This window comes from Sphingomonas chlorellae (assembly GCF_056485145.1).
In genome coordinates, this window is sequence record NZ_JBQXXM010000005.1 from 1 (window position 1) to 109,664 (window position 109,664).

General features: G+C 67.8%; 123 protein-coding genes, 1 tRNA gene and 1 riboswitch (1 of these 125 running past the window's edge). Of the genes, 51 read left to right on the top strand and 73 right to left on the bottom strand.

The features are described 5' to 3' along the window. The 12 genes from ACT3CF_RS13265 to ACT3CF_RS13320 form a co-directional block, all read right to left on the bottom strand. Positions 1-1,199: M56 family metallopeptidase (locus tag ACT3CF_RS13265; RefSeq protein ID WP_478423513.1), on the bottom strand; the 1,199-nt coding region annotated here is incomplete at its 3' end. Next, the gene (locus ACT3CF_RS13270) at positions 1,196-1,564 is read right to left on the bottom strand and encodes a BlaI/MecI/CopY family transcriptional regulator (RefSeq protein WP_478423515.1); all 369 of its coding nucleotides are present in this window, start codon (positions 1,562-1,564) and stop codon (positions 1,196-1,198) included. The genes ACT3CF_RS13265 and ACT3CF_RS13270, both read right to left, overlap by 4 nt. 397 nt (positions 1,565-1,961) lie before the next feature. After that, complete coding sequence (grxD, locus tag ACT3CF_RS13275; protein WP_478423517.1) at positions 1,962-2,291, bottom strand: Grx4 family monothiol glutaredoxin; 330 nt, start codon at positions 2,289-2,291, stop codon at positions 1,962-1,964. Positions 2,292-2,297: 6 nt separating this feature from the next. Next, positions 2,298-2,537 carry a BolA family protein gene (locus ACT3CF_RS13280; protein ID WP_478423518.1) on the bottom strand — a complete coding sequence of 80 codons (240 nt, stop codon included), beginning with the start codon at positions 2,535-2,537 and terminating at the stop codon, positions 2,298-2,300. 1 nt (position 2,538) lies between these two features. Further along, positions 2,539-2,862, bottom strand: a complete 324-nt coding sequence (locus ACT3CF_RS13285; RefSeq protein ID WP_478423520.1) for a DUF1476 domain-containing protein — start codon at positions 2,860-2,862, stop codon at positions 2,539-2,541. Between the two features lie 91 nt (positions 2,863-2,953). Continuing rightward, on the bottom strand, positions 2,954-3,961 hold the full coding sequence (locus tag ACT3CF_RS13290; protein WP_478423522.1) for an NADPH:quinone oxidoreductase family protein: 1,008 nt from the start codon (positions 3,959-3,961) through the stop codon (positions 2,954-2,956). Continuing rightward, on the bottom strand, positions 3,924-4,553 hold the full coding sequence (leuD, locus tag ACT3CF_RS13295) for a 3-isopropylmalate dehydratase small subunit (RefSeq protein ID WP_478423523.1): 630 nt from the start codon (positions 4,551-4,553) through the stop codon (positions 3,924-3,926). Before leuD ends, ACT3CF_RS13290 begins: the two co-directional genes overlap by 38 nt. 88 nt (positions 4,554-4,641) lie before the next feature. Beyond that, the gene (locus tag ACT3CF_RS13300) at positions 4,642-4,779 is read right to left on the bottom strand and encodes a hypothetical protein (protein WP_478423524.1); all 138 of its coding nucleotides are present in this window, start codon (positions 4,777-4,779) and stop codon (positions 4,642-4,644) included. 12 nt (positions 4,780-4,791) lie between these two features. After that, entirely contained in the window at positions 4,792-6,231 is a 1,440-nt protein-coding gene (gene leuC, locus ACT3CF_RS13305) for a 3-isopropylmalate dehydratase large subunit (RefSeq protein WP_478423525.1), read from the bottom strand. 101 nt (positions 6,232-6,332) lie between these two features. Beyond that, positions 6,333-6,980, bottom strand: a complete 648-nt coding sequence (locus ACT3CF_RS13310) for a CoA transferase subunit B (RefSeq protein ID WP_478423527.1) — start codon at positions 6,978-6,980, stop codon at positions 6,333-6,335. Continuing rightward, complete coding sequence (locus ACT3CF_RS13315; protein ID WP_478423528.1) at positions 6,980-7,999, bottom strand: HAD family acid phosphatase; 1,020 nt, start codon at positions 7,997-7,999, stop codon at positions 6,980-6,982. The genes ACT3CF_RS13310 and ACT3CF_RS13315 overlap by 1 nt, the downstream gene beginning before the upstream one ends. After that, positions 7,999-8,706: a CoA transferase subunit A gene (locus ACT3CF_RS13320; protein ID WP_478423530.1), complete on the bottom strand. Its 708-nt coding sequence runs from the start codon at positions 8,704-8,706 to the stop codon at positions 7,999-8,001. Before ACT3CF_RS13320 ends, ACT3CF_RS13315 begins: the two co-directional genes overlap by 1 nt. A 335-nt stretch (positions 8,707-9,041) precedes the next feature. On the opposite strand from ACT3CF_RS13320, the gene ACT3CF_RS13325 reads away from it, so the two are divergent. From ACT3CF_RS13325 to ACT3CF_RS13335, 3 genes are all read left to right on the top strand, one after another. Next, positions 9,042-9,605: an outer membrane protein gene (locus tag ACT3CF_RS13325; protein WP_478423532.1), complete on the top strand. Its 564-nt coding sequence runs from the start codon at positions 9,042-9,044 to the stop codon at positions 9,603-9,605. Between the two features lie 130 nt (positions 9,606-9,735). Then, positions 9,736-11,385 (top strand): thiamine pyrophosphate-binding protein, encoded by a 1,650-nt coding sequence (locus ACT3CF_RS13330; RefSeq protein WP_478423534.1) that lies wholly within the window; start codon positions 9,736-9,738, stop codon positions 11,383-11,385. Between the two features lie 100 nt (positions 11,386-11,485). Continuing rightward, a complete protein-coding gene (locus tag ACT3CF_RS13335) occupies positions 11,486-11,728 on the top strand; it encodes a hypothetical protein (RefSeq protein ID WP_478423536.1) in 243 nt (80 codons plus the stop codon). Positions 11,729-11,782: 54 nt separating this feature from the next. Here the strand turns inward: ACT3CF_RS13335 and ACT3CF_RS13340 are convergent, their stop codons facing one another. Then, on the bottom strand, positions 11,783-11,953 hold the full coding sequence (locus ACT3CF_RS13340; RefSeq protein ID WP_478423537.1) for a CsbD family protein: 171 nt from the start codon (positions 11,951-11,953) through the stop codon (positions 11,783-11,785). 121 nt (positions 11,954-12,074) lie between these two features. Continuing rightward, entirely contained in the window at positions 12,075-13,079 is a 1,005-nt protein-coding gene (gene thiS, locus ACT3CF_RS13345; RefSeq protein ID WP_478424117.1) for a sulfur carrier protein ThiS, read from the bottom strand. A gap of 141 nt (positions 13,080-13,220) precedes the next feature. Here thiS and aroQ point away from each other — a divergent pair, with 141 nt between their 5' ends. From aroQ to bfr, 12 genes are all read left to right on the top strand, one after another. Then, a complete protein-coding gene (aroQ, locus tag ACT3CF_RS13350) occupies positions 13,221-13,655 on the top strand; it encodes a type II 3-dehydroquinate dehydratase (protein ID WP_478423539.1) in 435 nt (144 codons plus the stop codon). Positions 13,656-13,688: 33 nt separating this feature from the next. Next, positions 13,689-14,174 (top strand): acetyl-CoA carboxylase biotin carboxyl carrier protein, encoded by a 486-nt coding sequence (gene accB, locus ACT3CF_RS13355; protein ID WP_478423540.1) that lies wholly within the window; start codon positions 13,689-13,691, stop codon positions 14,172-14,174. Between the two features lie 11 nt (positions 14,175-14,185). Beyond that, on the top strand, positions 14,186-15,544 hold the full coding sequence (gene accC, locus ACT3CF_RS13360) for an acetyl-CoA carboxylase biotin carboxylase subunit (protein WP_478423542.1): 1,359 nt from the start codon (positions 14,186-14,188) through the stop codon (positions 15,542-15,544). Further along, positions 15,541-15,897 (top strand): ArsC/Spx/MgsR family protein, encoded by a 357-nt coding sequence (locus ACT3CF_RS13365; RefSeq protein ID WP_478423544.1) that lies wholly within the window; start codon positions 15,541-15,543, stop codon positions 15,895-15,897. The genes accC and ACT3CF_RS13365 overlap by 4 nt, the downstream gene beginning before the upstream one ends. 79 nt (positions 15,898-15,976) lie before the next feature. Next, positions 15,977-16,351, top strand: a complete 375-nt coding sequence (locus tag ACT3CF_RS13370) for a CidA/LrgA family protein (protein WP_478423546.1) — start codon at positions 15,977-15,979, stop codon at positions 16,349-16,351. Beyond that, positions 16,348-17,052, top strand: coding sequence for an LrgB family protein (locus ACT3CF_RS13375; RefSeq protein WP_478423548.1), 705 nt, complete (start codon positions 16,348-16,350; stop codon positions 17,050-17,052). Before ACT3CF_RS13370 ends, ACT3CF_RS13375 begins: the two co-directional genes overlap by 4 nt. Positions 17,053-17,142: 90 nt before the next feature. Continuing rightward, on the top strand, positions 17,143-19,359 hold the full coding sequence (gene purL, locus ACT3CF_RS13380; protein ID WP_478423549.1) for a phosphoribosylformylglycinamidine synthase subunit PurL: 2,217 nt from the start codon (positions 17,143-17,145) through the stop codon (positions 19,357-19,359). Between the two features lie 95 nt (positions 19,360-19,454). Continuing rightward, entirely contained in the window at positions 19,455-19,853 is a 399-nt protein-coding gene (locus ACT3CF_RS13385; protein WP_478423550.1) for a hypothetical protein, read from the top strand. A gap of 184 nt (positions 19,854-20,037) precedes the next feature. Beyond that, positions 20,038-20,622, top strand: a complete 585-nt coding sequence (locus tag ACT3CF_RS13390; RefSeq protein ID WP_478423552.1) for a nitroreductase family protein — start codon at positions 20,038-20,040, stop codon at positions 20,620-20,622. Between the two features lie 27 nt (positions 20,623-20,649). After that, positions 20,650-21,960 carry a DUF418 domain-containing protein gene (locus tag ACT3CF_RS13395; RefSeq protein ID WP_478423554.1) on the top strand — a complete coding sequence of 437 codons (1,311 nt, stop codon included), beginning with the start codon at positions 20,650-20,652 and terminating at the stop codon, positions 21,958-21,960. Between the two features lie 74 nt (positions 21,961-22,034). Beyond that, positions 22,035-22,205, top strand: a complete 171-nt coding sequence (locus ACT3CF_RS13400; RefSeq protein ID WP_478423555.1) for a (2Fe-2S)-binding protein — start codon at positions 22,035-22,037, stop codon at positions 22,203-22,205. A 90-nt stretch (positions 22,206-22,295) separates the two neighbouring features. Beyond that, positions 22,296-22,778 (top strand): bacterioferritin, encoded by a 483-nt coding sequence (bfr, locus tag ACT3CF_RS13405; RefSeq protein ID WP_478423556.1) that lies wholly within the window; start codon positions 22,296-22,298, stop codon positions 22,776-22,778. 35 nt (positions 22,779-22,813) lie between these two features. On the opposite strand, the gene ACT3CF_RS13410 is transcribed toward bfr, so the two are convergent. The 8 genes from ACT3CF_RS13410 to guaA form a co-directional block, all read right to left on the bottom strand. Beyond that, the gene (locus tag ACT3CF_RS13410; RefSeq protein ID WP_478423558.1) at positions 22,814-23,236 is read right to left on the bottom strand and encodes an Hpt domain-containing protein; all 423 of its coding nucleotides are present in this window, start codon (positions 23,234-23,236) and stop codon (positions 22,814-22,816) included. 135 nt (positions 23,237-23,371) lie between these two features. Next, entirely contained in the window at positions 23,372-24,733 is a 1,362-nt protein-coding gene (gene der / locus ACT3CF_RS13415; RefSeq protein ID WP_478423560.1) for a ribosome biogenesis GTPase Der, read from the bottom strand. A 109-nt stretch (positions 24,734-24,842) separates the two neighbouring features. Next, a complete protein-coding gene (locus ACT3CF_RS13420; protein ID WP_478423562.1) occupies positions 24,843-26,168 on the bottom strand; it encodes an outer membrane protein assembly factor BamB family protein in 1,326 nt (441 codons plus the stop codon). Further along, positions 26,165-26,875 carry a tetratricopeptide repeat protein gene (locus ACT3CF_RS13425; RefSeq protein ID WP_478423564.1) on the bottom strand — a complete coding sequence of 237 codons (711 nt, stop codon included), beginning with the start codon at positions 26,873-26,875 and terminating at the stop codon, positions 26,165-26,167. The genes ACT3CF_RS13420 and ACT3CF_RS13425 overlap by 4 nt, the downstream gene beginning before the upstream one ends. Positions 26,876-26,971: 96 nt before the next feature. Then, positions 26,972-27,829: a 3-methyl-2-oxobutanoate hydroxymethyltransferase gene (gene panB / locus ACT3CF_RS13430; RefSeq protein WP_478423565.1), complete on the bottom strand. Its 858-nt coding sequence runs from the start codon at positions 27,827-27,829 to the stop codon at positions 26,972-26,974. Positions 27,830-27,886: 57 nt separating this feature from the next. Further along, on the bottom strand, positions 27,887-28,234 hold the full coding sequence (locus ACT3CF_RS13435) for an ArsC family reductase (RefSeq protein ID WP_478423567.1): 348 nt from the start codon (positions 28,232-28,234) through the stop codon (positions 27,887-27,889). After that, positions 28,231-28,680: a GNAT family acetyltransferase gene (locus ACT3CF_RS13440; RefSeq protein WP_478423569.1), complete on the bottom strand. Its 450-nt coding sequence runs from the start codon at positions 28,678-28,680 to the stop codon at positions 28,231-28,233. Before ACT3CF_RS13440 ends, ACT3CF_RS13435 begins: the two co-directional genes overlap by 4 nt. 140 nt (positions 28,681-28,820) lie before the next feature. After that, a complete protein-coding gene (guaA, locus tag ACT3CF_RS13445) occupies positions 28,821-30,380 on the bottom strand; it encodes a glutamine-hydrolyzing GMP synthase (RefSeq protein ID WP_478423571.1) in 1,560 nt (519 codons plus the stop codon). Positions 30,381-30,794: 414 nt separating this feature from the next. On the opposite strand from guaA, the gene ACT3CF_RS13450 reads away from it, so the two are divergent. Then, on the top strand, positions 30,795-33,335 hold the full coding sequence (locus ACT3CF_RS13450; RefSeq protein WP_478423573.1) for a TonB-dependent receptor: 2,541 nt from the start codon (positions 30,795-30,797) through the stop codon (positions 33,333-33,335). A gap of 108 nt (positions 33,336-33,443) precedes the next feature. On the opposite strand, the gene ACT3CF_RS13455 is transcribed toward ACT3CF_RS13450, so the two are convergent. Then, a complete protein-coding gene (locus ACT3CF_RS13455) occupies positions 33,444-35,603 on the bottom strand; it encodes a prolyl oligopeptidase family serine peptidase (protein WP_478423575.1) in 2,160 nt (719 codons plus the stop codon). A gap of 182 nt (positions 35,604-35,785) precedes the next feature. Here ACT3CF_RS13455 and ACT3CF_RS13460 point away from each other — a divergent pair, with 182 nt between their 5' ends. Continuing rightward, complete coding sequence (locus tag ACT3CF_RS13460) at positions 35,786-36,295, top strand: glycine zipper 2TM domain-containing protein (protein ID WP_478423577.1); 510 nt, start codon at positions 35,786-35,788, stop codon at positions 36,293-36,295. Between the two features lie 111 nt (positions 36,296-36,406). Here the strand turns inward: ACT3CF_RS13460 and rplQ are convergent, their stop codons facing one another. The 31 genes from rplQ to rpsL form a co-directional block, all read right to left on the bottom strand. Further along, positions 36,407-36,829 carry a 50S ribosomal protein L17 gene (gene rplQ / locus ACT3CF_RS13465; protein ID WP_478423579.1) on the bottom strand — a complete coding sequence of 141 codons (423 nt, stop codon included), beginning with the start codon at positions 36,827-36,829 and terminating at the stop codon, positions 36,407-36,409. A gap of 222 nt (positions 36,830-37,051) precedes the next feature. After that, positions 37,052-38,119: a DNA-directed RNA polymerase subunit alpha gene (locus ACT3CF_RS13470; RefSeq protein WP_478423580.1), complete on the bottom strand. Its 1,068-nt coding sequence runs from the start codon at positions 38,117-38,119 to the stop codon at positions 37,052-37,054. 102 nt (positions 38,120-38,221) lie between these two features. After that, positions 38,222-38,611 carry a 30S ribosomal protein S11 gene (gene rpsK / locus ACT3CF_RS13475; protein WP_157025218.1) on the bottom strand — a complete coding sequence of 130 codons (390 nt, stop codon included), beginning with the start codon at positions 38,609-38,611 and terminating at the stop codon, positions 38,222-38,224. Between the two features lie 18 nt (positions 38,612-38,629). Then, complete coding sequence (rpsM, locus tag ACT3CF_RS13480) at positions 38,630-38,998, bottom strand: 30S ribosomal protein S13 (RefSeq protein ID WP_478423582.1); 369 nt, start codon at positions 38,996-38,998, stop codon at positions 38,630-38,632. Between the two features lie 715 nt (positions 38,999-39,713). Further along, positions 39,714-40,367 carry an adenylate kinase gene (locus tag ACT3CF_RS13485; protein WP_478423583.1) on the bottom strand — a complete coding sequence of 218 codons (654 nt, stop codon included), beginning with the start codon at positions 40,365-40,367 and terminating at the stop codon, positions 39,714-39,716. Between the two features lie 26 nt (positions 40,368-40,393). Beyond that, positions 40,394-41,755 carry a preprotein translocase subunit SecY gene (gene secY, locus ACT3CF_RS13490; RefSeq protein WP_478423585.1) on the bottom strand — a complete coding sequence of 454 codons (1,362 nt, stop codon included), beginning with the start codon at positions 41,753-41,755 and terminating at the stop codon, positions 40,394-40,396. Between the two features lie 245 nt (positions 41,756-42,000). Beyond that, complete coding sequence (rplO, locus tag ACT3CF_RS13495) at positions 42,001-42,528, bottom strand: 50S ribosomal protein L15 (RefSeq protein WP_478423586.1); 528 nt, start codon at positions 42,526-42,528, stop codon at positions 42,001-42,003. A gap of 184 nt (positions 42,529-42,712) precedes the next feature. Continuing rightward, positions 42,713-42,892 carry a 50S ribosomal protein L30 gene (gene rpmD, locus ACT3CF_RS13500; protein WP_478423588.1) on the bottom strand — a complete coding sequence of 60 codons (180 nt, stop codon included), beginning with the start codon at positions 42,890-42,892 and terminating at the stop codon, positions 42,713-42,715. 6 nt (positions 42,893-42,898) lie between these two features. Next, the gene (rpsE, locus tag ACT3CF_RS13505; protein ID WP_478423589.1) at positions 42,899-43,594 is read right to left on the bottom strand and encodes a 30S ribosomal protein S5; all 696 of its coding nucleotides are present in this window, start codon (positions 43,592-43,594) and stop codon (positions 42,899-42,901) included. Positions 43,595-43,596: 2 nt separating this feature from the next. After that, positions 43,597-43,956: a 50S ribosomal protein L18 gene (rplR, locus tag ACT3CF_RS13510; protein WP_478424119.1), complete on the bottom strand. Its 360-nt coding sequence runs from the start codon at positions 43,954-43,956 to the stop codon at positions 43,597-43,599. Beyond that, positions 43,956-44,489, bottom strand: coding sequence for a 50S ribosomal protein L6 (gene rplF / locus ACT3CF_RS13515; protein ID WP_478423591.1), 534 nt, complete (start codon positions 44,487-44,489; stop codon positions 43,956-43,958). The genes rplR and rplF overlap by 1 nt, the downstream gene beginning before the upstream one ends. Then, positions 44,489-44,884 carry a 30S ribosomal protein S8 gene (gene rpsH, locus ACT3CF_RS13520; RefSeq protein WP_478423593.1) on the bottom strand — a complete coding sequence of 132 codons (396 nt, stop codon included), beginning with the start codon at positions 44,882-44,884 and terminating at the stop codon, positions 44,489-44,491. Before rpsH ends, rplF begins: the two co-directional genes overlap by 1 nt. 12 nt (positions 44,885-44,896) lie before the next feature. Further along, positions 44,897-45,202: a 30S ribosomal protein S14 gene (gene rpsN, locus ACT3CF_RS13525; RefSeq protein ID WP_010545733.1), complete on the bottom strand. Its 306-nt coding sequence runs from the start codon at positions 45,200-45,202 to the stop codon at positions 44,897-44,899. Between the two features lie 19 nt (positions 45,203-45,221). Then, positions 45,222-45,800, bottom strand: coding sequence for a 50S ribosomal protein L5 (gene rplE, locus ACT3CF_RS13530; RefSeq protein WP_478423595.1), 579 nt, complete (start codon positions 45,798-45,800; stop codon positions 45,222-45,224). Further along, on the bottom strand, positions 45,793-46,110 hold the full coding sequence (gene rplX, locus ACT3CF_RS13535) for a 50S ribosomal protein L24 (RefSeq protein ID WP_478423597.1): 318 nt from the start codon (positions 46,108-46,110) through the stop codon (positions 45,793-45,795). Before rplX ends, rplE begins: the two co-directional genes overlap by 8 nt. Next, complete coding sequence (gene rplN / locus ACT3CF_RS13540) at positions 46,110-46,478, bottom strand: 50S ribosomal protein L14 (protein ID WP_478423599.1); 369 nt, start codon at positions 46,476-46,478, stop codon at positions 46,110-46,112. Before rplN ends, rplX begins: the two co-directional genes overlap by 1 nt. Positions 46,479-46,626: 148 nt before the next feature. After that, positions 46,627-46,887: a 30S ribosomal protein S17 gene (gene rpsQ / locus ACT3CF_RS13545; protein ID WP_478423600.1), complete on the bottom strand. Its 261-nt coding sequence runs from the start codon at positions 46,885-46,887 to the stop codon at positions 46,627-46,629. Between the two features lie 11 nt (positions 46,888-46,898). After that, complete coding sequence (gene rpmC, locus ACT3CF_RS13550) at positions 46,899-47,102, bottom strand: 50S ribosomal protein L29 (RefSeq protein ID WP_478423602.1); 204 nt, start codon at positions 47,100-47,102, stop codon at positions 46,899-46,901. Positions 47,103-47,107: 5 nt separating this feature from the next. Continuing rightward, positions 47,108-47,539: a 50S ribosomal protein L16 gene (gene rplP, locus ACT3CF_RS13555; RefSeq protein ID WP_478423604.1), complete on the bottom strand. Its 432-nt coding sequence runs from the start codon at positions 47,537-47,539 to the stop codon at positions 47,108-47,110. A gap of 17 nt (positions 47,540-47,556) precedes the next feature. Beyond that, positions 47,557-48,264 (bottom strand): 30S ribosomal protein S3, encoded by a 708-nt coding sequence (gene rpsC, locus ACT3CF_RS13560; protein ID WP_478423605.1) that lies wholly within the window; start codon positions 48,262-48,264, stop codon positions 47,557-47,559. Next, positions 48,264-48,641: a 50S ribosomal protein L22 gene (rplV, locus tag ACT3CF_RS13565; protein ID WP_478423606.1), complete on the bottom strand. Its 378-nt coding sequence runs from the start codon at positions 48,639-48,641 to the stop codon at positions 48,264-48,266. The genes rpsC and rplV overlap by 1 nt, the downstream gene beginning before the upstream one ends. Beyond that, positions 48,641-48,919, bottom strand: a complete 279-nt coding sequence (gene rpsS, locus ACT3CF_RS13570) for a 30S ribosomal protein S19 (protein ID WP_476227014.1) — start codon at positions 48,917-48,919, stop codon at positions 48,641-48,643. Before rpsS ends, rplV begins: the two co-directional genes overlap by 1 nt. A gap of 5 nt (positions 48,920-48,924) precedes the next feature. Then, entirely contained in the window at positions 48,925-49,761 is an 837-nt protein-coding gene (rplB, locus tag ACT3CF_RS13575; RefSeq protein WP_478423608.1) for a 50S ribosomal protein L2, read from the bottom strand. A 4-nt stretch (positions 49,762-49,765) separates the two neighbouring features. Further along, positions 49,766-50,077: a 50S ribosomal protein L23 gene (locus ACT3CF_RS13580; RefSeq protein ID WP_478423610.1), complete on the bottom strand. Its 312-nt coding sequence runs from the start codon at positions 50,075-50,077 to the stop codon at positions 49,766-49,768. Beyond that, positions 50,070-50,693, bottom strand: coding sequence for a 50S ribosomal protein L4 (gene rplD / locus ACT3CF_RS13585; protein WP_478423612.1), 624 nt, complete (start codon positions 50,691-50,693; stop codon positions 50,070-50,072). The genes ACT3CF_RS13580 and rplD overlap by 8 nt, the downstream gene beginning before the upstream one ends. Before the next feature lie 2 nt (positions 50,694-50,695). Next, positions 50,696-51,451, bottom strand: a complete 756-nt coding sequence (gene rplC / locus ACT3CF_RS13590) for a 50S ribosomal protein L3 (RefSeq protein ID WP_478423614.1) — start codon at positions 51,449-51,451, stop codon at positions 50,696-50,698. A 278-nt stretch (positions 51,452-51,729) separates the two neighbouring features. Further along, entirely contained in the window at positions 51,730-52,041 is a 312-nt protein-coding gene (rpsJ, locus tag ACT3CF_RS13595; protein ID WP_029936463.1) for a 30S ribosomal protein S10, read from the bottom strand. Positions 52,042-52,304: 263 nt separating this feature from the next. Beyond that, a complete protein-coding gene (gene tuf / locus ACT3CF_RS13600) occupies positions 52,305-53,495 on the bottom strand; it encodes an elongation factor Tu (protein ID WP_478423616.1) in 1,191 nt (396 codons plus the stop codon). Positions 53,496-53,575: 80 nt separating this feature from the next. After that, complete coding sequence (fusA, locus tag ACT3CF_RS13605) at positions 53,576-55,669, bottom strand: elongation factor G (protein WP_478423618.1); 2,094 nt, start codon at positions 55,667-55,669, stop codon at positions 53,576-53,578. Positions 55,670-55,735: 66 nt separating this feature from the next. Continuing rightward, positions 55,736-56,206, bottom strand: a complete 471-nt coding sequence (gene rpsG / locus ACT3CF_RS13610) for a 30S ribosomal protein S7 (RefSeq protein ID WP_478423621.1) — start codon at positions 56,204-56,206, stop codon at positions 55,736-55,738. A gap of 130 nt (positions 56,207-56,336) precedes the next feature. Further along, positions 56,337-56,708 carry a 30S ribosomal protein S12 gene (gene rpsL / locus ACT3CF_RS13615; RefSeq protein WP_478424121.1) on the bottom strand — a complete coding sequence of 124 codons (372 nt, stop codon included), beginning with the start codon at positions 56,706-56,708 and terminating at the stop codon, positions 56,337-56,339. 355 nt (positions 56,709-57,063) lie between these two features. Between rpsL and ACT3CF_RS13620 the strand changes: the two genes are divergently transcribed. Next, positions 57,064-57,483: a bactofilin family protein gene (locus ACT3CF_RS13620; RefSeq protein ID WP_478423623.1), complete on the top strand. Its 420-nt coding sequence runs from the start codon at positions 57,064-57,066 to the stop codon at positions 57,481-57,483. 48 nt (positions 57,484-57,531) lie between these two features. On the opposite strand, the gene ACT3CF_RS13625 is transcribed toward ACT3CF_RS13620, so the two are convergent. Next, positions 57,532-58,869 (bottom strand): methyl-accepting chemotaxis protein, encoded by a 1,338-nt coding sequence (locus ACT3CF_RS13625; RefSeq protein WP_478423625.1) that lies wholly within the window; start codon positions 58,867-58,869, stop codon positions 57,532-57,534. 119 nt (positions 58,870-58,988) lie between these two features. After that, positions 58,989-59,180, top strand: a riboswitch (cobalamin riboswitch). 124 nt (positions 59,181-59,304) lie between these two features. On the opposite strand from ACT3CF_RS13625, the gene ACT3CF_RS13630 reads away from it, so the two are divergent. The 8 genes from ACT3CF_RS13630 to mmsB all read left to right on the top strand — a co-directional run bounded on the left by ACT3CF_RS13630 (position 59,305) and on the right by mmsB (position 68,265). Then, positions 59,305-61,197 carry a TonB-dependent receptor plug domain-containing protein gene (locus tag ACT3CF_RS13630; protein WP_478423627.1) on the top strand — a complete coding sequence of 631 codons (1,893 nt, stop codon included), beginning with the start codon at positions 59,305-59,307 and terminating at the stop codon, positions 61,195-61,197. After that, positions 61,197-62,030 carry an ABC transporter substrate-binding protein gene (locus tag ACT3CF_RS13635; RefSeq protein WP_478423629.1) on the top strand — a complete coding sequence of 278 codons (834 nt, stop codon included), beginning with the start codon at positions 61,197-61,199 and terminating at the stop codon, positions 62,028-62,030. Before ACT3CF_RS13630 ends, ACT3CF_RS13635 begins: the two co-directional genes overlap by 1 nt. After that, positions 62,030-63,001 carry a FecCD family ABC transporter permease gene (locus ACT3CF_RS13640; protein WP_478423631.1) on the top strand — a complete coding sequence of 324 codons (972 nt, stop codon included), beginning with the start codon at positions 62,030-62,032 and terminating at the stop codon, positions 62,999-63,001. Before ACT3CF_RS13635 ends, ACT3CF_RS13640 begins: the two co-directional genes overlap by 1 nt. Further along, entirely contained in the window at positions 62,992-63,780 is a 789-nt protein-coding gene (locus tag ACT3CF_RS13645) for an ABC transporter ATP-binding protein (RefSeq protein WP_478423633.1), read from the top strand. The genes ACT3CF_RS13640 and ACT3CF_RS13645 overlap by 10 nt, the downstream gene beginning before the upstream one ends. 298 nt (positions 63,781-64,078) lie before the next feature. Continuing rightward, positions 64,079-65,224 (top strand): acyl-CoA dehydrogenase family protein, encoded by a 1,146-nt coding sequence (locus ACT3CF_RS13650; RefSeq protein WP_478423635.1) that lies wholly within the window; start codon positions 64,079-64,081, stop codon positions 65,222-65,224. Positions 65,225-65,348: 124 nt separating this feature from the next. Continuing rightward, positions 65,349-66,392: an enoyl-CoA hydratase/isomerase family protein gene (locus ACT3CF_RS13655; RefSeq protein ID WP_478423637.1), complete on the top strand. Its 1,044-nt coding sequence runs from the start codon at positions 65,349-65,351 to the stop codon at positions 66,390-66,392. Positions 66,393-66,503: 111 nt separating this feature from the next. After that, a complete protein-coding gene (locus ACT3CF_RS13660; RefSeq protein WP_478423638.1) occupies positions 66,504-67,280 on the top strand; it encodes an enoyl-CoA hydratase in 777 nt (258 codons plus the stop codon). A gap of 91 nt (positions 67,281-67,371) precedes the next feature. Then, positions 67,372-68,265: a 3-hydroxyisobutyrate dehydrogenase gene (gene mmsB, locus ACT3CF_RS13665; RefSeq protein ID WP_478424122.1), complete on the top strand. Its 894-nt coding sequence runs from the start codon at positions 67,372-67,374 to the stop codon at positions 68,263-68,265. A 59-nt stretch (positions 68,266-68,324) separates the two neighbouring features. Here mmsB and ACT3CF_RS13670 read toward each other — a convergent pair whose 3' ends face one another. After that, entirely contained in the window at positions 68,325-70,016 is a 1,692-nt protein-coding gene (locus ACT3CF_RS13670) for an alkaline phosphatase family protein (RefSeq protein WP_478423640.1), read from the bottom strand. Positions 70,017-70,096: 80 nt separating this feature from the next. Here ACT3CF_RS13670 and ACT3CF_RS13675 point away from each other — a divergent pair, with 80 nt between their 5' ends. Then, positions 70,097-72,199 carry a protein-disulfide reductase DsbD family protein gene (locus ACT3CF_RS13675; protein ID WP_478423641.1) on the top strand — a complete coding sequence of 701 codons (2,103 nt, stop codon included), beginning with the start codon at positions 70,097-70,099 and terminating at the stop codon, positions 72,197-72,199. A 13-nt stretch (positions 72,200-72,212) separates the two neighbouring features. On the opposite strand, the gene ACT3CF_RS13680 is transcribed toward ACT3CF_RS13675, so the two are convergent. Together ACT3CF_RS13680 and ACT3CF_RS13685 are read right to left on the bottom strand one after the other, a co-directional pair. Next, entirely contained in the window at positions 72,213-72,998 is a 786-nt protein-coding gene (locus ACT3CF_RS13680) for an arginyltransferase (RefSeq protein WP_478423643.1), read from the bottom strand. A 247-nt stretch (positions 72,999-73,245) separates the two neighbouring features. After that, the gene (locus tag ACT3CF_RS13685; protein ID WP_478423645.1) at positions 73,246-74,490 is read right to left on the bottom strand and encodes a threonine ammonia-lyase; all 1,245 of its coding nucleotides are present in this window, start codon (positions 74,488-74,490) and stop codon (positions 73,246-73,248) included. Positions 74,491-74,550: 60 nt separating this feature from the next. On the opposite strand from ACT3CF_RS13685, the gene ACT3CF_RS13690 reads away from it, so the two are divergent. Both ACT3CF_RS13690 and ACT3CF_RS13695 read left to right on the top strand, forming a co-directional pair. Next, on the top strand, positions 74,551-76,233 hold the full coding sequence (locus ACT3CF_RS13690; RefSeq protein WP_478423647.1) for an amidohydrolase: 1,683 nt from the start codon (positions 74,551-74,553) through the stop codon (positions 76,231-76,233). After that, positions 76,230-76,925, top strand: a complete 696-nt coding sequence (locus ACT3CF_RS13695) for an HPP family protein (RefSeq protein WP_478423648.1) — start codon at positions 76,230-76,232, stop codon at positions 76,923-76,925. The genes ACT3CF_RS13690 and ACT3CF_RS13695 overlap by 4 nt, the downstream gene beginning before the upstream one ends. 102 nt (positions 76,926-77,027) lie before the next feature. Here ACT3CF_RS13695 and ctrA read toward each other — a convergent pair whose 3' ends face one another. Both ctrA and ACT3CF_RS13705 read right to left on the bottom strand, forming a co-directional pair. Continuing rightward, on the bottom strand, positions 77,028-77,735 hold the full coding sequence (gene ctrA, locus ACT3CF_RS13700) for a response regulator transcription factor CtrA (RefSeq protein WP_478423650.1): 708 nt from the start codon (positions 77,733-77,735) through the stop codon (positions 77,028-77,030). Between the two features lie 139 nt (positions 77,736-77,874). After that, positions 77,875-78,822, bottom strand: a complete 948-nt coding sequence (locus tag ACT3CF_RS13705) for a LysR family transcriptional regulator (RefSeq protein WP_478423652.1) — start codon at positions 78,820-78,822, stop codon at positions 77,875-77,877. 129 nt (positions 78,823-78,951) lie between these two features. Between ACT3CF_RS13705 and ACT3CF_RS13710 the strand changes: the two genes are divergently transcribed. From ACT3CF_RS13710 to ACT3CF_RS13735, 6 genes are all read left to right on the top strand, one after another. Next, positions 78,952-79,650: a pirin family protein gene (locus tag ACT3CF_RS13710; RefSeq protein WP_478423654.1), complete on the top strand. Its 699-nt coding sequence runs from the start codon at positions 78,952-78,954 to the stop codon at positions 79,648-79,650. A gap of 128 nt (positions 79,651-79,778) precedes the next feature. Next, entirely contained in the window at positions 79,779-80,381 is a 603-nt protein-coding gene (wrbA, locus tag ACT3CF_RS13715; protein WP_478423656.1) for an NAD(P)H:quinone oxidoreductase, read from the top strand. A 182-nt stretch (positions 80,382-80,563) separates the two neighbouring features. After that, on the top strand, positions 80,564-81,214 hold the full coding sequence (locus tag ACT3CF_RS13720; RefSeq protein ID WP_478423658.1) for an RluA family pseudouridine synthase: 651 nt from the start codon (positions 80,564-80,566) through the stop codon (positions 81,212-81,214). A 59-nt stretch (positions 81,215-81,273) separates the two neighbouring features. Then, complete coding sequence (gene arfB, locus ACT3CF_RS13725) at positions 81,274-81,699, top strand: alternative ribosome rescue aminoacyl-tRNA hydrolase ArfB (protein ID WP_478423660.1); 426 nt, start codon at positions 81,274-81,276, stop codon at positions 81,697-81,699. Positions 81,700-81,748: 49 nt separating this feature from the next. After that, positions 81,749-82,231 (top strand): GAF domain-containing protein, encoded by a 483-nt coding sequence (locus ACT3CF_RS13730; protein WP_478423662.1) that lies wholly within the window; start codon positions 81,749-81,751, stop codon positions 82,229-82,231. 484 nt (positions 82,232-82,715) lie between these two features. After that, positions 82,716-83,624 (top strand): RcnB family protein, encoded by a 909-nt coding sequence (locus ACT3CF_RS13735; RefSeq protein WP_478423663.1) that lies wholly within the window; start codon positions 82,716-82,718, stop codon positions 83,622-83,624. A gap of 28 nt (positions 83,625-83,652) precedes the next feature. Here ACT3CF_RS13735 and ACT3CF_RS13740 read toward each other — a convergent pair whose 3' ends face one another. Both ACT3CF_RS13740 and ACT3CF_RS13745 read right to left on the bottom strand, forming a co-directional pair. Continuing rightward, positions 83,653-85,002: a M20/M25/M40 family metallo-hydrolase gene (locus ACT3CF_RS13740; protein ID WP_478423665.1), complete on the bottom strand. Its 1,350-nt coding sequence runs from the start codon at positions 85,000-85,002 to the stop codon at positions 83,653-83,655. A 75-nt stretch (positions 85,003-85,077) separates the two neighbouring features. Next, positions 85,078-85,533 (bottom strand): universal stress protein, encoded by a 456-nt coding sequence (locus ACT3CF_RS13745; RefSeq protein WP_478423666.1) that lies wholly within the window; start codon positions 85,531-85,533, stop codon positions 85,078-85,080. A gap of 139 nt (positions 85,534-85,672) precedes the next feature. Between ACT3CF_RS13745 and ACT3CF_RS13750 the strand changes: the two genes are divergently transcribed. The 5 genes from ACT3CF_RS13750 (at position 85,673) to ACT3CF_RS13770 (ending at position 90,659) form a co-directional block, all read left to right on the top strand. Then, entirely contained in the window at positions 85,673-86,983 is a 1,311-nt protein-coding gene (locus ACT3CF_RS13750; RefSeq protein ID WP_478423668.1) for a pyruvate dehydrogenase complex dihydrolipoamide acetyltransferase, read from the top strand. 17 nt (positions 86,984-87,000) lie between these two features. Further along, positions 87,001-87,231: a hypothetical protein gene (locus tag ACT3CF_RS13755; RefSeq protein ID WP_478423669.1), complete on the top strand. Its 231-nt coding sequence runs from the start codon at positions 87,001-87,003 to the stop codon at positions 87,229-87,231. Next, entirely contained in the window at positions 87,224-87,649 is a 426-nt protein-coding gene (locus ACT3CF_RS13760; RefSeq protein ID WP_478423671.1) for an acyl-CoA thioesterase, read from the top strand. The genes ACT3CF_RS13755 and ACT3CF_RS13760 overlap by 8 nt, the downstream gene beginning before the upstream one ends. Before the next feature lie 4 nt (positions 87,650-87,653). After that, positions 87,654-89,051, top strand: coding sequence for a dihydrolipoyl dehydrogenase (gene lpdA, locus ACT3CF_RS13765; RefSeq protein ID WP_478423673.1), 1,398 nt, complete (start codon positions 87,654-87,656; stop codon positions 89,049-89,051). A 192-nt stretch (positions 89,052-89,243) separates the two neighbouring features. Beyond that, positions 89,244-90,659: a hypothetical protein gene (locus ACT3CF_RS13770; protein ID WP_478423675.1), complete on the top strand. Its 1,416-nt coding sequence runs from the start codon at positions 89,244-89,246 to the stop codon at positions 90,657-90,659. 75 nt (positions 90,660-90,734) lie between these two features. On the opposite strand, the gene ACT3CF_RS13775 is transcribed toward ACT3CF_RS13770, so the two are convergent. Further along, positions 90,735-90,809 (bottom strand) — tRNA-Val (locus ACT3CF_RS13775). Between the two features lie 61 nt (positions 90,810-90,870). After that, positions 90,871-91,245 carry a cell cycle two-component system response regulator CpdR gene (gene cpdR, locus ACT3CF_RS13780; protein ID WP_478423677.1) on the bottom strand — a complete coding sequence of 125 codons (375 nt, stop codon included), beginning with the start codon at positions 91,243-91,245 and terminating at the stop codon, positions 90,871-90,873. A gap of 125 nt (positions 91,246-91,370) precedes the next feature. Between cpdR and ACT3CF_RS13785 the strand changes: the two genes are divergently transcribed. After that, on the top strand, positions 91,371-92,237 hold the full coding sequence (locus ACT3CF_RS13785; RefSeq protein WP_478424124.1) for an N-formylglutamate amidohydrolase: 867 nt from the start codon (positions 91,371-91,373) through the stop codon (positions 92,235-92,237). A 222-nt stretch (positions 92,238-92,459) separates the two neighbouring features. Here the strand turns inward: ACT3CF_RS13785 and ACT3CF_RS13790 are convergent, their stop codons facing one another. From ACT3CF_RS13790 to ACT3CF_RS13800, 3 genes are read right to left on the bottom strand one after another with little or no spacing between them, the layout of a single operon-like run. Continuing rightward, a complete protein-coding gene (locus tag ACT3CF_RS13790) occupies positions 92,460-93,005 on the bottom strand; it encodes a cytochrome b (RefSeq protein WP_478423679.1) in 546 nt (181 codons plus the stop codon). A 5-nt stretch (positions 93,006-93,010) separates the two neighbouring features. After that, a complete protein-coding gene (locus ACT3CF_RS13795; RefSeq protein ID WP_478423680.1) occupies positions 93,011-93,790 on the bottom strand; it encodes a SapC family protein in 780 nt (259 codons plus the stop codon). A 54-nt stretch (positions 93,791-93,844) separates the two neighbouring features. After that, a complete protein-coding gene (locus ACT3CF_RS13800) occupies positions 93,845-95,320 on the bottom strand; it encodes an FAD-binding oxidoreductase (protein ID WP_478423682.1) in 1,476 nt (491 codons plus the stop codon). A 38-nt stretch (positions 95,321-95,358) separates the two neighbouring features. On the opposite strand from ACT3CF_RS13800, the gene ACT3CF_RS13805 reads away from it, so the two are divergent. The 3 genes from ACT3CF_RS13805 (at position 95,359) to ACT3CF_RS13815 (ending at position 97,718) form a co-directional block, all read left to right on the top strand. Then, the gene (locus tag ACT3CF_RS13805) at positions 95,359-95,814 is read left to right on the top strand and encodes a hypothetical protein (protein WP_478423683.1); all 456 of its coding nucleotides are present in this window, start codon (positions 95,359-95,361) and stop codon (positions 95,812-95,814) included. A gap of 111 nt (positions 95,815-95,925) precedes the next feature. Further along, the gene (locus ACT3CF_RS13810) at positions 95,926-97,449 is read left to right on the top strand and encodes a DEAD/DEAH box helicase (RefSeq protein ID WP_478423685.1); all 1,524 of its coding nucleotides are present in this window, start codon (positions 95,926-95,928) and stop codon (positions 97,447-97,449) included. 92 nt (positions 97,450-97,541) lie between these two features. Continuing rightward, the gene (locus ACT3CF_RS13815; RefSeq protein ID WP_478423687.1) at positions 97,542-97,718 is read left to right on the top strand and encodes a DUF1289 domain-containing protein; all 177 of its coding nucleotides are present in this window, start codon (positions 97,542-97,544) and stop codon (positions 97,716-97,718) included. A gap of 29 nt (positions 97,719-97,747) precedes the next feature. On the opposite strand, the gene ACT3CF_RS13820 is transcribed toward ACT3CF_RS13815, so the two are convergent. The 5 genes from ACT3CF_RS13820 to ACT3CF_RS13840 form a co-directional block, all read right to left on the bottom strand. Continuing rightward, positions 97,748-98,368 carry a glutathione S-transferase family protein gene (locus tag ACT3CF_RS13820; RefSeq protein ID WP_478423689.1) on the bottom strand — a complete coding sequence of 207 codons (621 nt, stop codon included), beginning with the start codon at positions 98,366-98,368 and terminating at the stop codon, positions 97,748-97,750. A gap of 58 nt (positions 98,369-98,426) precedes the next feature. After that, positions 98,427-99,311, bottom strand: a complete 885-nt coding sequence (locus ACT3CF_RS13825; protein WP_478423691.1) for a dienelactone hydrolase family protein — start codon at positions 99,309-99,311, stop codon at positions 98,427-98,429. 162 nt (positions 99,312-99,473) lie between these two features. Beyond that, positions 99,474-100,130 (bottom strand): DUF1013 domain-containing protein, encoded by a 657-nt coding sequence (locus ACT3CF_RS13830; RefSeq protein WP_478424125.1) that lies wholly within the window; start codon positions 100,128-100,130, stop codon positions 99,474-99,476. Between the two features lie 140 nt (positions 100,131-100,270). After that, positions 100,271-101,293 (bottom strand): glycosyltransferase family 4 protein, encoded by a 1,023-nt coding sequence (locus ACT3CF_RS13835; protein WP_478424127.1) that lies wholly within the window; start codon positions 101,291-101,293, stop codon positions 100,271-100,273. A gap of 23 nt (positions 101,294-101,316) precedes the next feature. Continuing rightward, a complete protein-coding gene (locus ACT3CF_RS13840; RefSeq protein WP_478423692.1) occupies positions 101,317-102,192 on the bottom strand; it encodes a UDP-2,3-diacylglucosamine diphosphatase in 876 nt (291 codons plus the stop codon). Between the two features lie 205 nt (positions 102,193-102,397). Here ACT3CF_RS13840 and ACT3CF_RS13845 point away from each other — a divergent pair, with 205 nt between their 5' ends. Together ACT3CF_RS13845 and ACT3CF_RS13850 are read left to right on the top strand one after the other, a co-directional pair. Continuing rightward, positions 102,398-102,841: a hemerythrin domain-containing protein gene (locus tag ACT3CF_RS13845; protein WP_478423694.1), complete on the top strand. Its 444-nt coding sequence runs from the start codon at positions 102,398-102,400 to the stop codon at positions 102,839-102,841. A 64-nt stretch (positions 102,842-102,905) separates the two neighbouring features. Further along, a complete protein-coding gene (locus ACT3CF_RS13850; RefSeq protein WP_478423696.1) occupies positions 102,906-103,337 on the top strand; it encodes a hypothetical protein in 432 nt (143 codons plus the stop codon). A 36-nt stretch (positions 103,338-103,373) separates the two neighbouring features. On the opposite strand, the gene ACT3CF_RS13855 is transcribed toward ACT3CF_RS13850, so the two are convergent. After that, positions 103,374-104,378 carry an NAD(P)H-quinone oxidoreductase gene (locus ACT3CF_RS13855; RefSeq protein ID WP_478423698.1) on the bottom strand — a complete coding sequence of 335 codons (1,005 nt, stop codon included), beginning with the start codon at positions 104,376-104,378 and terminating at the stop codon, positions 103,374-103,376. A gap of 81 nt (positions 104,379-104,459) precedes the next feature. On the opposite strand from ACT3CF_RS13855, the gene ACT3CF_RS13860 reads away from it, so the two are divergent. From ACT3CF_RS13860 to ACT3CF_RS13880, 5 genes are all read left to right on the top strand, one after another. Continuing rightward, positions 104,460-104,657, top strand: a complete 198-nt coding sequence (locus tag ACT3CF_RS13860) for a DUF1192 domain-containing protein (RefSeq protein WP_478423700.1) — start codon at positions 104,460-104,462, stop codon at positions 104,655-104,657. A gap of 138 nt (positions 104,658-104,795) precedes the next feature. After that, positions 104,796-107,117: an ATP-dependent Clp protease ATP-binding subunit ClpA gene (gene clpA / locus ACT3CF_RS13865; RefSeq protein ID WP_478423702.1), complete on the top strand. Its 2,322-nt coding sequence runs from the start codon at positions 104,796-104,798 to the stop codon at positions 107,115-107,117. Positions 107,118-107,286: 169 nt separating this feature from the next. Next, a complete protein-coding gene (locus ACT3CF_RS13870) occupies positions 107,287-108,969 on the top strand; it encodes a GGDEF domain-containing protein (RefSeq protein WP_478423704.1) in 1,683 nt (560 codons plus the stop codon). A 112-nt stretch (positions 108,970-109,081) separates the two neighbouring features. Then, complete coding sequence (locus ACT3CF_RS13875) at positions 109,082-109,258, top strand: hypothetical protein (RefSeq protein ID WP_478423705.1); 177 nt, start codon at positions 109,082-109,084, stop codon at positions 109,256-109,258. A 31-nt stretch (positions 109,259-109,289) separates the two neighbouring features. Further along, positions 109,290-109,664, top strand: partial view of an AMP-binding protein gene (locus ACT3CF_RS13880; RefSeq protein WP_478423707.1) — the 5' portion only. It continues 1,323 nt past the right edge of the window; only the first 375 of its 1,698 coding nucleotides appear in the window; it begins with the start codon at positions 109,290-109,292; the stop codon falls past the right edge of the window.

The following is a 109,664-nucleotide window of genomic DNA, read 5'->3' on the forward strand; positions in this document are numbered from 1 at the left end:
GCCTCCGGGGCCGTCGGCGCGGCGGGCGCCGTCGCGGCAACCGGCGCGGCGGGCGCGGCCGGGGCGAGCGGCGCGGCGGGCGCTGTCGGGGTGACCTGGGCGTGATGGTGCGCCGCGGGTGCGGGGGGCGCCGGGGGCGCGGGCGGTGCCGGCGGGGCGACCTGCGCCGCCGCGCTGCTCACCATATGGTCGGCGGCGACGCCGGCGGAGGCGGTCAGCCCCATCGCGGCGAGCGCCAGCATCGCGGCCCCGGCGGTGCCTGCCCGGCGCCGCGCGCGCGACGGGGCCTTCAGGATCATCAGCATGCGCAACCTTCCTTTCACGTCGTGGATGGTGTGGAGGTGGCAGGCGGCGGAAATCGCGCCGCCATGCGCCGACTTGACGATGGCGCAGCCATAGGCGTGCCGCAGCGCGGCCTCGCGCCCGGCGAGCACCAGCGCGTCGCATGCCATCTCCTGATCGGCCCGGAACGCGCGGAAGGCGCGCCAGGCGATTGGGTTGAACCAGTGGGCGGCGAGCACCGCCAGCGCGGCCCAGTTGGCGATCAGGTCGCCGCGGGCGTGGTGGCCGAGTTCGTGCGCCAGCACGAGTGCCCGCTCCGTCGCGTCAAAGCGTTCCTCGAAACCGCACGGAAACGCGACAAAACGTCGGAAAATGCCGAATGCGAGCGGGCCATCGGCGGCTTTCGACTCGACAACGCGCACTTTTCCACCCGCAACCAGGTCGTCGCGCCGCGCGGCGCCGAGCACCCGGCGACAGAAACGGCGGTGCGCAACCAGATGAAAAGCAAGGAAAATCAGCGCGCCCGCGGCCCACAGCCCCAGCAACAGCGCCGCGAGCCCCGCCCCGCCCCCGACGACCGTCGGCGGCACCACCGCAACGGGCAGATGCTGCCCCGCCGCGCTCAGGTCGATCTCGATAATCGTCTGCGTATTCAGCGACTTGGGCAGCAGCTCGGGGTTCATGACTCCCAACGCGACGCCGGGTGTATCGGCCACCGCCCGCGTCCACGGCGCCAGCACCCGGCTCAGCTGCCAATCCCCCGGCAACGGCGGCAAGACCATCCGCAACGCGGGCATAAGCCACAGAAAATACGTCAGTTCCGGCCCGAAACTGCGCCGCACCGGCCCGCGCAGCGCCAGCACCACCAGCATCAGCAACGTGCTGGCGACCAGCGTCTCGATCACCCACGCGCTCATTGCTTGAGCGCCTTCAGCAGCGCCTCGATCTCGGCGATATCCTCGCTCGTGATCGCATCGCGCTCGGCCAGATGCGCCACCAACGGCGTCAGCCGACCACCGAACAGCCGGTCGATCAGCCGCCGCGATTCACCTTCGACATAGTCCTCGCGCGCGACCAGCGGGCGATAGAGATAACGCCGCCCGTCCGCCTCGTGCGCGATCGCGCTCTTGGCGAGCAGGCGCCCCAGCAGCGTCTTGACGGTGTTCGCGCTCCACCCCCGCTCGGCGGGCACGCGTTCGGCAACGTCCTGCGCGGTGAGCGGGGATTCGTCCCACAGCACCTCCATCACCGCATGTTCGGCATCGCTGATTCGTTCGCGCATCAACCCCTCCGACTACACCTGTAATCGCTTCGATTACGGATGTAGTCAATGCGCTGAACGCCCGCTGAACGACGCGGCGTCACCTCTGTCGGAATATTTTACATCCCCGCACGCCCGCAACACGCCGTTAACCATCAACAACCGCACGATCCGCGGGTTTTGCAGAAATGGCACGGCCCGTGCGAGGGTAAGCCCGCACTCCGATAGCGTTCCGACGCTTCATTGCAGGGTGGGCCGTGGCGGCGCGTAACTGTCAGGCCCACCCACCCGGAGTCTCCCCCACGCCCGTCACGCCGAACGCATAAGGAAACGCCCGCGCGGAGGATCTCCGCGCAGGCGTCATGTCATGCCAGGTTCGGAAAAGCGGGGCATCGCATCGGATGCCCCACCGGCGGGCTCAGGCGGCGGCCACGCCCTTGTCGGCCAGCAACTGTGCCAGCTCGCCCGATTCGTACATCTCCATCATGATGTCCGATCCGCCGACGAACTCGCCCTTGACATAAAGCTGCGGAATCGTCGGCCAGTCGGAGAATGCCTTGATTCCCTGGCGGATTGCCTGATCCTGAAGCACGTCGACGCTCTCGAACGCCACGCCCAGGTGATTGAGGATCGCCACCGCCCGGCTCGAAAAGCCGCATTGCGGGAACAGCGGGCTGCCCTTCATGAACAACAGCACGTCGTTGCCGTCGACCAGCGTCTGGATACGCTGCTGGACATCATCGGTCATCAGAACTCACTCCTCTGCCGGCGCTTCGGTGACGAGCTGAAGGGCGTGCAACACACCCCCCATTCGCCCGCCCAGCGCCGCATAGACCGCCTGATGCTGGCGCACCCGCGGCATTCCCCGGAACATCGGCGCCACCACGCGCGCCGAATAATGGTCGCCGTCCCCGGCCAGGTCGGTGATCTCGACCTCGGCATCGGGAATCGCGGCGCGGATCAGCGCCTCGATCTCGGCGGCGGCCATCGGCATCTTACTTGGCCTCGAGCAGCTGGCGACGCGCCTCGACGGTCTGTTCGTCGACCGCACGCCGCACCATCGGCTCGTCGGCTTCGACGCCCGCCGCCAGCAGATCGCCGAGCAGCTTGCGGATGACGTCCTCGTCCCCGGCCTCCTCGAAATCGGCCTGGACGACCGCCTTGGCATAGGCGTCGGTCTCTTCGGGGGTCAGGCCCATCTTCTGCGCCGCCCACTGGCCGAGCAGCCGGTTGCGACGCGCGGTGATGCGAAAGGTCATTTCCTCATCCCGCGCGAACTTCGCTTCGAAAGCCCGCTCGCGATCATCGAACGTCGTCATGTGCTCTACTCGGCCCCTTGATTAGCTGTGGCGCCGAAATAGGTTCGCCGACCGGCGGTGGCAAGCGCAGCGTGCCTGCCACCGCCGATGATCAGGACTCGCCGGCGACCGTCACCACCAGCTTTCCGATCGCCTGGCGCGCCGCCATCGCGGCAATTGCCTGCCCGCCTTGCGCCAACGGAAAGCGCTGCGTGACGCGCGGCGCGATCCGCCCCTCGTCCCACAGCTTGAAAAGCTGCGCGACATGCGTGTCATTCGCCCCCGGATCGCGCGCGGCGAACGCGCCCCAGAAGACGCCGCACACGTCGCAGCTCTTGAGCAGGGTCAGGTTGAGCGGCAGGCGCGGAATCCCTGCGGGAAAACCGACCACCAGATAGCGTCCCTCCCACGCAATCGCGCGCAGGGCAGGCTCGGCATAGTCGCCCCCGACGGGATCGAAGATGATGTCGGCGCCCTCGGGGCCGACCGCCGCCTTGAACATGTCGGCGAGCGCCTTTGACTGGTCGCGATCGAACGGCGCCCGCGGATAGATGATGACGGTGTCGGCACCGGCCGCGCGGGCGGCCTCTGCCTTGGCTTCGCTCGAAACCGCGGCGACGACGCGCGCGCCATAGGCCTTGCCCAGTTCGATCGCGGCAAGGCCGACGCCGCCCGCGGCGCCCAGAACGAGCAGCGTCTGCCCCGCCTTCAGCCGACCGCGATCGAGCAGCGCATGGATCGTCGTGGCATAGGTAAGCAGCAGCGCCGCGCCGTCGTCGAAGCTGCGCCCCTCGGGCAAGCGATAGAGCCGGGCCGCGTCGACCAGGACCGCCTCGGCCATGCCGCCATGGCCGATCACGCCGATCACACGATCGCCCGGGACAAAGCGGGTCACGCCCTCGCCGACCGCCTCGACGATGCCGGCGATCTCGCCGCCCGGCGCGAACGGCCGTTGCGGACGAAACTGATACTTGTCCTCGATGATCAGAACGTCGGGATAATTGACCGCACAGGCGCGCACGGCAACGCGCACCTGTCCCGCCCCCGGCTCCGGCCGGGGCAAATCCTCGATCGTTAGAGTTTCAGGTCCGCCCGGCGCCTTCGACAACAATGCCTTCATGTCCGCTCCCTACCACGATCCAGGGCCGACTCTGTTGAACGCCGGCCTCGTAATTCGAAATCGCGGTATCTTTTGCCAGCGTCAGGCCGATCTCGTCCAGCCCCTGCATCAGGCAATCGCGGCGGAAGGGATCGAGTTCGAATGCAAAACGGTCCTGAAAGCCGGTCGTGACCGTCATCGTCTCCAGGTCGACGCTGATCGGATCGGTGCGGGCGACTTCGATCAACCGGTCGATCGCGGCCTGGGGCAGCACGACCGTGACGATCCCGTTCTTGAACGCGTTGCCCGAGAAAATGTCCGAAAAGCTGGGTGCGATCACGGCCTTCACGCCCATGTCGCCCAGCGCCCAGGCGGCATGTTCACGGCTGGAACCGCATCCGAAGTTCTCGCCGGCGATCAGGATCGGCGCGCCCGCATAGCGCGGATCGTCAAAGACGTTGCCGGGCTCGGCCCGCACGGTCTCGAACGCGCCCCGCCCCATGCCTTCGCGCGTGGTCGTCTTCAGCCAATGCGCGGGAATGATGACGTCGGTATCGATGTTCTTGGCGCCCCAGGGATAGGCGCGCCCCTGGACCTGGCGAACGGGTTCCATCAGCAGTGGCTCCGCATGAGGTTGCACGAACGCGCCGCGACGGACGCATGGCCGTCGCGCGCTGCGTGCGTGGAATGAAAAATGGCGGTCAGCGCGGCGCAGTCACCGGCGCGCGAACGCCGTGCGCGGCAGGCGCGGCATGAAGGTTGGTGTAGTTGGCCGCATATACGGCGGCGATTCCGCTGAGCACGGTTCCGGCAATCAGTACGACAAGCGCCTGCTTCATTTACAATATCCCTCATGCGGCCGACATCAGGTCGCGAACGTCGGCGAGCCGCCCGGTCACCGCTGCAGCCGCAGCCATGGCGGGCGAAACCAGATGCGTGCGCGCACCCGGCCCCTGCCGTCCTACGAAATTGCGGTTGGAGGTGGAAGCACAACGTTCGCCCGCCGGCACCTTGTCCGGGTTCATGGCGAGGCACATCGAGCATCCCGGCTCGCGCCATTCGAACCCGGCCTCGACAAAGATGCGGTCGAGCCCCTCCGCCTCCGCGGCACGCTTCACCAGTCCCGAGCCGGGGACGATCAGTGCCTGACGGATGCGATCGGCGACCTTGCGCCCCTTCACCACTGCGGCGGCGGCACGCAGGTCCTCGATCCGGCTGTTCGTGCACGACCCGATGAAGACATGCTCGATCGCGATGTCCTGCATCGCCATGCCGGCACGCAGCCCCATGTAGTCGAGCGATTTCTGCGCGGCGACACGCTTTGCGGGGTCGGCGAAACTCTCCGGGTCGGGCACCGTGCCGGTGATCGGGACGACATCCTCCGGGCTCGTCCCCCAGGTGAGCGACGGCGCGATCTCGCTGCCGGCAAGCACCACCGTGCGGTCATAACGCGCGCCCGCGTCGGTCGGCAGCGTCTGCCAATAGGCAACCGCGCGCGCCCAGTCGTCGCCGGCCGGCGCGAGCGGCCGCCCTTTCAGATAATCGAAGGTCTTGGCGTCAGGCGCGATCAGCCCCGAACGCGCGCCACCCTCGATCGACATGTTCGAAACGGTGAGCCGCCCTTCGATCGACAGGTCGCGAATCACGTCGCCGGTGAACTCGATCACATAGCCTGTGCCCCCGGCCGCACCGATGCGGCCGATGATGGCGAGGACGACGTCCTTGGCGCTGACCCCGAAGCCCAGGGAGCCGTCGACGCGGACCTCCATCGTCTTCGACGGCTTGAGCAGCAGCGTCTGCGTCGCCAGCACATGCTCGACCTCGGACGTGCCGATGCCGAAGGCGAGCGCGCCCAGCGCGCCGTGCGCCGAAGTATGGCTGTCGCCGCACACCAGCGTCGTTCCCGGCAGCGTGAACCCCTGTTCGGGGCCGACGACGTGGACGATCCCCTGCCGCGCATCGAGCGCGTCGATATAGGGCACGCCGAAAGCCGCCACATTGGCGCGCAACGCCGCGAGCTGCCCCGCGCTCGCCGGATCGGCGATCGGCAGCGGGTTTCCGGCCGCGTCCACGCGGGCCGTCGTCGGCAGGTTGTGATCGGGAACGGCCAGCGTCAGGTCCGGCCTGCGCACGCGGCGCCCTGCCGCCTTCAGTCCGGCAAAGGCCTGCGGGCTCGTCACCTCATGGACCAGATGGCGATCGATATAGATCAGGCAGGTGCCGTCATCGCGCCGCTCGACCACATGGTCGGCCCAGATCTTTTCATACAGGGTACGGGGTGCAGTGTTCATGCCGCCGCATTAATCGAATAATGCGCAGGCGCAACCCCCACGGTAATTTTTGTGCGCAATGGTACCTTCCCCCGGCCACGCCGGGGGAAGGAAACGACGTCTCACGCGGCGGCAAGCGCCTGATAGCTTGCCGAGGTTTTCGCGGCGACTTCCTCGGCCGTGACGCCCGGCGCCAACTCGATCAGCTGGAACGGCGAATGGTGGTCGGGGCGCTGGAACACCGCCAGGTCGGTGATGATCATGTCCACCACGTTGCGCCCCGTCAGCGGCAGCGTGCATTCCGGGATGAACTTGGCGCCGCCGTCCTTGGCATTGTGCTCCATGACGACGATGATCTTCTTGACCCCGGCGACCAGGTCCATGGCGCCGCCCATGCCCTTGATCATCTTGCCCGGAATCATCCAGTTGGCGATGTCGCCGCCTTCCGAAACCTCCATCGCGCCCAGCACGGTCAGGTCGATATGTCCGCCGCGGATCATCGCGAAGCTGTCGGCCGAACTGAAATAGACCGAATTGGGCAGTTCGCTGATCGTCTGCTTGCCGGCGTTGATCAGATCGGGGTCCTCGTCGCCTTCGAACGGAAACGGTCCGATGCCGAGCATGCCGTTCTCCGACTGGAGCGTCACCTCGACGCCCGGCGGGATGTGGTTGGCGACCAGCGTCGGGATGCCGATGCCGAGGTTGACGTAGAACCCGTCCTTCAACTCCTGCGCCGCACGGGCGGCCATTTGGTCTCGCGTCCAGGGCATCACTTCTTCTCCTGCGGGTCCGCCCATCGTGTCGCGGGCGGGAATGTCTGGTCATAGGTGGCGCCGAGCCCGGTGCCGTAGACGGGATTGGGAAGCACGAACCAGCCGCGCCCCCACAGCCCGGCGATGCCGGGGCGCTGCACGGCCTCGCGCCGCGCCGGGTGCGGCGGTCCGGCAAAGAGGTCGCTGAAATCGCCCAGTTGATCGCCGCCCATGGCGACGACGCACCAGCGCGCGGCAATCGCGGCACGCCGCCCGTCCTTGCCCGATCGCCCGTCCACGTCGCCCTTGAGGAACAGCGTCTCGCCGTGGCGCGCCGGTCCCAGCCCCGCTCCCGCAAGCGCCGCCTCGGTCGCGGCGGCATTGGCGGCGGCACGATTGGTGTTGAAGATCACCGTGACGCCCATGGCCCGCAGCGCCCGGACAGCTTCCACGGCCCCGGGAACCGCCGCAACCTTGTCCGCACCGGTCTTTTCCCAGCGGTCCCAGCGCGCGGGATCCCATGGCCCCGGGTGCTGCGCGTCAACCCCTTCGTATCCAAGGTTGAGCACCAGCGTCTCGTCGACGTCGAACACCGCTGCCGGCGGCTCCTTGCCGCACGGCATGAAGCGCGGCTCGCCGAACGACGCATCCGGCGCCAGCACGACCGAACGACGCGGCGCTGCGGGATCGCGCTTCTCGTCGGCCAGGCGGCGACGGACATGGTCGACCAGCGCCTGATACGCCTGCACGCTCAGCGCCGCGGCCTCGCCGGAACCATAAAGATACTGGAACTGCGGCGCGATGGCACCCGGCGCTGCCGGCGCACCGCCGCTGGCGGACACCGGCTCGGCCGGGACCTCGCCATCGGGCGGCGGCAACGATTTGAGCCCGGTGATCACGTAACGGTCCTGCACGGCCGCGGGGACCGCAGCGGGCCGATGCGGCACGCCGCTGCGCGCGCATCCGGCAAGTGTCATCGCCGCGACAAGGGCCAGCGCCGTTGCCGCCCGGCGATGCCGCCGATCAACGCCGCCCATCACGCAGCCTCGCGCGCCCGGGTCGTGCGGAACTCGATCTTCTTGTCATAGGGCGCCCCGACGATCATGCGCTTCACATAGATGCCGGGCAGGTGGATCTGGTCGGGGTCCAGGCTTCCGACAGGGACAACTTCCTCAACTTCGGCGACGCAGATCTTGCCTGCGGTTGCCATCGGCTGGTTGAAGTTGCGCGCGGTCTTACGGAACACCAGGTTGCCCGCCTCGTCGGCCTTCCAGCCCTTGATGATCGACACGTCGGCGCGGATTCCACGCTCGAGGATATACTCCTCCCCGTCGAACAGCTTGACCTCCTTGCCCTCGGCGACCTTCGTTCCGACGCCCGTCTTGGTGTAAAAGCCCGGGATGCCGGCACCGCCCGCGCGGCACCGTTCGGCGAGGGTTCCCTGGGGGCAGAACTCGACCTCCAGTTCGCCCGAGAGATATTGGCGTTCGAACTCCTTGTTCTCGCCGACATAGGACGAGATCATCTTCTTCACCTGACGACTGCGCAGCAGCTTGCCCAGGCCGACATTGTCGATCCCGGCGTTGTTCGACGCGATGGTGAGATCCTTGACGCCCGACGCCTGAATGGCGTCAATCAGCCGCTCGGGGATGCCGCAAAGGCCGAACCCGCCTGCGCACAGGGTCATGCCGTCGAACAGCAGCCCTTCCAGCGCTGCCTCCGCGTTGGGATAGAGCTTTTTCATGGCGATTCCCTCCTAGTCCGGATGAGGCGATAATCCGGGGCCGAAGCGCGGGTCAAGCAAACCTGAACCGGCTTTCAACTTCTGGAGGGCCGCGGCGATCCGAACTGCATACGCCACCCCATCACCCGGCATGACGCCACAATTCCGCCGCGGTTCGCGCTTAGCGCCCCGCCTCCCCGATCCGCGAAATGTTGCATTTTTGCTACAGTGCAGAAAATGCAACACACAGTTTCGCGGTGCAGCATTGACCTTCGCAGATGCAGCACTAAATGCGCTGCCACGGGTACCGTTTCCGACCCGTCATAATATAATAGTAGTTCGATCCGAGGTTCATTATGCGTTATATTCTTGCTTCCGCGCTGGCTCTTGGCGCCTTCTCTACGCCTGCATTTGCACAGGAAGCAGCCGCTTCTTTCACCGGCCCGCGCGCGGAAGTTGTCGCCGGCTGGGATCACGTCAAGAACGACGGCGACAAGAAGTCGGGCGTCACCTACGGCTTTGGCGCCGGCTATGACACCGCTTTCGGCAACGTCGTGCTGGGTGCCGAAGCCGAACTGACCGGCGCGACCACCGAAAAGTGCGCCGCCACGGCGACGGTCAAGGGCTGCTTCCAAGCAGGCCGTGACATCTATGCCGGCGGCCGCATCGGCTATGCCTTCAGCCCGAAGGCGCTGGTCTATGGCAAGGTCGGCTACACCAACGCCCGCGTGTCGGCTGAGATCGACACCAACACCTCGCTGGTGACGCGCGCGACCAACAATCTCGACGGCATCCGTCTGGGCGCCGGCGTGGAGACCACGTTCGGCAAGTTCCTCGGCAAGATCGAGTATCGTTACTCGAACTACGCCGACAACTATGTCCGTCACCAGGTCGTCGCCGGCCTGGGCGTGCGCTTCTAATCGCACCGCCGATCCGGCAACGGGTCGATCAGGGGGCTGCGCAGCACCATTGCTGCGCAGCCCCTTTGCGTTTGCGGCATCGGATGGGCTAGCGGTCAAGCGACCCATGGGGACTGCAGGGAGGATGTGAATGGACGCGATGCGCACGGGCGGACGGATCCTGGTCGATAATCTGGTTGCCCAAGGATGCGACCGGATCTTTCACGTACCGGGTGAAAGCTTCCTCGCGGTGCTCGACGCGCTTCATGACACGCCCGCAATCGACCTCGTCACCTGTCGGCAGGAAGGCGGCGCAGCGTTCATGGCCTGCGCCGACGGCGCCATGACCGGGCGGCCGGGTGTCTGCTTCGTTACGCGGGGCCCCGGCGCCACCAATGCAAGCATCGGAGTCCACGTCGCGATGCAGGACTCGCTGCCGATGATCCTCTTCATCGGCGACGTCGATCGCGCGATGCGCGATCGCGAGGGCTTCCAGGAAGTCGACCTTCCGGCATTCTTCGCTCCGCTCGCCAAATGGTCGACCCGAATCGAGGATGCCCGACGCATCCCCGAATATGTCGCGCGCGCCTGGAGCGTGGCGCAGTCCGGGCGCCCCGGTCCGGTGGTGATCGCCCTGCCCGAAGACATGCTCTGCGATGCTGTCGCCGCGTTCGATCGCCCCGCAGTGGATCGTGTGGCGCAAGTACCCGATCGTGCCGCGGTCGACGTTATGGCCGCCATGATTGCCGAGGCTGAGCGGCCGGTTGCGATCGTCGGCGGTGCCGGCTGGGATGCTGCGACGGGCGCTGCGTTCGAGCGGTTCGCCCAGGCGATCGGCCTTCCCGTGGCAACGGCGTTCCGACGTCAGGACGCGCTCCCTCCCGAGTCACCGGTCTATGCCGGCAACCTCGGCTACGGCCCCAACCCGCGCCTGGCGGAGCGGGTGCGAAATGCGGATCTGATTCTTGCCGTCGGCGCCCGGCTCGGCGAGGCAACAACCGATGGCTATGCGCTGATCACGCCCGACCATCCGGGACAGCGACTCATTCATGTTCATCCCGATCCGAACGAGTTGGGACGAGTCTATCGGCCCGACCTGGCGATCTGTGCCGACATGCGCAGCTTTGCCGAGGCCGCCGCGCTCGGCGATTATGGCGCGCCGCGCCACGCCGCCGCCGAAGCCCATGCCGAATGGCGCGCATGGGCGACGCCAAGCCCGCGGGACGGCGTGGCACTCGATCTGGGACAATGCGTCGCGACCATGCGCGAAGCGATGCCGGCCGACACGATCATCTGTAACGGCGCGGGCAATTTCTCGGGCTGGTGGCACCGCTTCTGGCACTATGGCGCCTATCCGTCCCAGCTTGCGCCCACGGCGGGCGCCATGGGGTTCGGTGTACCCGCAGCCGTCGCGGCGGCGCTCCGTGCCCCCGAGCGCGCCGTCGTGGCGATTGCCGGCGACGGGGATTTCCTGATGAACGGGCAGGAATTGGCAACCGCGGTCCAGCATGGCGCCGACATGCTGGTCATCGTGGTCGACAATGGTGCCTATGGCACGATCCGGATGCACCAGGAGCGCGAATATCCGACGCGCCTCTCGGGAACGACGTTGCACAATCCCGACTTTGCCGCCCTGGCTCGCGCCTATGGCTGCTGGTCGGAAATGGTTGATTCGACCGCAGCCTTCGCCCCGGCGCTGGATCGGGCGCTTGCCCAGCCTGGCGTCCGGTTATTGCACCTGCGGACGGACGTGGAGTTCATCACCCCCGCGATCACGATTGAGGCGCTGCGCCGCCGGTGATCCGACGGCAATCCCACGCCCGATTTGCCGCCACGTGCGGCACGCTATAGAAAGAGGAGCTTATTCTTGCGCGTGACGAGTTATCTGACTGGAAACGACCGTGCCCTGGCGTAGCATCCATATCGGCGATGAAGGCGAACCCCGTCTCGAGATCGACGGCGTTCGTGTCTGGCAACATGAGTGGCGCTGGCAGGACAGCAAGACGATCGCATTGCCGAACCCGCTCGAGCCAAAGCAGACGCTTGGCCACATGATCTGCGAAGCGGGGCCCGTGCGCCGTCCGGCCCGCTTTGCCGCCGCCAAGCTGCCCAGCGGCTTGTGGTCCTTCTACGTCCGCGTGTGAGCAAAACGAAAACGGGGGCGCGCGGCCCCCGTTTCCTTGGCAGCGCCGGGGCGATCAGATGTCGTCGCCCAGCACGCCCTTGACCTTGCCCTTGAACTGCTCGCCTTTGCCTTTCAGCTCCTGATTGGCGCCTTCCTGACGAACAACAGGGTCATCGCTGGTCTGCTTTACCTTGCCAATGGCTTCGTTGACGTTGCCCTTGATCTTGTCGGTGAGCTCACCCATCGCGGTCTCTCCTTGTCCGATCCGGCGCACCCTGCGCCGGATACTCGATCAAGAAACCGACCAGGGACCGCTGCCGTTCCCATCGTAACGGCAGCGATCTGTTCGCGATCGGCTATGCCCGTCAGATCAGACCTGCGAGCGGACTCGACGGATCGGCATAACGTCGCTGCCCCATTCGGCCGGCAAGATAGGCCAGGCGCCCCGCCTCAACTGCGGCCCGCATCGCGTGCGCCATGCGCACCGGATCCTTGGCTTCGGCGATCGCCGTGTTCATCAGCACGCCGTCACAACCGAGTTCCATCGCAACCGCTGCATCGGAAGCGGTGCCCACGCCGGCATCGACCAACACCGGCACCTTCGCACCTTCGACGATAAGCCGAATCGTCACACGATTCTGAATGCCCAGTCCCGATCCGATCGGGGCTCCCAAAGGCATGATCGCGACCGCCCCGGCGTCCTCCAGACGCTTGGCGGCGATAGGATCGTCGACGCAATAGACCATCGGCTTGAAGCCTTCCTTGGCCAGGATCTCGGTCGCCCGCAGCGTCTCGACCATATCCGGATAAAGCGTACGCGCTTCGCCGAGCACCTCCAGCTTCACCAGGTCCCAGCCCCCTGCCTCGCGCGCCAGGCGCAGCGTCCGAATCGCTTCGTCCGCGGTAAAGCAACCGGCCGTGTTGGGCAGATAGGTGATCTTCCTGGGATCGATATAGTCGGTGAGCATCGGCGCCTTGGGATCGCTCACATTCACCCGCCGCACCGCTACCGTCACGATTTCGGCGCCGGACGCCTCAACCGCCGCCGCGTTCTGGGCGAAGTCCTTGTACTTGCCCGTGCCCACGATCAACCGTGAACGGAATCGCCTTCCGGCGACGGTCCAGCAATCCTCGTCAAGCGCCGTCGCATGGTCGCCGCCGCCAACGAAATGCACGATTTCCAGGCTGTCACCATCGGCAACCGCAACCGCCGCCAGCGTCGAGCGCGGAACGACTTCGAGGTTACGCTCGACCGCCACCTTCTCCGGGACGAGCCCCAGCTCCTCGGCAAGCTGCGCAAGCGTGATCCCGGCGCGAACGCGGCGATGCTCGCCGTTCACGGTGATCGAGAGGGTACCGTCGCTGTGCAAGTTGTCTTCCTCCATGCGGAATGCGGGCTGCGAACCGGCGGGCAAGCGCCGTGTCCGCGCGGGAAATCACGCCCGATTTGATCGCTGACGCTGGGTCATATAGGTAAGCCTCCGATACCCCCGCAACCGAAAGGCACATCCTTGGCCGACCTGGTCCTCGTTCTCAACGGCCCGAACCTCAATCTGCTGGGCCTGCGCGAGCCGGAGATCTATGGCTCGGACACGCTCGACGACATTGCGGGCCAGCTTGAGGATCGGGCGCAGCAGCTCGATATCGAGATCGATCTCCGCCAGTCGAACCATGAGGGGCATCTTATCGACTGGTTGCATGAGGCGCAGGCTCGGAGCGCCAAGGCAGTGATCCTCAATCCGGGCGGGTATACGCACACCTCGGTGGCGCTGCACGATGCCGTCAAGAGCATTACGACGCCGGTGATCGAGGTGCATCTTTCGAACCCGCATGCACGCGAATCGTTCCGGCATATCAGCCTGGTCGGGCGCGCAGCACGCGGGACTGTGGCTGGCTTTGGCGCGCTGTCCTACATGCTGGCGCTTGAAGCCGTGGCGCGCTTCTGACACAGGGCGCGCTTTCATTAGATGAAGGGTCGAATGGCCGAAGAACAGAAGAAGGCGGGAGCGATGGAGATCGATATCGATCTGGTCCGTCAGCTCGCCGCAGTGCTCGACGATACGCAGCTCACCGAAATCGAGGTGGAGGACGGCGACCGCCGCGTCCGCGTCGCCCGCAAGGTTTCGGTCGCCTCGGCACCGGTTCACATGGCGGCGCCCGCCTATGCGCCGGCCCCGGCGGCCCCGGTCGCCGCACCGGCCGAAGTCGCCGCACCGGCACCTGCCGCCAACGCCAATGCGCTCAAGTCGCCGATGGTGGGCACCGCCTATCTCGCCGCGAATCCGGAGGCCAAGCCCTTCGTGACGGTCGGACAGCAGGTTGCCGCGGGTGACACGCTGCTCATCATCGAGGCGATGAAGGTGATGAACCCGATCCAGGCGCCCGGCGCGGGTACGGTCAAGGCGATCCTGGTCGAGAACGGCCAGCCGGTCGAGTTCGACCAGCCGCTCGTCGTCATCGAATAACGGCGCGCGTCATGCCCGAGATCAAGAAGCTGCTGATCGCCAATCGCGGCGAAATCGCGCTGCGCATCCATCGCGCCTGCCACGAGATGGGGATCAAGACGGTGGCGGTGCACTCCACCGCCGACGCCGATGCCATGCATGTCCGTCTCGCCGACGAAGCCGTCTGCATCGGCCCGCCCTCGGCAACCGACAGCTATCTGAACATCCCCAGCATCATTGCCGCAGCAGAGATCTCGGGCGCAGACGCGATCCACCCCGGATATGGCTTCCTTTCCGAAAACGCACAGTTCGCGGAAATCGTCGAGGCGCACGGCCTGATCTTCGTCGGTCCGAAACCGGAGCATATCCGGACGATGGGCGACAAGGTCGAAGCCAAGCGGACGGCCGGTGCGCTGGGCCTTCCCCTTGTCCCCGGTTCGGACGGCGCGATCACCGACGTCGCCGAGGCGAAGCACCTGGCGGCCGAGATCGGCTATCCCGTCCTGATCAAGGCGGCATCCGGCGGCGGCGGCCGCGGGATGAAGGTGGTGCCGAGCGAGGACCAGCTCGAAAGCCTGATGCAGCAGGCCGCGAGCGAGGCGAAGGCAGCCTTTGGCGACGCCACCGTCTACATGGAAAAATACCTCGGCAATCCGCGCCACATCGAGTTCCAGGTGTTCGGCGACGGCAACGGCAACGCGATCCATCTGGGCGAGCGCGACTGCTCGCTTCAGCGCCGCCACCAGAAGGTGCTCGAAGAGGCGCTGTCGCCCGTCATCACGCCCGAGGAGCGCGCGCGCATGGGCGGGATCGTCGCCAAGGCGATGTCCGACATGGGCTATCGCGGCGCCGGAACGATCGAATTCCTTTGGGAAGACGGCAAGTTCTACTTCATTGAAATGAACACCCGTCTCCAGGTCGAACACCCGGTGACCGAGATGATCACGGGTGTCGATCTGGTTCGCGAACAGATTCGGGTTGCCGAAGGGCACGGCCTGTCGGTCCGGCAGGACGAAATCGAGTTCCGCGGGCATGCGATCGAATGCCGGATCAACGCCGAGGATCCGCGCACCTTCGCCCCCTCGCCGGGCAAGATCACGCATTTCCACGCCCCGGGCGGCATGCATGTGCGCGTCGATAGCGGCATCTATTCCGGCTATCGCATCCCGCCCTATTACGACTCGATGATCGCGAAGCTGATCGTCTATGGCCGCACCCGTGAGGGCTGCATCATGCGGCTGCGGCGTGCGCTCGAGGAGTTCGTGATCGAGGGGATCAAGACCACGATCCCGCTGCACCAGGCACTGCTCGATCAGCCCGATTTCCAGTCGGGCAACTATACGATCAAGTGGCTTGAAGCCTGGCTCGCCGAACAGCAGGACGCAGCGTGAAGGCGACGATCTGGCACAATCCGAAATGCGGCACCTCGCGCAAGGTGCTGGCGGCGCTTGAGGAGACGCCCGGGCTTTCGCTCGAAGTCGTCGAGTACCTCAAGTCGCCGCCCACGCGCGAGCGCCTGGCCGGCCTCTATGCGCGCGCCGGCATCCGTCCGCGTGACGGATTGCGCACGCACAACAGCCCGGCGGCGGATCTCTGCGCCGAACTCAATCTGCTTGATGCGGACGATGCCGCGATTCTCGATGCGATGATGGCGCATCCGGTCCTGATCGAGCGCCCGCTCGTCGAAACCGAAAAGGGCGTCCGCCTCTGCCGTCCTGCGGAAAAGGTTCAGGAGATTCTCTGAACCCACCACAGCGTCGGCACGATTTCCGCCGCGCTGCCATTGTGCAGCGCGGCGTTTTCGTGGCACGGGGCACGACATCATGATTGCTGCAATTGCCACGCTGCTCGTCTGCCAGCTGCTCGGCGAGTGCCTCCGCCTGCTGACGGGGATGCCCCTGCCCGGTGCCGTCACCGGCATGTTCCTGCTTTTCGCATGGATGTTGATCCGCCCGGTCGAGCGCCCGACGCTCGAGCGCGTGTCCGCCTGGCTCACAGCGCATCTGTCGATCATGTTCGTTCCCGCGGCCGTCGGCATCATGCAGGAAGGCCCCGTGCTCGCGCGACAAGGTGTCGCGATCGTGGTCGCAACCGTTGTCTCGACACTGCTTACGATCGCGGTCACTGCGATCGTGTTTCAAGCAGCGCTCAACAGGCGCGTTGCCGCCGACCCGCAATCGGAGGAACCCCGGCCGTGAATCAGGGCTGGACCGCACTCGCCCAGTCGCAACTGCTGTGGCTTACCGTCACGCTCGTAGCGTTCGAGGGCGCTGACCGCATTTCAAAGCGCAGCGGGCGCCATCCCTTGTGCCACCCCGTCTTCCTGTGCACGCCCGTGCTGATCGCGATCCTGGTCGCGAGCGGAACCCCCTATCCGCGATACGCCGAAGCGACCTGGATCCTGGGCTTCCTGCTGGGGCCGGCCACGGTCGGCCTCGCCGTTCCGCTATGGCGCAACCGCGCAGTCGTCCGGCGCACGGCCGGACCGCTGCTCCTCGCGCTCACCGCGGGGTCGATCACCGCGATTGTCAGCGCCGTCGGAATCGTCTGGGCATTCGGAGGGACCCGCGCGATCATCGCGTCTGTCGCGCCCCGATCGGTCACGACGCCGGTCGCCATGGCACTGGCCGAACAGATTGGCGGCGTGCCGGCGCTCGCCGCGGTGATCGTGCTGTTGTCCGGCGTGGTCGGCGCCATGGGCGCAACCCCCTTGCTCAATCGGCTCAAGCTTCAGGATCTCAGCGTGCGCGGTTTCGCCGTTGGTGTCGCCGCGCATGGTTTTGGCGCAGCCCGCGCTTTTCAGGTTTCGGAGATCGGCGGCGCGTTCGCAAGCATCGGCATGGCACTCAATGCCGCGATGACCGCGATCCTGTTGACGATCTGGGCGCTGCTCGGCTGAGCCCGCGAGGTCGGGCGGCCGAACACCCGCTGCATCGGTCGAACAGCAAGAGGGTGACGAATCCCGGCGGGAACGCTAAGGGCTCGGCGCATGACCCAAATCACGCCCGAGATCGTCGCCGAGCACGGCCTGAGCCCCGAGGAATATGAGCGCGTGCTCAAGGCAATGGGCCGCGAGCCCAACCTGACCGAGCTCGGCATCTTCTCGGTGATGTGGTCCGAGCATTGCAGCTACAAGTCCAGCCGCATCCACCTGAAGAAGCTGCCCACCACCGGCCCCCAGGTCATCTGCGGCCCGGGCGAGAATGCCGGCGTCGTCGATATCGGCGACGGCCAGGCGGCGATCTTCAAGATGGAGAGCCACAACCACCCGTCGTACATCGAGCCCTATCAGGGTGCGGCGACCGGCGTGGGCGGCATCCTGCGCGACGTGTTCACCATGGGCGCGCGGCCGATCGCGAACATGAACGCGCTGCGCTTCGGCCGGCCCGATCATCCCAAGATGAAGCACCTGATCGCCGGCGTCGTCCATGGCATCGGCGGCTATGGCAATTGCGTCGGCGTGCCGACCGTGGGCGGCGAGGTGAACTTCCACCCCGCCTATGACGGCAACATCCTGGTCAACGCGATGACCGTCGGCATCGCCGATACCGACAAGATCTTCTATTCGGCGGCTTCGGGCGTCGGCAATCCGATCGTCTATGTCGGCTCGAAGACCGGCCGCGACGGCATCCACGGCGCGACGATGGCGAGCGCGGACTTCGGCGAGGATTCGGAAGAGAAGCGCCCCACCGTCCAGGTCGGCGATCCGTTCACCGAAAAGCTGCTGATCGAGGCGTGTCTCGAACTCATGGCCTCGGACGCAATCGTCGCGATCCAGGACATGGGCGCCGCCGGCCTCACCTCCTCCAGCGTCGAGATGGCGTCCAAGGGCGGCGTCGGCATCGAGCTCATCATGGACGACGTGCCCCAGCGCGAAACCGGCATGACGCCGTACGAGATGATGCTCTCCGAAAGCCAGGAGCGCATGCTGATGGTGCTCAAGCCGGGCCGCGAAGCCTTTGCCGAGGCGATCTTCCGCAAGTGGGAGCTCGATTTCGCCGTCATCGGCCATGTCACCGACACCGGCCGCATGGTGTTGAAGTGGAAGGGCGATGTGGTGTGCGACATCCCGCTCGCCCCGCTCGCCGACGAGGCACCGCTCTACGACCGCCCGCACGTTCCCACGCCCAAGCAGCCCGAGCTGCAGAACGTGCCGGAATGCACCGATCCCGCCGCCGACCTGCTCAAGCTGATGGGTTCGCCGGACATCGCCAGCCGCCGCTGGATCTGGGAGCAGTATGACCACATGGTCGGCGGCGACACCGTGCAGCGCCCGGGCGGCGACGCCGCTGTCGTCCGCGTCCACGGCACCGACAAGGGCCTGGCGATCACCACCGACTGCACCCCGCGCTATTGCTTCGCCGACCCGGTCGAGGGCGGCAAGCAGGCGATTGCGGAAGCGTGGCGCAACCTCTCGGCGGTGGGTGCCACCCCGCTGGCGGTGACCAACTGCCTCAACTTCGCCAACCCGCAGCGCCCCGAGATCATGGGCCAGATCGTCGGCTGCCTCGAAGGCATGAGCGACGCCTGCCGCGCGCTCGACTTCCCGATCGTCTCGGGCAATGTCAGCCTCTACAACGAGAGCAAGGCGACCGGCGGCGGCTCGGCGATCCTGCCGACCCCGGCGATCGGCGCGATCGGCCTGCTCAAGGACTGGACGCGCAACTGCACGATCGGCTTCAAAGGAACCGGTGACACCGTGATCGCAGTCGGCGAGCGCGGCGGCGATCTCGGCCAGTCGATCTGGTTGCGCGAGATCCATGGTCGCGAGGAAGGTGCCCCCCCGCCGGTCGATCTTGCTGCAGAACGGCGCACGGGCGATTTCATTCGCGAGCAGATCAGCACCGGTGCGATTACCGCCTGCCACGATGTTTCCGACGGCGGGATGGCAGTCGCGCTGGCCGAAATGGCGCTCGCGTCGAACATTGGCGTCCTGGTCAACGAACCTCAGCCTTTCGGTATCGCGGGCTCGCTGTTCGGCGAAGACCAGGGCCTGTATGTCGTCACCGTCTGCGACTCCTGCCTGGCCGATTTCATGGCGGCCGCGCACAAGGCGAACGTTCCTGCCGATCCGATCGGCCGGACGATCAAGGACCGGATCATCTTCGAACTCGACGAAGGCGACTGGACCGTGACGATCGACGCGCTCCGCGAGGCGCATGAAGGTTTCTTCCCCAAGCTGATGGGAAGCGAAGTCGCCGCCTGACACGGCGTCCGAACGGCAGCGTCCATACGCAACCTGACGGGTTCCCCCGAGCCGTGCCATGCGTTTATCCTGGCACGGCATCGGAGGGACTTGGCATGATGACGGACGCGGTGACCAAACTTGCCGAGCAGATCGGCCTCAAGCCGGGCATGCGTTGTTGGTTCCACAACATGCCCGAGGCGCTGCGCGCTGCGATCGCGCCGGACGCGGTTGCGGTCGAGGAGCAGCCGACGGCATCCGACGGGATGCAATGCGCGCACCTCTATGTCACGACGCGCGAGCGGCTTGAGCGGGAACTGCGTGCGCTGAGCCCGTTGATGGCGACGAAAGGGTTCATCTGGATCGCCTGGCCGGCATCGGGCGGCGAGGCAACGGACCTCGATGATGCCGCGGTTCGTGCGGTGGCCGCAGCGCACGGGTTGGCGGCCTGTTCGCATTATTCGGTCGATAACCGCTGGGTGGCGCTCAAGTTGGCGAGAAGTCCGCAGGGCTGAAGCCCCCGGGGTTTCTCGTACTTGGCATGCGAGCGTTGTCTTGCGAGCATGCAAGGCTACGGGTGGCGCGGCCCTCCCGGGGGAACCGACTTGCATGACCAGTTCTGCGGCGCTGCCATGGCGCCCCTACCCTGCCTTGAGTGACGCCGAACGGATCGATCGTGCCGCGGGCTTCAGCGATCGGATGGCGACGCGGCGCAGTTGCCGGTCGTACAGCGAACGACCGATTCCCCGCGAAGTCATCGAAGCGGCGCTGAAGGCCGCGACCAGCGCGCCGAGCGGCGCCAACCGCCAGCCCTGGCATTTCTGCGCAATCGAATCGGCCGAAGCCAAGGCGGCAATCCGCGTCGCCATGGAGGAAGAGGATCGCCGCTTCTATGGCGGTGGCGGCGATGCGCGCTGGCTCGACGCGATCCGCCCGCTCGGGACCGGGCCGGACAAGGCGTATCTGGAAGACGCGGCGTGGCTGATCGCGGTGTTCGGGGTGAAGCGCGGGGGGATGCGCGCCCAGGACGTGATGCATAACCAATATGTCGTCGAAGGTGTTGGAATCGCTTGCGGTCTCTTGCTGGCGACACTGCACGAAGCCGGCGTTGCGACGCTGGTGCACACCCCGGGACCGGCTCAGTTCCTGAACCATATCTGTCGTCGGCCTGCCAGCGAGCGTCCGATCATGCTCATTGTGGCCGGACATCCTGCCGATGATGCGACGATTCCTGCCGATTCACTGATCAAAAAGGCGGTTGAGCAAAGCATGAGCTGGCTATAGCCCTAGGCGATGGCCTCAGACGCGCCTGTGCCGCGCCGATCCATCGCCGAGGACGAGACCGACAGCGCCCGGGCCGACCATGACCGGGTGCCGATCGGCGGCCGAATCACCGCGATCGACGCGATCCGGGGCGTCGCGCTGCTCGGCATCCTGCTCCTCAACATCATCGGCTTTGCGCTGCCCGACGCCGCCTATCTGAACCCGCGGGCCTATGGCGGCTGGCACGGCGCCGACTTGGCGACCTATCTGGTCAATTTCGTCTTCTTCGACGGCAAGATGCGGGGGCTGTTCTCGTTCCTGTTCGGCGCGTCGACGCTGCTGGTCATCGAACGGTCGATTGCGGCAGGACGCGACCCGGCGGCGGTGCACTTCGCCCGGATGGGATGGCTGCTCGTCTTCGGGGTCGCGCATCTGTGGCTGATCTGGCGCGGCGACATCCTGACCCATTATGCGCTGGTGGGCATGATCGCCTTTGCCGCGCGCAAGCTCAACGTCGCGCGACTGGTCGTTTTCGGCGGCCTGCTCGTGCTGTTCCAGGCGATGATCGAAACGCCGCTGCCGATAGCGATCGGCATCCGGCAACAAGCGATCGCCAGCGCCGCGACGCCCGCCGAGGCATCGGCGCACCGCCGCGCGCTGGCAGCGCTCAGCGAGGGGCTCGCGGTTCCCGCCCCCGGACAACTCGCGCGCGAAATCGCGCTGCATCGCGGCCCCTACCTGCCCATCCTGAAACAGCGTTTCGCCGAGGAACGGATGAATCCGGTGATCGGACTGGTCTTCATGGGGGCGGAAACGCTCGCCTATATGCTGTTCGGCATGGCAGCGTTGCGCAGCGGGATGCTTAGCGGCGGCTGGAGTGCGGCCCGCTACCGCCGATGGCTGACGGTCAGTTGGGGGATCGGCCTGCCCGTCTTCGTTGTGATCGCCGCCATCCAGGTGCGAAGCGGGTTCGACCTGTTCGTGCTCGCGCTGACGATGCCGATCACGGTACTCGCACGTCCCCCGATGATCGTCGGATGGATTTGCCTGCTCTCGCTCATCCTTGCGGGCGAGAGCCGATGGCGCACGCGACTGGTCGCCGTCGGCCGCATGGCCTTCACCAACTATCTGATGACCAGCCTGATCTGCACGACGATCTTCTACGGCTATGGCCTTGGCTGGTACGCCAGTCTGTCGCGCTGGCAGCTTTACCCGATCGTCGTGGCAGTCTGGGCAGCGATCCTGCTCTGGTCGCCCTTCTGGCTGGCGCGATTCCGATTTGGTCCGTTCGAATGGCTGTGGCGGAGCCTGGCGCGCGGCAAGGTCCAGCCGATTCGCGGCGGCGTGCGCAATAATTGAGAGTGCGTCGCAATAGGGTTGCGAATCGCTCGCAACTTCGCTACCTCGCAATCCACGAAGAGCGCGAGGGTGCGATGGTCGTCTGTGTGTGCAATGCGATTCGCGAAGGTGAGGTGCGCAACGTCGCGCGCGGGGGTGCCCGCACGGCGGGACAGGCCTATCGCGCGCTGGGATGCCGCACCAAATGCGGGCAGTGCATCCCCTATGCCCGCGAGATCATTCGCGAGGAAAGCGCCGCGGCCTGACGCCGGCGCCCTGCCGCTCCGGCCATTTGCCCCATTGCACACGCCCTCCGAGCGGGTAAGGCTGCACCCCAAAAGCAGGAGTGTGCAGCGATGAAGGGTGATGCGAAGGTCCTCGAATATCTCAACGAGGCGCTCAAGAACGAGCTGACCGCGATCAACCAATATTGGCTGCATTACCGGATGCTCGACAACTGGGGCGTCAAGCGCCTCGCCGAGCTGGAACGCCACGAGTCGATCGACGAGATGAAGCACGCCGACAAGCTGGCGGAGCGCATCCTGTTCCTTGAAGGGCTTCCCAATTTCCAGATGCTCGGCCGGCTGCGGATCGGCGAGACGGTCGAGGAAATCCTGCGCGCCGATCTGGCGCTGGAAGTCGATGCGATCGCGATGCTGCGCGACGCCATCCAGCATTGCGAGACCGTCCGCGATTATGTCAGCCGCGAACTGTTCGTCGACATCCTCGAGAGCGAGGAAGAGCATGTCGACACGCTGGAGCGCCAGTTCGACATGATCGCCCGCATGGGAATCGAAAACTACATCCAGCTCAACAGTAAGCCCGAGTCGAGCGACTGATCGTCGCCGGCGGCGCTGCTTCGCGCCGCGGAGGGTTACGCCACCGGCCGTCGGCCAAAGCCGCCGGCCGGACGCCGGGCGACGATCGGATTGGCCTCGCGCTCGAGCATCGCGAGCGTCGAGTCGAACATCGGCCGCAGACTGACGACCTGTTCGATCAGTTCGTCGGGGCCGTCGTGGCGTTCGACACAATCGCGCGCGACGAGTTCGATCGTCTCGGCAAGGTCGGCGAGCGGGTCGGCGCCGAACTGGCGGGCTTCACCCTTGAGCGTGTGCGCGGGGAGGACGAGCGCCGCAGCGTCCTGCGCGCGCATCGCCGCTTCGATCTGCGAGACCGACTTGATGCCGTCCTCGCGGAAATAGCCCAGAATCCGCGCGAAACCGGCGCCGAGTTCTGCCCGCGCCCGCGCAAAGACATGCCAGTCGACCAACGGATTTTCGGCATTCATCGACATCATCGCGCGTCCCCACATCCCCCTTTGTCAAGCCGGCGCGGATGTTCCGCCGCCGAGGCACGGAACATCGTTGAGCCTGCTCCTTAGCCGCGGGACGGTAAACAGCCCGTTGATAGGAAACTGGAAAACAACAGGAAATCAGGAGCGGTTGCGATCCCGATCGAAGGGATTGGCCGGCGCACGCAAGGTGAGCCGCACGGGAACCGCGCCGAAATCGAACTCGCGCCGCAGCCCGTTGATCAGATAGCGCTGATAGCTGGTCGGCAGCAGGTCGACGCGCGTGCCGAACAGCACGAAGCTGGGCGGCCGCGTCTTGTTCTGCGTGACATAGCGCGGCTTGATGCGCTTACCGCCCGGCGCGGGCGGCGGGTTCGCGTCGATCGCGCGTTCGAACCAGCGATTGAGCTGGCCGGTCGACACGCGCCGCGACCAGGCCTCGCGCGTTTCGAACGCGACCTTGAGCAGCGTATCGATCCCCTTACCCGTCGCCGCGGAAACGGTGAGCAGCGGCACGCCCTTCACCTGCGCCAGCCCCTCGTCGAGCGCACCCTTGACGCCGTTGAACAGCCGCGACGCATCCTCGGCCACGTCCCATTTGTTGAGCGCGATAATGAGCGCGCGCCCTTCCTGAAGCACGCGATCGGCAATCTTGAGATCCTGCGCCTCGAGGCCCTTGGTCGCATCGAGCAGCAGCACCACCACCTCGGCGAAATCGACGGCGCGCAACGCGTCGGCGACCGAGAGCTTTTCGAGCTTGTCCTGCACACGGGCCCGCTTGCGCATCCCGGCCGTGTCGATCAGGCGCACCGCCCGCCCCTCCCACGACCAATCGATCGCAATCGAGTCGCGGGTGATTCCGGCCTCCGGCCCGGTAATCAGCCGGTCTTCGCCGAGCATCCGGTTGATGAGCGTCGACTTGCCCGCGTTGGGACGGCCGACGATCGCGAGCTTGAGCGGCGCGTCGGGGCTGTCGGGATCCTCATCCTCGACCGCATCATCCTCGCGCTCGATATAGGGGCGCAGCGCACCGAACAGATCGGCAATGCCTTCGCCATGCTCGGCCGAAAGCTGGACCGGATCGCCGAAGCCGAGCGCCATCGCCTCGATCACGCCCGTTTCCCCCGCGCGCCCTTCGGCCTTGTTCGCGGCGAGCACCACGGGCGTGTCGCTGCTGCGCAGCCAACGCGCAATCTCTTCGTCGAGCGGAGTCACGCCGGCGCGTGCGTCGACGAGGAACAGCGCCACATCGGCGTCGTTGACCGCCGCCTGCGTCTGCGCGCGCATCCGACCGGGCAGGCTCTGCGGATCCTCATCCTCGAACCCCGCCGTGTCGATCACGCGGAAATCGGTGCCGAGCAGCGTGGCATCGCCTTCGCGGCGGTCGCGCGTGACGCCGGGCTGGTCGTCGACCAGCGCCAGTTTCTTGCCCACGAGCCGGTTGAACAGAGTCGATTTGCCGACATTGGGGCGCCCGATGATGGCGACGATGGGAAGAGGCATGGGTAACTTCTAATCTGCTTGGCGCACGATTCAAAATCGCCCGCGCGGAAACGGCAACGGCCGGGGCACCCGGGCCCCGGCCGCAGCGGATGATGCCCCGACGGGCCGGTCAGCGATAGGCGCTGAGCCGGCCGCTTTCATCGAGGACGAACAGCATGTTGTTGGCGACGACCGGCTGCAGCGTCACCGGTTCCTTGCCCTCGATCACCGACTGGACGCTGCCGTCGGTGGGCGACGCGAAGGCGATCTCGCCGAGCGAATTGACCAGCACCAGCCGGCCGCCGGCGAGGACCGGGCCGACCCAGCTCACCGGATCCTTCTGCTTCTTTTCCTTCCGGAACTTCTTGAGCTGCGAGATCCAGCGAATCTTGCCGCTGCCGCGTGCGAGGCAGAGCAGCCGCGCGTCGTCGGTGACGACGAAAATCCACTCGCCCGCGACCCAGGGAGTCGAGATGCCGGCGATCGTCTGTTCCCACAGCGGATTGCCGCTCGCGAGATCCATGGCGACCATGCGGCCGCCCTGGCCGATCGCATAGACCCGCCCCTGGTCGATCACCGGATCGGCGTCGATATCGGCCAGCGACGACACCGAAGTCGACATCGAGGTGCGCGACAGCACCACGTCCCAGAGCGAACGGCCGTTTTCGTAGCGATAGGCGTTGAGCTCACCCGACGAGAAACCGGCGATCACGGTGCCCTGTGCCGAAGCCGGCGCCGCGACGCCGAACACGCCCTGCGATTCGAGGCTGGCCGAAATGGTCCATGTGACCTCGCCCGTTTCCTGCGACATCGCATAGAGCTGGTTGTCCTGCGTCACGACATAGGCGTTGCCGTTGGCGAGCGAGGGCGCACCGCGCAGCGGGCCGGCGGGCCGCTTGCGCCACAGTTCCTTGCCATCGGCGGCGCTGAACGAGACCACATCGCCCAGCCCGTTCGTCGCGAACACGCGTTCGCCGTCGACGCTCACGCCGCCGCCGAAGCGGGCGCTGCGATTGCCCTCGTCCTTCGCCGCGGTCTCTGCCGTCCAGATCGTCGCACCGGTCTGCGCCGACAGCGCATGGACGGTGCCGTTGGTGTCGATGACGAACAGGCGGTCGCCGGCGACGACGGGGGACGCCGCCAGCCGTTCGCGCTTCGAGGTGCGGGCGACCTGCTTTTCCCACAGCCGGTGCGGCGCCGCGCCGAGGGCCAGATGGCCCATCGACTTGGACGCATTGCCGCCGGGCTGTGCCCAGGCGTCGTTGGCCACCGCTTCCGGCAGCAGCACCTCGACCCCGGCCAGCGCCTTGTCCGCCGCGACATCCTGTTCGGTCACGAGGATGGGCACGCGCTCGCCAAGCACCGGCGTCTTCTTGCCGCTGCCCTTGATGGCGCCGCAGCCGCCGACCATCGCGAGCGCCGCAAGCGCTGCGGCGACCCTCACCTTGCTGTTCATTGCGCCTTGGATTCCTTCGACTGATCGATTGCGTCGACGCCGAGCGAGCCGGCAAGTTCGCGCGCCCGGGCGCGGATCGACTGGGGCACTTCCTCGCCCGCCTGGGCGAGCTGGGCATAACGGCGGCCGGCCTCGGCGCGGTTGCCGGTCTTGAGATAGGCCGCGGCGACCATCTCGCCCGCGGTGCCGAGCCAAGGCGAATTGGGATTGGCGAGATCCTTCAGCCGGTCGATCACCGTCTGCGGCGGCAGCGCGTCGAATTCGGCGGCGGTCTGACGGATCAGCGCCAGGTCACGATAGGGCTGGGGATAGGCGCTGTTGTTCGCAACTTCGGCGAACTTGGTGATCGCCGCCTTGGTGTCGCGACGGCCGAGCAGCTCGTTACCCTCCGCGATCCGCGCCATCGCCGAATAGCCGTCGGTCTTCTGTGCGGCGAGCTTGCCGAAGCCCGCCAGCCCCTGTGCGGGCTGACCGCGATCGAAGCTCTGCAGCGCCGTGTCATAGTCGATGCCGCGACGACCGGCGGCTTCCTGTGCCTGATGCTGGTAATAGAGGAAGCCCGCAAGCGCCGCGAGGAGCACGACGACTGCGCCGACGATCCAGCGGCCATAGCGCTGAACCAGCCGCGCGGCCTGGTCGCGACGATATTCCTCGTCCACCTCGCGCAGAAACGCTTCGTCTGACATGCCGGAGGGGGGAAGCGCCAAGTTCTAACTCCATCGGGTTTTCGCGGCAGATACCGGGCCGCGCGGGCGCGGACCTTAGCCGCGCCGACGATCAAGGGGAAGCTATTGGCTGCGCGATCAGTCGCGCGGACGATAGACCTGTTCTGAACCGGGAAACTGCCTTGTCCGGACCTCGCCGGCATAGGTTTCAACCGCGGCGGAAATGCGGCCGGCGAGATCGTCATACTTCTTCACGAACCGCGCGGTCCGTTCGAACATCCCGAGCATGTCGTCGATGACGAGCACCTGGCCGTCGCAGCGCGCCGACGCGCCGATACCGATCACCGGCACCCCGACCGCATCGGTGATCGCGTCGGCGAGCGATTCGACCACGCCCTCCACGACGATCGCGAACGCGCCCGCATCGGCGACGGCGCGGGCGTCGTCGAGGATCTTGGCATGTTCGGCGTTGCTGCGCCCGCGCGCGCCATAACCGCCGAGCGCGTTCACCGCCTGCGGCGTCAGCCCGACATGCCCCATCACCGGGATGCCGCGTTCGGAGAGGAAGGTGACGACCGGCGCCATCGCCGCACCGCCTTCAAGCTTCACCGCGGCCGCGCCGGTTTCGGCAAGGAGGCGCGCCGCCGATTCGAAAGCCTTTTGCGGGCTCGCCTCATAGCTGCCGAAGGGCATGTCGATGACGACCGCGGCGTGGTGGCTGCCGCGGACGACCGCCGCGCCGTGCGCGATCATCAGGTCGAGCGTGACCGGGAGCGTCGAGGGCAAGCCGTAGACCACCTGCGCCAGACTGTCGCCGACGAGCAGCATGTCGCAATGCGGATCGAGCAGCTGTGCCATCCGCGTGGTGTAGGCGGTGAGCATCACCAGCGGCTCGCCGCCCTTGCGCGCGCGGATCGCGGGCACCGTCAGCCGCTTCATCGGCTGCGGCGTCGGGGTGGCGCGGCTCGTCGCCGTATCAAGCATATAGGTGGACATGACCCCTCTCCTAGCCGCGCCGGCGGTCGTGCGCCAGCATGTGTGCGCACGCCCCTTTCAGAGCAGGGCGGCGGCGAAGCGTTCGGGCACGAAACCGACGAGCAGCCCGCCGGGATACTCGACCACCGGCCGTTTGATCATCGACGGCTGGGCGACCATCAGCGCGATCGCCCGATCGGCATCGAGCCCCTGCCGATCGGCCTCGGGCAGCTTGCGGAAGGTGGTGCCGGCGCGGTTGAGCAGCACCTCCCACCCGACCATCTGCGCCCAGCGGGTCAGCCGCGCGGCGTCGATCCCGGCGCGCTTGTAGTCGTGAAAGGCATAGGGGACGTGATTGGCGTCGAGCCACGCCCGCGCCTTCTTCATCGTGTCGCAATTGGGGATGCCGTAGAGCGTGACGGTCAACCTCGTTCCTCCCTGGTTTCGAGTGCGGCGGTACCGAGGAAGCGGCCGAGCGTCACCACCGGCTGTTGCTCGAGCCCCAGCGCCGCATAGAAGCCGAGCGCGGCCTGGTTGTCGGCACGGACCATGAGCTGGAGCTTGGGGCAATCCCGGGCCGACAGCCAGTTTTCCGCCGCCGCCATCAGCGCCCGGCCCAGCCCGGCGCGGCGATGCCCCGGGTCGACCGCAAGATAATAGATCCAGCCGCGGTGCCCGTCATAGCCGGTCATCGCGCTGCCGATAATCGCGCCGCCGGTGCCGCGGGCCACCAGCACGCACGAGGCAGCGCCGGCCAGCGCCCGGGCGAAATCGGCATGGGGGTCGTTCCACGGGCGGGTGAGCGCACAGGCCTCCCACAACGCGACGACCGCGGGTGCGTCGGCCATGGTGGCGGGTTCGATCAGCGTCATCGCATCGCCTCCCTTCGCCCTGTTACCCGGCCCGTCCGCGGCGCCGGGCAGCGACCCCCCCCCCCCGGATCCACCCAGCGGCGGCTTGCGCCGCCGGGCAACGAAGCCGACACCGCGCCCAGCGCGGCGTCGAGTCTTCGTTACTCCCACTCGATCGTGCCGGGGGGCTTGCTCGTATAGTCATAGACCACGCGGTTGACGCCGCGGACCTCGTTGACGATGCGCGTCGCGACGCGGGCGAGGAAGTCGCCGGGGAAGTGGAACACCGCCGCGGTCATGCCGTCGGTCGAGGTCACTGCCCGCAGCGCCAGCACGCTGTCATAGGTGCGGCCGTCGCCCATCACGCCGACGGTGCGCACCGGCAGCAGCACGGCGAAGGCCTGCCAGATCGCGTCATAGAGGCCCGCATTGCGGATTTCCTCGAGATAGATCGCGTCGGCCTTGCGGAGAATGTCGCAGCGTTCCTTGGTCACTTCGCCCGGGATGCGGATGGCGAGACCCGGTCCGGGGAACGGATGGCGGCCGACGAACGCCTCGGGCAGCCCCAGTTCGCGGCCGAGTGCGCGGACCTCGTCCTTGAACAGCTCGCGCAGCGGCTCGACGAGCTTCATGTTCATCCGCTCGGGCAGGCCGCCGACATTGTGGTGGCTCTTGATCGTCACCGAGGGGCCGCCGGTGAAGCTGACGCTTTCGATCACGTCGGGATAGAGCGTGCCCTGCGCCAGGAAATCGGCGCCGCCGATCTTCTTCGCCTCTTCCTCGAACACGTCGATGAAGGTCTTGCCGATGAACTTGCGCTTCGCCTCCGGATCGGTGACGCCGGCGAGCCCGTCGAGGAACAGCTTTTCGGCGTTCACATGGACGAGCGGGATATTGTAGTGGCCGCGGAACAGGCTGACGACCTGGTCGGCCTCGCCCGAACGCATCAGCCCATGGTCGACGAACACGCAGGTGAGCTGGTCGCCGATCGCCTCGTGGATCAGCACCGCCGCCACCGCCGAGTCGACGCCGCCCGACAGCCCGCAGATCACCCGGCCCGACCCGACCTGGGCGCGGATCTCGTCGATCTTGGTCTGACGGAACTCGGCCATCGTCCAGTCGCCCGACAGGCCGCAGACATGGCGGACGAAATTGGCGAGCAGCCGCGCGCCGTCGGGCGTGTGGACGACCTCCGGATGGAACTGCATCGCATAATAGCGGCGCTCGTCATTGGCGATCACGGCGAAGGGCGCGCCGGGGCTGGCCGCGACCGCGCGGAAGCCCGGCGCCAGCGCCGTCACCTTGTCGCCATGGCTCATCCACACCTGATGGCTCTCGCCCGGGTTCCAGAGCCCGTCGAACAGCTCGCAGCGATCGGCGATCTCGATGAAGGCGCGACCGAATTCACCCGAGTCGCCGCGCAGCACCTCGCCGCCGAGCTGCTGCATCATCGTCTGCTGGCCATAGCAGATGCCGAGCACCGGCACCCCGCTGTCGAAGATCGCCTGCGGCACGCGCGGGCTGCCCTCGTCGAGCACCGAGGCAGGCGAGCCGGAGAGGATCACGCCCTTGGGGCTCATCCGGGCGAAGGCCTCGGCCGCCGTGGTGAAGGGCGCGATTTCGGAATAGACCCCCGCCTCGCGGACACGGCGCGCGATCAGCTGGGTCACCTGGCTGCCGAAATCGACGATCAGGATGGAGTCGGTGTGCTGGAGCGTCATGGCCGGCGAATAGGGAGCGCAGGCGACGCTGTCAAAGGGGCGACGAAGCCGAAACGGTCGCGCCCGCACCACCCCGGTCCGGCGGCCCCCGCCCGCCCCGGCCCCCGCGCCGGCGAAGCCCGGTAAAGTGAAGGGAGGTGCGCCAAATCATTTCACTTTGCCCCCGCCTGCACCGCCCGCACCGCCCGGTCGAGGCGCAAGGTGCGCAACGCTGCGCCGCCGACTTCCCCCGGCCGCGCCCCGAACCAAGCAAGCGAAATCCTATTTTGCAAGCACCCCGAGCAAGCACCCCGGGGCGGCCGCCCAGACCGTCACACAAGCGACGCAGAAACATAACAGAAACGTCTCGCCACCCCGCTACCCGCATCCCCGCTTCGCAACTGCAACATGCACATAATCGAAGAGGGGACTATCATGACGGTTCGCAATCGCCTGCGCCTGACGCTGACCACCACCGCGGGACTCGCCGCGCTGATCGCGGGTGCCCCCGCGCAGGCGCAGTCGGCCGATGACCGCGCCGATGCCGACGTCACGACCGACGCGGCGAAGACCGGCGGCGACATCGTCGTCACCGCCAAGACCACGCGATCGGCGACCGCGATCGCCCAGACCGAAATCCAGAAGATCCTGCCCGGCGTCTCGCCGCTGAAGGCGATCCAGACGCTGCCCGGCGTGCTGTACATCACCGCTGATCCGTGGGGGAACAACGAGCAGAACGCGCAGATCTTCATCCACGGCTTCAATTTCCAGCAGCTCGGCTACACGATGGACGGCGTGCCGCTGGGCGACCAGAATTACGGCAACTATAACGGCCTGTCGCCGCAGCGCGCGGTGATTTCGGAGAATGTCGGCCGCGTCGTCGTGACGACCGGCGCAGGCGACCTTGCCACCGCGTCGACGAGCAACCTGGGCGGCACGATCGAGACCTTCTCGGCCGACCCCGCCGCCGAGCGCGGCGTTCTGGTCAACCACACGTTCGGTTCCTATGGCACCGCGCGCAGCTATGTCCGGCTCGACAGCGGCAATTTCGGCGGCAGCAACGCGGGCTATCTGGCGGTCGCCCGCCAGCGCGCGCGCGCCTGGGACTTCAACGGCATCCAGGGCGGCTGGCAGGCCAATGCCAAGTTCGTCCATGACGACAAGGTCGGCAAGCTGACGCTGTTCTTCGACTATTCGGACAAGACCGAGCCGAACGAGGACGCGACCGTCTTCCGCATCCCCGCGACCAACGCGGTGCAGGCATATACGCCGTACACCAAGCCCTTCTTCTACGACGATCTGGCGGGCATGCGCGGCTATATGGACGCCTATGGCAACACGCCCGCGAGCGTCGGCAGCAATTACCGCAACTATTATTCGGATGCACAGCGCACCGACTATCTGGGCTATGCCCGTTACGACGCGCATCTGGGCGACGGCATCGAATGGTCGAACACCGCCTATCTGCACCATAATGACGGCGTCGGCGTCGTCGCGGGGCCGCTGGGCCAGTCGATCACGGTCGTCCAGGCCTATCTGGACCCCAATTATGCGACCAACTGCAAGTTCGGCAGCAACAGCAACGGCGCGTTCGCGGGAAGCTGCACCGCCAACACGCCCGCCCAGGCGCAGGCGCTGGGCGCGGCGCTCGTCGCGGCGACCGGCGGATCGGGGCTGCTGACGCGCACCACCGAATATCGCATCGACCGGCGCGGCATCATCTCGAACCTGTCGGTCGAGCTGGGCAACCATGCGATCGAGCTGGGCGGATGGTACGAATATAACAGCGCGACCCAGTGGCGCCGCTGGTACGGTTTCGACATCAAGAACCCCGACGCCAGCTCGCCCTATATCCGCCCGCAGAACCCGCTGTTCACCCAGTATCAGGGCGAGGCGCGGGTGAAGACGCTGCAGCTTCACATCCAGGACCGGTGGAAGCCGATGGCCGGCCTGACGATCGAGGCCGGTTTCAAGACGAGCGCGCAATGGGCGAACGCCTATTATGTCGTCCAGCCCAAGCCGGGTTCGCTGTCGGGCCTGACCGGCAACCTGCCGAGCGGGCGGATCAACACCGAACGCTGGTTCCTGCCCGCGATCGGCGCGACCTATCAGCTCACCGACGGCGAGCAGGTCTATGTCAACGCGCAGAAGAACCTGCACCAGTTCATGGCCTATACCGCGGGCGGGCTGTCGCCCTGGTTCACCGGCAGCCAGGCGGCGTTCGACGCCTTTGCCAAGCAGGGCAAGCCCGAGACGAGCTGGACCTATGAGGCGGGCCTGCGGTCGCGGCGCTCGCTGGGCGGCGGCATCGGGCTGGAAGCGCAGGTCAACTATTACCATGTCGTGTTCAGCGACCGGCTGCTGGGCGTGCCGAGCAACCCCGGCGGCATCGCGGGCGGCAGCATCGCCGGCGGCACGACGATCCTGACCAATGTCGGATCGGTCCACACCGACGGCGTCGACGCGGCGTTCACGCTGCGCTTCGGCCGCGCCTTCTCGCTGTACAACGCCACGTCGTACAACAGCTCGACCTATCAGAGCGACTATAGCTCGACCGCGAGCGGGATCGGTGCGGCGACGGGAAGCTGCATCGGCGGGCTGACCGTCCAGTCGGGCGTGGTGCCGACGTGCGGCAAGCAGGTGCCGGGTTCGCCCAAATGGATGAACAAGACGGTCGCATCGCTTTCGGTCGGGCCGTTCGAGGCGCAACTGACCGGCGACTTCGTCGGCAAGCGCTTTGCCACCTATGTCAACGACACCAGCGTCGGGTCGTATTTCCTGACCTCGGCCCGGATCGCGGCGAAGCTGCCGTCGAACCTGGTGCCGCTGCGCAAGGCCGAGATCAGCCTGAACGTCACCAATCTGGGCGACATTTCGGGCTGGTCCACGGTGTCGGTGGGATCGGCGACCAACAGCTATTCGGCCTATCCGATCGCGCCGCGCCAGTGGTTCCTGACCTTCTCGGCCGGGTTCTGATCCGCGGCGGGCAAACTGCCGCGGCCGGTGCGGGGGCATGTGGTCCCCGCACCGGCCCGGCGGTGCCGCCCCGGCGGGCGGCCGAAGCGGGGGTGCCCCCGCCCCGGGTTATTCCTTGACCTTGAGACCGGTCCACTTGGCCGCGAAGGCCCAGAGGTCCGAGGTTTCCTCGATGATCTTGTCGGTCGGCTTGCCGGCGCCGTGGCCCGCCCGCGTCTCGATGCGGATGAGGTGCGGGCGCGGGCCGATATCGGCGGCCTGAAGCGCCGCGGTGTATTTGAAGCTGTGCCCCGGCACGACGCGGTCGTCGGTATCGGCGGTCGTCACCAGGATCGCCGGATAGGTCCGCCCGCCCTTGATGTTGTGATAGGGCGAATAGGCGTAGAGCCGCTTGAAATCGGCCTCCTTCGACGGATAGCCGTAATCGTCGACCCAGTAGCGGCCCGCCGTGAAGCGGTCGAAGCGGGTCATGTCCATCACGCCGACCGCCGGGAGCGCCGCGGCGAACAGGTCGGGCCGCTGGTTGACGACCGCCCCCATCAGCAGGCCGCCGTTCGACCCGCCCTGGATCGCGAGCTGATCCTTGCCGGTGATCCCCTGGGCGATCAGATATTCGCCCGCGGCGATGAAGTCGTCGAACACGTTCTGCTTGTTGGCGAGGCGGCCGCCGTCGTGCCACGCCTTGCCATATTCGCCGCCGCCGCGAATGTTGGCGAGGACGAACACGCCGCCCTGTTCGAGCCAGGCGAGCCGCGCCGCCGAGAAGCTGGGACCATAGGCGATGTTGAACCCGCCATAGCCCCAGAGCAGCGTCGGCGCGGGGCCGGTGGTGGTCGCCTTGCGCACGACGAACATCGGCACGCGGGTGCCGTCCTTCGACGCGTAGAAGCGCTGTTCGACCTTGTAGTCGGCGGGGTTGAACAGCAGCTTGGGCTGCGCCCAGGGCGTCATCTTGCCGGTGGCGACATCGTAGCGATAGATCGCGGCCGGCGTGTTGAAGCTGGTGAACGAGACGAACGCCTCGGGATCGTCCTGCGACGCGCCCGAAAAGCCCGCCGACCCGATTCCGGGCAGCGGCACGACGCCGTCGGGGCGCCCGTCGAGCGTGAAGCGGCGCAGTTCGGTGCGGGCGTCGACCAGATAGGAGGCGATCAGCCGCCCGCCGACGATCCCCGCGCCCTGAAGCGTCGCCTTGTCCTGCGCGACCAGCTCGACCGGCTGGGGCTGCGGCTGGGCGACGTCCATCGTCACGATGCGTTCGCGCGGCGCGTCCTTGTTGGTCGTCCAGTAAAAGCGCGTGCCGACATTGCCGACGAAGTTCCAGCTGTTGTCGAGCCCGGCGACGAGCGTGCGCGGCGTGCGGCGCGGATCGGTGAGGTCGATCAGCGTGATCTGGTAGCGATCGTCGGTGCCCTCGCTGGTGGTGATGACGAGCCAGCGGCCGTCCTCGGTCACATGGCCGTAATGGCTCCAGCGCGGATGATCGGGCGTCGCATAGACGAGCGTGTCGGCGCTTTCGGGGGTGCCGAGCTTGTGGAAATAGATGCGGTGGTTCTCGTTGAGCGCCTGGAAGCGCGCATCGGCGGGCGGATCGGGATAGCGCGCGTAGAAGAAGCCGCTGCCGTCCTTTGCCCAGCTCGCGCTGAGCGCGAACTTCATGCCGTGGACGCTGTCGCCGGTGTCCTTGCCGGTCGCGACGTCGAGCACGCGCGCGGTGCGCCAGTCGGTGCCGCCGTCCTGGATCGCATAGAGGATGAAGCGGCCGTCCTCGGACGGCGACCATTCGGAGAGCGCGGTCGCGCCGTCCTTCGACCAGCCATTGGGGTCGATGAGCACGCGACCCTCGCCGTCGAGGCGATCGCGGACATAGAGCACCGACTGGTTCTGCAGCCCGCTGTTGCGCATGTAGAAATAGCGGCCGCCCTTCTTCACCGGCGGGCTGAAGCGTTCATAGTCGAAGAGCTGCTTGATCCGCGTGCGGAACGCCTCGCGCCCCGGCAGCGTCGCGAGATAGGCGTTGGTGACGCGGTTCTGGGCGGCGACCCAGTCGGCGACCTCCTTGTCGTTGCGCACGTCGTTTTCGAGCCAGCGATAGGGATCGGCCACGGCGATGCCGAAATGATCCTCCACCAGATCCTGGCGGCGCGTCGGGGGATAGGCGATCGGTGCGGTCATCATCGTCCCTGCGGGGTTTGCGGATGGTGGCGTGCCCTGCGCGGCGGCAGGACCGGCGAGCGACAGGCTGAGCAACAGGAGCATCGGGCGCATGGCGGAGCAACTCCAAGGCTGGGGAGGAAACCACCGGGCCGGAGAACCCGACCCGAAAAGGCGTCATGCCGGTGTCATACACCAGCGATTCAGCTAGTAAAGCGCAACAGGAACAACCGGTTTTTGAGGGCGCAGGCCGCCGCCGCGACGGCGCGGACCGCCCGGACGAGGGAGCAGGTCGAATGAAGAAGACGATTCTGGTGCTGGCCGCGCTGGCGGCGCTGCCCGCCTTTGCCGCCCCGGCAGCGGCGCAGACGCGCGACGAGCAGGCGCGCTGGGACGCGGCGCAGCGGCGGTTCGACGCCGAGACGCGGCTCTATCAGCGCGAGCGGAGCCTGTATTTCGCGGCGCAGGACCGCGACCGCCGCGAGGCCTATCGCCGCGCGCCGGTGGACGATTCGCGGTTCCGCACCGACTATGACGCGGCGCGCGACTATCGCGACGACCCGCGTTACGGCGAGCGCGTGCTGGGCAGCGACGACCAGGTCTATCGCGGCTCGGACGGGCGCTATTACTGCAAGCGCAGCGACGGGACGACCGGGCTGATCATCGGCGGCGCCGCGGGCGGCGTGCTGGGCAACGTGATCGACGGCGGCCGCCAGCGGACCGCGGGGACGCTGATCGGTGGTGCGCTGGGCGCGCTGCTCGGCCGGCAGATCGAGAAGCAGAACAGCGAGCTGCGCTGCCGCTGATCCCCCTTTCCGGCCCCGGCGGCACCCCCGCCGGGCCGGAGCGGGCAAAAGAAAAGGCCGCGATCCCCAGGGGACCGCGGCCTTTCGCTTATCCGTCCGGAAACGCGCCGATCAGGCGGCGTCTTCCAGATCCTCGTCGGTGAGGACCGGGCCCGAATCCTGGCCCTTGGCGGTCACGTCACGGTCGACGAATTCGATGATCGCCATCGGCGAGGCGTCCGACTTGCGGATGCCGGCCTTGATGATGCGGGTGTAGCCGCCGTTGCGGGTCGCATAACGCTCCGCCAGCACGTCGAACAGCTTGGTGAGCTGCGCGTCGTCGAGGAGACGGGCATGCGCCAGACGGCGGTTCGAAAGGCCGCCCTTCTTGGCGAGCGTCACCAGCTTTTCGACGTACGGACGCAGTTCCTTCGCCTTGGCGACGGTGGTGGTGATCTGCTCGTGCTTGATCAGCGCGGCCGCCATGTTGCGGAACAGGGCGATACGATGGGCCGAGGTGCGCTGAAGCTTACGACCGCCATAACGATGACGCATGTGACTTTCCTTCCGTTCGTCAGGGGGCCGTTTGACGGAACCCCAAGCCAGGCGGTGCGAAAACGGGCCACCGCCCAAAACCCGAAGTTCAGGAAGTTTAGGCTCTAAACTTCCCGAATTGGCCGCCGCGGCAAAGCCGCGTCGTCGGTCGGGGCCCTTGGCCCCGCCGGCCGGGCCTCGCGATCAGCCCGGGAGTAGCGACGCTACTCCCGGACGCGAGGCTCAGCCCATGATTTCCTGTTCGAGCTTCTTGGCCATTTCCTCGATGTTCTCGGGCGGCCAGCCCGGGATTTCCATGCCCAGGCGCAGGCCCATGCTGGAGAGGACTTCCTTGATCTCGTTGAGCGACTTGCGGCCGAAGTTCGGCGTGCGCAGCATCTCGGCCTCGGTCTTCTGGACCAGATCGCCGATATAGATGATGTTGTCGTTCTTGAGGCAGTTGGCCGAGCGGACCGACAGTTCGAGTTCGTCGACCTTCTTGAGCAGATAGCGGTTGATCTGGGCGGCGTCGCCCGATCCCGCATCCGCCGCGCCCGGCGCCGCCGCCGCGCCCGCAGGCGCCGCACGGGTGAGCGCGCTGTCGTCGAAATGGACGAACAGGGCGAGCTGGTCCTGAAGGATGCGCGCGGCATAGGCGAGCGCGTCTTCCGGCGCCACCGTGCCGTCGGTCTCGATCGTCAGCGTGAGCTTGTCGTAGTCGAGTTCCTGGCCGACGCGGGTGTTTTCGACCTTGTACGACACCTGGCGAACCGGGCTGAACAGCGCATCGACCGGGATGAGGCCGATCGGCGCGTCGGCCGGGCGGTTCGACGTGGCCGGGACGTAACCCTTGCCGGTGTCCGCGGTCAGCTCCATGTTGAGCGTCGCGCCGTCGTCGAGATGGCAGATGATGAGATCGGGGTTCATCACCTCGATGTCACCCGAAACCGCGATGTCGCCCGCCTTGACGGCGGTCGGGCCGGTCGCGGAGAGCTGGAGGCGCTTCGGCCCCTCGCCCTGCATCTTCAGCGCGATCTGCTTCACGTTGAGGACGATGTCGGTCACGTCCTCACGAACGCCGGTGAGCGACGAGAATTCGTGGAGCACGTTCTCGATCTTGATCGAGGTCACCGCGGCGCCCTGGAGCGACGAGAGCAGCACGCGACGAAGCGCGTTGCCAAGCGTCAGACCGAAGCCACGCTCCAGCGGCTCCGCAACGAAGGTCGACTTGCGCTTGGGATCGCCGCCGGGCTTCTTCTCGAGGCCGTTGGGCTTCTTGAGTTCCTGCCAGTTCTTAGCGTTGACAGACACGGGCTTCCCCTGAGTTGGGCAGGACGGGGACTATCCTGCCAGAATTAGCAGACCCGGCCGGGCGCCGCTGCAGCGACGTCCCGACCGGGGCAGAAGGTACGATCAGACGCGACGACGCTTCGAGGGGCGCACGCCGTTGTGCGGGATCGGCGTCACGTCGCGGATCGAGGTGATCTGGAAGCCGACCGCCTGCAGCGCGCGAAGCGCCGACTCGCGGCCCGAACCCGGACCCTTGACCTCGACCTCAAGCGTGCGGACGCCGTGCTCGGCGGCCTTGCGGCCCGCGTCCTCGGCGGCGACCTGCGCCGCATACGGGGTCGACTTGCGCGAGCCCTTGAAGCCCATCATGCCGGCCGACGACCAGGAGATCGCGTTGCCCTGGGCATCGGTGATGGTGATCATGGTGTTGTTGAAGCTGGCGTTCACATGCGCGACGCCTGCGGTGATGTTCTTGCGTTCGCGCCGGCGGAGGCGCTGCGGTTCACGTGCCATCGTTTGAGACCCCTGCCCTTACTTCTTCTTACCGGCGATCGGCTTGGCCTTGCCCTTGCGGGTGCGCGCATTGGTGTGCGTGCGCTGGCCGCGGACGGGAAGGCCCTTGCGGTGGCGGAGGCCACGATAGCAGGCCAGGTCCATCAGGCGCTTGATGTTCATCGCGGTTTCGCGACGAAGATCGCCCTCGACGGTGTAGTTGGCGTCGATCGTCTCACGGATCTGCAGCACTTCCTGGTCGGAAAGGTCCTGCACACGACGCTCCGGCGAGATGCCGAGGCGGTCGATGATTTCCTGGGCCTTGGCGGCCCCGATGCCGTGAATGTACTGAAGCGCGATCAGAACGCGCTTGTTGGTCGGGATGTTAACACCCGCAATACGTGCCATGAAGTTTTTCTCCCAGCTCCACGAGGCGCCGCATGGCTAGCCAAGCGCCCCATCTCATCGCGTTGCTTCCGAAATGCAGCGGCACGGCTGCGCGCGGAAGCGCGGCCGGTGGAACTACCCTCTCGGAAGATGCGCGACATATTCAGCCTGGGGCGCGCTGTCAAGCGGCGAACAGGGCAGGAGCCGGGCCTGATCGAATACACCATCGCGGCGGCGACGCCAAGCAGGGGGTTTGCGGGGGTGCGGGGGGGAGGACGGGGATCGGGCGAGGCACGGGAGTTCCGCGCCGTGGGCGGCCGGGCCGTGGTGGGGGTTGGGGTTTCCGCGCCTTTGGCGCGGCCCCTCCACCACCCGGCGTTGCCGGGCGGTCCCCCTCCCCTGCGTTGCAGGGGAGGATTGGGGGGTTGGTGGGGGGTGGGATTTCCGCGCCGTTGGCGCGGCCCCTCCCCCGCCCGGCGTTGCCGGGCGGTCCCCCTCCCCTGCGTTGCAGGGGAGGATTGGGGGGTTGGTGGGGGTTGGGATTTCCGCGCCTTTGGCGCGGCCCCTCCACCGCCCGGCTTTGCCGGGCGGTCCCCCTCCCCTGCGTTGCAGGGGAGGATTGGGGAGTGGTGGGGGTTGGGACTTCCGCGCCGTTGGCGCGGCCCCTCCACCGCCCAGCTTTGCCGGGCGGTCCCCCTCCCCTGCGTTGCAGGGGAGGATTGGGGAGAGGCGCGGGTCAGGCCTTGTGGTCGAGGATGCCGGCGATCGCCGCGGCGACCACGTTGATATCGGCCATGCCGTCGACGCGACGGACCAGGCCCTTTTCCTCGTAGAAGGGGAGAATCGGCGCGGTCTTGGCGCGATATTCGGCCATGCGCGTGCGCACCGTCTCGGCATTGTCGTCGGGGCGGCGCTTGAACTCGGTCGAGCCGCACACGTCGCAGACACCATCGACCGCCGGACGCTTGTAGCGATCGTGATAGCCCTCGCCGCACTTGGCGCAGGTGAAGCGCCCGGTGATGCGATCGACCAGCGCCTCTTCGTCGACGACCAGCTCGATCACATAATCGAGCTTGCGGCCGCGCGCGTCGAGCAGGCCTTCGAGCGCCTGCGCCTGCGCCGCGGTGCGCGGGTAGCCGTCGAAGATCGCGCCCTTTGCCGTATCGGGCTGATCGAGTCGTTCCCCGATGATGCCCGACACGATCTCGTCGGAAACGAGTTCACCCGCCTCCATCACCGCCTTGGCCTTGAGGCCGATCGGCGTCCCGGCCTTCACGGCGGCACGCAGCATGTCCCCCGTCGAAAGCTGGACCATGCCACGCTCGGCTTCCAGGCGGCTCGCCTGGGTCCCCTTGCCAGCCCCCGGAGGGCCCAAAAGTATGATGTTCACGGAACTCCCCTAACTGAGGTACGCGGTCAGCGCTTCCGGCCCTTCAGCTTCGCCTTCTTGATGAGGTCGCCATACTGATGCGCCAGGAGATGCGACTGAATCTGCGTCACCGTATCCATGGTTACGTTCACCACGATCAGAAGGCTAGTCCCGCCCATCAGGAAAGGCACCCCCATCGCGGCCACGAGATACTCCGGCACGAGGCAGAGCAGCGTCAGATATGCCGCGCCGATGACCGTCAGGCGAGTTAGCACATAGTCGAAATAGACTTCGGTGTTCTTGCCGGGGCGGATGCCCGGGATGAACCCGCCATAGCGCTTGAGATTCTCCGCGGTCTCCTCGGGATTGAACACCAGCGCGGTGTAGAAGAACGAGAAGAAGATGATGCCCGCGGCATAGAGCGCCATGTAGATCGGCGAACCATGGTGCAGATAGGTGTTGAGCGCGATCACCACGTCGCCCCAGCGGCTCTGCCCCTGGGTGAGGTTGCCCGCGAACTGGGTGATGGTGAGCGGCAGCAGCAGCAGCGACGACGCGAAGATCGGAGGGATCACGCCGGCGGTGTTGAGCTTGAGCGGCAGGTGGCTGCGCTCGGCCTGGACGCCGCGCGCGGTCTGGCGCTTGGGATACTGGATCAGGATGCGGCGCTGCGCGCGCTCCATGAAGCAGATGAACAGCACGAGGATCGCGACGCCGACGATGATGCCGATCAGGCGCAGCGGGTCGATCGAGCCCGAGCGGCCGCTTTCGAACAGCTGGACCATCGTGGTGGGCAGGCGCGCGACGATGCCCGCCATGATGATGAGCGAGATGCCGTTGCCGATGCCGCGGCTGGTGATCTGTTCACCCAGCCACATCAGGAACAGCGTGCCGCCGACCAGGCTGATGACCGCGCCGACGCGGAAGAGCAGGCCGGGTTCGATCACCGGCTGGAGCCCCTGCTGCGCGCCGAAGCTCTCGAGCCCGACGGCGATGAAATAGCCCTGGACCGCGGTGAGCGCGACGGTGCCGTAGCGCGTATACTGGTTGAGCCGCTTGCGGCCGCTTTCGCCTTCCTTCTTGATCGCCGCGAGCGTGGGCGAGAGCGAAGTGGCGAGCTGAACCACGATCGAGGCGGTGATGTAGGGCATCACGCCGAGCGCGACGATGCTCATGCGGTTGAGCGCGCCGCCGGTGAAGTTGTTAAAGAAATCGAGCACGCCGCCCGAGGTCTGCTGCGCCAGCAGGTTGAGCTGCGTGGGATCGACGCCCGGGAGCGGCACGTAGCTGAGCAGGCGGAAGACGATGAGCGCGCCGAGCGTGAACCAGAGGCGCTTCTTGAGTTCGGTTGCCTGGCTGAACTTGGCCAGGCTCAAGCTGGAGGCGAGTTGGTCGGCTGCGGATGCCATGTGCGTGTTCGTCCCGGAATGCGGCGGGGCGGAATGGGTCCCCCTGCCCCTCGCCGCTCATATAGGGCTTTGGCGCGGCTTGTCTAAGCCCCTGCGACCAAAACCCGGTCGCTGCGTTTGCCGAAGGCCCGTTGCGGGGATTGGAGGGACACCGTGCGCCGGGTGCGGCACGAACCTTGGGCAAACGCAGGACAGGCAGCAGGGGCGGAAACGGGATTGCCCCGTCGCCGCCCCTGCCAAGCGAATCAGCCCTGCTGCGCCTTCTTGGCGGCGAGCGTCTTGCCCTTCTTGGCGGCAGCCTTGTCCGCCGCGGCGACGACCTCGATCACCTTGACCGAACCGCCAGCCTTTTCGACCGCCTCGACCGCCGACTTCGACGCGCCGGCGACGGTGAAGCTGAGCTTCGCCGACAGCGTGCCCTTGCCGAGCAGACGGACGCCGTCCTTGCCGCCACGGGCGAGGCCGACGGCCTTGAGCGCCGCATGGTCGATCTCGGTGCCGGTGAGCTTGCCCGAATCGATCGCCTTCTGGATCGCGCCCAGGTTCACCTCGGCATAGTCCTTGGCGAAGATGTTGTTGAAGCCGCGCTTCGGCAGCCGCATGTGGAGCGGCATCTGGCCGCCCTCGAACCCGTTGATCGAGACGCCTTCGCGGCTCTTCTGACCCTTGACGCCGCGGCCGCCGGTCTTGCCCTTGCCGGAGCCGATACCACGGCCCACGCGCATACGGCTGTGACGGGCACCCTGGTTGTCGTTGAGTTCGTTGAGCTTCATAATCTGCACTCGCTTTCGCTTTTTTCGCGCGTTGTAAGGAAGCGCGGGCTCATAGCGGTGCGGGGCGCGAATGTCGACTCCTGTTTGCGGACGACGCCCGCCGCGCCGCCCCGGCCGAAACGAAAAAGGGCGGTGGTTGCCCACCGCCCCTTTCCATTTTCGCCTGGTTCAAGCGACCGAAGGCTCAGCCCTCGACCACTTCCACCATGTGCGCGATCTTGCGGATCATGCCGCGGACCTCGGGGGTATCCTCGAGCTCGCGGACCTTGTGCATCTTGTTGAGGCCAAGGCCGATCAGCGTGGCGCGCTGATCCTTGGTGCGGCGGATCGGCGAACCGGTCTGCTTGATCTTGATGGTAGCCATCGATCGTTACTCCGTGACGGCCGCAGCGTCCGCCTCGGCGGTCTGCGAACCACCGCGGCCGAGCAGGTCGGCGATCTTCTTGCCACGACGCTGCGCGACCGACTTCGGCGAAGTCTGCTCACCCAGCGCCTCGAAGGTGGCGCGGATCATGTTGTACGGGTTCGAGGTCCCGACCGACTTGGTCACGACGTCGGCGACGCCCAGGCTCTCGAACACCGCGCGCATCGGGCCGCCGGCGATGATGCCGGTACCCTGCGGGGCCGAGCGGACGTACACGCGACCGGCGCCGAAATGGCCCGTGCCGTCGTGGTGAAGCGTCCGGCCCTCGCGCAGCGGCACGCGGACCATCTTCTTCTTCGCCGAAGCGGTCGCCTTCGAGATGGCTTCCGGCACTTCGCGCGCCTTGCCATGACCGAAGCCGACGCGGCCCTTGCCGTCGCCCACGACGACCAGCGCCGCGAAACCGAAGCGCTTGCCGCCCTTTACCGTCTTCGACACGCGGTTGATGTGGACGAGCTTCTCGATGAGCTCCTCGCCACCTTCCTCGTTGTGGCGGCGGTCGTCGCGACGGCCGCGGCCGTCACGGCCCCGCCCCCCGCGATCACCACCACCACGGCCGCGACGGCCGCGATTGCCCTGCTCGTGGCCGGCAGCGTCGTGCGCCTCGACCGGCGCTTCGCTCGTGTTGATTTCGTCGGCCATTCTCAGAACTCCAATCCGCTTTCACGCGCGGCATCCGCCAGCGCCTTCACGCGACCATGGTAAAGGAAGCCGCCGCGATCGAAGACGACCTGCGTGATGCCGGCGGCCTTGGCGGCCTCCGCAACGCGCTTGCCGACTTCCTGCGCGGCCGCAATGGTCGCACCGGTCTGGCCACGCAGCGCCTTGTCCAGCGTCGAGGCGGCAGCGACCGTGTGGCCCGCCGCGTCGTCGATGATCTGCGCGTAGATGTGCTTGCCCGAACGATGGATCGACAGGCGGGGACGGCCACCCGCACGCGCACGAAGCGCGGTACGGTTGCGGCGACGACGCTTTTCGAAAAGCGAAAGACCCTTGGTGCTGATCACTTCTTCTTCCCTTCCTTGCGGAAGATGAATTCGCCATCGTACTTGATGCCCTTGCCCTTATAGGGCTCCGGCTTGCGCCAACGGCGGATTTCCGCGGCCACCTGGCCGACCTTCTGCTTGTCGATGCCCGAGATCTCGACCGTGGTCTGATCCGGCGTCTTGATCTCGATCCCTTCCGGGATTTCGAAGTTGACGTCGTGCGAATAGCCGAGCTGGAGCTTGAGCACCTTGCCCTGCGCCGCCGCACGATAGCCGACGCCGTTGATGAGCAGCTTCTTCGAGAAGCCCTCCGTCACGCCGGTGATCAGGTTGGCGACGAGCGTGCGCTGCATGCCCCAGAAGGCACGGGCGCGCTTGCTGTCGTTCGCCGGGGTCACCTTGATGGTGCCGTCGACGACCTCATAGCTGATGTCGTCGGCCATCGGCATGGTGAGGGTGCCCTTGGGCCCCTTCACCGAGATCTGGCCGCCCGCGATGTCGGCGGTGACGCCGGCGGGAACGGTGATCGGCTTCTTACCGGTGCGGCTCATCAGAACACCTCCGCCAGCACTTCGCCGCCGACATTCTGTTCGCGCGCTTCGGCGTCGGACAGAACGCCGCGAGGCGTCGAGACGATCGTGATGCCGAGGCCGTTGCGGACGCGCGGAAGCTCCTGCGAACCCGAATAGACGCGGCGGCCGGGCTTCGAGATGCGCGCCAGGTGCTTGATCGCCGGCTGGCCCTCGAAATACTTCAGCTCGATGCGGATGCCCGCAGCCGGGCCCATCTGCTCTTCGGAATAACCGCGGATATAGCCTTCGCGCTGAAGCACGTCGAGCACGCGGACACGCAGCTTCGACGCGGGCGTCAGGACGCTGTCCTTGCGCGCGCGCTGGCCGTTGCGGATGCGGGTGAGCATATCACCCAGGGGATCGGTCACTGCCATCTTGCGTGTCCTTTACCAGCTCGACTTCGTGACACCCGGGATCAGGCCCTTGTTGGCCAGATCGCGCAGCATGACACGTGCGAGACGGAACTTGCGGTAATAAGCGCGGGGACGACCCGTCAGCTCACACCGGTTGCGAATGCGGGTCGGGTTCCCGTTACGGGGAATCTCGGCCATCTTGAGGCGCGCGATAAGACGCTCGGTCTCATCGAGGCTCTCGTCGTTCGCAATCGCCTTCAGCTTCGCATACTTGCCGGCATACTTCTTCACCAGCTGCTTGCGACGCTCGTTCTTGTTGATCGAACTCAGTTTCGCCATGACTTAAGTTCTTCCTTCCTTACGCCGCCTGCTTCGCTTCGTCGTTCTTCGGGAACGGGAAGCCGAAGAGACGGAGGAGCTCGCGCGCCTCGTCGTCAGTCTTCGCAGTGGTGGTCACGATGATGTCCATGCCGCGCACCTTTTCGATGCGGTCATAGTTGATCTCGGGGAACACGAGCTGTTCCTTGAGGCCCATGGCGTAGTTGCCGCGGCCGTCGAACGACTTCGGATTGAGGCCGCGGAAGTCGCGGATGCGGGGCATCGCGATCGTCACCAGGCGATCCAGAAACTCGTACATGCGCTCGCGACGGAGCGTCACCTTGCAGCCGATCGGCATGCCTTCACGCAGCTTGAACTGCGCGATCGACTTCTTGGCGCGGGTGACGACCGGCTTCTGACCAGCGATCAGCTCCATTTCGCCCGCGGCCTGCTCGACCTTCTTCTTGTCCTGCGTGGCTTCGCCGACGCCCATGTTCAGCACGATCTTCTCGATGCGCGGAACTTCCATGACGTTCTTGTAGCCGAACTTCTCGGTCATCGCCTTGGCGATTTCCGCGTCGTACTTCGACTTCAGGCGGGGGATGTACTTATCAGCCATTGATGACCTCCCCGGTCTTGACGGCCACACGGACCTTCTTGCCGTCGCGCTCTTCGAAGCGAACGCGGGTGGGCTTGCCGTCCTTGGTCACGTGCGCGACCTTGGAGACATGCATCGGCGCTTCCGAACGCTCGAGACCACCCTGCGGGTTGGTCTGGGTCGGCTTCTTGTGCCGCACGGCGACATTGACGCCGGACACGACGACCTTGCCTTCCTTCGGCAGCGACTTGACGACCTCACCGGTCCGGCCCTTGTCCTTACCGGACAGGACGATGACCTGGTCGCCCTTCTTGATCTTGGCAGCAGCCATCACAGCACCTCAGGCGCGAGCGAAATGATCTTCATGAAGCCCTTCGAGCGGAGCTCGCGGACGACCGGGCCAAAGATACGGGTGCCGATCGGCTCCTCGTTCTTGTTGACCAGGACGGCGGCGTTGCCGTCGAAACGGATCACCGAGCCGTCGGTGCGGCGGATGTCCTTGGCGGTACGAACGATCACCGCGCGGTGAACGTCGCCCTTCTTCACGCGGCCGCGCGGCGCGGCTTCCTTGACGCTGACGACGATAACGTCACCAACGCCGGCAAAGCGGCGCTTCGAGCCGCCCAGCACCTTGATGCACTGCACCCGCTTCGCGCCGCTGTTGTCAGCGACGTCGAGATTGGACTGCATCTGGATCATCGATCCGGTTCCTTCTCGTTTGGCCTGCCGGGACGAGCCCGGTGGTTCCAGTTTCTAATACGTCACCCCGGCCTCATCGGCCGGGGCACCAAAGCGGCGGCCTATGACCGCAACTGCAGTTCTCGGCAAGAGCCGAGATGACGATTTTTTAGCCCTTGTTCGGCGTCGCGTGGGTGTTCACCCGCTCGATCACCTTCCAGGTCTTCAGCTTCGAGATCGGCGCGGTCTCCTCGATCCGCACGGTCTCGCCCGCCTTGTACTCGTTCGCCTCGTCATGGGCGTGGTACTTCTTCGAGCGGCGGATGATCTTGCCATAGAGCGGGTGCTTCACCTTGCGCTCCACCAGCACCACCACCGTCTTGTCGGTCTTGTCGGAGACGATCTGCCCCGTCAGCACGCGCTTCGGCATGGTTCGTTTCCTTACTTCGCAGCCGAGCGCGAGCGCTCGTTCTGCAGCGTCTTGATACGGGCGATGTCGCGACGGACTTCACGCACACGGCTCGGCTTCTCGAGCTGGCTCGTGGCGGCCTGGAAGCGGAGGTTGAACGCCTCGCGCTTCAGGTTGACCAGCGCCTCGTTGAGCTGGTCGTCGGTCTGGGCCCGAAGGTCGGTTGCCTTGGTCATCTTACTCAACCCTCCAGGTGCGACGTGTCGCCGAGACGCGCCACGACCTTGGTCTTGATCGGCAGCTTCATCGCCGCACGCTCGAACGCTTCGGCCGCGAGCGGGCCGGGAACGCCGTCGAGCTCGAACAGGATGCGGCCCGGCTTGACGCGGGCGACCCAGAACTCGGGCGAACCCTTACCCGAACCCATTCGGACTTCGGCGGGCTTCGACGACACGGGCACATCCGGGAAGATGCGGATCCAGAGACGGCCCTGACGCTTGATGTGGCGGGTGATCGCGCGGCGGGCCGCTTCGATCTGACGCGCGGTGATACGTTCCGGCGCCATCGCCTTCAGCCCGTACGAGCCGAAGTTGAGGCTGGTGCCGCCCTTGGCGTCGCCGTGGATGCGGCCCTTGTGCGCCTTGCGGAACTTGGTGCGCTTCGGTTGCAGCATGGTTCTGTCCTAGCTCCTTAGCGGCGATCTTCGCGCGCCGGGCGCACGCCGGAGGTCTGCGCCTCCACCATCAGGCGATCCTGCGCCATGGGATCGTGGCCCATGATCTCGCCCTTGAAGATCCAGACCTTGACGCCGCACACGCCATAGGCGGTGTGGGCTTCGGCCTCGGCATAGTCGATGTTCGCGCGCAGCGTGTGCAGCGGAACGCGGCCCTCGCGATACCATTCGGTACGCGCGATCTCGGCGCCGCCGAGACGGCCGCCGCAGGTGATCCGGATACCTTCGGCACCCAGACGCAGCGCCGACTGCACCGCACGCTTCATCGCGCGACGGAAGGCGATACGACGCTCGAGCTGGTCGGCGACGCCCTGGGCGACGAGCTTGGCGTCGATTTCCGGCTTGCGGATCTCGACGATGTTCAGGCTCACGTCCGACGACGTCATCGACGACAGCTTCTTGCGAAGCTTTTCGATGTCCGCGCCCTTCTTGCCGATGATGACACCGGGGCGGGCCGCAAAGATCGACACGCGGCACAGCTTGGCCGGACGCTCGATCACCACCTTCGAGATCGCCGCCTGGGGCAGCGTCTTGAGGATGAACTTGCGGATCTTGAGGTCCTCCATGAGGAGCCGGCCATAGTCGGCGCCCTCGGCGAACCAGCGGCTGTCCCAGGTACGGTTGACCTGGAGGCGAAGGCCGATCGGGTTGCTCTTCTGACCCATTATGCTTCTTCCTGCTCGCGGACGACGATGCGCAGCCGGCTGAACGGCTTGATGATGCGGGTCGACTTGCCGCGGCCGCGGGTCGCGAAACGCTTCATCGTGATCGACTTGCCGACCGACGCCTCGGCGACGACGAGCGCGTCGACGTCGAGATTGTGGTTGTTCTCGGCGTTGGCGATGGCCGACGCCAGCACCTTGCGCGCATCGACCGCCATCGCCTTCTTCGAGAAGGCGAGGATGTTCATCGCGTCCGCCGCGCTCTTGCCGCGGATCAGGCCGGCGACGAGGTTGAGCTTCTGGGCCGAACCACGGATCGTGGTGCCGACCGCGAGCGCTTCCTTTTCGCCGACGCGGCGCGGAGCTGCCTGCTTACCCATTAGCGCTTACCCTTCTTGTCGGCGGCGTGACCGGGGAAGAAGCGCGTGGGGGCGAATTCGCCCAGCTTCATGCCCACCATGTCCTCGTTGACCGAGACCGGAACGAACTTGCGGCCGTTATAGACGTTGAACGTCAGACCCACGAACTGCGGCAGGATCGTCGAACGACGCGACCAGGTCTTGATCGGACCAGCGCGAGTGCCCTGTTCCTGCGCGGCTTCCGCCTTCTTCAGGAGGTGGAGGTCCACAAACGGACCCTTCCAAACCGAACGAGCCATCTCGCTTAGCCCTTCTTCTTCGCGTGACGCGAACGGATAATCATCTTGTCCGTCGCCTTGTTGTGGCGGGTGCGCGCACCCTTGGTCGGCTTGCCCCACGGGGTGACCGGATGACGGCCGCCCGAGGTGCGGCCTTCACCACCGCCGTGCGGGTGGTCGACCGGGTTCTTCGCGACGCCACGGGTGAGCGGACGCTTGCCGAGCCAGCGGTTGCGACCGGCCTTCGCCAGGTTCTGGTTGGCGTTGTCCGGGTTCGACACCGCACCCACCGTCGCCATGCAGGCGGCGTGGATGTAACGCTGTTCGCCCGAGTTCAGGCGGACGATCACCATGCCGCGGTCGCGGCCGACGATCTGCGCATAGGTGCCCGCCGAACGCGCGATCTGACCGCCCTTGCCCGGCTTCATCTCCAGGTTGTGGACGATGGTGCCGACCGGCATCTGGCCCAGTTCCATCGCGTTGCCCGGCTTCACGTCGGCCTTCTTGGCCGCGATCACCTTGTCGCCCGCCGCGAGGCGCTGCGGGGCGAGGATATAGGCCTGCTCGCCGTCCGGATAGCTGACCAGCGCGATGAACGCGGTGCGGTTCGGATCGTATTCGAGACGCTCGACCGTGCCCTCGACGTCAAACTTGCGACGCTTGAAGTCGATGATGCGGTAACGCTGCTTGTGGCCGCCGCCGATGCCGCGCGAGGTCACGTGGCCCTTGTTGTTGCGGCCGCCGGTCTTGCGCTTGCCTTCGGTCAGCGCCTTGACCGGGCTGCCCTTGTGCAGCGCCGCACGGTCGACGAGGATCAGCCCGCGGCGGGCCGGCGACGTCGGATTATAGTGCTTGAGTGCCATTGCCTCAGATTCCCGTCGTCACGTCGATCTGGTCGCCTTCGGCGAGCGTCACGATCGCTTTCTTGATGTCGGACCGGCGATACGCCTCGCCCTTCCAGCGCTTGGTCTTGCCCTTCTGGACAATCGTGTTGACGCCGGTGACCTTGACGTTGAACAGCGCCTCGACGGCCGCCTTGATCTCCGGCTTGGTCGCATCGTTCGCGACCTTGAACACGACCGCGTTCGCTTCGGAGACGAGCGTCGACTTCTCGGTGATGTGCGGCGCCAGGATCACGTCATAGTGACGGATCGCAGCCGCGTTCTGCTTCTTAGCCATTGAAGCGCGCCTCCAGCTTCTCGACGGCAGCGCGGGTGAGGACCAGCGTGTCGTGCTTCAGGATGTCATAGACATTGGCACCGACCGCCGGGAGAACGTCCACATGCGGCAGGTTGCGAGCGGCGAGCGCGAAGCCGGCTTCCACCGCCTCGCCATCGATCACGAGCGCCGAGCGGCCGAAACCGAGCTTCTCGAACTGGCCCTTGAGCGACTTGGTCTTCACCGTGCAGGCGAGATCCTCGATCACGATCAGCGACCCGGCCTTGGCATGGCTCGACAGCGCCATCTTGAGACCGAGCTGACGCACCTTCTTGTTCAGCGAGACTTCGAAGACGCGGGCACGCGCACCGTGCGCCTTACCACCGCCGATGAACACCGGCGCGCGGCGATCGCCGTGACGAGCGGTACCACCACCCTTCTGACGCCCCCACTTCTTGCCCGTACGCGCAACGTCCGAACGCTCGCGGGTCGCACGCGCAGGCGCGCGGCGATTTTCGAGCTGCCAGGTCACGACGCGATGCAGGATGTCAGCGCGGGGCTCCAGGCCGAAAATCTCGTCCTTGAGCTCGATGTCGCCCTTCTCGGCGGCGTCGAGGGTTTGAACCTTGACCTTCACGTTCAGCCCTCCTGGCCTTCGGTCGCTTCAACCGCGGCGACGTCCTGAGCGGGCGTGTTGGCGGGAGCATCGTTGTTGTTCTGCGCGGTCTTGACCGCGGCCGGGTACGGCGCGTCCGCCGGACGGTTGACCTTGACCGCGTCCTTGACGATCAGCCAGCTGCCCTTGTGGCCGGGAACCGAGCCCTTGACGAAGATCAGGCCGCGCTCGGCATCGGTGCCGACCACTTCCAGATTCTGCTGCGTGCGGTTGCGGTCGCCCATGTGACCGGCCATCTTCTTGTTCTTGAAGACGCGGCCCGGATCCTGACGGTTACCCGTCGAACCGTGCGAGCGGTGCGAAACCGACACACCGTGCGTGGCGCGCAGACCGCCGAAGCCCCAACGCTTCATGGCACCCGCGAAACCCTTACCCTGGGTACGGCCCGAGACGTCGACCAGCTGGCCGGCGATGAAGTGGTCCGCCGAAATCTCGGCACCCACGTCGAGCAGCGCATCCTCGGCCACGCGGAACTCGCACAGCTGCGCCTTCGGCTCCACCTCGGCCTTGCCGAAGTGGCCGCGCTGCGGCTTGGCGACATTCTTGGCCTTGGCGCTGCCCGCGCCGATCTGCAGTGCGACATAACCGTCGCGGTCGGCGGTGCGCTGCGCAACCACCTGGACCCCCTCCAGCGCCAGAACGGTCACCGGAACGTGCCGGCCGTCGTCCTGAAACAGGCGGGTCATACCCATCTTCTTAGCGATCACGCCAGTGCGCATGACCAGTTGCTCCTATACAGAGGCCCCCGAAGGAACGATTTCCCCGGGGGCGTGCCTCAGCCCGAAATTGTGATGCGAGCCCCCGTCCGGGCTGAATTCCCGCCCGAGGGCGGAAACGACGGGGGACGCAGACCCGGGCAAAGCCCGGCGGTATCCCTTTTCGTGGTGAGTGCGCCCGCGGCGCGCTCGGTTCCTTGCGCTGGACCAGGGATCGGTCCGGTCGAGGAACAACGCGACTCACCGTGACGGGAGCCGCGAATCTCGTGGAAGGCGGCGCTTTAGGCCAGCTTGATCTCGACGTCAACGCCAGCGGCGAGGTCGAGCTTCATCAGCGCGTCGACCGTCTGCGGGGTCGGCTGAACGATGTCGAGCATGCGCTTGTAGGTACGGACCTCGAACTGCTCGCGCGACTTCTTGTCGATGTGCGGGCCGCGGTTGACCGTGAACTTCTCGATCTTGGTCGGAAGCGGGATCGGACCACGGATGAGGGCACCGGTGCGGCGGGCGGTATCGGCGATGTCGCCGGTCGCCTGATCAAGCACTCGATGATCGAACGCCTTGAGGCGAATACGGATATTCTGCGTTTCCATGGTCCTACCGATGCGAAAGAGCGGGGCTGCGCACCCTGCTGCCATCCTGGCGAAACGACCGGACCCTGCCCTGCCCCCGACGGGGCGCGATGGATCCGGCGAACCGGGACGGCGGCTGAACGGCCGCCTCTTGCTGTGTTGAACTCAAAACCGAAGGGGGCGCCCTACAGGCACTCCCATAAAAAGGCAACCGCCCGACACCCATTTTTGGGTGCCGGGCGGCTGTTTTTTTCCGAACGTGCCGGCCGGGGCCGGCGGCGTTCTTACTTGTCGATCGCGCTGACGACGCCGGCACCGACGGTGCGGCCGCCTTCGCGGATCGTGAAGCGCTGGCCGACGTCCATAGCGATCGGCGCGATCAGCTTGACACCGAGGGCGATGTTGTCGCCCGGCATCACCATCTCGGTGCCCTCGGGCAGCTCGACGGTGCCGGTCACGTCGGTCGTACGGAAGTAGAACTGCGGACGATAGTTCGCGAAGAACGGCGTGTGACGGCCGCCCTCGTCCTTCGACAGGACGTACACTTCCGACTTGAACTCGGTGTGCGGCTTGATCGAGCCCGGCTTCGCCAGAACCTGACCACGCTCGACCTCTTCACGGCCGACGCCGCGGAGCAGCGCACCGATGTTGTCGCCCGCCTGGCCCTGATCGAGCAGCTTGCGGAACATTTCGACGCCGGTGACGGTGGTCTTGCGGGTGTCGTGGATGCCGACGATCTCGACTTCCTCACCGACCTTGATGATGCCGGTTTCGACACGGCCGGTCACCACGGTGCCGCGACCCGAGATCGAGAACACGTCTTCGATCGGCATCATGAACGGCTTGTCGAGGGGACGATCCGGCTCGGGGATCGATTCGTCGCAAGCGGCCATGAGCGCCAGGATGGCTTCCTTGCCGAGCTTGTCGTCGGTGCCGTTGAGCGCGCAGGTCGCCGAACCGCGGATGATCGGAATGTTGTCACCGTCGAAGTCGCGCTTCGAGAGCTCTTCGCGGATTTCCATCTCGACCAGCTCGAGGATCTCGGGGTCGTCGACCAGGTCGCACTTGTTGAGGAACACGACCATGGTCGGCACGCCGACCTGACGGGCGAGCAGGATGTGCTCCTTGGTCTGCGGCATCGGACCGTCGGTCGCGGCCACCACCAGGATCGCGCCGTCCATCTGCGCCGCGCCGGTGATCATGTTCTTCACATAGTCGGCGTGACCCGGGCAGTCGACGTGCGCATAGTGGCGCTTCGCGGTCTCATACTCGACGTGCGCGGTCGAGATGGTGATGCCGCGCTCACGCTCTTCCGGCGCCTTGTCGATGTTTTCGAAGTCGACCTTCTCCGAGAGGCCTTCCTCAGCCAGCACCTTGGTGATCGCCGCGGTCAGCGACGTCTTGCCATGGTCGACGTGACCGATGGTGCCGATGTTGAGGTGCGGTTTGCTGCGATCGAACTTTGCCTTCGCCATTGTCTTCCTACCTTCTGATTCAGTTTCCCGTGCCGCCATGGGACTCGCGAGAACGCGGCCCCATAGCGGCTGTTTTCGGATTACGCCAGCTTTGCCTTCACTTCCTCGGCGACGTTGGCGGGCACCTCGTCATAGTGCGAGAACTGCATGGTGTACTGCGCACGGCCCTGGGTGAACGAGCGGAGCTGGTTCACATAGCCGAACATGTTCGCCAGCGGCACCAGCGCAGTCACCGCCTGAGCGTTGCCGCGGGTGTCGGTCCCCTGGATCTGGCCACGACGGCTGTTCATGTCGCCGATGACGTCGCCCAGATAATCTTCCGGGGTGACAACCTCGACCTTCATGATCGGCTCGAGCAGCTTGATGCCGGCCTTCTGGGCCACTTCACGCATCGCGCCGCGGGCGCAGATTTCGAACGCGAGTGCCGACGAGTCGACGTCGTGATACGCGCCGTCGATCAGGTGCACTTCGAAGTCGATGATCGGGAAGCCGATCAGCGAACCCGTCTCGGCGGTTTCGCGGAAGCCCTTCTCAACCGACGGGATGTATTCGCGCGGGATGTTGCCGCCCTTGATCTCGTCGAAGAACTGGAAGCCCGAGCCACGCTCGCCCGGCTTGACCTGAACCTTGACGCGACCGAACTGGCCCGAACCGCCCGACTGCTTCTTGTGGGTGTAATCGACCTCGACCGGCTTGGCGAGATATTCGCGATACGCCACCTGCGGCGCACCGACATTCGCCTCGACCTTGAACTCGCGCTTCATGCGGTCGACGAGAATCTCGAGGTGGAGTTCGCCCATCCCCTTGATGATCGTCTGGCCCGATTCGTGGTCGGTCGACACGCGGAACGAGGGATCCTCGGCGGCCAGGCGGTTGAGCGCGATGCCCATCTTTTCCTGGTCGGCCTTGGTCTTCGGTTCCACCGACAGCTCGATCACGGGCTCGGGGAATTCCATGCGCTCGAGGATGATCGGCGCGGTCGGCGCGCACAGCGTGTCGCCCGTCGTCGTTTCCTTGAGGCCCGCGATGGCGACGATGTCGCCCGCATAGGCGACGTCGATGTCCTCACGGTTGTTCGCATGCATGAGCAGCATGCGGCCGATCTTTTCCTTCTTGTCCTTCACCGAGTTCAGGACGGTGCCCTTCTCGAGCGTGCCCGAGTAGATGCGCGCGAAGGTGAGCGAACCGACGAACGGGTCGTTCATGATCTTGAACGCGAGCGCCGAGAACGGCGCCTTGTCGTCGGCCGGACGCTCGTCCTGCGTCTCGCCGTCGAGCTTGACGCCCTGGACCGCAGGAATGTCGAGCGGGCTCGGCAGATAGTCGATGACCGCGTCGAGCAGCGGCTGGACGCCCTTGTTCTTGAACGCCGAACCGCACAGCACGGGGACGAACGAGAAGTTGAGCGTGCCCTTGCGGATCAGCTTCTTGAGCTCTTCCGCGGTCGGCTCGGTGCCTTCGAAGAACTTCTCCATCGCGGCGTCGTCCTGCTCGACGGCGGCCTCGATGAGCGACAGGCGCGCGGCTTCCGCGGCTTCCTTGAGCTCTTCGGGGATGTCGCGATATTCGAACTTCGCGCCCAGCGACTCCTCGAGCCAGATGATCGCGCGGTTGTTCACCAGGTCGACCAGGCCCTTGAACTGGCTCTCGATGCCGATCGGGAGATAGAGGACCAGCGGACGCGCGCCCAGGCGGTCCTTGATCATCTCGACGCAGCGTTCGAAGTTCGCGCCGGTGCGGTCAAGCTTGTTGACGAAGCACATGCGCGGCACGTTGTACTTCTCAGCCTGGCGCCACACGGTTTCCGACTGCGGCTCGACGCCGGCGACGCCGTCGAAGCACGCGACCGCACCGTCGAGCACGCGCAGCGAACGCTCGACTTCGATGGTGAAGTCGACGTGGCCGGGGGTGTCGATGATGTTGATCCGGTGCTCTTCGCCCTCACCGTCATTGGCGCGCCAGAAGCAGGTGGTGGCAGCCGACGTGATCGTGATCCCGCGCTCCTGCTCCTGCTCCATCCAGTCCATCGTGGCCGTGCCTTCGTGGACTTCGCCGATCTTGTAGGACTTGCCGGTGTAATAAAGGATACGCTCGGTCGTCGTCGTCTTGCCGGCGTCGATGTGCGCCATGATGCCGATATTGCGGTAGCGCTCGAGCGGATGGCTGCGGGCCATGATCGTTGGTTCCTTAGCGATGCGGGGAGCCGGTTTCCCGGGCTCCCCACGATATAGTTAAGATTTTTACCAGCGGTAGTGGCTGAAGGCGCGGTTCGCCTCGGCCATACGATGGGTGTCTTCGCGCTTCTTCACCGCGTTGCCGCGGTTGTTGGCGGCATCCATCAGCTCGCCCGACAGGCGGGCAGCCATGGTGTGCTCCGAACGGTTGCGCGCGGCCGAGATCAGCCAGCGGATCGCCAGCGCCTGCGCACGCTCCGGACGAACTTCGACCGGAACCTGGTAGGTCGCACCGCCGACGCGGCGGCTGCGGACCTCGATGCCCGGCTTCACGTTGTTGAGCGCGTCATGGAACACGCCGATCGGCTCGCGCTTCGCGCGCTGCTCGATCGTGGTGAGCGCACCATAGACGATGGCTTCGGCGACGGACTTCTTACCGTCCAGCATCACCGAGTTCATGAACTTCGACAGAACCTGATCGCCATAAACGGGATCAGGCAGGATTTCCCGCTTTTCGGGACGACGACGACGCGCCATTGCACTTTCCTTTACTCTTCAGCTGGTCCGGAACCTGTCCGGGGCTTACTTTGGCTTCGCTGGACGGGGGCTGGAGCACGCGCCGGATCACCCGCAGGCGACACGGCGAAAACGCCCGCCCCCGGCGGGATCACTTCGGACGCTTGGCGCCGTACTTCGAGCGGCTCTGCTTGCGGTCCTTGACACCCTGGGTATCGAGCACACCGCGCAGGACGTGGTAGCGCACGCCGGGAAGGTCGCGCACACGGCCGCCGCGGATCAGGACCACCGAGTGCTCCTGAAGGTTGTGGCCCTCACCGGGGATGTAGCTGATGACTTCGCGGCTGTTGGTCAGACGGACCTTGGCCACCTTGCGAAGTGCCGAGTTCGGCTTCTTCGGAGTCGTCGTGTAGACACGGGTGCAGACGCCACGCTTCTGCGGGTTCTGCTCCATCGCAGGAACCTTGGACTTGACCTTCTGCAGTTCGCGGCCCTTGCGGACCAGCTGGTTGATCGTCGGCATGAAGCCCTTCACCTTTCAAACGGTTACTTTGCTGGAGCCCTGTACCAAGAGAACACGAAAAGGCCCCGGTGGCCTCAAGCCGCCCGGACCATTGCGTCTCCAGCAACGTTCAGCTCAATATATGCGCCACAAGGCTTTTCGGCCCATGAGGCCCCTCGCGGAACGCGCGGCCTATAGCGACGGCGCGGCAAGGGGTCAATGGGCTGGCGGCAGGGCCGGCCGGGGCACGCCCCTCCCTACGCCCTTTTGCATGGTGCCGCGGCGCGGCGGTTCATGCTAGGCGGCGGCCGCCCGGACGCGCCATGGCGGCGCGAGGGGCAAGGGAGCGGCGCCGGGGGGCGCCGGTGAAGTGGGGATGTTCAACAGCAATCGCGGCGGGCGCGATACCGCCGCCGTGGGCCAGAGCGCAAGCGGCGCGCGGGGAAGCGCCATGTTTTCGGTGCTGGGCAGCGACGTGTCGATCACCGGCAACATCCAGGCCGAATCGGAGCTTCACATCGACGGCCGTGTCGAGGGCGACGTGACGTGCGCCGCGCTGGCGCAGGGCGCGGGGAGCCGCATCAACGGCAGCGTCACCGCCGACACCGCGCGGATCGCCGGCACGATCGAAGGATCGGTGCGCGCCAAGACGCTGACCGTCGAGCGCACCGCGCGGATCGTCGGCGACGTCGAATATGAGGCGATCACGATCGAATCGGGTGGGCATGTCGACGGACGGCTGAAGCGCGTCGGCGCCGCGGGCGAGAGTGCGGGCGCCGACGGCGGCAACGCCTGACCGGCGGCGCGGGCTGAACCGGGTGCGGCTGAACGGCGGCGCGCGGCGTCAGGCGCGGTGGAGTTCCGCGACGAACGCGTCGAACGCGCCCGACAGCGCGACGGCGCCCTCGCGCAACTGCTCGGCCATCGTCCGCATCGCCGTGGCCCCGTCGGCGGTGGCGCGCGAGGCGCCGCCGATCGCCTCGACATCATGGCGGATCGCGGTTGCGGCCTGAAGCGTCTCGTCGACGTTTCGGGCGATGCGGCTGGTCGCCTCTTCCTGCTCGGCGACCGCACCGCGCACGCCGCCGGCGAGCCGGAGCATCGCGCCGATGACCGATTCGACCTCGGCATGCCCCAGCGCCACCGCGTCGATGCCGTGGCGGATGTCGGCGACGTGCGCCGCGATGCGCGCGGCGGCGGTGCCCGTCTGGGTCGAAAGCTGTTTCACCTCGTTCGCGACGACGGTGAACCCCCGCCCCGCCTCGCCCGCCCGCGCGGCCTCGATCGTCGCGTTGAGCGCGAGGAGGTTCACCTGGCGCGCGATCTCGCTGATGAGGCCGATCACCGAATCGATCGACTGGGCAGCCCGGAGCAGTTCGCGGGTCCGCGCGCTGCCCTGGGCAACCAGATCGGATGCACGCGCCGCGGCCGAACGCGCCGCCTCGCTTTCGCCGAGGATCGCGCGAAGCGAATCGGCGAGCGCCCGCCCCTGCACGGCGATGTCGGCCATGTTGTCGCGCGTCTGCGACGCGGCCGACGCGACCGCGACCGCGCGGTCGCCCAGGTCGGCAGCACGATCGGCGCCCCCCTGGGCGTCGGCCTGCAGCGCGGCGGCAAGCATGCCGAGCGCGCTCGACAGCGACGCCACCTCGGCCTCGAAGGCATCGCTGGCGCGCTCGATCCGGTCGGCGCGCGCCAGCCGCGCCTGGGCGGCCCGGCGCTCATGCTCGGCAGCCAGATGGACGAGGCGACGGTTGCCGATCACCGCATGAAGCCGGCCGCCGCGGGTGAGGATCATCCCCTCGCTCCCCGCCGCGGCGCGATAGGTGGCGATCAGCGCGGCGACATCGCCCGTCACCTCGGCCACCGGACAGGGACGGACATGGCGTTCGACTTCATGGCCGTAGCTGGGGTTGCGCAGCAGCGCATGACCGAACGGATTGAGCAGCAGCCGGCGCAGATCCTTTTCGAAGATCGCGCCGAGCGGACGGCGATCGGCGTCGACCACGGGCATCATCCGCAATTCGGTGTCGGCGTTGAACGCCTCGATCGCGCGGAACAGCGAATCGCCCGGGATCAGCGCGGGCGGATCGAGTTCGGCCGGATCGAGCCAGTCCGCCGGACAGGCGGCAGGCGGGGTCGGCGGGACCGGTTCGGCGGCGGCTAGCTGGGCAGGTCGCATGATGCAGTGCGATAGGCCCGGAGGGTAAACGGCACCCTTACCGTTGATGACAGTGATACGACAGCTGCGCGGCTGCGGGATGACGATCTTCGCCATTGCGGCACCGGCGGCGCCCGCCTAGAGACGGCGGCGTGACGGGTGTCCCCCCAAAGGGGATGAAAAGGGAACTCGGTGGAAATCCGAGGCTGCCCCCGCAACTGTGAACGGCGAGCCGCTGCGCATCACGGGCCACTGGAGCCAGTCTCCGGGAAGGCCGCGCAGAAGCGATGACCCGCGAGCCAGGAGACCTGCCCGGTCACAGTCGATTCCTTCGCGCGGGCGGGGTGCACCGGGCGAACGGGGAGAGAAATCCCCGCGCGAGCGACACCAAACCTAGGGTCGACGCGCGGGCAGCGATGCCCCGGCGGCGGCCCCGATTCAGGGTGTCTGAAGCCTGTGTCCATACGCAACTACCTGTTCCTTGCCACCGCCGCGATGCTGCCCCTGCCGGGACATGCCGCCGCGCTTCCCGCCGCCGCCCCCACCCCCGCCAATGCCGACGATGCGACCGAGCGCGCCGATTCGGACACGATCGTCGTCGTCGCGAGCGGCGTGTCGCAGCCGGTCGACGAGACCGCGCGATCGGTGACGGTGATCGACCGTGCCGAGATCGAGCAGCGCCAGACGGTGGCGCTCTCCGACCTGCTGGCGACGACCGCGGGCGTTTCGGTAACGCGCAACGGCGGCCCCGGCTCGGTGACGAGCCTGCGCATCCGCGGCGCCGAGAGCGACCAGACGCTGGTGCTGATCGACGGCGTGCGCGTGAACGATCCCTCGCAGCCGGGCGGCGGCTTCGATTTCGGCAACCTGCTCACCAGTTCGATCGAGCGTGTCGAGGTGCTGCGCGGTGCCAATGCCGTCGCATGGGGAAGCCAGGCGATCGGCGGCGTCGTCAACGTCGTCACCCAGCAGCCGGTCAACGGTCTCGCCGCGCGCGCATCGGCCGAATATGGCAGCGCCAACCAGGTGAGCACCACCGGCGCGGTCGCGGCGGGCAACGACCGCGTGCAGGGCGCGGTGACCGCCGGCTATTTCCGCACCGACGGCATTTCGCAGGCCGCCGTCGGCACCGAAAAGGACGGCTATCGCCAGTTCGGTGCGACCGGGCGGCTGACCGTGAAGATCATCGACGGGCTCGAGGCCGACCTGCGCGCCTATTACGCGCATTCGAAGGTCGAACTCGACGGCTTCCCGGCGCCGAGCTACAGCTTTGCCGACACGGCCGAATATTCGACGATCCAGGAAGTCTATGGCTATGCCGGGCTCAATGCCGTGACCGGCCCGGTCAAGCACCGGGTGTCGTTCACGATCGCCGACGTCAACCGCGACAATTACGACCCGGCGACGGGCAGCGCGCCGCTCTATTCCTATCGCGGCCGCAGCGAACGCTATGCCTATCAGGGCGACGCGACGCTGGGGATGCTGCGCTTGATCGCAGGGGCGGAGCACGAGACCAGCCGCTATTTCGACCAGAGCAAGCTGAGCAAGAGCCAGGACATCACCAGCTTTTACGGCGAGGCGATCCTGACCCCGGTCGAGGCGCTGACGCTGAGCGCGGGCGTGCGCAACGACGATCACAGCGGTTTCGGCAACCACTGGACGTGGAACGGCAACGCCGCGCTGCGCGTCGGCACGGGAACGGTGCTGCACGCAAGCTATGGCGACGGGTTCAAGGCGCCGACGCTGTACCAGCGGTTCAGCGACTATGGCCTGGCGACGCTGAAGCCCGAAACCGCCGAGAGCTTCGAGGCGGGCGTGCGCCAGACGCTGCCGGGCAACATCCGGGCCGGCGTGACCTGGTTCCAGCGCGACACCGAGAACCAGATCGACTTCGATCCGCGCACCTACAGATATTTCAACATCGCCAAGTCGCGCACGCGCGGCGTCGAGCTCGAACTGGAAGCCAATCCTGTCACCGCGCTGACGCTGCGTGCGAGCTATACGCACCTCAATGCGCAGAACCGTTCGAACGACGCCAATTTCGGCAAAGACCTGGCGCGGCGGCCCAACGACATCGGCAGCCTTTCGGCCGACTATCGCTTCGGCGAGGGGGGACCGAGCCTGGGCGCGACGCTGCTGATGGTCGGCGACAGCTTCGACAATGCCGCGAACAGCTACAAGCTCGACGGCTATACGCTCGTCGGCATCCGCGGCTCGGTGCCGCTGACACGCCAGGTCGAGCTGTTCGGCCGCGTCGATAACCTGTTCGACCGCGGCTATACCGTGGTTCGCGGGTACGGCACCCAGGGCCGCACCGCGTTCGGCGGCGTCCGGCTGCGGCTCAACTGATGCGTGCCGCCGCGCTCCTCTGCCTGATCGCAGCCGGATGCGCGGCGGCGCCGGCCCCGCGCGGCGGCGGAATCGTCTCGACGAACCCGTGCGCCGACGCGGTGCTGGTCGAACTGGTCGCGCCCGAGCGGATCGCCGCGATCAGCCATTATTCGCACGACCCGGCGGCGAGCTCGATCCCGCCCGCGGTCGCGGCACGGTTCCGCGCCAATCGCGGCACCGCCGAAGAAATCATCGCGATGCGCCCCGACCTGGTGATCGCGAGCCGTTTCACCCCGCCGGCGACGCGCGAGGCCTATGCCCGCGCCGGGCTGCGCACGCTGTATGTCGGCATGCCGGCCACGATCGCGGGGAGTATCGCCGATGTACGCGAGATCGCGGCCGCCACGGGCGCGCAGGCACGCGGCGAGGCGATCGTCGCGCGAATCGAGGCGGCCGAGGCGCGTGCCCGCGCCGCCGCGCGCGACGCCGGGCCGCCGGTGCCCGCGCTGTTGTGGATCGGCGGCAACCTGGTGAGCGGAGGGGGCACGTTGCTCGACGAGATGATGACGCAGGCCGGCTTTTCCGACCATGCCGCGCATTATGGGCTGATGCACACCGGCTATCTGTCGGCCGAGCGCGTCATCGCAGACCCGCCGCGCGTGATGATGGCGCCCGAGCCGCCCGGGCGGGCCGCCGGGTCGCGCGCGGCGGCGCTGCGCGAATGGGCGGTCGCACGATCGGGGGCGCCCGTCGTCCAGGCGCGCTTCGACCGCACGCTGGTCAATTGCGGCGGTCCGGTGATCGCGCGCGCGCTCGACCGGCTCGCGCAGATCCGGCGGGAGGTGCGGTGATGCGCCGGGCCGGACTGATCGCCGCGCTGGCGGGCGCGGTCGCGCTGCTGTTCGTCGCCTCACTCGCCGCCGGCAAGGTGTGGGTGCCCGCCGCCGCCTGGTTCAGCCATGATCCGCGGTGGTTCATCATCGCCGAACTGCGCCTGCCGCGCGCGCTGCTGGGGCTCGCTATCGGCGCCGGACTAGGGCTGAGCGGCGCGGTGCTGCAAGGTTATCTGCGCAACCCGCTGGCCGACCCGGCGGTACTGGGCGTTTCATCGAGCGCGGCGCTGGGCGCGGTCGCGGCGATCGTGCTGGCGGGCGTGACCACCCCCCTGCCCCTGTTCGTCGCGGCGATGCTGTGCGCGGGGGCGGCACTTGCGCTGCTGGCGCTGCTCGCCTGGCGCGCGGGGGGCGCGGTGGCGCTGATCCTGGCCGGAACGGTGCTCGCGAGCCTTTCGGGCGCGCTCACCGCATTCCTGATCTCGATCGCGCCCAACCCGTTCGCGACGGCCGAGGTGATCGACTGGATCATGGGAGCGCTGACCGACCGCAGCTTTGCCGAGGCGCAGCTCGCGCTGCCGTGCATCGCGGCGGGATCGATACTGTTGCTGGCGACGGGACGCGCACTCGACGCACTGTCGCTGGGCGAGGATGCGGCGCGTTCGATGGGCGTCAATCTCACGCAGCTGCAACTGCTCGTCGTCACCGGCACCGCATTGATCGTCGGCGCGAGCGTGGCGGTGACGGGCGTGGTCGGCTTTGTCGGCATGATCGTGCCGCACCTGATGCGACCGCTCGCCGGCGCACGACCGAGCGCATTGCTGGTGCCGAGCGCGCTGGGCGGCGCGGCGCTGGTGCTCGCGGCGGACAGCCTGGTGCGGCTGGCCCCCGGCGCGAGCGAGGTGCGGCTGGGCGTCGCGATGGCGCTGATCGGCACGCCCTTCTTCTTTGCCCTTTTGTTGAAAATGCGGCGGTCGGCATGGATCTGAGCGTTACCAAGCTGGAAGTCCGCCTGCGCGGCCGGACGGTGCTGCACGGCGTCGACGCGCTGTTTCGCCCCGGCCGGGTGACGGCGATCCTGGGCCCGAACGGGTCGGGCAAATCGACGCTGCTGCGCACGATGGCAGGCCTGCGCGACCCCGATGGCGGGCAGGTGCGCCTGGGCGGCAGGCTGGTCAGCCGGTTGAGCCCGCGCGAACGGGCGCAGCGGATCGGCTATCTGCCGCAGGACGCGGCGGTCCACTGGAACCTGGGGGTGCGCGAACTGGTCGCGCTGGGGCGGTTGCCGCACCGCGCGCCCTTCGTCGCGCCGGACGAGGCAGACAGCACGGCGATCGACACCGCACTCGCCGCGACGGCGACCGACAGCCTACAGACCCGCACTGTCGACCAGCTTTCGGGCGGCGAGCGCGCCCGCGTGTTGCTGGCGCGCGTGCTGGCGGGCGAACCGCACTGGCTGCTCGCCGACGAGCCGCTGGCGAGCCTGGACCCGGTGCACCAGCTGGCGGTGCTCGACCAGCTGCGTGCGCTGGCCGCGACGGGGACGGGCGTGGTGATCGTGCTCCATGACCTCATCCAGGCGGCGCGCGCGGCCGACGAGGTGCTGCTGTTGAAGGAAGGGCGCGTGATCGCCTTTGGCCCGCCGCAGACGGCATTGGCGCACGGCCCGCTGCGCGAGGCATTCGGCGTGGAGGTGATGGTGATCGGCGATGCCGAGGGCCGGCTGCTCCCCGTTCCGATCGGCCGCGTCGCCGCGGCGACGGACTGAGGCGCGACTCGCGCGCCTGTCCGAACGGGGGGCTGACACGCGCGTCGCGCTATGCCATGCGCAACAAAATTACAGAAGAACGAGTCGGGCCCGGACGGGAACCCGGCCAGGCAGGATGGAGAGGATCGTGCGCGGTCGCGATCGTGCCCGCACGCGACGTGCGGCGCGCGGCGTCCGCGTCACCGGTCTTTCGGCGTGCAGTCACCGCGCCGCGGCCTGTCGGCAGGATCGCCGCATCCCGGCTCGTGCTTCGCCAATGCCAATCCGGACAGCTTCGTGCCGGCCTTGCGGAGACCCCATGACCCACCCGTTCGACCTGACCGACGACCAGCGCGCGATCCAGGAGATGGCGCGCAAGTTCACCGCCGACGCGATCACCCCCTTTGCCGCCGAATGGGACGAGAAGCACATCTTCCCGCGCGACACGATCAAGGCTGCCGCGGAACTGGGCTTCGGCGCGATCTATGTCGCCGAGGAGAGCGGCGGGATCGGGCTGGGCCGACTGGAGGCCGCGCTGATCATGGAAGCGATGGCCTATGGCTGCCCGTCGACCAGCGCCTTCATCTCGATCCACAACATGGCGGCGTGGATGATCGACCGGTTCGGCAGCGACGCGCTGAAGGGCAAATATCTGCCCAGCCTCGTCACGATGGACATGATCGCCAGCTATTGCCTGACCGAGCCGGGTTCGGGTTCCGACGCGGCGGCGCTCAAGACGCGCGCGGTGCGCGACGGCGACGACTGGGTGGTGAGCGGCACCAAGCAGTTCATTTCGGGCGGCGGCGCGAACGACCTGTACCTGACGATGGTGCGCACCGGCGAGGACGGCCCGCGCGGCATTTCGTGCCTGGTCATCGAGAAGGACATGCCGGGCGTGAGCTTCGGCGCGCAGGAACGCAAGCTGGGCTGGCATTCGCAGCCGACCGCGCAGGTGATCCTCGACAATGTCCGCGTGCCGGCCGGGAACATGGTGGGCGCCGAGGGCGAGGGCTTTCGCATCGCGATGATGGGGCTCGACGGCGGACGGCTGAACATCGGCGCCTGCTCGCTGGGCGGCGCGCAGCGCTGCCTTGACGAGGCGATCGCCTATACGCGCGACCGGCACCAGTTCGGCAAGGCGATCGCCGAGTTCCAGAACACGCAGTTCATGCTCGCCGACATGGAGACCGAATTGCAGGCGGCGCGCGCGCTGCTCTACCTCGCCGCTGCCAAGGTGACCGCAGGCGCGCCCGACCGCACGCGCTTTGCCGCCATGGCCAAACGGCTTGCGACCGACACGGGCTCGGCGGTGGCCGACCGGGCGCTCCAGCTGCACGGCGGCTATGGCTATCTGATGGATTATCCGATCGAGCGGTTCTGGCGCGACCTGCGCGTCCATTCGATCCTGGAAGGCACCAACCAGGTGATGCGGATGATCGTCGGCCGCGACCTGTTGCGCGACTGATCCCCGGCGCGGGTACGGAGACGGCGGCACGTCTGCCCCGCCGCGCTTGTCCCGTGCCGGCGCGCATGCGAATCGCCGTCCGATCGCTTCAGCCCTCCCCCCTTTTCGCAAGAAGGCCCGCCCGATGACCGATGACGTCCTGATCCAGCCGCAGCCGCCGGTGGCGCGCATCCGCCTCAACCGCCCGCGCGCGATCCACGCGCTCAACACGCCGATGTGCGCCGCGATGCTCGCCGCGCTGACGCAGTGGCGCGACGATCCCGCCGTGCGCGCGGTGGTGCTCGACCATGCCGAAGGCCGCGGCTTTTGCGCGGGCGGCGACATTCGCATGATCGCCGAGAGCGGTGCGAGCGACGGCGTCGGGGCGCGGACCTTCTTCCGCACCGAATATCAGATGAACCACGCGCTGTTCACCTTTCCCAAGCCCGTGGTGGCGTTCATGGACGGGATCACGATGGGCGGCGGCGTCGGCATCGCGATGCCCGCGCGCTATCGCGTGGCGACCGAGGCGACGCGCTTTGCCATGCCAGAGACGGGAATCGGCCTGTTCCCGGATGTCGGCGGCGGCTGGTACCTGTCGCGCCTGCCCGGCCGGCTGGGCGCGTTCATCGCGCTGACCGGTGCGCGGCTGAACGGCGCCGAATGCCTGGCGCTGGGGCTGGCGACGCACTTCGTCCCGGCCGACGCGGTCGAAGCCGCCAAGGCCGGGATCATGGCCGATCCGGAAGCGATCGAGACGGTGCTGGCCCGCCACGCGGTCGAGCCGGGAGCGGCCCCGATCCTGGCAGAACGCGAACGGATCGACCGGCTGTTCGCGGGCGAAACGCTGGAGGCGATCCTGGCCGATCTGGCCGCCGACGACAGCGAATGGGCGCAAGCGCAGCTGGCGGGGCTGCGCACGAAGTCGCCCCAGGCGTGCAAGGTTTCGCTGCGGCTGCTCGCCGAGGCGCGCGCGATGCCCGACTTTGCCGCAGAGATGCGCCAGGAATATGCGGTCGCGTGCCGCGTCGCGATGCTGCCCGATTTCATCGAGGGCGTGCGCGCCGTGATCCTGGACAAGGACAACAAGCCGCGCTGGTCGCCATCAACGGCCGAGGGCGTGACCGACGCGCAGATCGACCGGATCTTTGCCCCGCTGCCCGCAGCGGAGGCGTGGCAGCCCGCCTGACCATAGCGGGGGGCGCGGCGCACCATGGCGGCAACATCGCCATGCCATGCCCACCCCGCCTATGGACAAACCGCCCCGCTTTGGGCTGGGGTGACGGCGAAGGAGCAACCGATGACCGATTACGAAACCATCCTTGTCGAACGGCGCGACGCGGTGACGCTGATCACGCTCAACCGGCCCAAGGCGCTCAACGCGCTCAACAGCCAGGTGCTCGCCGAGCTGACAGCGGCGCTCGCCGCCTATGACGCCGATGCGAGCCAGGGCTGCGCGGTGATTACCGGCAGCGAAAAGGCGTTCGCCGCGGGCGCCGACATCAAGGAGATGTCGGAAAAAAGCTTTGCCGACATGTTCGGCACCAACTTCTTCGGCGGCTATGAGCACGTGACCGCGACGCGCAAGCCGATCATCGCGGCCGTTGCCGGCTATGCGCTGGGCGGCGGCTGCGAACTGGCGATGATGTGCGACTTCATCCTCGCGGCCGAGACCGCCAAGTTCGGCCAGCCCGAGGTCAAGCTGGGCGTTTCGCCGGGCATGGGCGGCTCGCAGCGGCTGACGCGCGCCGTGGGCAAGGCCAAGGCGATGGAGATGTGCCTCACCGGCCGGATGATGGATGCCGTGGAAGCCGAACGCGCCGGGCTGGTGAGCCGGATCATCCCCGCGGCCGAACTGGTCGAGGAAGCGGTGAAGACCGCGGCGCAGATCGCCGGGATGCCGCCGCTGGGCGTCAAGGCGAACAAGGAAATGGTCAATGCCGCGTTCGAGACGACGCTGAGCCAGGGTATTCTGTTCGAACGCCGGCTGTTCCACGCGCTGTTCGGCACCGCCGACCAGAAGGAAGGCATGGCCGCATTCATCGAAAAGCGTCCGGGGAACTGGACGGGGCGCTGAGCGCTCCGTCCGCCGGACGGCACGGGAAAGCGCGGGGGAAGACGGCCGGGCAACGGCCGCGCCCCCGCCGTTCCCGCACTTGCAGGAGAGGATCAAGATGGCACGAATCGCATTCATCGGGCTGGGAAATATGGGCGGCGGCATGGCCGCGAACCTGGCCCGCGCCGGACATGACGTCCGCGCGTTCGACCTGTCGCCCGAGGCGCTGGAGCGCGCGCGCGCCGCAGGTTGCCTTCCCGCCGACAATGCCGCCGACGCGATCCGCGGGGCCGAGGCGATCGTCACGATGCTGCCCGCCGGACGGCACGTCGAGAGCGTGTACGAGGAAAGCGTGTTTCCGGGCGCCGAGCCGGGTGCGGTGCTGATCGACTGTTCGACGATCGACGTGGTGACTGCGCGACGCATGGGCGAGGCGGCAACCGCCCGCGGGCTGGCAGCGGTCGACGCCCCCGTGTCTGGCGGGATCGCGGCAGCCAATGCGGGTACGCTGACCTTCATGGTCGGCGGCAGCGCGGCGGCCTTTGCCCGTGCCGAGCCTTTCCTGGCCGATATGGGCAAGGCGGTGATCCATGCCGGCGGACCGGGCGCAGGCCAGGCGGCGAAGATCTGCAACAACATGCTGCTCGGCGCGACGATGGTGGCGACATGCGAGGCTTTCGTGCTCGCCGAACGGCTGGGGCTCGACCCCCAGGTCTTTTACGACATCGCGTCGGTGAGTTCGGGGCAGAGCTGGTCGATGACGAGCTATTGTCCGGTGCCGGGCGTCGGCCCCGAGACGCCCGCCGACCGCGACTATCAGGGCGGCTTCGCCGCCGCGCTGATGCTGAAGGACCTGCGGCTGGCGATGGAGGCTGCGGACAGCGTGCGCGCCGACACGCCGATGGGCGCGCGCGCAGCCGAACTCTACCAGCGTTTCGCCAAGGACGAAGGCGGCGCGGCCACCGATTTTTCGGGCATCATCCGGATGCTCGCCGCGCGCCGGTAACGATTGAGGAACGATGGCCGCCCGGGGCGCCCCAAGCGGGCACCCCGGGCGGCGGCGGCTTATTTGCAGCTGTCGCCCGGGCCGGCGTCGAGGTCGAGGCAGCGGCCGTCGATTTCGACGGGCACCGGCACCTTGATGAGCGCGGCGAGCGTGGGCGCGATGTCGACCGTCTCGACCGCGAGCGGCTGTTCGAACCCGGTCATCCCCTTGCGCCAGAACAGCATCGGCACGCGACGGTCATAATCCCAGAAGCTGCCATGCGTCGCGACCGAGCCCCTGGTCGGATCGGCGATGGGAGTGACGCGCGGCTTGAGCGCGATGACGAAATCGCCAGAGCGCTGCGGATCGAACGAGGCGCGGGCGCGCTCGAGCATCGACCAGGTATCGGCGGGGCCCTTGGGCATCGGCGTCGCGAGGATCTGGTCGCGCGTGTAGACGCCGAACACCTGCGGATGCGCGCTGTAACGCTTCACCGCCTCGGCCAGGACGGCGGTGCGCTGCGCCCGGGTGAGCGCAGGGTCGATATAGATGTCGCCCGCCGCGCTGCCGCCGAGCGGCGACTTGGGCAGGTTGAGCTTCTTGGCGATCGCCTCGCCCACGGTGCGGACGTTGAGTTCGGGATCGATGCGCGCAGCCATGGGCGCGGCATGCTCGACATTGCGCTCGGGCAGGTCGTGGCCGCCATGATCGGCGGTCAGCGCGACCGCATAGTCCACGCCGGTGCTGTCGAGCACCGACATCAGCTTGCCGAGCGTCTGGTCGAGCGTGAGCAGCTGAAGGCACATTTCGCTGCCCTCGGTGCCATAGGTATGGCCGACATAGTCGGTCGCCGACGCGCCGACGATCAGCAGATCGGTATGCCCCGACTGGCCGAGCTTCATGTCGGTGGCGAGCCCGGCGGCAAGCGCCATCACCGATTCGTCGAATTCGGGCGAGATGCGGAACGCCTTCGCGTCACCCGCCGCACGGGCGAAGCGGCCGTCGCCGACGGTCTTGCCGCCGCCGAGCGGGATCGCCCGGCTGCGCGCACGGCAGAAGGCGGGAAGATCCATCGCGGGCTGCGCCTCGGCGATGCGCATCGCGACGCTGACGTTCATCCGGCGGACCATGTCGGGGGCCGCGCGGCCGGCATAGGAGACGAACGACTTGCCGTCCCACCACCAGAGTTCGTCGACCTGGTGCCCGCCCATCATTACCGCCGCGCGATCCTTGCCCGCGACCGAGACGACGCGGCTCTGCGGATCGGCGCGCTTCATCCATTCGCCGAGCGTCGACGCCTTCAGGTGCTTGTCGGAAACGGTGTAGGCACCGCTGGTGCTGCCCGGCACGCTCTCATCCTCGGCGCAATAGACGGTCTTGTCGGGCCGCGGCGCGTTGAAGTCGGTCCAGTCGTTGGCGATGATGCCGGTGCGCGACGGGTGCGCACCGGTGAGGATCGTCGAATGGCCGGGACAAGTCTCGGTCGCGGCATGGCTCTGATAACCGGCCGGGAACACCGCACCGCCGAGCAGCCGGGTAAAGCCGCCGGTGAATTGCGCACGATATTCGGCAAACAGATCGGCCGAGAACTGGTCGACCGACACGACGACGAGCAGGCGCGGCGGCGCCTGGGGTGCCGGGGCAGCCGCAGGCGCGGCGGCGGCCGGCGTCGGTGGCGTGGCAGGGGCAGCGGCAGGCGTGCGCGTCTGGGCAAAGGCAGGGGCAGCGGTGCCGAGCGCGGCGGCAATGGCAAGAACGGATGCGAACTTCATGAGGTTGCCGGCTCCAAGCGGATAAGGACAGGTACGAAAGCAGCTATTGTCGAACGACGCCTGCTGGGCAAGGAGGGGCCATGCAGCCCATTCGTTTCGTCTTGATGTCGATTCTCGCCGCGATGACGGCGGTGGCGACCCTGGTGGCGCCCGCCACGATTCCCGTCGCGGCGGCGCAGGGGATCGGCAGCGGCCCGCACGTGGCGATCCGGCTCGTCGCGGAGACCGAACGGCCCGCGCCGGGAACGACGATCATGCTCGCGCTCGATTCGACGCCGCAAAAGGGCTGGCACGCCTATTGGCTCAACCCGGGCGACGCCGGCCTGCCCGCGCGCGCCGACTGGCGGCTGCCGGCGGGCGTGAGCGCGGGCGCGCTGCGCTATCCGGTGCCGCAGCGGCTCGTGATCGCGGGGCTGATGAATTACGTGTTCGAGGCGCCCTTCGCGCCGCTGGTGCCGTTGACGATCCCTGCGGGGGCCGCGCCGGGCACGCGGATACCGGTCGCGCTGACGCTCGACTATCTGGTCTGTACCGACCAGATCTGCGTTCCCGAAAAGGCTGCGCTCCAGACCGAACTGACCGTCGGTGACGGCGCAGTGGCCCCGGCGCAACGCGCGCGCTTCGACGCGTGGCGCGCCGCGCTGCCGCGCGCAATCGGCACGACGGCGACGTTCGAACGCGCGGGCGAGACGCTGCGCATCGGAATCCCCTTCCCCGCCGACGCCGCGGGCGATGCCGAGCATGCCTATTTCTTCCCGCAGACGCGCGACGTGATCGACTATGCCGCGCCGCAGTCGGTGGTGCGCGACGGCGACCGGCTGGTGATCGAGACGCGGACGAGCCCCGGCGGCGTCCAGGCAAGTGCGACGGCGATCGAGGGCGTGCTGGCGCTGCCGGGAGCACCGGGAGTCCAGGGGCTTGCCGTCCGCGCAACCGCGGGCAAGGTGCCCCCTGCCCAGCCGCCGGCCAAGCGGACCGGACTCGCCGCGACGATCGTGGGCGCGTTCCTTGCCGCGGTGCTCGGCGGGCTGGTGCTCAATGTCATGCCGTGCGTTTTCCCGATCCTGAGCCTCAAGGCGCTGAGCCTCGCCCGTGCGAATGGTGAGGGAAGCGCGCCGCGTGCCGAGGCCCTGGCCTATACCGCGGGCGTGGTGATCGTGTGCCTGGCGCTCGGCGGCGTACTGCTGGGGCTGCGCGCGGCGGGAAGCAGCGCAGGCTGGGCGTTCCAGTTGCAGAACCCGCAGATCATCGTCGTACTGCTGATCCTGACGAGCGCGATCGCGCTCAACCTTGCCGGACTGTTCGAGATCAACACGCCGGGCTTTATCGGCCGCGCGGCCGGACACGGACATGGCGGCGCCTTTGCGACCGGCGCGCTGGCCGCATTCGTCGCGACGCCGTGCAGCGGACCGTTCATGGCGTCGGCGCTGGGCGCGGCGCTGGTGCTGCCCTGGCCCGCCGCAATGGCGGTGTTTGCAGGGCTTGGGCTCGGCATCGCGCTGCCCTTCCTGCTGCTGGGCTTCATCCCCGCGCTGCGCCGCCGGATGCCGCGGCCGGGCGCGTGGATGGCGACGCTGCGCCACCTGCTGTCGATCCCGATGTTCGCCACCGCGCTCGCGCTCGCCTGGGTGCTGGGGCACCAGGCGGGAAGCGACGGCATGGCGATCGGCGTCGGCGCGGCGATGCTGGCGGGAATCGCCTTTTGGTGGGGTGGTGCGCGCCAGCGCAGAGGGCGCAGCGGCGCGTGGATCGCACCGGCACCGCTGATCGCCGCAGCACTGGCCGCGGCGCTTGCCGTTCACCCGACTTCGCAAGCGACCGGCGCCACTGCCACGCTACCCGCGGGCGCCGAACCGTTCAGCGAGGCGCGGCTGGCACAGCTTCGCGCCGAAAACCGGCCGGTCTTTGCCTATTTCACGGCCGACTGGTGCCTGAGCTGCAAGGTCAACGAAAAGACGGTGATCGAGACGCAGCCCGTCGAGTCGGCGCTCAAGACCGGCAAGGTGGCGGTACTCGTCGGCGACTGGACGCGCGGCGATCCCGCGCTCGGCCGCTTCATCGAGCAGCATCAGCGGGCCGGCGTGCCGCTGTATCTCTGGTACCGCCCCGGGGCGGCGTCGCCCGAAATCCTGCCGCAGATCCTGACGCAGCGCATGATGATCGACCGCGCGGAGGGACGCTGAGCCGCCCCGGCGATCAGGCGAATTCGGTGATCGGCGTCGGGAGCGGCACCGCGGGCATCTCGGCAGCCTCGTCGAGCAACGACCAGCCATTGGGACCAAGTGCTTCGAGCGGGCGATAGCGCGTCTTGTACGCCATGCGTTCGGAGCCCTTCACCCAATAGCCGAGATAGACATAGGGCAGCCCGCCGCTGCGCGCGCGCAGGATATGGTCCATGATGATGAAGTTGCCGAGCGACGGCCGCTGGGGGTCGGTCGTTTCGAAAAAGCTGTAGATCATCGACAGCCCGTCGCCCTGATAGTCGGTGAGACAGGCGCCGACCAGGCGGCCGGGCTCGCCGTCGACCGAGGGCTCGCGATATTCGATCACGAAGCTGTCCACCGGCGTCTGTTCGACCATGTCGGCATAATCGCTCTCGTCCATCGTCGCCATGCCGCCGCCGGGATGGCGCGCGGTGAGGTAGCGATGGAGAAGCTGGAACTGATCGGCCGTCGCCCAGGGCTTGCACGCGCGCACTTCCAGGTCGGCATGGCGGCGGAGCAGCTTGCGCTGTGTGGCATTGGGCTGGAAACCGTCGGCGACGACCCGCACCGACACGCAGGCGGTGCAGCCCGCACAGCTGGGCCGATAGGCGACCGACTGGCTGCGCCGGAAACCGATGCGGCCGAGCGCATCGTTGAGCTCAGGCGCGTGGGCGCCGGTGAGCTCGGTGAAGATCTTCCGCTCCTGTCGCCCGGGCAGATAGGGGCACGGCGACGGGCTGGTCACGAAAAAACGGGGAAAGCGCGAAAGAGCAGTCACCGCTGCGTCGTCCTTGTTGCGGGGTTACGCGCCCCTGTTTCGATGACGACTATGAAGCGCAGCGACAATGATGAAAAGCGCCTTTACCATTAAAGAAAGTTAATCGGCCGCTAAGCGCTTGCATCATGGGAAACGATCGCGCGCATCGTTTCAGCAAGGGACGAATCGAGCCCCGTTAACCACGATCTAGGCGCTCGACACGAATGCGTTCGGCGCCGCGGGGGCGAATCACCCCCGCGCGCACCGGTCAGGCGAGTTCGACCTGCGTCACTTCATATTGCGCGCGACGCAGCGCCGTCATCAGCCGGTCGAGATGATTGCGATCTCGCGTCTCGCACTCGATGTCGGTGATCAGTCCCTTGGCGGGCAGCGTCGTGAACACGCGCTGGTGATACACCTCGATGATGTTGACGCCCTGTTCGTGGAAGATCCGCGCGACATGGTAGAGTGCGCCCGGCCGGTCCTGAAGCCGGATGCGCAGCCGCGCCAGACGGCCCGAGCGCGCCAGATCGCGCAGAAGGACATTGGCGAGCAGCCGCGTGTCGATATTGCCGCCGCACAGCACGATACCGACCCGCTTGCCCCGGAAACGCTCCGGTTCGGACAACAGCGCGGCGAGCCCGGCGGCGCCGGCCCCTTCCACCACGGTCTTTTCGATCTGGAGCAACAGGCTTACCGCCTCTTCGAGCCGGCGTTCGCCGACGAGCACGATATCGTCGACCCTTGCCGCGACCAGCGCCGCGGTGATGGTGCCCGGATGCTTGACCGCGATGCCCTCGGCCAGCGTATCACCCGCGCACGGCATTTCGGTCTGGTGCAGGCGGTTGTACATCGACGGATAGAGTTCGGCCTGAACGCCGATCACCTCGACCGCGCGCGGCTGCGCCTTGGCGACCGTCGCGCAGCCCGAGATGAGCCCACCGCCGCCGATCGGCACCACGATCGTGTCGAGATCGGGAATGTCGGCAAGCATTTCGAGCGCGACCGTCCCCTGTCCCGCGATCACGCGCGGATCGTCGAAGGGGTGGATATAGGTGAGGCCCATCTCGGCCTCGAGCGCGCGCGAATGGGCATAGGCGGCGTCGAAGGTCTCGCCTTCGAGGATGACGCGCGCGCCATGCCCCTCGGTCTGCGTCACCTTCACGATCGGCGTGTTGCGCGGCATCACGATCGTGCTGGGAATGCCCAGCCGGCTGGCATGATAGGCCAGCCCCTGCGCGTGGTTGCCCGCCGACGCGGTCACGACCCCCTTGGCGCGCGCCTCAGGATCGAGCTGAAGCAGCGTGTTGAGCGCACCGCGTTCCTTGTACGCGGCGGTGAACTGAAGATTCTCGAACTTCAGATAGACCGTTGCGCCGGTGAGCTGCGACAAGGTACGGCTGTGAAGTGTCGGTGTCCGCACAATGGCGCCGTCCAGGCGCGTTTGCGCGGCGAGGACGTCGTCGATCGAAACGGAAAGCGGCGCGGCCGCCGATGCTGCTTTGCTAGCCATGACCACCCCGCCCTAGACGATCTGGAGCGCGGGGGGAACACCTCGTTTGCGAAAGATTCTATGCCTGAAAAGCAACATCGCACCGCCTCGATTGCCAAATTGGCTGCATTTTTGTTGCTTTCATGCGCCAGTGGCATCGCGCATGCCGACGGGCTGATCGACAACGTCAACGGGATGACGCTCGACGAGAAGGGCCAGGTCGTCCGCTTCAACGGGCTGATGGTCAATCGCGAGGGCAAGGTCTCGCTGCTGCTCCACCAGGGCGAGCGCCGTCCCAAAAAGGCCGACTGGAAGATCGACATGGCGGGCAAGACGCTGATGCCCGGCATGATCGATGCGCATGGCCATGTGATGGGGCTGGGCGCGCAGCTGTTGCAGCTCGACCTGTCCGACACGCGGACGCTCGACGAGGCACTCGCCCGCATCCGCAGCTATGCCGCGGCCAATCCGGGCAAGTGGCTGGTCGGCCGCGGATGGAACCAGGAGCGATGGAAGCTCGGCCGCTTCCCGACCGCAGCCGAACTCGATTCGGCGGTGAACGACCGGCCCGTATGGCTCGAGCGTGTCGACGGCCATGCCGGCTGGGCGAACAGCAAGGCGATCGCGCTGGCCGGCGTGACCGCCGCGACCCGAGACCCCGATGGCGGGCGGATCGAGCGCGGCGCGGGCGGCCAGCCGGCGGGCGTGTTCGTCGACGGCGCGACACAGCTCGTCACGCGGATGATTCCCGCGGAGACGCCGCGGCAGCGCAACGCCGCCTTTCTCGCCGCCCAGGAAAAGCTGCTTTCGCTCGGCATCACCGCCACCGCCGACATGGGCACGACGACCGAGGACTGGCTGACCTATCGCCGGATGGGCGACATGGGACTGCTGCGCGTCCGGATCATGAGCTATGCGCACGGCGTCGACACCGCGCTGAAGGTCGCGGGCCAGGGGCCGACGCCCTGGCTCTACGCCGACCGGCTGCGGATGGGCGGCATCAAGCTGTACGACGACGGCGCGCTGGGGTCGCGCGGCGCGTGGCTGAAGGCCGACTATGCCGATGCGCCGGGGCAGCGCGGGCTCGGCTTCCTGTCGGACGACCAGTTGCTCAACCTGATGACGCGCGGGTCGATGGACGGCTTCCAGATCGCCGTCCACGCGATCGGCGACCGTGCCAACGCACAGGTGCTCGACGCGATCGAGACGCTGTCCGATTCGTTCAAGGACGACCGGCGCTGGCGGATCGAACATGCGCAGATCGTCGATCCCCAGGACTTTGCCCGTTTCGCACGGCTGAAGGTGATCGCGTCGATGCAGCCGGTGCACCAGACATCGGACCGGACGATGGCCGAGGCACGGCTGGGCGAAGCACGGCTGGCGGGGGCCTATGCCTGGCGAACGATGCTCCAGAACGGCGTCCGCATTGCCTTTGGTTCGGACTATCCGGTCGAAAGTCCCGACCCCTGGGCCGGATGGGCGACGAGCTTCACCCGGCAGGACGCCGACGGCCAACCCTTTGGCGGCTGGCATCCCGACCAGGCGGTGACGCGCGAACAGGGCTGGGCCGCCTTTACCACCGGTGCCGCCTATGCGGGATTCGCCGAGGATCGCTTCGGCCGGATCGCAGTGGGAATGCGCGCAGACTTCATCGTGGTCGACCGCGACCCGCTGCTCGCCGCCCCCGCCGAATTGCGCGGGACCAAGGTGCTCGAAACCTGGGTCGGCGGCGAGCGCGTGTGGGTGCGCAAGCCCGCCGGATGAAGATCGAACCGGTGAGCGGCCGGCGCGGCTGGCGCTGGCGGCCGCGCCTTGCGGGCGCATCGTTGCCGGACCGCCTGTTCGCGGCGCTGGGCGCAACCGCCGGAATCGCGCTCGCCGGCTGGGCGAGCGGTATGGCGGCCGGCGGCGACACGCTGTTGCTCTGCGCGCCGATGGGCGCGGCGGCGGTGCTGGTGTTCGCGGTGCCGAGCAGCCCGCTGGCCCAGCCCTGGCCGGTGATCGGCGGCTGCACGCTGTCGGCGCTGGTCGGTGTGGCGGCGAGCCAATGGCTGGGCAGCGGCGCGGTCGCCGCAGGCGTGGCGGTGGGCGGCGCGATCGTGCTGATGTCGCTGCTGCGCTGCCTGCATCCGCCGGGGGGCGCATGCGCGCTGCTCGCTGTGCTTGGCGGACCGGCGCTGGCGGCGCGCGGCTGGTCGCTGGCGGTCGCGCCGGTGGCGCTCAACGCGCTCGCGCTGGCGGCGGTCGGCTGGGGTTTCCATCGGCTGTCGGGGCACAGCTATCCCCATCGGCCGGCGGCACCGCCGCCTGCGCCGCGGCTGCTGGGCGAGGATATCGACGCCGCGATCGCCGCGATGGGCGAGAGCTTCGACGTCGAGCGCGCCGATCTGGAGGCGCTGCTCGACCATGCCGAACGCCACGCCGAGGCGCGGCGACGGCGGCCGGCCGGGCGCTGACACCGACCTGGGCAGGCACAAAAACGCCCCAAAGCGAACGGGCCGCGGACCTTGCGGTTCGCGACCCGTTGCCGTGGGGTCAGGTTGGGAAAACCGGACGCGTCAGGCGACGGCCGGGACCGATTCTTCGCCGCCGTCGGGCTCACGCAGCACATAGCCGCGGTCCCAGACGGTCTCGATATAATTGTCACCGCCGCACGCCATGCTCAGCTTCTTGCGCAGCTTGCAGATGAACACGTCGATGATCTTGAGTTCGGGTTCGTCCATCCCGCCATAGAGATGGTTGAGGAACATTTCCTTGGTCAGCGTGGTGCCCTTGCGCAGCGAGAGCAGCTCGAGCATCGCATATTCCTTGCCGGTCAGATGCACGCGCGCACCGTCGACTTCGACCGTCTTGGCGTCGAGGTTGACGGCGAGCTTGCCGGTGCGGATGACCGACTGGCTGTGCCCCTTGGACCGGCGGACGACGGCGTGAATGCGTGCGATCAGCTCCTCGCGATGGAAAGGCTTGGTCACGTAATCATCGGCGCCGAAACCGAACGAACGGACCTTCGAATCCATTTCGTTGATGCCCGACAGGATCAGCACCGGCGTCTGGACGCGGGCGACCCGGACCTTCTTCAGCACGTCATAGCCGTGCATGTCGGGGAGGTTGAGGTCGAGGAGGATGATGTCGTAATCGTAGAGCTTGGCGAGATCGAGGCCCTCTTCACCGAGATCGGTGGTATAGACGTTGAAGCCCTCGGTCGTGAGCATAAGCTCGATCGCCTTGGCGGTCGAAGGTTCGTCTTCGATCAGCAGCACGCGCATCGCCGGTTCCCCTGTCCTCGCACATCCCCGAGCCTGTCCGGTTGCCCGATGCGCGGGACGAATTCATTAACCTAACCCCATCTGAAGGCAAAAGGTTAATTTCCGCCTAACCGCGAACGGCCGATTGCCCGACCGGTTTTCAGGCATTCTCCGGAACGTCGGTTTCCGGTTCGGACGCACGGGCCGCATCGCACAGCCGCCGGAGCCGGTCCGCGAGAAAGGCGAGCAGCGCCTCGACGCGGGCGGGGCGCAGCGTGCCCGGCGGCGTGATGAGGTGGAGCGCAGGCGCGCCCCAGCGCCACGCATCGAGCACCGCCTCGAGCCGGCCGGCGGCCAGATCCTCGTCCACCAGGAAATCGGGCAGTCGCGCCACGCCCAGCCCCGCGCGCAAGGCCGGGAGCATCGAATCGCCGCTGTCGGTGCGCAGCGGGCCGTCGACGCGAACCACCGCCTCCTCGCCGCCCGCACGACGGAAACGCCAAAGTTCGGGCGCAGCGGTGTTGGTATAGATAAGGCAGGCATGGCGCGCGAGGTCGGCGGGATGGGCGGGCCGCCCCATCCGGTCGAAATAGGCTGGGGCCCCAACGACATAGCCGCGCACTGCCCCCAGCCGCCGCGCGCGCAGCGAACTGTCGGGAAGCTCGGCGATGCGCACCGCGACGTCGATCCCCTCGCCCACAATGTCGACGCGCGTGTCCGAGAGCCGCAGGTCGATGCGGATGCCAGGGTGCGCTTCCATGAACTCGGCGAGCAGCGGCGCAAGGTGACGGATGCCGAAGGTGAGCGGGGCCGCGACGCGGATCAGCCCCACCGGCGCGCCTGCGCTTTCGAACGCCGCCTCCTCGGCCGCCTCGCCGTCGGTGAGCAGGCGCTTGGCATGTTCGGCAAGCGCATGGCCGCTTTCGGTGAGCGTCAACCGTCGCGAGGTGCGGTGGAACAGCGCGGTTCCCAGCCGCGCCTCGAGCCGCGCGACGGCCTTGGATACGGTCGCCTTCGACACCGCGAGCGCCTCGGCCGCGCCGCTGAACGAGCGATGTTCGACCACGCTGGCAAAAATCGCCCAAGCCTCGAAGTCCGGCAGCTTCATTGCGTGCTTCCCGCCCCTTGTTGCGCGCGTGGAGCGTAGCATCGGAAACGATCGGTTTCCAAGGTTTCCATTTCGCGCGTCGTCGGCGACGCCTATCTGAAGCCTCGTAGCCGACGGAGTGTCGCCGAGATGATCGAGAAACGCCCCTTTTCGCGCCTGGGCCATGCCGACCACGGCTGGCTGAACGCGCACCACCATTTCAGCTTTGCCGATTATTATGATCCGGCGCGGATGAGCTGGGGTGCGCTGCGCGTGTGGAACGATGACGAGATCGCGCCCAACACCGGATTTCCGCCGCACGGGCATCGCGACATGGAGATCATCACCTATGTCCGCAGCGGCGCGATCACGCATCAGGATTCGATGGGGAATACCGGGCGGACGGGCGCCGGGGACGTGCAGGTGATGAGTGCGGGCGAAGGCGTGCGCCATGCCGAGTACAATCTGGAGCCCGAAACGACGACGCTGTTCCAGATCTGGATCGAGCCGCGCGAGCGCGGCGGGCGGCCGAGCTGGGGCACCAAGCCCTTTCCGCGCGAGGCGCGCGACGGGCGGCTGGTGCCGCTTGCATCGGGCTATGCCGAGGACGACGAGGCGCTGCCGATCCGCGCAAATGCGCGGGTTCTGGGCGCGACGCTGCGCGGCGGCACGAGCGTCGAGCACGCCGTCGCGGCCGGTCGCCACGCCTATCTGGTGGTGGCGCGCGGCGTGGTGACGCTGGGCGAGACGCGGCTGGAAGCCCGCGACGGCGCGGCGATCACGGGCGGCCAGCGGCTGGAAATCGCCGCGATCGAGGACGCCGAGATCGTGCTGGTCGACAGCGCCTGACCCCGCCCGCCGGGCCGGAAACCCGCCCCAATGGCGGGACCAAAGCCGCCATTCGCCGTCAAAAACCGCCGTTCACCGGCAAAAACCGTCCCAAACCCGCAATTCACACCACAAAGGGAGCCGTTCCAATGACCAAAGTGCTCGTCCTCTATTACTCGTCCTACGGCCATCTCGAGCAGATGGCGGAAGCCGTCGCCGAGGGTGCGCGCAGCACCGGCGCCGAGGTCGATATCCGCCGCGTCCCCGAGACCGCGCCGGCCGAAGTCGTCGCCGCCGCGCACTTCAAGACCGATTCGCCGCACCCGGTGATCGAGAACGCGCAGGCGCTGACGCAGTATGACGCGATCATCATGGGCGCGCCCACCCGCTTCGGCCGGATGGCGAGCCAGATGGCGGCGTTCCTCGACACCGCCGGCGGCGTCTGGGCATCGGGCGCGCTCAACGGCAAGGTGGGCGGCGCGTTCACCTCGACCGCGAGCCAGCATGGCGGCCAGGAAACGACGCTGTTCTCGATCATCACCAACCTGATGCACTTCGGGCTGGTCGTCGTCGGCCTCAACTATGGCTTCCAGGGCCAGATGCGGATGGACGAAGTGGTCGGCGGCGCCCCCTATGGCGCGACGACGCTCGCCGCCGGCGACGGCAGCCGCAGCCCGAGCGAAACCGAACTCGAAGGCGCGCGTTATCAGGGCCGCCAGATCGCCGAGGTTGCGGCGAAGCTGGCCAAGTAAAGCGGACCGCCGGTCGCGCGGACGGGGAGTCCCCCCCCCCGCCCGCGCATGCGACCGGCCCCCGAGGGGCGGCCCGGGTTCCCCCCGACCCGGCCGCCCCTTTTCGATTCGGCTTTCGATTCGTCCCCGCGCCGCCGCACCCGCGTCCTTCCGCTTTGGGCGCAACCCGCTATAGGAAGGCGATGCTGCAGGACCGGGTACTCTTCATCGACGGCGAGGCAATCGTGCTGGACAAGCCCGCAGGGCTGCCGGTCGACCGCCCGCGCGACCGCGCACCGAGCCTGGAGGACCGGCTCGACGCGCTGCGTTTCGGATTCCAGCGCGTGCCGGTGCCCGTCCACCGGCTCGACCGCGACACGAGCGGCTGCCTGTTGCTCGCGCGCAACCCCAAGGCGCTGCGCCGCTTTGCCCAGGCGTTCGAGGCGGGCGCGGTCACCAAACGCTATCTGGCGATCCTCGACGGCGTTCCCGCGCAACCGAGCGGCGCGATCGACCTGCCGCTCGCCAAGACCTCGACCGCCGAAACCGGCTGGCGGATGCGCGGCGATCCGCGCGGCAAGCCCGCGCGGACGCGGTGGAAGCTGATCGCGGAAAATGCGGGCCGCGCGCTGGTCGCCTTCTTTCCCGAAACCGGACGCACGCACCAGATCCGCGTCCACGCCGCCGAGGGGCTGGGCATCCCGATCCTGGGCGACCCCGTCTATGGCCGCGGCGGCCCCGCGCTGATGCTCCATGCCGCCGAGCTGACGGTGCCGCGCGCGGGCAAGCCCGACGTGCACGGCCAGGCGCCGATGCCCGAACGTTTCGCCGCGGCGGGGTTCGACCATGGCTGAGGCCGCGACCGGCACGCGCGCCCCGCGCGACGGCCGCTGAGCCGCGGGAGCCGGGCCGCATGGCGTGGATCCGCATCACGCGCGCGATCGCGATCGACAGCGACGAGATCGAGGAAAGCTTCGTCCGCGCGGGCGGGCCGGGCGGCCAGCACGTCAACACCACCGACAGCGCGGTGATGCTGCGTTTCGACGTGGCGCAATCGCCCAACCTGCCCGAAGCGGTGAAGGCGCGGCTGGCGGTGCTCGCCGGATCGCGGCTGACGAGCGACGGCGTGCTGGTGCTGCGCAGCGAAGGCGCGCGGTCGCAACTGCTCAACCGCCAGGATGCGCGCGAACGGCTGATCGCGCTGATCCAGGAAGCGACGCTGGTGCCCAAGAAGCGGCGCCCGACCAAGCCGAGCAAGGCCGCCAAGGCGCGCCGCGTCGACGCCAAGAAGGGCCGCAGCGCCGTGAAGGCGGGACGCGGGCGCGTGCGGGTGGATTGAACGGGCGCGCCCCGTTCCCTCGGCGCGCCGGACGCCCTACATGCGCGGCATGTACAGCTTTGACATCTCCGGCGGCGACAAGGCCGACCTTTACCGCGAGCTTGCGGCCGCGCTCGATTCGCTGACCGCGGACGAACCCGACGCGATCGCCAACATGGCCAACACCGCGGCGTTGCTGTGGCAGTTCCTGCCCGACCTCAACTGGGCCGGATTCTATCGCAATGTCGGCGAGACGCTGGTGCTGGGGCCGTTCCAGGGCAAGACCGCTTGCATCCGCATCCCGTTCGGCAAGGGCGTGTGCGGCACCGCCGCGGCGACGCGCGAGACGCAGCTTGTCGACGATGTCCATGCCTTTGCCGGGCATATCGCGTGCGACGCGGCGAGCCGGTCCGAACTGGTGGTGCCGATCGTCCATCAGGGCGTGCTGCTGGGCGTGCTCGACCTCGACAGCCCCAATCCGGCGCGGTTCGACGCGGGCGACGCGGCCGGGTGCGAGGCGCTGATGCGGATCCTGGCGCCGCGGATCGGCTGAGCCCGGCGCGCCGGCGGCAAGGCGGATCGACTGGCGAGGCGGCGCGCGCGGCGTTCCCGCGGCGGGGGACCGGCGGTGGCTGGTTGCTGCGCCCGGCGGCGGAGGGTGTTGTGGCACCCCGGGTTCCGCCCTTCGGGCGGCCCCTCCACCACGCGGCTGCGCCGCGCGGTCCCCCTCCCCGGGGCGGGGAGGATTTCGGGGTGCGCGGGGGCGGTGTTTTGTTGAGCGGGGCCGCGGCTGGTTGGGGCTACCGACGGCCGCGGGTGTTGTAGCGTCCGGGTTCCGCCCTTCGGGCGGCCCCTCCACCACGCGGCTGCGCCGCGCGGTACCCCTCCCCGGGGCGGGGAGGATTTTGGGGGGCGCGGGGCGGTTGTTGCACTTTTTCGGGTTTCCCGGGTTGGGACAGCGGGCGGGCGTGTGCCGTTCCGGTGCAGGGGGGCTTCGCGCTAGGGTCGTTCGCGTTCGGAATTGTGGGGAATCGCGTGTGAACAGGCTTTGGCAGGCGAGCATCGTGGCGGCCGGGATCGGTGTCGGGCTGGGCCTGGCGCTGCCCGCTGCAGCGCAGGAGCGCGTGTGGCAGGACGGGCGCTGGATCGTGTTGCCCCCGCCCGCGCCGCCGCGGGTGATGCCGACCGAGCCCGGCCGCTGGACGCGCGGCCCCGACGGGCGGTGGGACGGCGGCACGCGCGCGCCGGGCGGCTGGAGCGCCTATCGCCGGCTGGGGCGCGGCGCGGTGCTGCCGCCCTATTGGATGGGCGGGCCGTTCCGCGTGCCCGACTATCTGCGCTATGGCCTGCCCGCGCCGCCGCCGGGCTATTTCTGGGTGCGCTATTATGACGACGCCGTGCTGGCGGACACGCGCGGCAATGTGTGGGACGCGATGTCGGGAATCGCGTGGAACGATCGCGGCGTCACGATGGCCGAGGCGCGCCCGGCGGGCGCCCCCTATCCGCCGCCGCCGGTCGAGCCCGATGCGCGTCCCCGTCCCGACGCGCGCGCCTATCCCGACCCGCGCGACGATTATCGTCCCGCGCCGCCGCCGCCCCCGCCGCCGCCGCCCGCACCCATTCCCGCCTACGATCGCAGTGCGCCGGTGGTGACGCGCGGCGCGACGGTGACGGTGGTGCAGGCCGGGCCGGGCGTCGTCACGCTGCGCCAGGCGCCCGACGGGCGGTGGGTGCGCGGGGATGACGGCTATGGTGACGGCTATGGCTATGGCTATGCCGACGCCTATGCCGCGGGCGCCTATCCGGCGGGGGCGACGGTGGTGGTGATCCAGCCCGCGCCGGTGGTGACGACGACGACGCGCGTCGTCGAGGAACGGATCGTGACGGTGCGCGGCGGCCATTATCGCCACAAGACGGTGCGGCGGCAGGGCTGCGCCTGCCGCTGAACCATGCGCGGCGATTCGGCGACGCGCCCTAGCGCGGGCGCGTGCCGAAGGTGACGAGGCTTTCCGAACCGTCGGCCGCGAGCGCCGAGACGCCGATGAAATGATCGTCGACGACGACGGGAAGCGTCGCGCTCGTTTCGCCCGCCGCGACATCGCGCGAGGCGGTCCAGTCGGTCGCGTCGGCGCGGCGCCAGCGCAGGCGATAGCCCGCGGCACCGGGCACCGCGCTCCAGCGGACGCGCGTGTCCATCGACAGCGCGCCGTCGAGCGTGACCGTGCCGGGGGCCGCAGGCGCGGCGGCAAGGCGGCGGATCGTCGCGACGTTGAGCGCGGTCACGCGGGCGAGATAGTCGAAATCCATCTTGTCGATGGTGTCGCCCATCGCCTTGCCGGCCTGGGTGCGCAGATCCTGATGCTGGGCGTCGTAATCCTCGACCCCGACGCTGAAGCGCACCGCGGGATAGCCGAGACGGAGAAAGGGTTCGTGGTCGCCGCCACGGCCGAAACGGTCGGGGCGGCGGACGAGCAGCACGTCGAGCCCGCCGGGGATCGTCGCAGCGACCGAGTCGATCGCCTTGGCCAGCGCGCGCGAGGGGCCGTCATCCTCGCTGCCGTCGGCGCGGCGGCGGCGCGCGGCGTCGGCATCGTCGGCCGCGCCGATGCCTTCGGAAAAGACGCGGACGCGATCGGCGACGCGGCGCCCGTCCTGGCCGACGGTGTTGCCGACGATGTCGTTGTTGAGCACCGCCGACACCGTCCAGCCGCGTTCGCGCGCGGTTTCGGCGAGGAGCTGGCCGCCCCACAGCCCCTGTTCCTCGCCCGAGAGCGCGGCATAGACGATCGTCGCGTCGAAGCGTTCGCGCGAGAGGATGCGCGCCGCCTCGAGCACCAGCGCGACGCCCGAGCCGTCGTCATTGGCGCCGGGCGCGTCGATCGCGGCGTTCATCACGTCGCTCGCCCGGCTGTCGATATGCGCCATCACGATGACGACGCGGCGCGGGTCGCGCCCCTTTTGAAAGCCGAGCACGTCGACCACCGCCGCGCCGCCGGGCGCGCGCGGACCGGTGAAGCCGCGTTCGATATTGGCGACCTCGATACAGTCGCACGCGTCGCCGATGCGCGACAATTCGGTGGCGAACCAGCGCCGGGCCGCGCCGATGCCGCGCACCGGATCATCGGCCGAGGACAAAGTGTGGCGCGTGCCGAAGCCGACGAGCCGCGCGACGCTGGCGCGCAGGCGGGCGGGATCGGGCGCAGGCGCGGCGGCAGCGGGCGGCGCGGGGCGCGCGGCCGACTGGGCCAGGACAGGCGACGCGGCGAACGGCGTCGCGGCGAGGACGAGCCCGGCAAGGGCGAATGCGGCGGGGATCGGTTGCATGGCCGCGAGGGTGGCGCGGCGCGGCGGCGCTGGCAAGTGGCCGGAGGGGCGCGGCGCCGCGCGGCTCAGCTCAGCTCAACTCAGCCGGTCGATCGCCGCCATGTCGAGCGAGCCGGGGATGATCATCACCGGCACGGTGAAGCCGCCGGCATCGGCGCCGGTAAAGTGACTGACGAGCCGCCCCGGCGGGCCGCTGGGCGCGGCGCCGAGGACGAGCGCGGCGATGTCGGGATTGGCGGCGATCATCTCGCGCACGATGCGCGGCCCCTCGCCCTGGCGCACGGTGATCGACGGGGTGATCCCCGATTCGGTGAACAGCGTGCCCGCCGCGCGCATCACCAGCGCCTCGGCCCGTTCGCGCGCCTCCTCCTCGATCGCGGCCATGACGCCGCCCCACTGGACGAATTCGGGCTGGGGCACGAGCGCGAGAATCTCCACCGCGCCCCCCGTCTTGACCGCACGCCGCGCCGCGAAACGCAGCGCGATTTCCGATTCGGGGCTTTCGTCGATCACGACCAGATAGGTGCGCATGGATGGTTTTCCTCGCCGGATCGCCTGAGTGCCGCGCGGCGCGCGCATGCGCAAGCCCGAGGCTTGCCCCTTGACCCTAGGGAAGCGCGCGGCGAAGGAGGAACATTCCGATCCCCAGGAACAAACGACGGGAAACTCCATGTCGATCGAAATCAGAATGCCCGCGCTTTCGCCCACGATGGAAGAGGGCACGCTTGCCAAATGGCTGGTGAAGGAAGGCGATACCGTCAAGTCGGGGGACCTGCTCGCCGAGATCGAGACCGACAAGGCGACGATGGAATTCGAGGCCGTTGACGAAGGCGTGGTCGGCCGCATCCTGGTCCCCGCCGGCACCGACAATGTGAAGGTCGGCACCGTGATCGCGGTGATGCTGGGCGAGGGCGAGGACGCCGCGAGCGTTCCCGCATCGACGCCGGCCGCCGCACCGGCCCAGCCGCAGGCCGCAGCGCCCGCAGCGGCAGCGACCGCCCCGGCGGCCCCCGCAGCCGCCCCCGCCCCTGCCCCTGCCCCTGCCCCCGCAGGTGACGGCGGCACGCGCGTCAAGGCGAGCCCGCTCGCCCGCCGCATCGCCGCCGACAAGGGCGTCGACCTGACAACGGTTACCGGGTCCGGGCCGAACGGCCGGATCGTCAAGGCCGATGTCGAGGGCGCCAAGCCCGGCGCCGCCGCCCCCGCGGCCGCAGCGCCCGCCACCCCGGCACCCGCCCCGGCCGCGGCTGCAGCGCCCGCCGAGGCGAAGGCCGTGTGGTTCGACGACAGCATCCCGCACAGCGCGGAGAAGCTGAGCAACATCCGCAAGACGATCGCGCGCCGCCTGACCGAATCGAAGCAGACGGTGCCGCACATCTATCTGACGGTCGACATCCGGCTCGACGCGCTGCTCAAGCTGCGCGGCGAACTCAACAAGGCGCTGGAAGCGCGCGGCGTGAAGCTGTCGGTCAACGACCTGCTGATCAAGGCGCTGGGCGTCGCGCTGGAACAGACGCCGAAGTGCAACGTCACCTATACCGGCGACCAGCTGATCCGGTACGAGCGCGCCGATGTGTCGGTGGCGGTGTCGACGCCGTCGGGGCTGATCACGCCGATCATCCGCGACGCCGCGAACAAGAGCGTTTCGGCGATTTCGACCGAGATGAAGGCGCTGGCCGCGCTGGCGCGCGACAACAAGCTGAAGCCCGAGCAATATCAGGGCGGCACCGCGTCGCTTTCGAACATGGGCATGTACGGCATCAAGCAGTTCGACGCCGTCATCAACCCGCCGCAGGGCATGATCCTGGCGGTCGGCGCGGGCGAGAAGCGCCCCTATGTCATCGACGACGCGCTGCAGATCGCGACGGTGATGACCGCCACCGGCAGCTTTGACCACCGCGCGATCGACGGGGCCGACGGCGCCGAACTGATGAAGAACCTGAAGGCGCTGATCGAGGCGCCGATGGGCATGATCGCCTGAACCGGAGCGGCGAAGCGATGCGCGTGCTGATCGAAGTCGTCCATACCGTGATCGGGCTGGCCGCGGCGGTGGTGATCGCATCGCTGGCCGCCTGGGCCTATCCGCGCGCGACCAGCGACATCTGGCTGGTCGCAGAGGGTGCGATGGTCGTCGTCCTGCTGATGGGCGTCGGGCCGCTGCGCCGGGCCTGGGCGGAGGATCGCGCCGCCATCGGCGCGGACAGCAAGAATGGAAATGCAAATGGGTGAAGAGAACGACCCCGAATTCCCGCCGGCACAGGCGCCGGTGATCCGCGTCACCGCGATGCCGGCCGACGCCAATCCGTATGACGACATCTTCGGCGGCTGGCTGATGAGCCAGATGGACCTGGGCGCCGGATCGGTCGCGTCGCGCCATTCGGGCGGCCGCGCGGTGACGATCGCGGTCGACGCGATGCAGTTCCACCGCCCCGTTTCGGTGGGCGACGAGGTTTCGGTCTATGCCGAGCTGGTCCGCGTCGGCCGATCTTCGATGACGGTCGAGGTCGAGGCGTGGCGCCGCCCGCGCCACAGCGAGAAGATGAGCCGGGTGACGCAGGCGCGCTTTACCTTCGTCGCGATCGACGAGGAGCGCGTGCCGCGCGCCGTTCCGCCCATGCCGGCCCCGCCAAAGGCCCCACAGGAGTAACATCGTGGCTGACACTTACGACCTTATCGTCCTTGGATCGGGCCCCGGCGGTTATGTCGCGGCGATCCGGGCGGCGCAGCTTGGGCTGAAGACCGCGATCGTCGAGCGCGAGAATCTGGGCGGCATCTGCCTCAACTGGGGCTGCATCCCGACCAAGGCGCTGCTGCGTTCGGCCGAGATCTTTCACTATATGCAGCACGCCAAGGACTATGGCCTGGTCGCCGACAAGATCAGCGCCGACCTGGACGCGGTGGTCAAGCGTTCGCGCGGCGTCGCCAAGCAGCTCAATCAGGGCGTCACGCACCTGATGAAGAAGAACAAGATCGCCGTCCACATGGGCACCGGCGTGCTGACCGCGAAGGGCAAGCTGACCGTCACCGCCGCCGACGGCAAGAAGACCGAGCTGGCCGCGAAGAACATCATCGTCGCGACCGGCGCCCGCGCGCGCGAGCTGCCCTTTGCCAAGGCCGACGGCAAGCGCATCTGGACCTATCGCCACGCGATGACCCCGGCCGAGATGCCGACCAAGCTGCTCGTCATCGGATCGGGCGCGATCGGGATCGAGTTCGCCAGCTTCTATAACGACATGGGCGCGAACGTGACCGTCGTCGAGATGATGGACCGCATCGTCCCCGTCGAGGATGCCGACATTTCGACCTTCCTCGAAAAGTCGCTGAAGAAGCAGGGCATGACGATCCTGACCGGCACCGGCGTCGACAAGCTGGAAGTCGGCCCGGACGGCGTCAAGGCGGCGATCAAGGGCAAGGACGGCAAGGTCACCGAGGACCAGTTCAGCCATGTGATCGTCGCGATCGGCATCGTCCCCAATACCGAGAATATCGGGCTGGAGACGCTGGGCGTGAAGACCGAGCGCGGGCACATCGTCACCGACGCCGCGTGCCGGACCAATGTGGACGGCATCTGGGCGATCGGCGACGTCACCGCGCCGCCGTGGCTGGCGCACAAGGCGAGCCATGAGGGTGTGATCGCCGCCGAGGCGATCGCGGGCGGCCATCCGCACGCGATGGACGTGCGCAACATCCCCGGCTGTACCTATTGCCACCCGCAGATCGCGAGCGTCGGCCTGACCGAGGCCAAGGCGAAGGAAGCGGGTTACACGGTAAAGGTGGGCAATTTCCCCTTCATCGGCAACGGCAAGGCGATCGCGCTAGGCGAGGCCGAGGGCTTTATCAAGACCGTGTTCGACGCCAAGACCGGCGAACTGCTGGGCGCGCACATGATCGGCGCCGAGGTGACCGAGCTGATCCAGGGCTATACGATCGGCAAGACGCTGGAGACGACCGAGGCCGAGCTGATGGAGACGGTGTTCCCGCATCCGACGCTGTCCGAGATGATGCACGAAAGCGTCCTCGGCGCCTATGGCCGCGCGCTTCACATCTGATGCGACAGGCGGCGGCGCCGGACCCGGCAATCGCGGCGGCGCGCGCCGCCGTCGGTCCGGTGCCGCCGCCCCCTTCCCCGCGCCCCGCGGGCCGATGGTGACGCGGACGACCGCAAACCGGCCGGCGGGCCGGTGACCGCGACGGCGGCACCGGCACCGGACGCCCCCCTTTCGCCGTCCCCGCGCGCCGCGATGCGCGTGCGGGTCGCGGTGCTGATCCTTGCGGCGGCGACGCTGCTGCTCTTCTGGCCCGGCTATGCGCTGTACGACAGCGTCCAGCAGTTCGAACAGGTCCGCAGCGGGCAATTCGACGACTGGCACCCGCCCGCGATGGCGCGGCTGTGGCAGGCGCTGCACGCCGCCACGGGCGCCGCCGGGGCGCCGATGTTCGCGCTCCAGTTGCTGCTTTACTGGCTGGGAATCGGGCTGATCGCCGATGCGCTGGCGGCGCGCGGGCGGGGCCGTGCGGCGGCGGCGATGCTGGCGATCGGCGCGTGTCCGGTGCTCCTGGGCTGGCAGGTGGCGATCCTGAAGGACGCGCAGATGCTGGGCGCGCTGATCGCCGCGACAGGCATCGTCGCGGCGCACCGGCTGCGCGGACGCGCGATGGGCGCGGCGACGATCACGGGCGTCGCGATGCTGATCGGCTATGCCGCGCTGGTGCGGAGCAATGCGGCCTTTGCGGTCGCGCCGCTGGTCGTGATGCTGGCAGCCGTGCCGGGGCGGCCGCGCGCACGCGCCGCCCGACACATCGTGGTCACGGGCGCGATGGCGGCGGGCGCAATGCTGGCGCTGACCGGGCTGATGCTGGCGCTGCAGCCGATCATCAACCACCGGCTGCTCGGCGCACGGGCGAGCGACGTGGCGGCGACGCTGCCGCTCTATGACCGCGCCGGGATCGCGCATTTCGGCGGCACCGACGCGCTGCCCCCCGGCATCGCGCCGCGCGTGGCGGCGATGCGATGCTACAAGCCGCTGTTCTGGGATCCGCTGGGCGACGAGACGCGGTGCGGCGCGATGCTGGCGCCGTTGATGCACGCCCCCACGGCCGCGCGCACCCGCGCCTGGGTGGCGGCGATCGTCGCGCATCCGCTGGCCTATGCCCGCCATCGCGCCGCGCACCTGAACGCGACCGAACGCTGGTGGGTCGCGGCGAACTGGCCCTTTGCCGAGCCGCCGCAGGGCAACGAGCCCAACCGGATCGGGCTGGCCGATCCGGGCCGCAGCGCGCGCGCGACGCAGGCGGCAGGGGCATGGGTGGTGCGGTCGCCGCTCGGCTGGCCGATCGCCTATCTGGTGCTCGCGCTGGCGCTGGCACCGGCGGCGTGGCGCGGACGGGGCGAGGCCGACGGCGCGCTCGCGCTGGCGCTGATCGCGTCGGCACTGGGGCTCGAGGCGAGCTTTGCGCTGGTCAGCATCGCGTCGGACCTGCGCTATCACCTGTGGCCGATGCTGGCGACCGCGATCGCCGCAGTGCTGCTGTGGCGCGGACGCGTGCCGGTGCCGCGCGCGGGGCTGATCGCGCTGATGCTGGTGATCGCGGTGGGCACCGCCGCGCGGGCGACGCTTCCCGCGATGCCGCACGATTATGCCGCGCTGATCGAGTGAGGCGCGCCGCCGCGATGCGGCGGGCAGGAATATGAAAAAGCCCGCCAACGCATTGCGCTGGCGGGCTTTTTAAAATGGTGGGCGCGGCAAGGATTGAACTTGCGACCCCTGCGATGTCAACACAGTGCTCTACCACTGAGCTACGCGCCCCCGGGGAGCGCCGCCTTTAGCCGGGGGTGGCGGACGGCGCAATACCCAATTTCAGAAAAAATCAGTTGAGGCCGATATTCTCCGATTCGAACAGCCGATCGACCTCGAGCACGAGGTCGCGCAGGTGGAACGGCTTGGACAGCACGCGTGCGTTCGGCATCTGCTTGCCGGCCTTGAGCGTGACCGCGGCAAAGCCGGTGATGAACATGACGCGCATGTCGGGCACCATCTCGCTCGCGCGTTGCGCCAGCTCGATCCCGTCCATTTCGGGCATCACGATATCGGTGAGCAGCAGGTCGAAGCGTTCGGTTTCGAGCAGCGGAATCGCCGCCGTTCCGCAATCGACGGCGCGGACGGCATAGCCCGAGCGTTCAAGGGCGCGCGCGAGATACTCCCGCATCAGGCGGTCGTCCTCGGCGAGCAGAATTCGGATCATCACAACCCCGGACCAATGTTGGGCGATTTCCATATGCGGGAAGGCTTAAAGATTTTCCAGCCAGTTGGTTTCCGGAAGGCGGCGGGGAATGCCCCAGCTTGGCATGCCCCGCGCCCTGCCCTAGCATCGCGGACGTGAGCGCGACGCCCGCCTTTGCCCGATACGGGCCAGCCCAGCCCGAAAGTCCCGTCGTGCTGTCGGTCCCGCATGCAGGACGCGATTATCCGCCCGAGCTGGCGGCGGCGGCGCGCGTGCCGATGGCGGCGCTGCAGGTGCTGGAGGACCGCCATGCCGATGCGCTGGCGCTGGCCGCGCACCGGGCGGGGGGCGCACGCGAGACGATGCTGGTGGCGACGCGCGCGCGGGCATGGATCGACCTGAATCGCGGCGAGGCCGACCGCGACCCCAAGCTGGAGGACGGACTGCGCGCCGGCGGGGCGCCGCTGTCGGCCAAGGTGCGCAGCGGGCTGGGGCTGGTGCCGCGACGCGCGGGGAGCGCGGGCGAACTGTGGCGCGGCAAGCTGCCGGCGGGCGCGGTCGAGGCGCGGATCGCGACCGACCACCGCCCCTATCACGCGGCGGTCGCCCAGGCGCTGGCGGCGGCGCAGGCGCGGTTCGGCGTGGCGGTGCTGATCGACATCCATTCGATGCCGCCGCTGGGCACCGGCGAGGGCGCGGCGCGCGTGGTGATCGGCGACCGGTTCGCGCGGGCGAGCGCCCCGCCCTTTCCGGCGGCGATCGAGCGCGTGCTGCTGGCGCACCGCGTCCGCTTTGCGGTCAACATCCCCTATTCGGGCGGGCATGTGCTTGAGCGGCATGGCGCACCGGCGCGCGGCATTCATGCGATCCAGATCGAATTCGACCGCCGACTGTATCTGGACGACGCGCTCGACGCGCCGGGCGCGGGCATGGTCGCGACCGCGCGGCTGTTGCGCGCGATGATCGACGCCGTCGCCGACGAGGCGCTGGCGATGCCGCTGGCGGCCGAATAGCCCCCGCTGCGGCAGCGTGCCGCACATGCGAAACGCGCATAAAAAACCACCTCGTGCACGGGGCACGAGGTGGCCAAGGTTCAGGGAGGAGACACGCCCGCAGGCGTGCCGCACGACCTCGCGAAAGGGGGGAACACGAAGCCGTACATTCGAAATATAGGCGGCTCGTCGGCGACTTCAACCCCGGTCCGGACAAGTCCGGATCCGGGGCCGGAAGCGCTTTCAGCCCTGTGCGCGGCGCGCGGGCATCATCCGCAGCATCAGCCGGTCGCGCAGGATCCACTGATGCCGCAGCGCGGCGGCGATGTGGAGCAAGACGAGCGCCGCCATGGCATAGCCGATGACCTCGTGCGCCTCGTGCGCGCCGCCGGACAGCGCGGGCGTGCTGGGCAGCAGCGGCATGTCGAACAGGCCGAACATGCTGACCGGGCGCGGGCGTTCGGGGTTGGACGACATCATCCAGCCCGAAAACGGCACCGCCACCATCAACAGGTAGAGGACGGCGTGCGTCGCGCGCGCGACGCCGATTTCGAGCTTCGACATCGTCGCCGGCCAGGCGGGCGGCGCGTTGACCAGCCGCCAGACGATCCGGACGACCGTGAGCGCGAGCACGATGATGCCCAGCGTCTTGTGGAGCGGGATCACCGCCCAGTCCTTCGGCAGCCCGTCGTGCAGGATGCCGGTGGCGAGGTTGAAGATGATGAGCGCAGCGATCGTCCAGTGAAGGGCGATTGCCACCTCCGAATAACGATCGCTGCGCGTCGTCATGATATTCAGGCCTCCGTTACGAGTTGGGGCTGCGGACCCTTGCCGGCCCGCGCCTGGCGCGCGAAGATGTCGCGCATCAGCGCCAGCGAGAACAGATGGGCATAGATGAGCGGGAGCATGCCGTTCTGGACGATCTTGCGAAGCTGGTCGCCGCGCAGTTCGTTGAGCTTGTTCTCGTCGACCATCTGGAAGCCGCGATAGATGAAGGGCTGCGGGGCGCCGTCGGGCTGGATCGAAACCTCACCCTCCATCAGCAGGCCGAGATCCTTCAGTTCCTTCATGAACATGCCGGTGCGGGCGCCGGCCTGCTCGAACTGCTCGTTGAACTGGAGGATGTTCTTGGTGATCTCGCTGGGCTGGCCCTCGTCGAACAGCTTGTCGCCCTCTTCGAACGCGCCGACCGCATCCGAGGTGGGATCGAAGCAGAGCGACAGCTCGTCGCTGTCCGGGCGCAGGCGCGCGAGCAGGAACGGATAACGGCGGACATAGGCCGGCACGTAGAAATTCTGTTCGAGCAGCGTGCCTTCGTCGTCGAAGAAGGTGTTCACGCCCTCGTTGAGACCGGCGAGCGCGAGCGGCACCGGATCCTCGCCCGCCGAGAAGACGATCGGCATGAAGCGCTGAACCAGCGGGAACTCCTCGACGGTGATCGGGATCGCGTGCTGGCCGACCAGGAACGGCGCCTTGTCGCGCGAACGCACGCGGAACTCTGCGTGCACCTGGCTCGAAAGCGGTTCGAGCTGATTGTAAAAAATCGGAAGCGACTGCTGCGGCGCGGTGGCCATTTCTATCTCCTGAGGAGGGCTTGAAGGAACTGAAGGAACAAAACTGGCGCGGGTCTATGGTGTCGCTCGCCCGGGCGCAAGCGCAAGCAGCTTTCCCGGATTGAGAATTGCATAAGGATCGAGCGCCGCCTTGATCGAACGCATGGCGGCGAGCCGCGCGGGCGGCAACACGCGCGCCAGCTCGTCGCGCTTCATCTGGCCGATGCCGTGCTCGGCCGAGATCGTTCCCGCCGCGGCGACGACGAGATCGTGGACGGCACGCGTGATCGCGCGCGCATCTCCCGCCAGCCAGGCATCGCGCGCCACCCCGGCGGGCGCACGGACATGGAAATGGACATTGCCGTCGCCGAGATGGCCATAGGCGATCGCCCGCGTGCCCGGAAAGCGCGCCTCGATCGCGGCGGCGGCATCGACAAGGAAGCGCGGCATGTCGGCAACGGGCACCGCGATGTCGTGCTGCACCGCCGGGCCGGCAGCCCGCTCCGCCTCGGACACCGAATGGCGGATGCGCCAGAACGCCTCGGCCTGCGCCTCGCTGACCGCGACGACGCCGTCGCCGAGCGTGGCGTCGGCGATCGCGGGCGCGAGCAGCCGCGCGAGCAGGTCGGCAGGCGGCTCGGCGGCGGGATCGGTCGCGACCGATTCGATCAGCACATGCCACGGCCAGGCGCCGGCAAGCGGCGCGCGCGTGCCAGGGATATGGGCGAGCACATCGCGCAGCGCGATGTCGGGCAGGATCTCGAAACTCTCGATCGTCGGCGTCTGGGTTTCGAGCGCGCGCAGCAGCGCGAGCGCGCGCGCCGGGCTGTCCACCCCCACCCACGCGACGCCGCGCGCGACCGCCGCGGGAACGAGCCGCAGCGCCGCCGCAGTGACGACGCCGAGCGTCCCCTCGGCACCGATCAGCAACTGGTCGAGGCTGTAGCCGCGATTGTCCTTGCGCAGCGCGGCGAGCCCGTCATGGATCGACCCGTCGGGCAGCACCGCCTCGACCCCGGCGACCAGGCTGCGCATCGTGCCGAAGCGCAGCACCTGCACCCCGCCCGCATTGGTCGAAACGAGCCCGCCGATCGTCGCCGAACCCCGCGCGCCCAGATCGAGCGGGAAGCGGCGGCCGATCGCATGCGCCGCCGCATGCAGCGTGTGGAGCACCACCCCCGCCTCCGCGACGGCGAGATCGGCGTCGATCCGGCGCAGCCGGTCGAGCCGGCGCAGCGACAGCAGCAGCGCCGACCCGTCCCCCGGCGGGACCGCACCGCCGACCATCCCGGTATTGCCCCCCTGCGGCACCAGTGGCACGCGCAACCCGGCGGCGAGCCCCACGATCGCGGCGACCGCCTCGGTCGAATCGGGGGCGAGCATGGCCGGCGTGTCGCCGTGGAAGCGGCGGCGCCAGTCGATCAGCCAGGGTTCGATTTCGGCCGGATCGGTCACCACCGACCGCGGGCCGAAACGGTCGCGGATCGTCTCGACGAGCTGGCGTTGCGCGGGAGTCATGCCCGCCGGGCTAGCACGTGGCGAACGGTTCATCCATCGTTCAACCGACGGGATTATGAAGACGAACTGACATGGTGAACCCCTCCCTTGCCGGATCCAGCCTGTTGCTGCTGATCGCGGTGCCCTCGCCGGCGCCGGTCAGCTGGGAATCGGCCGTGGCAGGGCTGCAGCAGCAGCGGATCACGATCCATGTGCCGCGAATGACCGTGACGACGACGACCTTTGTCGTGCGCACCGAACAGAATGCGGCCACGGTGATCGAGAAGCGCGCATCGGATTGCGTCAAGATGGACCGGCTGGCGGGCTTTACCCTGAACCGCAACGACAGCGTCGACCTGTTGCTGAAGGACGGCGGCGTGCTGCGCGCGCATCTGGCATCGGACTGCCCGGCGCTGGGCTTTTACAGCGGCTTCTATATCAAGGCGACGTCCGATTCCCGGTTCTGCGCGCGCCGCGACGCGTTGCGGACGCGTTCAGGCCGGCAATGCGCCGTCCAGTCGTTCGCAACGCTGAAAATCAAGCGCTGACCCCCCGGAATCGGGGCCAAACCGCATCTTGACTTGACATCCTGAGGCAAATCCGCAAGCGCAAATGCGCTTTGCGGCGTGACCTTCCACGCCCGACATCCGGAAAACCGCATGAGCTTTGCCGATCTCGGCCTTTCTGACGAACTTCTGCGCGCGGTAGGCGATCTGGGCTATACCGAGCCGACGCCGATCCAGCGCCAGGCCATCCCGTCCGTGCTGATGGGCAAGGACCTGATCGGCGTGGCGCAGACCGGGACGGGCAAGACCGCCGCCTTTGTGCTGCCGATGATCGACGTGCTGGGCGAAGGGCGCACCCGCGCGTTGATGCCGCGATCGCTGATCCTGGAGCCGACGCGCGAACTGGCCGCGCAGGTCGCCGAGAATTTCGAGCAGTACGGCACCTATCACAAGCTGTCGATGGCGCTGCTGATCGGCGGCGTGCAGATGGGCGACCAGATCAAGGCGCTGGAAAAGGGCGTCGACGTGCTGATCGCGACGCCGGGCCGGCTGATGGACCTGTTCCAGCGCGGCAAGATCCTGCTGACCGGGTGCAGCCTGCTGGTGATCGACGAGGCCGACCGGATGCTCGACATGGGGTTCATCCCCGATATCGAGGAAATCTGCACCAAGCTGCCCAAGAACCGCCAGACGCTGCTGTTCTCGGCGACGATGCCGCCGCCGATCAAGAAGCTGGCCGACAAGTTCCTCAACGATCCCAAGACGATCGAGGTCGCGCGCCCGGCGACGACCAACATCAACATCACCCAGCGCATCGTCGAGGTCCGTGCCGACCGCAAGCGCGAGGTGCTGCGCGCCCTGCTCGAGCAGGACGATGTGCGCACCGCGATCATCTTCTGCAACCGCAAGACGACGGTGCGCGAGCTCAACAAGAGCCTGAAGCGCTATGGCTTCCGTTCGGCCGAAATCCATGGCGACATGGACCAGCCGGCGCGCCTTGCCGAGCTCGAGCGGTTCAAGACGGGTGACGTCAACATCCTGGTCGCGTCCGACGTCGCGGCGCGCGGGCTGGACATCAAGGGCGTGAGCCACGTCTATAATTTCGACGCGCCCTGGCATCCCGACGATTATGTCCACCGGATCGGCCGCACCGGCCGCGGCGGCGCGACGGGCATCGCCTACACGCTGGTGACCGCCGACGATGCCGAGAACCTGTCCGAGATCGAGAAGCTGACCGGGCAGAAGATCGAGCGCGTCGCCAACCCGCTGTCCGGCGCTGCACCCACGGCCGAGGAAATGGCCGACGCCGGGGCGAAGCCTGCGCGCGGCAAGGGCCGCAAGGCCAAGCCCGCCGCCAAGGCGGAAAAGGCGGAAAAGGCCGACAAGACCGAGAAGCCCGCAAAGGCGGAACGCGCGGAGAAGCCCGCCCGCGGACGCAAGGCAGCGGCAGCGCCGGCCGAGGCGGAAGCGGCGGCGCCCGAACCGCGGGCGGCCAAGCCCGCCCGTTCGCGCAAGCCCGAACGCAGCGGCGATACCGAGCGCCCGGCGACTGCTGCCCCCGCGCAGCCGGCAGCGGCGGCCAGGGCGCCCGCGCCGGCCCCTGCACCGGCCGAAACCGGCGAGCAGGGCTGGAACGGGCCGGTGCCCGACTTCCTCAAATACACGATCGCGCTGTGACGCGCCGGGGGGCTGCCCCGGCGACGCCAGCAGCTCCCGCAACCGGCACCCCCGGGCCCATGCCTCCGGCGGCCGACAGCGCGACGCCCGCGATGCCGGCCTCGCCGTGCGACGGCACCTGCACCATCGACGACAGCACCGGCTGGTGCCGCGGATGCGCGCGAACGATCGACGAGATCGTTCGCTGGGGCGCGTCCAGCGCCGCCGAACGCGCTGCGGTGCTGGCGGTGCTGCCCGCACGCCGGGCAGCGCGCGCCCGCGCGGGCTGAGCCGCCCGCCCGGCACGCGCGCGATCGGGTCAGGCGGGCTCGCTGGGCATCAGGGCGTCGTCGCGCGCGGCGGCGCGCTGAAAGGCCGGGCGCGACTCGACCCGGTCACGATAGGCGACGAACGCATCGAGCGCCGGCATCGTGCCGAAGCGCGTCCCCCACCCCACCTGCGCCCCGACATAGACGTCGGCCGCGGTGAAACGGTCGCCCGCGATGAAGGGATGGGCCGAAACCGCCGCAGCCAGCACCTCAATCGTGCGATCATAGCTGCCATAGCCGAACATGCGCGCCTGACGCTCGTCGGGGTCGAAGCGAGCGTGATGGTTGGTCACCGCCTGTTCGACCGGGCCAGCGGCAAAGAACAGCCAGCGATAATAGTCGGCGCGCTCGTCAGGCCGCGGGGCGAGCCCGGCCTCCGGGAACGCCTCGGCAAGATAGGCGCAGATCGCCGCACATTCGGTGACGACGCGCCCGTCATGGACGATCGCGGGCACCTTTCCCATCGGATTGACCGCGCAATAATCGGCGTCGTGCATCGTCGCGTAATCGATGATCGTCTCGCCATAGGCGCAGCCGACCTCTTCGAGCATCCAGCGCGCGATACGCCCGCGCGACATGGGGTTGGTATAAAGCATCACGGCATCAGACACGGCGAATCTCCCTCGGCCGTTTTCGTGAACATATAGGGAACATTTTCATCGCACCGCGTCAAGCGCGCGGGTCGAGATGGCGATGGAGAAAGGCGATCGACCGCGCCCAGGCCAGGTCGGCTGCGGCGGCATTGTAGCGATCGGCGGCGGTGTCGTTGTTGAAGGCATGATCGACGCCGGGATAGTCGTGCGCCTCGACGCTCCGCCCCGCCGCACGCAGCGCGGCGACCCAGGGCGCACCGGTGGCGTTGACGCGCGCATCCTGCCCGGCGAAGTGGAGCAGCAACGGCGCGCGGACGCGCCCCGCCTCGGCCGGGTCGGGTGCCGGGCCGTAATAGACCACGCCGGCGTCGAGCCGCTCGCCCGCCGCGACCGCCAGGCGGTTGACCGTGGCGCCGCCCCAGCAGAAGCCGATCGCGCCGACACGGCCGTCGCCGCCGGACCAGCCGCGCACCGCCGTCATCGCGGCGAGCAGCATCGTCATCACCGTCGCCGGATCGGCCCGCGCGATCATGTCGCGCGCGCGATCCTCGTCGGCGGGCGTGCCGCCCCAGGGCGAGAGCAGGTCGGGCGCAAGGACGAGGAACCCCGCCAGCGCAAGGCGCCGCGCGACATCCTCGATATGGCCGTTGAGCCCGCGATTTTCATGGATGACGATCACGGCACCCCGCTTGCCGCCCGGCGTTGCGGGAACGACGCGATAGCCGTGCAGCGCGGGAAACCGCGCGACCGGCAATTCGATGCGGCTGGCGACGATCGCGCGATCGTCGGGTGCGACGCGCTGGGCCGCCGCGGGCGAGGCGGCGATACCCGCGATCAGCGCCTCGGCCGCTGCCGCCGAGCCGGCGAGCGCGATCATGTCGCGCAACATTCGCCGCCGGTCGAGATGTTCGTGGGTGAATGCATCATAGATCGCGATCGCGCGTGCGCGGATATCGGTCATGCCCGGCTCCCCTGCCTGCCGCGGCCCGGCTGCATGCGGGCCGTCGGCGCCGATCATGCCATGTCGCGCACCGCGCCGGAATCGAAAAAGGGCCGCCGGCACGGTCGCCGGCAGCCCCCTTTTTCGTCGTCGACCCCGCGCCCGAAGCGCGCGGGCGCGCGATCAGGCCTTGCGGAACGGGTCCGCGAACAGCGAGGCCGCGTCGGGCTCGTCATCGAGCGGCACGCCGCGCACCTGGGCCTCGCGCTCGGCACGAAGCTGTTCGATCAGCGCCTCGCGATCGCCTTCGAGCCGGACGTCGGTGGGCGCCTCGATCCCCGCCGCCTTCGCCGCCTTGGCGACGAGCGCGTCGAGTTCGCGCTGCGAGCACAGGCCCAGCGTCACCGGATCCTTGGGGACGATGTTGGCGATGTTCCAATGGCTGCGGTCGCGGATCGCGGCGATCGTCGTGCGCGTGGTGCCGATCAGCTTGCCGATCGCGCCGTCCGAAATCTCCGGATGGTGGCGCAGGATCCAGGCGATGCCGTCGGGCTTGTCCTGACGCTTGGACACCGGCGTATAGCGCGGCCCCTTGGTGCGTCGCACCTGCTCCGGACCCTTCTGGATCTTCAGGCGGTATTCGGGGTCCTTCTGGCCCCGTTCGATCTCGTCCATCGTCAGTTCGTGGGCGCGCACCGGATCCCGGCCGGTGAGCTTGGTTCCCGCAGTATCGTCGGCGATCGCCTGGACCTCCAGGATATGCAGCCCGCAAAAGTCGGCGATCTGGGCGAACGAGAGCGACGTATTGTCGACCAGCCAGGAAGCGGTCGCGTGCGGCATCAACGGCTGGGCCACGATCTCAGTCTCCAGAAACAACAAGGGCCGCCCTTCACGGGCGGCCATTCCTGCCCGCAGACTTAGTGCGGCTTTCGAAAGAGGGCAAGGGCAAGGCTGACGCGCGGTCGATGCAGCGACACGGTTCAGGCCGCGACATCGGCATCGTGGAGCGGGACGAGCGCGCCCAGGAACTGCGCGGCGCTCGCCTCCCAGGTGAAGCTGCGGCCATATTCGGCACAGGCGGCGCGATTGCAACCGAGCGCGCCGGCGATCGCGACGTCGAGATCGTCGTCCATCACCCCCACGCCGGGGCGCAGCACGTCGACCGGCCCGGTGACGGGATAGGCGGCGACGGGCACGCCGCAGGCAAGCGCCTCGATCATCACCAGCCCGAACGTGTCGGTGCGGCTGGGAAAGACGAACACGTCGGCAGCGGCATAGGCCGAGGCCAGTTCCGGACCGAACATCGGGCCGAGAAAGCGCGCCTCCGGAAAGCGCGCCTCGAGCGCGGCGCGCGCCGGGCCGTCGCCGACGACAACCTTGGTCCCCGGATGCGAGCAGCGCAGGAACGCCTCGAGATTCTTCTCGACCGCGACGCGCCCGACATAGAGCTGGACCGGCCCGGCCAGCCCCGCCATCGCCGGATGCGGCGCAAGCCCAGGGCGGAAATGCGCGAGGTCGACGCCGCGGCCCCAGTGGCGCACCTGCGGCAGCCCGTGATCGACGAGCGAACGCCGGATCGATTCGGTCGATGCGAGGATCGCGCGCGAAGGCGCGTGGAACCAGCGGATATAGTGCCAGATCCATTCGGCGGGCACGCCCGACCGCGCCGAGACATAGTCGGGAAACTGGGTGTGATAGGCGGTGGTGAACGGCCGCCCCTGGCGCAGGCACCAGCGCCGCGCGGCGACGCACAGCGGCCCCTCGGTCGCCAGGTGGATGGCATTGGGACGGAAGCGGTCGAGGATTCCGCCGACCGTGGCCGTGGTGGTGATCGCCAGCCGGATTTCGGGATAGGTCGGGCATGGCAGCGACGTGAACCGATCGGGCGAGACGACCAGCACCGAATGCCCCTGTGCCTCGAGCACGCGCCGCACCGACTGGAGCGTGCGCACGACGCCGTTGACCTGGGGCTCCCAGGCGTCGGTGACGATCGCGATCCGCAAGTCCTCGCCCTCCTCAGGCTCGATCACGCCGCCGCCAGTCTGACCCCTGCGGCGCCATCCTCGCGCGCCGCGATCTCTTCGGCCCAATGGAGGATCTCCATAGTTCCGTCGAAATGCTCCACCAGCGCGGTGCAGCCTTCGACCCAGTCGCCGTCGTTATAATAGGCAACGTCGCCGATCGCACGCATTTCCGCCTTGTGGATATGACCCGCCACGACACCGTCGATGCCGCGCATCGCGGCTTCGTGCGCCACGATTTCCTCGAAGCGCGAAATAAAGGCGACGGCGTTCTTCACCTTCTGCTTCGCATATTTGCTGAGCGACCAGTAAGGCAGGTTGAACGCCCGCCGCGCGGCGTTGACCCACCGGTTGAGCGTCATCATCATTTCGTAGGCGGCGTCGCCCAGATGCGCGAGCCAGCGGTGCGACATGGTGATCGCGTCGAACTCGTCGCCGTGGAGCACCAGCAGCCGGCGTCCGTCGGCGGTGGTGTGGACCACCTGCCGCCGGATATGGACGCCGCCGAAGTTGAGCCCGGTGAACTGGCGGAACATCTCGTCATGGTTGCCGGGGATGTAGACGATCTCGGTGCCGCGCCGCGCCCGCTTGAGGATCCGCCAGACGATGTCGTTGTGCGCGGCGGGCCAGTAGAAGCGCTTCCGCATCGCCCAGCCGTCGATGATGTCGCCCACCAGGTACATCTTTTCGGAATCGACGTGATCGAGGAAGTCGATGAGCATGTCGGCATTGCATCCGCGCGTGCCGAGATGGACGTCCGAAATCCAGATCGTGCGATATTGGCGGCGGCCGCCGATCACGCGCTCGGGAATCGAAGGCGGCGGCAACTGAAGCTCGGGATTCGCCGCTGCGTCGAAAGGAAGCCGGGTGATGTTGACCATGGAGCGCTGCCCGCATTCGCCGTTGCTGGCGCGCCTTATGGCAATCTATTGTTACAACTCGCCGCACGCGCGATGACGGTTGCGGGACGGCGACCAGACAGCCGCCCTTCGGGATTGCCACGATTGCGTAACGCTGTTCCCCTGAGTTTGCGCCCTCTCCCCGTGCGCTAAAGTCATCAATCCCACTGCAAGGGAGGGCATAGCGATGCACAAGACCATTGCCGATTTCCATGCCGAACACCGCCAGATCGTTGCGCTGGCGAACCGGCTGATGGCCATGATCGACCCGCTGAACCCGCCCGATCGCGACGCGTTGAGCGCCGCGCGCTGGGACATCGTCGTCGCGCTCGACGCGCATCTGGCGGGCGAGGAAACGGTGGTCCAGCACGAACTCGGGCACAGCGAGGACCATATCGTCACCACGATGGCACGCCGCTATTCGAGCGAGTTGCTCGACCTGCGGCTGTCGCTGGCGATGCACCGCGGCACCTGGACGCCCGAAAGCGTGCCGACCGACTGGGACGGCTATCGCGCCGCCGTGCACGAACAGCTCGCGATCGTGGTCAAGCGGATCGCGTGGGAGGAACGCGTCATCTTTCCGCTGATCGAGCGCGCACGCGCCGCCCGCGGGATGGCGCCCGCCGCCTGATCGCCCCCCAACGGCCCCTTTGCCCCCTTCCCCGTCCTATAAGGGGAAGGGGAGAGAGACCGACGTGCCATTGCGTTACATCTACGACGAACATCGCGAGATCATCCGCCGTATCGAACATCTGGCGCAGCTTGCCGCCACCGACCCGCTGCCGCTCGACGAGCTGCTGAGCGAGCGGCACGCGCTTGCGCAGTTCACCAACGACCACCTCACCCGCGAGGCCGACCGCGTCCTCGAACCGATGCGCGCGAGCAACGATCCCGAGCACAAGGCGATCGTGCGCCATTACATCGAGGACATGATGTCGGTGCGCCAGGCGAGCAGCGGCCATTACCGGCGCTGGACCGCCGCCTCGCTGCGCAAGGACCCAATCGGCTATCGCGCCGACCTGCGCCGCATGGAGGCGGTCGTGCGCGAACGCCATCACTGGGAGGAAACGGTGTTCCTGCCGATCGCCGCGCGCTTTGCCCCGGCGGCACCGGCGGGCCGCGGCTGACGCCGCCCCCGCACGACCGGCCTCAACCCGCGACGATCAGCCCCCGGCGACCTCGAGCACGATCTTGCCGACATGCTCGCCCGCTTCCATCCGCGCATGCGCCTCGGCCGCGCGGGCAAGCGGAAACACGGTGTCGATCACCGGCTTGATCCGCCCCGCCTCGACATGCGGCCAGACGGCGCGCGCGAGTTCGTCGGCGACCAGCGCCTTGAACGCGGTGTCGCGCCCGCGCAGCGTCGATCCGGTGAGCGTCAGCCGCCGGCGCATCACGTGCCAGATCGGAATCGTCGCCTCGGCCCCGCGCTGGACCGCGATCGAGACGTGCCGGCCGTCATCGGCCAGGCAGCGCAGGTTGCGCGCGACATAGTCACCGCCGACCATGTCGAGCACCAGGTCGACGCCGCGCCCGCCGGTGATTTCCTGCACCGCCGCGACGAAATCCTGCGCCTTGTAGTCGATCGCGTGATCGGCACCCGCCGCCAGCGCCGCGGCGCATTTTTCGGGCGAACCCGCCGTAACGATGATCGTCAGCCCGAACACGCGGGCGAGCGCGATCGCCATCATGCCGATGCCGCTGGTGCCGCCATGGACGAGCAGCGTCTCGCCCTCCTGCGCGTAACCGCGTTCGAACACGTTGGTCCACACGGTGAACAGCGTTTCGGGGATCGCCGCGGCCTCGACGAGCGTCAGCGAATCGGGAACGTGAAGGCAGGTGCCGTGATGCGCGACGACATATTCGGCATAGCCGCCGCCTGCGACGAGCGCGCAGACGCGCTGGCCGACCAGCGCCTCGGGCAATCCCTCGCCCACCGCGGCGATCGTGCCCGCGACTTCGAGGCCGAGGATGGTCGGCGCGCCCGGCGGCGGCGGATAAAGGCCGCGGCGCTGCATCACGTCGGGGCGATTGACCCCCGCGGCGGCGACGCGGATCAGCACCTCGTCACGACCGGGCAACGGCACCGGGCGGGCGACGGGCACCAGCACTTCCGGACCGCCCGCTCCGTCCGGATCGATGGCGAGCATGGTTTCGGGAAGGCTCATTCGGCTCGTCGCTTTCACCCTGTTGGCAGATCGGCGGCCTTATTGACATCCGGGGTGCCAGGGTCAACGTTCTCTGTCGAGATGGAACCAGACGAGTCCCTTCCCCGTCGCAAGAACGACCTCGTGGCCGAACTGGGCCGCCAGGACCTCGACCCCTTTTCGGTCGACGAGCTCAACGCGCGCATCGCCGCGCTCGAACTCGAAATTGCACGCACCAAAAGCAAAATTGATCGCGCGATCAGTCACCGCGCCAGCGCGGATGCTCTATTTAAGAGATGAGGGGTCGTGCACCGGATCGGCCGCCTCGGGCGACTTTTCCGCGATGTTCGGTCGCTGTTCTTGATGCGGGGCACGCCCCACCCGAAATAGGGGATCACGGGCCCGGTTGTTCGCCGGGCCTCCTGGAGTAGTAACCTGATGCCTAGTTTCGCCTCCGCCCTCGAATCGACCCTGCACAAGGCGCTGGAAGCCGCTTCCTCCCGCCGCCATGAGTATGCGACGCTCGAGCACCTTCTGCTGGCGCTGATCGATGACGAGCACGCCTCGAAGGTGATGAGCGCCTGCGGCGTGGATCTGGGCGAACTCAAGACCACCGTCGCGCACTATCTCGACACCGAGCTCGATGCGCTGAAGGTCGAACAGCCGACCGACCCCTCGCCCACCAGCGGGTTCCAGCGCGTCGTCCAGCGCGCGATCCTGCACGTCCAGTCTTCGGGCCGCGACGAGGTGACCGGCGCCAACGTGCTCGTCGCGCTGTTCAGCGAGCGCGAGAGCTATGCCGTCTATTTCCTGCAGCAGCAGGACATGAGCCGGCTCGACGCGGTCAGCTATATCAGCCACGGCGTCGGCAAGAACAGCGCACCGACCGAGGCCGCGCCGCCCAAGGGTGCCGAGGAGGAGAAGTCGGCCAAGGCCGAGACCAAGAACGGCAAGGCCGAAAGTGCGCTCAAGCAGTTCACCGTCGACCTCAACGAGAAGGCGAAGAACGGCAAGGTCGATCCGCTGATCGGCCGGTCGTCCGAAGTCGACCGTACCGTCCAGATCCTGTGCCGGCGCAGCAAGAACAACCCGCTCTATGTGGGCGATCCCGGCGTCGGCAAGACCGCGATCGCCGAAGGGCTCGCGCGCAAGATCATCGAGGGCGACGTGCCCGAGGTGCTGAAGGACGCGGTGATCTATTCGCTCGACATGGGCGCGCTGCTCGCCGGCACGCGCTATCGCGGCGATTTCGAGGAACGGCTGAAGCAGGTCGTTTCCGAACTCGAGAAGATGCCGCACGCGATCCTGTTCATCGACGAGATTCACACCGTGATCGGGGCCGGCGCGACCAGCGGCGGCGCGATGGACGCGTCGAACCTGCTCAAGCCCGCGCTGTCGGGCGGGACGATCCGCTGCATCGGCTCGACCACCTACAAGGAATTCCGCAACCACTTCGAAAAGGACCGCGCGCTGCTCCGCCGCTTCCAGAAGATCGACGTCAACGAGCCGTCGGTCGAGGATACGGTGAAGATCCTGGCCGGCCTGCGCTCGGCGTTCGAGCAGCACCATTCGGTGAAGTACACGCCCGACGCGATCAAGTCGGCGGTCGAGCTGTCGGCGCGCTACATCAACGACCGCAAGCTGCCGGACAAGGCGATCGACGTGATCGACGAAGTCGGCGCGATGCAGATGCTGGTGGCGCCGTCCAAGCGCAAGAAGGTCATCACGCCCAAGGAGATCGAGCAGGTCATCGCGACCATGGCGCGCATCCCGCCGAAGACCGTCTCGTCGGACGACACCCGCGTGCTCGCGAATATCGAGCAGGATCTGAAGCGCGTCGTGTTCGGCCAGGACAAGGCGATCGAGGTGCTCAGCTCGGCGATCAAGCTGAGCCGTGCGGGCCTGCGCGATCCGGACAAGCCGATCGGCAACTATCTGTTCTCGGGTCCGACCGGCGTCGGCAAGACCGAGGTGGCGAAGCAGTTGGCCGAACTGCTCGGCATCCCGCTCCAGCGCTTCGACATGTCCGAGTACATGGAACGCCACTCGGTCAGCCGGCTGATCGGTGCCCCTCCGGGCTATGTCGGCTATGACCAGGGCGGCCTGCTCACCGACGCGGTCGACCAGAACCCGCATTCGGTGCTGCTGCTCGACGAGATCGAGAAGGCGCATCCGGACCTGTTCAATATCCTGCTGCAGGTGATGGACAACGGCAAGCTGACCGACCACCACGGCAAGACCGTCGACTTCCGCAACACCATCCTCATCATGACCACCAATGCCGGTGCGTCGGACATGGCGAAGGAAAGCGTCGGTTTCGGCAATATCAGCCGCGAGGACGTGCAGGAGGAAGCGGTGAAGAACCTCTTCACCCCCGAATTCCGCAACCGCCTCGATGCGATCGTGCCGTTCGGCTATCTGCCGCCGGAAGTCGTGGCGCGCGTCGTCGACAAGTTCATCCTCCAGCTCGAGCTGCAGCTCGCCGACCGCGGCGTGCACATCAAGCTCGACGAGGCGGCGAAGAACTGGCTGACCGAACGCGGCTATGACAAGCTCTATGGCGCCCGTCCGATGGGCCGGTTGATCCAGGAGAAGATCAAGCAGCCGCTCGCCGAGGAACTGCTGTTCGGCAAGCTCATCCATGGCGGCGAAGTGACCGTGAAGCTGCGCGACAACGCGCTGGCGTTCGAGATCACCCCCGCCGCGCCCAAGAAGCCGCGCAAGCGCGGCAGCAAGGCCGAGGCGATCGACGCCGGATAAGACGTTCCCCCGCCCTGATGGCGAGGCAGCGTAACAGCAAACCGCACGGGCCCGGAGGCGACTCCGGGCCCGTCGCGTTTCGCGACCGGCCCCGCGATGTCGTTGCAGGTGCGCAACCAAATCGCTTTCTTTACCGCTTGTTTGCCCCCGCCCTTTAGGCGTTTCGGCCATGCGCGGCGTCTGGCTATTCCGGCTCATCCTGTTTTGGTTCACCCTGGCCGTGGCGGCCCAGGCTCCGGCGCACGCCCAGTCGGGGATCGCCGGCACACCGCTCGGCGTATGCGTGTTGCGCGACACGGGGCAGACCCCCGACACGCTCATCCGCCATCCCGAACGCTTCGACTGCACGACGCCGCAGCATCGTTTCGGCACCGGCGACTATTGGGTCATCAGTCGCGACATCGGCCGGACGGCGAGCGAGGCCGATCCGCTGGCACTGCGGTTCGGCAGCCTGTGGCAGGAGGGGCTGACGGTGCGCGCGCTGACCGGCGACGGTCGCGTCCACACGCTGTTCGGCAGCGATTCGCGCGGGATCACCCCGCTGATCCAGCCGGGCGCGCTCGCCGAGCTGACGCTGCCGATCGGCCCCGCACCGACGGTGCGCGTGCTGTGGCATATTCGCGGCGCGGCCAATGTGCGCGGCATCCTGGTCGGTGCGCGGGTACTCGGCGAGGCGGAAAGCGCGCACGCCAACCTGATGATGATGACGCTCTATGCCGGGTCCGCGGGGCTGTGCATCGCGCTGATCGTCTACAGCTTCGCGCTGTGGTGCGCGATGCGCCACCCGTTCCAGCTTCATTACTGCGCGCTGCTGGGGCTGCTGCTCGCCTATATCCTGTCATCGTCGGGCGCGGTCGCCTGGCTGTGGCCGATGATGCCGAACAACGACCGGCTGCGGCTCAATTATCTTTTCCTCGCAGGCGTCGGCGGCACCGGGGCGCTGTTCATCCGCAGCTTCTTCGAAGATCGCGTCTTTCCGCGCTGGCTCGACCGGACGATGCTGTACATGGCGATGGCGGCGCCGACGGCGGGGCTGGCCGTCGCGCTGTTCGGGTCGCTCAACCTGCGCTGGGCCGACCTGCTCTATTCGATGGCGTTCATCGGGCTGCTGGCGACCGTGTTGCCCACGCTGTGGCATGCCTGGACGCGGCGTTCGCATTTCCTGTGGCTGTTCGCGCTGGCGTGGAGCGCACCGCTGGCGTTCGCGGCGGTGCGCATCGTCGCCAATCTGCACGGCATCGGCTGGGCGTTCTGGATCGACAATTCGACGGTGCTGTCGGGCGTGTTCGAAGCGCTGACCTCGGCGCTCGCGGTCGCCTATCGCATCAAGGTGCTGCGCGACGAACGCGACGACGCGATCGCGAGCGAGGTGATGGCGCGCCGGCTGGCCGACACCGATCCGCTCACCGGGCTGCTCAACCGCCGCGCGTTCCTGCGCCACGCGATCGGGCGCACCGGCGAGCAGCGACTGCTGATCGCCGATCTCGACCATTTCAAGCAGGTCAACGAAACGCTGGGCCATGACGGCGGCGACGAGGTGCTGCGCACCTTTTCGCGGCTGCTGCGCACCTGCGCGCCGCTCGAGGCGCTGGTCGCGCGCATGGGGGGCGAGGAATTCGCGATCCTCGTCGCCGCCGACAGCAGTTTCGAGGCGGAGGACATCCTTGCCCGGCTGCGCGCGACGCGGATGCCGTTCGACATGATGGTGACCGCCAGCGTCGGCGTATGCAACGGCCCGCTGGCGAACGAGGTCGACTGGAAACAACTGTATCGCGGCGCCGACGCCGCGCTGTTCGAGGCGAAGGCCGCCGGGCGCGACCGGGCGCGGACGGCGACGCGACACGCTGCCTGAACCGTCGCCCGAACCACGCCCCGCCCATGCGATTCGCTTGCCCCGATTCGCCATCGGGCGTATCGTGCGCGGCGGAGGAGAGGATATGCAGGGCCGTCGACGCAGGACCATATTGGCTGGCCTCGCGCTGCTGCTCGTCGCGGCGGTGATCGCCGGTCCGCCCCACGCCGAAATCCGGATTACGGTACGTCATGGCGACGTTGCCGGCCCCCAGGTCGATGCCGCCATCGACCTGGGCATGGTTGCGGTGTCGCTGCTCGTCACGGGGGCCAGACGCCTCGCCTATTGACGCCTTCGCCGGGCTGCTTACACCTGTGTCAATGATTGACCCTGAGCATATTTGGCGCACAGCGTATCGACATCCGGGCAATTGGGATGAGGATTTCACCCCCACCTCGATGGTCGATCTTCTGGAGGCGAGCGCGAAGGCCAACCCGGCCGCGCCGTTCCTCGATTTCATGGGCCGGAAATACGATTATGCGGAGGTGCTCGACGGCGCCAACCGCGTCGCCGCCGGCCTTGCCCGCATGGGCTATGGCAAGGGAGACCGGATCGGGCTGTTCCTGCCCAACGTCCCCCATTATGTCGCGGCCTATTACGGCATCCTGAAACTGGGCGCGACGGTGGTGAACTTCTCGCCGCTGTACAGCGTCGACGAACTGGCGGCGCAGGTCGCCGATTCGGGCACCCGGCTG

Coding starts and splice junctions, on each gene's coding strand:
- ACT3CF_RS13270 (WP_478423515.1), bottom strand. CDS start 1,564: ATGCGCGAACGAATCAGCGATGCCGAACATGCGGTGATGGAGGTGCTG.
- grxD (WP_478423517.1), bottom strand. CDS start 2,291: ATGACCGATGATGTCCAGCAGCGTATCCAGACGCTGGTCGACGGCAAC.
- ACT3CF_RS13280 (WP_478423518.1), bottom strand. CDS start 2,537: ATGCCGATGGCCGCCGCCGAGATCGAGGCGCTGATCCGCGCCGCGATT.
- ACT3CF_RS13285 (WP_478423520.1), bottom strand. CDS start 2,862: ATGACGACGTTCGATGATCGCGAGCGGGCTTTCGAAGCGAAGTTCGCG.
- ACT3CF_RS13290 (WP_478423522.1), bottom strand. CDS start 3,961: ATGAAGGCATTGTTGTCGAAGGCGCCGGGCGGACCTGAAACTCTAACG.
- leuD (WP_478423523.1), bottom strand. CDS start 4,553: ATGGAACCCGTTCGCCAGGTCCAGGGGCGCGCCTATCCCTGGGGCGCC.
- ACT3CF_RS13300 (WP_478423524.1), bottom strand. CDS start 4,779: ATGAAGCAGGCGCTTGTCGTACTGATTGCCGGAACCGTGCTCAGCGGA.
- leuC (WP_478423525.1), bottom strand. CDS start 6,231: ATGAACACTGCACCCCGTACCCTGTATGAAAAGATCTGGGCCGACCAT.
- ACT3CF_RS13310 (WP_478423527.1), bottom strand. CDS start 6,980: ATGCCCTGGACGCGAGACCAAATGGCCGCCCGTGCGGCGCAGGAGTTG.
- ACT3CF_RS13315 (WP_478423528.1), bottom strand. CDS start 7,999: ATGGGCGGCGTTGATCGGCGGCATCGCCGGGCGGCAACGGCGCTGGCC.
- ACT3CF_RS13320 (WP_478423530.1), bottom strand. CDS start 8,706: ATGAAAAAGCTCTATCCCAACGCGGAGGCAGCGCTGGAAGGGCTGCTG.
- ACT3CF_RS13325 (WP_478423532.1), top strand. CDS start 9,042: ATGCGTTATATTCTTGCTTCCGCGCTGGCTCTTGGCGCCTTCTCTACG.
- ACT3CF_RS13330 (WP_478423534.1), top strand. CDS start 9,736: ATGGACGCGATGCGCACGGGCGGACGGATCCTGGTCGATAATCTGGTT.
- ACT3CF_RS13340 (WP_478423537.1), bottom strand. CDS start 11,953: ATGGGTGAGCTCACCGACAAGATCAAGGGCAACGTCAACGAAGCCATT.
- accB (WP_478423540.1), top strand. CDS start 13,689: ATGGCCGAAGAACAGAAGAAGGCGGGAGCGATGGAGATCGATATCGAT.
- accC (WP_478423542.1), top strand. CDS start 14,186: ATGCCCGAGATCAAGAAGCTGCTGATCGCCAATCGCGGCGAAATCGCG.
- ACT3CF_RS13370 (WP_478423546.1), top strand. CDS start 15,977: ATGATTGCTGCAATTGCCACGCTGCTCGTCTGCCAGCTGCTCGGCGAG.
- purL (WP_478423549.1), top strand. CDS start 17,143: ATGACCCAAATCACGCCCGAGATCGTCGCCGAGCACGGCCTGAGCCCC.
- ACT3CF_RS13385 (WP_478423550.1), top strand. CDS start 19,455: ATGATGACGGACGCGGTGACCAAACTTGCCGAGCAGATCGGCCTCAAG.
- ACT3CF_RS13390 (WP_478423552.1), top strand. CDS start 20,038: ATGGCGACGCGGCGCAGTTGCCGGTCGTACAGCGAACGACCGATTCCC.
- ACT3CF_RS13400 (WP_478423555.1), top strand. CDS start 22,035: ATGGTCGTCTGTGTGTGCAATGCGATTCGCGAAGGTGAGGTGCGCAAC.
- bfr (WP_478423556.1), top strand. CDS start 22,296: ATGAAGGGTGATGCGAAGGTCCTCGAATATCTCAACGAGGCGCTCAAG.
- ACT3CF_RS13410 (WP_478423558.1), bottom strand. CDS start 23,236: ATGATGTCGATGAATGCCGAAAATCCGTTGGTCGACTGGCATGTCTTT.
- der (WP_478423560.1), bottom strand. CDS start 24,733: ATGCCTCTTCCCATCGTCGCCATCATCGGGCGCCCCAATGTCGGCAAA.
- ACT3CF_RS13420 (WP_478423562.1), bottom strand. CDS start 26,168: ATGAACAGCAAGGTGAGGGTCGCCGCAGCGCTTGCGGCGCTCGCGATG.
- panB (WP_478423565.1), bottom strand. CDS start 27,829: ATGTCCACCTATATGCTTGATACGGCGACGAGCCGCGCCACCCCGACG.
- ACT3CF_RS13440 (WP_478423569.1), bottom strand. CDS start 28,680: ATGACGCTGATCGAACCCGCCACCATGGCCGACGCACCCGCGGTCGTC.
- guaA (WP_478423571.1), bottom strand. CDS start 30,380: ATGACGCTCCAGCACACCGACTCCATCCTGATCGTCGATTTCGGCAGC.
- ACT3CF_RS13450 (WP_478423573.1), top strand. CDS start 30,795: ATGACGGTTCGCAATCGCCTGCGCCTGACGCTGACCACCACCGCGGGA.
- ACT3CF_RS13455 (WP_478423575.1), bottom strand. CDS start 35,603: ATGCGCCCGATGCTCCTGTTGCTCAGCCTGTCGCTCGCCGGTCCTGCC.
- ACT3CF_RS13460 (WP_478423577.1), top strand. CDS start 35,786: ATGAAGAAGACGATTCTGGTGCTGGCCGCGCTGGCGGCGCTGCCCGCC.
- rplQ (WP_478423579.1), bottom strand. CDS start 36,829: ATGCGTCATCGTTATGGCGGTCGTAAGCTTCAGCGCACCTCGGCCCAT.
- rpsK (WP_157025218.1), bottom strand. CDS start 38,611: ATGGCACGTGAACCGCAGCGCCTCCGCCGGCGCGAACGCAAGAACATC.
- rpsM (WP_478423582.1), bottom strand. CDS start 38,998: ATGGCACGTATTGCGGGTGTTAACATCCCGACCAACAAGCGCGTTCTG.
- secY (WP_478423585.1), bottom strand. CDS start 41,755: ATGGCATCCGCAGCCGACCAACTCGCCTCCAGCTTGAGCCTGGCCAAG.
- rplO (WP_478423586.1), bottom strand. CDS start 42,528: ATGAAGCTCAACGAACTCAACGACAACCAGGGTGCCCGTCACAGCCGT.
- rpmD (WP_478423588.1), bottom strand. CDS start 42,892: ATGGCTACCATCAAGATCAAGCAGACCGGTTCGCCGATCCGCCGCACC.
- rpsE (WP_478423589.1), bottom strand. CDS start 43,594: ATGGCCGACGAAATCAACACGAGCGAAGCGCCGGTCGAGGCGCACGAC.
- rplF (WP_478423591.1), bottom strand. CDS start 44,489: ATGAGCCGCACCGGTAAGAAGCCGATCACCGTTCCCGCCGGCGTCACC.
- rpsH (WP_478423593.1), bottom strand. CDS start 44,884: ATGGCAGTGACCGATCCCCTGGGTGATATGCTCACCCGCATCCGCAAC.
- rpsN (WP_010545733.1), bottom strand. CDS start 45,202: ATGGCGAAACTGAGTTCGATCAACAAGAACGAGCGTCGCAAGCAGCTG.
- rplE (WP_478423595.1), bottom strand. CDS start 45,800: ATGGCTGATAAGTACATCCCCCGCCTGAAGTCGAAGTACGACGCGGAA.
- rplX (WP_478423597.1), bottom strand. CDS start 46,110: ATGGCTGCTGCCAAGATCAAGAAGGGCGACCAGGTCATCGTCCTGTCC.
- rplN (WP_478423599.1), bottom strand. CDS start 46,478: ATGATCCAGATGCAGTCCAATCTCGACGTCGCTGACAACAGCGGCGCG.
- rpsQ (WP_478423600.1), bottom strand. CDS start 46,887: ATGCCGAAGCGCGTGCTGACGGGGCAGATCGTCTCCGACAAGACCGAC.
- rpmC (WP_478423602.1), bottom strand. CDS start 47,102: ATGACCAAGGCAACCGACCTTCGGGCCCAGACCGACGACCAGCTCAAC.
- rplP (WP_478423604.1), bottom strand. CDS start 47,539: ATGCTGCAACCGAAGCGCACCAAGTTCCGCAAGGCGCACAAGGGCCGC.
- rpsC (WP_478423605.1), bottom strand. CDS start 48,264: ATGGGTCAGAAGAGCAACCCGATCGGCCTTCGCCTCCAGGTCAACCGT.
- rplV (WP_478423606.1), bottom strand. CDS start 48,641: ATGGGTAAGCAGGCAGCTCCGCGCCGCGTCGGCGAAAAGGAAGCGCTC.
- rpsS (WP_476227014.1), bottom strand. CDS start 48,919: ATGGCTCGTTCGGTTTGGAAGGGTCCGTTTGTGGACCTCCACCTCCTG.
- rplB (WP_478423608.1), bottom strand. CDS start 49,761: ATGGCACTCAAGCACTATAATCCGACGTCGCCGGCCCGCCGCGGGCTG.
- ACT3CF_RS13580 (WP_478423610.1), bottom strand. CDS start 50,077: ATGGCTAAGAAGCAGAACGCGGCTGCGATCCGTCACTATGACGTGATC.
- rplC (WP_478423614.1), bottom strand. CDS start 51,451: ATGCGCACTGGCGTGATCGCTAAGAAGATGGGTATGACCCGCCTGTTT.
- rpsJ (WP_029936463.1), bottom strand. CDS start 52,041: ATGGAAACGCAGAATATCCGTATTCGCCTCAAGGCGTTCGATCATCGA.
- tuf (WP_478423616.1), bottom strand. CDS start 53,495: ATGGCGAAGGCAAAGTTCGATCGCAGCAAACCGCACCTCAACATCGGC.
- fusA (WP_478423618.1), bottom strand. CDS start 55,669: ATGGCCCGCAGCCATCCGCTCGAGCGCTACCGCAATATCGGCATCATG.
- rpsG (WP_478423621.1), bottom strand. CDS start 56,206: ATGGCGCGTCGTCGTCGTCCCGAAAAGCGGGAAATCCTGCCTGATCCC.
- rpsL (WP_478424121.1), bottom strand. CDS start 56,708: ATGCCGACGATCAACCAGCTGGTCCGCAAGGGCCGCGAACTGCAGAAG.
- ACT3CF_RS13620 (WP_478423623.1), top strand. CDS start 57,064: ATGTTCAACAGCAATCGCGGCGGGCGCGATACCGCCGCCGTGGGCCAG.
- ACT3CF_RS13625 (WP_478423625.1), bottom strand. CDS start 58,869: ATGCGACCTGCCCAGCTAGCCGCCGCCGAACCGGTCCCGCCGACCCCG.
- ACT3CF_RS13635 (WP_478423629.1), top strand. CDS start 61,197: ATGCGTGCCGCCGCGCTCCTCTGCCTGATCGCAGCCGGATGCGCGGCG.
- ACT3CF_RS13640 (WP_478423631.1), top strand. CDS start 62,030: ATGCGCCGGGCCGGACTGATCGCCGCGCTGGCGGGCGCGGTCGCGCTG.
- ACT3CF_RS13645 (WP_478423633.1), top strand. CDS start 62,992: ATGGATCTGAGCGTTACCAAGCTGGAAGTCCGCCTGCGCGGCCGGACG.
- ACT3CF_RS13650 (WP_478423635.1), top strand. CDS start 64,079: ATGACCCACCCGTTCGACCTGACCGACGACCAGCGCGCGATCCAGGAG.
- ACT3CF_RS13655 (WP_478423637.1), top strand. CDS start 65,349: ATGACCGATGACGTCCTGATCCAGCCGCAGCCGCCGGTGGCGCGCATC.
- ACT3CF_RS13660 (WP_478423638.1), top strand. CDS start 66,504: ATGACCGATTACGAAACCATCCTTGTCGAACGGCGCGACGCGGTGACG.
- ACT3CF_RS13670 (WP_478423640.1), bottom strand. CDS start 70,016: ATGAAGTTCGCATCCGTTCTTGCCATTGCCGCCGCGCTCGGCACCGCT.
- ACT3CF_RS13675 (WP_478423641.1), top strand. CDS start 70,097: ATGCAGCCCATTCGTTTCGTCTTGATGTCGATTCTCGCCGCGATGACG.
- ACT3CF_RS13685 (WP_478423645.1), bottom strand. CDS start 74,490: ATGGCTAGCAAAGCAGCATCGGCGGCCGCGCCGCTTTCCGTTTCGATC.
- ACT3CF_RS13690 (WP_478423647.1), top strand. CDS start 74,551: ATGCCTGAAAAGCAACATCGCACCGCCTCGATTGCCAAATTGGCTGCA.
- ACT3CF_RS13695 (WP_478423648.1), top strand. CDS start 76,230: ATGAAGATCGAACCGGTGAGCGGCCGGCGCGGCTGGCGCTGGCGGCCG.
- ctrA (WP_478423650.1), bottom strand. CDS start 77,735: ATGCGCGTGCTGCTGATCGAAGACGAACCTTCGACCGCCAAGGCGATC.
- ACT3CF_RS13705 (WP_478423652.1), bottom strand. CDS start 78,822: ATGAAGCTGCCGGACTTCGAGGCTTGGGCGATTTTTGCCAGCGTGGTC.
- ACT3CF_RS13710 (WP_478423654.1), top strand. CDS start 78,952: ATGATCGAGAAACGCCCCTTTTCGCGCCTGGGCCATGCCGACCACGGC.
- wrbA (WP_478423656.1), top strand. CDS start 79,779: ATGACCAAAGTGCTCGTCCTCTATTACTCGTCCTACGGCCATCTCGAG.
- ACT3CF_RS13720 (WP_478423658.1), top strand. CDS start 80,564: ATGCTGCAGGACCGGGTACTCTTCATCGACGGCGAGGCAATCGTGCTG.
- arfB (WP_478423660.1), top strand. CDS start 81,274: ATGGCGTGGATCCGCATCACGCGCGCGATCGCGATCGACAGCGACGAG.
- ACT3CF_RS13730 (WP_478423662.1), top strand. CDS start 81,749: ATGTACAGCTTTGACATCTCCGGCGGCGACAAGGCCGACCTTTACCGC.
- ACT3CF_RS13740 (WP_478423665.1), bottom strand. CDS start 85,002: ATGCAACCGATCCCCGCCGCATTCGCCCTTGCCGGGCTCGTCCTCGCC.
- ACT3CF_RS13745 (WP_478423666.1), bottom strand. CDS start 85,533: ATGCGCACCTATCTGGTCGTGATCGACGAAAGCCCCGAATCGGAAATC.
- ACT3CF_RS13750 (WP_478423668.1), top strand. CDS start 85,673: ATGTCGATCGAAATCAGAATGCCCGCGCTTTCGCCCACGATGGAAGAG.
- ACT3CF_RS13755 (WP_478423669.1), top strand. CDS start 87,001: ATGCGCGTGCTGATCGAAGTCGTCCATACCGTGATCGGGCTGGCCGCG.
- ACT3CF_RS13760 (WP_478423671.1), top strand. CDS start 87,224: ATGGGTGAAGAGAACGACCCCGAATTCCCGCCGGCACAGGCGCCGGTG.
- ACT3CF_RS13770 (WP_478423675.1), top strand. CDS start 89,244: ATGCGCGTGCGGGTCGCGGTGCTGATCCTTGCGGCGGCGACGCTGCTG.
- cpdR (WP_478423677.1), bottom strand. CDS start 91,245: ATGATCCGAATTCTGCTCGCCGAGGACGACCGCCTGATGCGGGAGTAT.
- ACT3CF_RS13790 (WP_478423679.1), bottom strand. CDS start 93,005: ATGACGACGCGCAGCGATCGTTATTCGGAGGTGGCAATCGCCCTTCAC.
- ACT3CF_RS13795 (WP_478423680.1), bottom strand. CDS start 93,790: ATGGCCACCGCGCCGCAGCAGTCGCTTCCGATTTTTTACAATCAGCTC.
- ACT3CF_RS13800 (WP_478423682.1), bottom strand. CDS start 95,320: ATGAACCGTTCGCCACGTGCTAGCCCGGCGGGCATGACTCCCGCGCAA.
- ACT3CF_RS13805 (WP_478423683.1), top strand. CDS start 95,359: ATGGTGAACCCCTCCCTTGCCGGATCCAGCCTGTTGCTGCTGATCGCG.
- ACT3CF_RS13810 (WP_478423685.1), top strand. CDS start 95,926: ATGAGCTTTGCCGATCTCGGCCTTTCTGACGAACTTCTGCGCGCGGTA.
- ACT3CF_RS13815 (WP_478423687.1), top strand. CDS start 97,542: ATGCCGGCCTCGCCGTGCGACGGCACCTGCACCATCGACGACAGCACC.
- ACT3CF_RS13825 (WP_478423691.1), bottom strand. CDS start 99,311: ATGACCGATATCCGCGCACGCGCGATCGCGATCTATGATGCATTCACC.
- ACT3CF_RS13830 (WP_478424125.1), bottom strand. CDS start 100,130: ATGCCGCACGCGACCGCTTCCTGGCTGGTCGACAATACGTCGCTCTCG.
- ACT3CF_RS13840 (WP_478423692.1), bottom strand. CDS start 102,192: ATGGTCAACATCACCCGGCTTCCTTTCGACGCAGCGGCGAATCCCGAG.
- ACT3CF_RS13845 (WP_478423694.1), top strand. CDS start 102,398: ATGCACAAGACCATTGCCGATTTCCATGCCGAACACCGCCAGATCGTT.
- ACT3CF_RS13855 (WP_478423698.1), bottom strand. CDS start 104,378: ATGAGCCTTCCCGAAACCATGCTCGCCATCGATCCGGACGGAGCGGGC.
- ACT3CF_RS13860 (WP_478423700.1), top strand. CDS start 104,460: ATGGAACCAGACGAGTCCCTTCCCCGTCGCAAGAACGACCTCGTGGCC.
- clpA (WP_478423702.1), top strand. CDS start 104,796: ATGCCTAGTTTCGCCTCCGCCCTCGAATCGACCCTGCACAAGGCGCTG.
- ACT3CF_RS13870 (WP_478423704.1), top strand. CDS start 107,287: ATGCGCGGCGTCTGGCTATTCCGGCTCATCCTGTTTTGGTTCACCCTG.